Below are 115343 nucleotides of genomic sequence, written 5' to 3' on the forward strand. Positions count from 1 at the left end.
GCTAAGGCTCTTTGCGCCGATGGTACTGCACTTTTGAGGGTGTGGGAGAGTAGGTCACCGCGGGTTTTTTATTCAAGAGGGGAAGACCTTATAGGTCTTCCCCTCTTTTTGTGTACCCAAAAACTCCTAGAACGAAAGACACCTAATTCATCAGAGGTGCAAAGATTCAGAGACTCAGCTGAGAAGCAGAGAAACAGGGGATGCAGCCTAGACAGCCTGCCAACCTGATGCAGGGGCGACGAGATGGGAAGTTAACAGCTCCGTCTGAATGACGAAAATAGAGGGCGCAGTGGAGAAACTCTTGATACCTTAACAACAAAAGCAGGCCGTATCTCTACCTCAATAAGTAGAGAGCAAGCAAAGGAGCATCATCATGGCTGATGAGAAGACATCTACGAACGCTGGAGCGAAGAACGCCTTGACCTGCCATTCCCCAAAGAATGGGGACTGGACGAAGAAGACGAAGCCGAGCTGCGTTGGGGCCTCTGGCCCCTAATCTTCATGGGAGAACCTGACACTGACCTGTACGTCGAAAGTATTATGGGCGCCCTCGACCTGGGATACGACGATGAAGATAGCAAGCTCTGGGAAAAGCGGGCTGAAGAGTACACTGAAGAGCTCATCAAGCGTCGTCGTGCCTTTGCCGCTGAGCTGGGCATTACCCCCGAAATGCAGAAGAACTCCAACCTCAACCGTGCCTTCGCAGCCCTGGAAGAAGAAGGAGTCATTACACGACAGAACTTTACCTGCTGCGGTACCTGAGCATCCGCAGAAATCTGGGGCGAAATGGACGATAGCCGTGAATGGAAGGGATACATCTACTTCCATCAGCAAGACACCGAAAGCCTGGCTGAGAGCGGCGGCACCTACATTGGTTTTGGTTCCTTCCTTGCTTACCCCAGGGACGAAGAAAAATGGAATATCCTGAGCGATGCGCAGAAGGAAGAGATTAGGGCCCTTCACGAGAAGCTCTCTGTACAGTTGCTGCGAGAGACGGTTATTCCCGTACTGGAGAAGCACGGCCTGAGCGTGAAATGGAAATGGAAGGGTAACTACAACACCCGCTCCTTCATTGGTGGAGTGGAAGTCTACAACATTCCCTAACGGCTGGTGAGCTGAACCGGGTGGGTGCCTCGGCTTAGCTTGTGGCAGGTAGGAACCTCTCAGAGTTACGAAAGCTTATAAGGAAAATAAGCTGAGAGCGTGAGAATAGACATCACAGTATCTCAGTCAGAGTATTAACTAGCCGATACGGCACCCATTCGGTAGGCTAGACGGGTAGCGCGGTACGTCCATACTAGAGATAAGACAGAACCTATCCACGTGATAGGAACTGATCGATATAGCTTTCAGCTGCCATATACGGCAGGAAGCTATAACTCTAGAACACCCTATAGCGGATAAGAACAACCCCGTGCCGGAAGAGTCAGGTCATCTTTACTCGGATGACGCTTACTCCAACCGGAGTAGGCTAGATGAAGTGGACGAACCGCCACCCATAATCCCAACCAAAGGAGCAGGCATGTCGACCGACGCCCGCGAAAAAGCCCGCCAGATTGCGGCCCAGCAGGCCAAGAAGAGCCCCAGCCAGGCAAGCCGCCGCTGGCTCCAGTTCGGCGTACTCGCCGTGGCCCTCATTATCGTAGGTATCATCGGCTTCGTCGTGGTCAACGGCAACAAGAATACCAAGGTAGCAGAAAGCGGCCCGGTGCCCTCCAGCGCCAACGAATACGGTGGTATCGTGCTGACCAAGGACGGCATCGTCAAGAACTCCTCCACCCAGGAGAACCGCGACTTCAAGCAGCTCGCAACCTCGACCTCCTCCGTAACCCCCATGGTCAACGGAACAGTAGCAGCAGTTAATACCCTGCCCCCGGGTGTGCAGACCGCTGAAGAGGCATCCAAGAACGGCCAGCCCGTTCGCGTCACCATCTTCCAGGACTACAACTGCGTGCACTGCGCAGAGTTCGAGAAGAAGTACGGTGAAGAAATCCAGAAGCTCGTCGAAGACGGCACCATCACCCTGGAAATCCGTAACCTGACCTTCCTGGACCGCACCTCGCCCACCGCATACTCCGCCCGTAATGCGGCAGCAGCATACTCCGTGGCAAACCAGATCAGTACCAGTGAATTCCTGAACTACCAGCGCGAAATCTTCAACAAGCGGGGTAGTGGTGACATGAACAACCAACAAATCGCTGACATCGCTTCTAAGCACGGTGCGTCTATCGGCTCCGATATGAACGACGGCAAGTGGCGCCCCTTCGTGGACGTGGTCAACGCTGAATCCGCAAAGAACGGCATTCAGGGTACCCCGACCGTCTTCGTTGATGGTGACCAGTACACCAGCAACGACTTCAGTACCTTCCTGAAGGAAAAGATCGAAGCTAAGAAGAAGTAACCTCTTCGATAGAAAAACCCGGTAACCTCCATGCGAGGCTACCGGGTTTTTCCATACACTGTGATGAGTACAAGGGATGAGTGAGCAGCATACAGAAGTGGTGCTGTTAAGGGGTAAAACGAAAGAAACGAACGTACCAGCACCCCATAATTTAGAAGTATTCTCAACCAAAACCTAAAAGAACAACTAAGCAGACTCCACCGCGAGAATAGGGTACACTGGACAGGTTGCCTCCTTAGCTCAGTTGGCCAGAGCATCTGTCTTGTAAACAGAGGGTCACCGGTTCGAATCCGGTAGGGGGCTCAGAAAAATCCTGGTTCGCACCAGCCTCATAGCAGAGGTGCGAGTCAGGATTTTATTGTACGGGTCCTGTAGTGTCTACAGAACCCGTACAACACATCAACGATCCATCCTGAGGAACCGAGAATGTCTGAAACCTCCGGAATCCCGCAGCCCCCCCCCTCGCAGGAAGCCTACACCACTGCACCGCACAGCATCAAAGCACGCGAAGCCAGCGACTACCCCCTCGAAAAGTTCATCGAATCGAGAGGGTTCCGCCCTGAAATTCAGGGTCTGCGTGCCTTCGCCGTGCTCCTTGTGGTGCTCTACCACGTCTGGTTCGGTAAAGTTTCTGGCGGTGTGGATGTATTCATCTTCATCTCCGCCTTCCTACTCTCGCTCTCCTTCATGCGTAAGATCAACGAAGGCAAGCTCCTCAACCTCCTGAGCTACTGGCTGCACGTTTTCCAGCGTCTGTTGCCGGTAGCCACAGTAGTTATTGCGGGTACCACCATTGCGTCCTTCTTCATCCTTGCACCCAGCCGCTGGTCGCAAACCGTAACCGACGCAACGAGTTCCCTGTTCTACTTCCAGAACTGGAACCTCGCGTTTAGCTCCGTAGACTACTACGCCCAAAACGCCTCCGTGAAGTCACCATTCCAGCACTTCTGGTCGCTCTCCATCCAGGGACAGATTTTCATCATCTGGCCCCTGCTCTTCGCAGCAGTAGCCTACTTCGTACGCAGATTCCGCGGGAACCTCTTCACCACCGCGGTATTTGTCTTCAACACGGTGTTCGTCGCATCCCTGACCTTCTCCATCGTTGAAACCGACACCAACCAGGGATTCGCCTACTTTGACACCCGCACCCGCCTCTGGGAATTTGCCATCGGTACTCTGCTGGCAATGCTCACTCTCAAGTGGAAAGCACCCGAAAAGACGCGAATTGTCATGGGCTGGATCGGCATTATCGGTCTGGTCACCTGCGGCGCAATTCTCCCCGTCGAACGAGCATTCCCCGGCTACCTGGCACTCTGGCCCGTGCTCTCCGGCGCGCTCGTCATCATGGCAGGCCGCACCAACAGCCGCTGGGGTATCGATCGGCTGCTGGTCTCCGCGCCCCTGCAGAACCTCGGCAACATCTCCTACGCGCTGTACCTGGTACACTGGCCCATCCTCATTCTCTACAGCAGCGCTGTCGGCACCTCCCGAGTGAACTTCATCGAAGGTGCCGTCATCATCCTTGCCTCCATCGGCCTGGCCTGGCTGCTTATCCGCTTTGTCGAGAAGCCGCTGCGCTACCGCAAGGACCCCTTCGTACCCTGGCTCATGATGAAGATGCGCTTCAAGACCGTCTTCTCCGTCAAGACCTGGGCAGACCAGCTCGCCTTCATCCTCGCAATCTTCCTGGTCGCAGGCATACCCCTGGTCGCCGCACAGACCTGGATTGGCTACCGCAACGCCCAGTCCGAGCACAATGCCGAACTGAAGGTACAGACCGCCAGTGAAAACTACCCCGGTGCCCGGGCTATCGGCGGCCCCCAGCAGGGACTCATTGACACCCCCATCCCCTCCGGTGGCGACGTCAAAACCCAGTTCGACGGACTGAGCGACCCCTGCGCTGGTGGTTTCGCGCCATCCGACCCGGCACTCGCCAAATACTGCAGCGTGCAGAAGTACGGCCCCGAGGACGCGCCGCTGACAATGGTCATCGGTAACTCCCACGCTGAGCAGGCGCTGAGCATCTTCAAGCCCATTGCAGAACAGACCAAGACCAATCTGCAGACCTACCTATTCGGTGGCTGCCAGTACCCGGTCCACGCCGTCAATGCCAGCAACGAATGCTCGGAATTCAACACCAAGATGACCGAGGAAATTATTAAGCGTAAGCCGCAGACCGTGGTGCTTATCGCCACCGTTGCCCAGGCCCGCTCGAACGACGAACGAGTCGACTCGAGCCTCGACGAGACGGTCCGCCGCCTCACTGAGGCAGGAGTCCAGGTCATCGGCCTGCGCGATAACCCGCGCTTCGAGTACAACATTTACGAATGCGCTCAGAAGGCCGGTGCCGACAAGAGTTCCTGTGCACGACCCGCAAGCGAAAAGTACGCCGAAGAAAACCCCGCACAGGAAATCTTCGACAAGTACCGCGACCAGGGTGCCGTCATGGTGGATCTGAAGGACGTGTACTGCCCGGACGGCATGTGCAGCCCCGTGATTGGAAACATCTACGTCTACTTTGATGATAACCATATCTCCAAGACCTACGGCCGCACCATGGCTCAGGAAGTCTTCCAGCGTGCATCGAAAGGCGGCTGGCTCGTCAACGGAAAAGTGAACTTCTAAAGTTCGCCAATATAGCAAATCCTCCACGCTGTTCTATAGAAGTGTGAACAGAGCGGAGGATTTGCTATTCTCAATTCCCTGTAAGGATGATGACGCCCAACCCAATACCGTCTCTCCGCATAGCACGCAGAGTGCTGTCAAATCCTAAGAAACCCCCGCTCGTATCTGTTGAAGCGCCCATAACAATGGGATACTGGGCAACAGGACGCACTGAAAGCTCAGCGAAGAACCCGGTACATCGCGCGGGTGTGCCGGCTTCTTCCACAAAAGGGGGCAATCTCTACAGAGGCCCGGAAAGAAGAACACAATGACGACCCCGCTCCTGGACTCCAACGGCATGCTCAACGGTGAATCAGTACGCTACGTGGCAATCGGCGACTCCTTCACCGAAGGCGTGGGCGATGTTGACCGCCGCCGCCCTAACAGCCTGCGCGGCTGGGCAGACCGCGTTGCCGAAGGCCTCGGTGCAGTAGACCCGCAGGCGCAGTACGTAAACCTCGCCATCCGCGGCCGTCTGCTCATCCCCATCCTTGAGGAGCAGCTGCCCCACGCCTTGGAGTTGAAGCCCAACCTCGTCACCTTCTACGGCGGTGGCAACGACATCATGCGACCCAACGTGGATATTGACCGGCTCATGACTCACGTAGACGAAGCCTTCGCCACCCTGCGCGGCGAAGGAATCGAAGTGCTTACCGTAACCGGCCTGGATGTGCAGGGCCAAGGCCCCTTCTCCCGTACCCGCGGCCGCACTGCCACCTACAACGAGCTACTGCGCGGTATCGCTGAAGACTACGGCGTGCACATCATCGACTACTGGCGCTGGAATGACTTTCTCGACTGGCGTCTATGGGCTGACGATCGCCTGCACATGAACCACCTCGGCCACGAACGCTTCGCATCCCGCGTGCTGGCACAGCTCGGCCTGCCCGGTGTGGTCACCGAACCGGTAATACCCCCGGAGGTGCAGCTGACCGCTCGTGAGAAGGTCGAGCAGGAGGCACGCTGGGTCCGCGAGTTTGCCCTGCCGTGGATTGGTCGCCGGCTGAAGGGCACGAGCTCCGGCGACGGTGTGAGCCCCAAGTACCCGGAGTGGGTCCTCGCGGCAGGCCTTAAGAGCTAACGCCGAGGGTCGCATGTTACGGTGTAGAACTGTATGCCGGGGGAGTGCCATGCGCTGCATTTGTGCCGTATTTGTGTCTGCATCTACGCCGTAACGGGAAGGGGTCAATCCGCCGTTATTCGTACCGTTGCGAACCCATAGACTGCCCTTTAAAACCGGGGTGGAAGCGTTAAAACGAGAGTTAAATGCTCTTTAAACGCGTGTTTAAACCTGTTTAACAGCCCTACGCACACCGTAAGAGTTGGCTACGTGGGGCTGTTTACGGCTTAAAACCGGCTTAAGCTGTTAATCTCACAACACGAATTTCACCGGTGTAATTTATCCCCGGTCACATAGAGAATGTCCGTTCTTAAAATGGCGCATTAATGCCTGACTAGGGGTGTTATAGAATTCCTTAAAAACATCTGGACTTGCAAAAACACCCATTTTTGGTAGAATGGATAGGTATGTTTGCCGTTCGAGGGCAGGCGTGCATCTGCGAATCAAGCACTTCGCTTAAATGAGGTGCAATCGGCTCAGAACACCGAGATTCCGCGGATTTTTAAGGCAAAATCCGGCGTGCAGGCTTGCACGAACCCCCGTATTTACCTAGAATTTAACGCTGTTCGTAGTGGTGGAAACGCCTCTCGACACTAATAAGCTTCACCGTTTTTCCCGCGGCGGGGATCGATACGTGGCCTCTCACCCACGTGACGATCTCAAACACTCTAGCCCGGCGAATAACCCGGTGCTTCTACATTGGTGGCGGGACGCTCACGAGTAACATCGACTGCGTACCGTCATAAAAGTCAATCAATAAAGGAGTGAAACATGGCAGCAGTCTGCCAGGTGACCGGAGCTGTTCCCGGCTTTGGACACAGCATTTCGCACTCGCATCGCCGCAACAAGCGTCGATTCGATCCGAACGTTCAGAAGAAGACCTACTGGGTTCCTTCGCTGCGTCGTAAGGTAACCCTGAACGTGTCCGCTAAGGGCATCAAGGTTATCGATGCTCGTGGCATCGATGCCGTTGTTGCAGAAATCATCGCACGCGGGGAGAAGATCTAGTAAATGGCATCCAAGGCTAAGGACCTCCGTCCTATCATCAAGCTCAAGTCCACTGCTGGCACCGGTTACACCTACGTGACCCGTAAGAACCGCCGCAACAACCCCGACCGCATGGTGCTGAAGAAGTACGACCCCGTCGTCCGCAAGCACGTTGACTTCCGAGAGGAGCGCTAAGAATGGCTAAGAAGTCCAAGATCGCTCGCAACGAGCAGCGCAAGGTCATCGTCGCTCGCTACAACGAGAAGCGTATCGCACTGAAGAAGACCCTGATCGACGAGAACGCTACCCCCGAGGAGCGCGAAGCAGCACGCGTGGCACTGCAGAAGCTGCCCCGCAACGCTTCCCCCGTTCGCGTGCGTAACCGCGACCAGATCGACGGCCGCCCCCGCGGTACCTTCCAGAAGTTCGGTATCTCCCGCGTGCGCTTCCGCGAGATGGCACACCGTGGCGAGCTGCCCGGTATCACCAAGTCCAGCTGGTAAATCTGGTATTTTAGTTCCTAAACGGTTTTCCGTCGCAAGACGGTCACTCGCTTTAGACTCAAATCTAAGTCTCTGGAAGGGGCACCCTAATGGCTAAGAACCGTACCGAACTCGTTGCAGAGGTTGCAGAGAAGTCTGGCAAGAGCCAGGCAACCGTCAACGCAGTACTCGACGCAGTGTTCCAGGTTTTCGAGTCTTCCGTCTCCAAGGGCGAGAAGATTACCATCCCCGGTTGGATGGCAATCGAGCGCACCGACCGTGCAGCTCGTACCGGCCGTAACCCGCAGACCGGCGAAACTATCCAGATTCCCGCCGGTCACGGCGTGAAGCTGACCGCAGGCTCCAAGCTGAAGGTAGCAGTCGCTCAGAAGAAGTAACTCTTGAGACTTTGAATCTGACAAAAGACCCCCACCCTCACGGTGGGGGTCTTTTGTTATGCCTGCCCAAGGGAAAATAGTGGAGAAAACCCTGCCGAAGGGGGCTCAAGTAGCGGAAGCGCCCCTAGGCAGGTGAGGCGGCCCCCTAGAATCGCTGATTAGTTGTGTCTTTATGACCTTAATTGGTGGTTGAGCTGAAAACACAGAAACTATCCCTATTTCGCAGAAGAAGCTAGGGGGGACTACAGAAAAAATAAAGAAAACTTATACATATAGATAGAAAGCTATGCATAAGCTAAGCCAAAAAACCGCAAATATGAAACCCCTTTGGGAAAAATACTTATACATTGCTGTCTGGACACAGCATAAACACAGCAAACTAAAGCTCAATCTTAGACTCACCCCCTATGCTGGAGTCACCGGTGAAGGAAAAGCCACACACAATACACAACGGCCCCATCCCACCCGGAAAATCAACCATACAAACCCGGGACGATTAATCTTCCGGGAGGCACAAGGAGAGCTACCTCATGGAACGCCCAGCCCAGCATACTTCCGCACAGACCACCAACCGTCGCTTCCGCACCGGCGTGGCAGCACTGTCCCTCGCAGCAATCGCAGCACTCGGCCTGAGTGCCTGCGGTGAGCAGAATACATCCGCCGCCACTCCGGTACCCGTTGCCACTGCAACCGCCAAGGCTTCATCCACCGCCGATGCAGCAGGCAACGGCCAGGTTACCGTCAAAGCAAGCGACGCAGCCTCCCCGAGCGCCACTGCAACTAGTTCCCAAGGCACCGTCACCGTTACCGAAGACGGCGTGACCGTCAACGGTGCCAACGGTACCAGCGTCAACGCAGGCAACGGCAACGCAGCCGTCAACGGCTACACCATGATCCAGATCGACCCTGACGGTGGCTGGTCCTACCACGCCCCCAACGGCGATATTGTAGAAGTTGATGCTGACGGCTCTTGGGAACGCGTCGGCCCGAGTGGCAATATAGAGGTGAAAGCAGACGGCTCCTGGGAACAGACCGGTGAGAATGGCGTAGTCGAGGTAGAAGCTAACGGTGCCTGGAAACAGACCGGCGGCAAGAACACAATCGAAGTACCCTCCGTACCCCTCAAGCCTGTCGGCGCCACCGTGAACCCCGTCAAGCCCGTACAGCCCAAGTAAGCTGTAAAGAGTAATAGTAGCTAGTGATGCTTGCAGAGCGTAACAAGCTTGTGACTTATAAGACGCCCCGTGCGCATCCGAACGTGATGCGTGCGGGGCGCTTTTATGTATCCACACACTACCCGCAATGTGACTTAATATGACGAGTCATTAAGCCCCCAAGTCACAAACCTCAACTCCCAGCGAACCACCCACCCCACGCTGGCATAATGGGGACAGCAAACCAACGCGCCCACACATGGCGCACCCAACAGGAGAGAGAACCATGAGCGAGAACACCATCCGCAGCGTACGCGTACGTGCCAGCGAACTCGAAGGTCGAGCCTGGCTCAACACCGGCGACAAAAACCTCACCCTGCAGGATCTTCGAGGCAAAATCGTTATTCTCGACTTCTGGACCCTCTGCTGCATCAACTGCTTGCATGTCCTCGACGAACTACGCCCCCTCGAAGAAGAATTCTCCGATGTACTCGTCACCGTGGGCGTACACAGCCCCAAATTCGAACACGAAGCAGACCCCGTAGCGCTCGCCGCAGCCGTCGACCGTTACCACATCACCCACCCCGTACTCGACGACCCAGAATTGACCACCTGGCAGGCATACACCGCCCGCGCATGGCCCACCCTCGTCGTCGTCGACCCCGAAGGTTACATCGTCGCCCACCTCTCCGGCGAAGGCCACGTACAGGGCCTCACTTCCCTCGTCCACGAACTCGTCGCAGAACACGAAGCGAAGGGTACCCTGCACCGCGGCGACGGCCCCTACGTGCCTCGCCCCAAGGCAGCCGGCACCTACGCCTTCCCCGGCAAAGCAATCGAACTGCCTGCCGAATTCGGCCCCGCAAACCTCTTCGGCAACCGCGAACGTACCTACCTCGTCGCAGACAGCGCACGCCACCGCATCCTGCAGGTAGCAGCCGACCTCAACACCGTCATCAACACCTACGGTGGCGGCGATGACCCCGTCAACCACCCCGTCAAGGGCCACGTCGACGGTACCGCCACCGAAGCACGCTTCAACGAACCCGCAGGCCTCGCCCTCGTACCCGAAAACCTGCGCGAACAGCTCGGCTACGACGTGCTGGTAGCCGACACCGTCAACCACCGCCTGCGCTCCCTCAACCTGAGCACCGGTGAAGTGCGCACCCTCGCAGGCAACGGCGTGCAGCGCGTCATCGACGGCGAAAACACCATCACCGGTGACCCCAACCACATCCCCGCCGGCGTACCCGCCACCGAAATCGCGCTCTCCTCACCCTGGGACGCCGTCTACTCCCGCGAAGCCGGCCAGTTCATCATCGCCATGGCAGGCACCCACCAGCTCTTCGGCTACGACCCCACCAACGGTGCCGTCAGCATCTTCGCAGGCTCCGGCGTCGAAGGCCTCGCCGACGGCCCCGCCGCCGACGCATGGTTCGCCCAGCCCTCCGGCATCATCGAAGCACGCGACGGCAGCCTCTGGATCGCATGCTCCGAAACCAGCGGCCTGCGCCACGTCACTTTCGCCGAAGACGGCGTACAGGTCACCTCCGCCGTTGGCAAAGGCCTGTTCGACTTCGGCTTCGTCGACGGTGACTCCGACACCGCCCGCATGCAGCACCCCCTCGGTCTGACCGAACTACCCGACGGATCCATTGCAGTCGCTGACACTTACAACGGCGCCATCCGCCGCTGGGACCCCGCAACCGGCACCCTCGGTACCCTCGAACGCGGCCTCGATGAACCCTCCGACCTGCTCGTCGAAGAAGTACCCGGCGAAGAACCGCGCCTCATCATCGTCGAAACCAACGCCCACCAGCTTGTACGCGCCTCCATCCCCGCCAAGGCACAGCACGTCGACGAAGGCGCCATCACCACCGCACGCCCCTCCACCAAGCTCACCGGCGGCACCCTCAAATTCACCTCACGATTCACCGTGCCCACCGGCCAGAAGCTTGACACCCGCTGGGGCGACCCCACTCAGCTGAAGATCTCATCCACCCCCGAGAACTTCATCCTGGAAGGGGCCGGCACCTCCACCGGACTGACCCGCACCCTCGTGCTCAACCCCGAAATCACCGAGGCAGTCCTGCACATCACCGCCCGCGCCGCCGCCTGCGACGGCACCCCCGGCGGTGATATCCCCGAGCACGCAGCATGCCACCTCTACCAGCAGGACTGGGGTATTCCCGTCGTCGTGACCGGTGACGAGGCAGACGAAAGCGAACTCGTCCTGGACCTGCGCGGTATCAACTAGGGATCTATAACAGAAAAGAATTAAGGGTCAGTATTATCCTCGCTCCTACAGGTGCACCCGTCCTCGTTATACTCGGACACCCCTGATATCGATACGGATAATACTGACCCTATTCTGTTGTGCTGCCCTAATACCGCTGCGGATAGTGCCGGTTCCCTTTGTACTTTTAGGATTGTGGGATGCGAAAAGGTCGGGTCATCCTCGCTCCTACAGGGGCACCCGTCCTCGCTTCGCTCGGACACCCTGATGTCGTATTCAGAGTATATTGGCTCTCGCCGTTCGTTCTTAGAAGGAGACGCGGACCGCCTTCGCATCCGCCTCCACCGACGCTTTCAACGTAAACGGAATCTCCTTCTGCACCTGCGAACGTGTACCCGTGTATAAATCCAACTGAGTAAACGACACCTTTGCTGTACCCGACATCGGCTTCAACGACCACACACCCGCCGAACTCACACTCACCTGCGGATCCGCAACCTTCTCAACAGACCACTTCACCTCAGAATCCACACGCCCCGTAAACGCATATTCAAAAGGGCACCCACCAGGATAAAGAGTGCTCTGCTGGGTGCACTTCTGCAAATGATCCTGCACCTGCTCCTTCACCGACGACAAAGCATTATCACTCGGCTTCAATTCCATACGCACCGAATGATTCGCATCCTGCGCAGTCACCACCTCATTCACTTTCTGCGCTGTATACACCGTCGAATCATAGGACACCGCATACACACCCGGATAAAACACCGGGAACGACGCTGCACCCTTATCCACCGCAACCTTACGGTTATTAATCGTCGCAGCCTCCACACCCTGAATATTCACCTTCACCGACGGCAAAGACGCCTCATCAATAGCCCATTTATCAAAAAAGCCCCAATGCGTGCCCGAACGGTGCAAACGAAAATCCGTATGCTGCTGCGAACCCCCCAAAGAATACGAAGCACGCACCGTCGCATGCTCCCCATCCTCGCTGGTCTCCACCACCTCATACGACACCTCACCCAAAGAAGACACCGAACGCCTCAAAGCATCCCCATCCAGCAGCGACGCATCACCCTCCGGAATCTGCGCGCCCAATAAACCACGCGCATACGAACCATTACCCGTACGCAACGCATGAAAATACTCCCGCACCTGACCCGTCGGACCATACACCAGCTTATTCGTCATAACCAGCGCCGCAGCAGCCACAGAAACCGCCACCACAACACCGACCATCCACATTGCCAGGACCCGCTCCACGGGAGAAAAATTACGCATAGAACCAGAGTAACGCAGGTAGTCCGCTAGGTTTCACGCACCGCACACACTAAAGTTGTGTATATGGCAGAACGCGCTCACGAAGTCCCCGCCAAATACGGCGAAGTCAACGAACTATTCCACCCCCGCATGCGCTCCTACGGTAGGCGCATCGAAGCGGCACTCCCCGGCACCATCGTGCTCCTCGCCGCGCTCGCCTTCATCTTCTACAAGCGACCAGCCCTGCCGTACACCATCTTTGTGCTTCTTATCGGCACCATCGCAGGTATCAACCTCTACTCAGTCCTCAAACCCACCATTATCGTCATCACCAAAACCCACGTGCTCCGTGCACGCACCTTCGGATGGTTCGCCGTACCCCTCGAAAACATTGACCACACCATCTACGCCGAAAAGCTCTACCCAAAAAAAGCCTACGGCCAGAAACTCAAAACCGTTGCCGGCCGCTTACGCTACCGTAGCTTCCCTGCCATGTGGGCCGTTGACAAAGACGGCAAACAACTCATGCGCATCGACGGACGCATCTGGGACGGCAAAACTATGCGAGAAGTCTCCTCCAAACTCTCCGCCCAAACCACCATCTACAAGCAGATCAACGTGGTCAATATGGACAAAGAACACAAGGGACTTATCACCTTCAATGAACTACACCCCGGCTGGCGTTCCAGCCTCATGACCGCACTCGCCGTCATCATCGTGGCAATCCTCTTCGCAGCATCCTTCATGCCCGAAGAAATCGCCCGCACCATCTACCTCATCCGCTAGAACACCCACGCTTCACCGGTGCTTCTTCTTGGATGTGCATCTTCCGAATACGGAATGGCCCGGCACCCACCCCACATGGGGCAGGCGCCGGGCCATTTGTACGCCTAGCTCAAAACGCATTACGCGTTAGGTCAAGACGTACTGCGCGCTAGCTTTAGATACGAGCCTAGCTCGCCGGGCGCGACAGCACCGCCACCAAAAACTCCGAAGAACCCTCCACAAACGGGTGCATCTGCCACGACGAATACGTGTTATCAACATTCAGACCAGTCGCGCGCGCATCAGAGAGGAACTGCTCAAACGCATAATCACGGCCCGGACCCGAACCATAACCCACGACAGCGCGGCCACCCGGCGCCAACACATTACGGAAATTCTCCACCACCGGCTTACGAGTCGAACGAGCCAAGAAACCCATCACATTACCCGCACACACTAGCAGCTCAAAACCATTCTCCGCCGTAGCCTCACCCTCAATGCCCAGCACCTCCGGCAAATCCACCAAATCGGCAGTAATCCAAGTAGCATCCGGGCAGACGCGGCGCGCCTCCTCAATCAGCTCAGGATCAATATCCACACCTGTCACACGGTGACCCAACGCGTGCAGCTGCTTACCCACACGACCAGGACCCGAACCCGCATCAAGAATCTTCGCACCACGAGAAGCCATAGCGTTCACCAGACGAGACTCACCCGCCATATCATTACCCTCAGCCTCCATCGCCTTAAAACGGTCAATGTACCACTGAGAATGATTCGGGTTGCTCTCCTTACGGACCAGCCACAAGGACTTCTCACGCTCACCCGGAGCGTTGAAACTCATCATTGCCATAAAAACTCCTTAGACAGGGTTGGGATGCGCCAACCGCCACCAGGCAAGGTGACCGCGGCATATATGCGGTGTGTGCGCTACGTTCTAGCATAGCCCCACCCGGCACCTGCCAGTAAGGGCAGTAAGAGCCGGACGGGGCTATCGAGGCCGCACAAAAAGCAGAGAAACTACAGAGGAACGGTTAGAGGTGATCGCCAGCAGTACTCGATGTATCCTCAGCAAGCGCCTTACGCATCTGCTCTTGACGCTCCTCCTCAGCCAGACGAGCAACCTCAGCGAACTGCGACTCAATATCGGCAAGCAGCTCCTCAACCTGCTCCTTACCAGCCACCGGGCCGCCAGCAATCAGACCATCAGCCCCCAAAACCACAGCCAACGGCACACCATTACCGAAATTCGCGTGCGCACCAGCCTCACGGTCAATCAACGGAGTCAAACCCTCCGGTAACGTACCCGCATTACGCGAGGTCTGCAACGAATCCAGACTCGAATACACCGGATGCAACGCCACCAGCGGCAGACGCTCCTGCCACGAAGACATCGTCTTCAAAAACTTCACACAACCAGCGCAGGTCGCCGACACAAACACCAGCACACGCGCCTGATTCTTAGCCAACGCACGCATATTCGTGTGGCGACCATTCTCCAGGTACAGCGCCGCATGCGGAATCGGCACGCGAACATACTGTTCCTCGCCGTTCTCGTCATACACTGGCTCAGGCAGAATAACCTGCGGACGCTCATCCTCCGCGCCCAAGACGTCACCGCGGCGGACAGCCTCCATCGTCACAGCAATCAGCACCGTGCCAATAATCCAGGTCCAGCCGTTAGCATCCAAGCTCAAGAGAGTCGGAATAATACCCACGCCGCCCTTCAACGCGCTCATATGAGCGCCAAGAGAAGCTAACAGCAGCGCAATATTGCGGATCAGCGTGTAACGGCTCACCGGTGCAGTTGACTCGGAACCGAAACAATTACAACTTCCGGTACGACCCGTCACCAAAGCACGAGCAATCACCACCGTGTAAAACAGCATCAGAACCAGCGCCAAACCCGACGCAATCACTGCAGGTAGACGCACCGGTGACAGCAATAGCACCGAAGCCAAAACAATCTCGAACCACGGCAGAATCAGCGACACCGTACGGGCTGGCGCAATCTTCTCCAACCCAAGATTCTGGATACCAGTCACAGTACTCTGCGGGTCCTTAGCCTTGGCAATACCGCTAATCAACAAAGTCAACACAATAAGTGCCGTACACAAAACAAACGGCACAGTCGGGACGACCAACATGAAACTCCTAGAGTGAGCGTGCAAAATCAGGAGGCGGCTTTGGGCAGTTTTGAGTGGTACAAACCGCGTGACGTGCCGCTGTGATATACACGATTTTACGCGCTGTACAGGGGGAAAATGGCTCCACAAGTTAAGCTCTATGAGTTATGCGGAAAGCGGTATGCGCTTTCATTCCTGCAGGGGACCCGCCCTCGCTTCGCTTCGGGCACCCTGATGTCGCTTCCAGAAGGGATAGCTACGCCTTGTACGCGCTTAGATAGCCGTCAGAAGCACCCCGTACTCGCCCGCCAGCTCGGTGTACGCTTGCACAAAGCGTTGAGCTCGCGCACCCGAGGCGCAGAAAACGCCCACGTGCTGATCACGCACCGACTCAAACAGGCTCAGCAACTCTGCGGGCACGTCGGTTGCCGGCAGTAGGGAACCCGCCGTGTCGCTCAGCTGCGACAGCGGTACATGCAACGAACCCTCATACTTCACCGACTCCTCACGCTCGGGCGCCTCACGCACATCCAGCAGAACCTGCGGGACCTCATGCGCCGACAAATCCACCGGAACCACACGTGCCGGATCCGGCACCGCTCCAAACGACGTACACGTACCCGACAAGGCATCATACGTCAGCAGAGTGCCCGCCGCCGTCGGCAAACCACTCACATACTTGAGCACCTCCGTCGCCATCAGCGAACCAACCACAGCCGTCGTCGCGCCCAACACCCCGGCAAGCGCACACGACTCCACCGTCTGCGGAGTCGTCGGAAAAATATCACGCAAATGCGCGCCATCCGCCTCAAAAAGACTCACCGACCCGCCAAAACGCAGAACCGTGCCCCACACCAGCGGCAACCCCGCAACCTGTGCAGCATCCGCAATCAGATACTTTGACGCAAATGTATCCGTACAATCCACCACACAATCCGGTGCCGACGCGGCGAAAAGATCCAAAATACAGGACGCATCCACATGCCGAATCGTTGTCTCAACCGTCAACGACGGGCACAAATCCAAGGCGCGGCGCGCTGCAACCTCCGCCTTCGGCTCACCCACATCAGGCACACCAAAAAGCGGCTGACGCTGAATATTCGACAGCTCCACCAAATCAGAATCCACAATATGCAGATACCCCACACCAGCCGCCGCCAACGCCTGCACCACCGGACAACCCAAACCACCAGCACCAATGACCAACACGCGGGCACCCGCCACCGCATCCTGATTAAAGCCCGGCAGGCGACGCTGACGATCCGTGCGCTCGCGATCCAGACGCGCATGCTCCGGATTCACCGGGGTAGGGGAAAGATTTACATCCACGAGACAAAACCCTCCGACGGTGACGACGCCTTCGCGTGCTCACGCACCGGAATACGGCCAGCCTCACGCGCCAACGCGCCCGCCTGCACCGCAAACTTCATCGCGTGAGCCATCGCCACCGGATCCTCAGCACGATTCACCGCCGATGCCAACAACACCGCATCACAACCCAGCTCCATTGCCAGTGCCGCGTCGGAGGCGGTACCCACGCCAGCATCTAGAACCACCGGAACCTGTGCGCGAGAAGCAATCAGCTCAATATTGTGCGGGTTCAAAATGCCCAGACCGGTACCAATCGGTGCGCCCAACGGCATAACCGCGGCAATGCCCGCATCCTCCAGGCGAGCGGCAGCCACCGGGTCGTCAGAGGTGTACGCGAGCACTGTGAAATCCTCGGCGACGAGCTGTTCGCAAGCGTTCAACAGCTCCACGGTGTCCGGCAGTAGGGTGTCTTCGTCGTGGATGATCTCGACCTTCACCCAGGAGGTGCCCAGCGCCTCGCGGGCGAGCATCGCAGTCATCACGGCATCAGCTGCGGTGCGGCACCCTGCGGTATTGGGTAGCGGTGCAATATTGAGCTTCTGCAGAAGCGGAAAAATGGGGGTTCCTGCCGCGTGACGGCGCATGGCAACGGTCGTCATCTCAGTGCCGGAGGCGATAAGCGCCTGCTCGAGCAGGTCCATGCTGGTGGCGCCTCCGGAGCCCATGATGAGGCGGGAGCTGAAAGTACGGTCGCCAATGGTGAGCGGTGTAAGGCTCATGAGTTCTCCTCTATGGGAACGGTGCAGTGGGTGTGTATGGCGTACACACCCACCCAATATGTAGAACGTATATTCTTTTTCTGAGGGAGGTATTAGCCGCCCTGGACGGCGGTGAGAGCATCTACCCGGTCGCCATCGTTCAGCACTGAATTCTTCCAAACGGAACGAGGCAAGATGCTGCGGTTGAGCGCGACAGCCACACCAGCATCGGTGCCAAACTGCTCCATGACAAGGTCAAATACTGTTGTAGTGTTGGTGGTGAGCAGCTCACCGTTATATGTGATGGTCATGCGAAATCCTTTCGTGAGGGCGCCGGGTGCACCCGGCGGGGAATGTGTTTAGTGGGTGAATCGTGCCGGGTCGCACGCCTGCATGATGGGCGGAATATCTGCCCCGCAGGCAACCTCAGCACCAATCTTGCCGGCGAGCGCAGCGAGCAGAATACCGTGGCGGAAATAGCCCGTGGACACGAGTTGGCGGGTGCCATCAGCGCGTGTGCGGTACCCGAAGATAGGCAGGTCGTCCGGGGTGCCGGGACGGGCGCCGACGTTCGCCTCCAATAGTTCGCATTCTTCAATAGCTGGGACGAGGCGAATCGCGTCACGCAGTAGCTGGTATACACCGTCAATGGCGGGCAGCGTGCGGTGGTCTTCGCGGCTGGTCGCGCCGATGCACAGCTCCCCGTCAGGGCGGGGGATGAGGTAGACCGGACGGGAATTCACGTAGCCGCGCACCACGTGCTTGAGGATGGGCCGCGGGACGCGCAGACGCAGAATGTCCCCGTAGACGGGGCGTAGCGGGTAGTCCCCGTGTAGTGTTGCCCCTAGTCCGGTGCAGATAATGTCGCCTGCGTCCGGGTCGGTGACCTGTTCGGCGCTGAAGGTGACACCGCGATGCACCAAGGCATCTTTTAGAGCACGGACCATGAGTCGCGGGTGCAGCTGATGGTCGCTGGGGATGCTCACGGCACCAGCAATACGCGGCGCCAGGAGCGGTTCGAGGGCGCGCGCCTGCGTGGGGGTGACTGCGTCTGCGGGGCGGTTCATGTCCCGGTAGTAGGCGCGGGTGCGTTGCAGGTGCTCGGCGTCGGCGCGGTCGGCTGCGACGATGAGCGTGCCGGTAGTATCGTAGCCGGTGGGTAGATCGGTTGCGCGACTAAGCCGCTCCATAAGGGAGGGGTAGGCATCAGCGCTAGCGGTCATGAGCGGGAAGAGCGCATCCTGCTGGAATTGTACTTCTGCGATGGGTGCGAGCATACCGCCGGCGTAGTGGCTGGCGGCGGGGTAGAGGGGCGTGCCGTCGGCGGCGGTGCCGTAGTCGCTGGTTTCGGCGTCGATGAGGTGTACGCTTTCGCCACGTTCAGTGAGCTCAAACGCGGTGGTGAGGCCAATGATTCCGCCGCCAATGATGGTGATGGTCATGGCTATGCCTGCAGTGCGGGGTTGTCGACGAAGGCGCGGACCATGGCGATTCCGGCGACTCCGGTGGTGCGGATGGCAGGGCAGTCTTCGGGGGTGATGTCGCCGATAGCTACGGTGGGTACGGCGGACAGTTCGGCAAGTTCGCGGAGCCCATCAATGCCGAGGGGTGGGCGGTTGGACTGCTTGGTGGGGCTGGGGCGGAATGGCCCGGTGCCAATGTAGTCGATCAGGTGCGCGATCTTGTTCGATTCTTCGACGAGCTGCCGGGTGCCGGTGGTCAGACCGATGATTGCGTCGGTACCGAGGAGGGCGCGGGCGTCGGCTACGGGCAGGTCGTCTTGACCGATGTGCACGCCGTCAACGCGCACGCCGCGGGCACGCAACGCGAGGGCGACATCAACACGGTCATCGATGAGCAGGGTCTGGTGGGGTTGGATGATGCCGGCGATAGCTTCGGTGAGCTGGTAGAGCTCGCGCGCACTGATGGGTTTGGAGCGAACCTGAATACAGGTGGCATGTTGTGCCTGCTTCACGGTTTCGAGGGGGTTGTCTCCGGTGACAAGGTAAAGGCTCAGATCGAGGGGCCTTGAGGGGGTGGTGTAGGGGTGCGTTTCGCGGTTCATGCGGGTCTACGATTCGTCGTCAAGTAGATGTTTTTGAGAAAATCTCTCATTGAATTTCTGTGGCCAGAGTAGCACAGCTGTGTGCTGAATTGAACAATTTTCAAGCTTTTTGAGGTGCGTGTGCTTGGCGCGCTATACACTTCTTTCGCTCCTGCAGGAGCTAGGAACATACCGCCTCAACCCGTCGAGGCTATGAGAAAAGCCTCTTACCATGAAGTAAGAGGCTTGAGGAGAGCGGCTGACGGGCTGGAGGGCGGAAATCCCGAGCGTGCGAGGGAATGTATTTCCACCTGGAAGCGATTCCCGCCTCAGCCGCAAAAAGCTTCTTACCGTGGGGTAGAAGGCTTGAGGAGAGCGGCTGACGGGAATCGAACCCGCGTATCAGGCTTGGGAAGCGTGCGCTCTACCATTGAGCTACAGCCGCATCTTTTTCAGTGTATCGCGCCTGCTTGTCGGGAGTGAAATATATTGCGATGCTTGTTGGCGGTGCGGCCGGGGTTGGAATGTGATGTAGGACTGTGTACTGGGGCTGGTGGATGCCTGCACGTGGGTGGTGTTTGCCAGGTATCCTTTAAGCGTGCTTATTTCAGATCGCGATATTCGTCAAGAGATTGCTGATGGGCGCATCGTTCTTGAACCGTTCGATGAGTCGATGATTCAGCCTGCAAGTGTGGACGTGAGGATTGATCGTTTCTTCCGTCTGTTCGACAACCACAAGTACCCGCATATTGATCCTGCTCAGCCGCAGGAGGATTTGACGCGCCTGGTGGAGGTGGCTCCTGATGAGCCGTTTATTTTGCATCCGGGTGAGTTTGTATTGGGTTCTACGTATGAGAAGGTGACCCTGCCTGATGATGTGGCTGCCCGTTTGGAGGGTAAGTCGTCCTTGGGTCGTTTAGGTCTTCTGACTCACTCTACGGCTGGTTTTATTGATCCTGGTTTTTCTGGGCATGTGACGCTTGAGTTGTCGAATATGGCGACTTTGCCGATTATGTTGTGGCCGGGTTCTAAGGTTGGTCAGTTGTGTTTCTTCCGTTTGAGTAGCCCGACTGAGCATCCGTATGGTTCTGGTGCGTATGGTAACCGTTACCAGGGTCAGCGTGGCCCGACTGCTTCGCGTAGTTATTTGAATTTTCATCAGACGATGATTCCTACGGACGGTTCTGTGGAGTCTTAGTCTTTCCCGCTTAGGGGTGCGGGTGTACAGGCTGTGTGTTTGTGCGCCTGCGTTGGGCGGTTTTTTACCTGTGTGCTCGCGCGTTCACTCGCGTGCGGGTTTTTATCTCTCACTCTCTAAGGATTTTTGATGAATCTGAAGCCTGCTGTTTTGCGTGTTGCTGGCGCGGAAGTTCCTTTGTGTCTGATCGATATGTCGGACTCTTTTGTGGAGCGTTTTAAGAAGGCGTGGGAGCCTCTTACCCCGGAGTTTTTTGATACTCCTGATGAGGCGTATGCTTCGTTGTCTCGTTTTGATCAGGTGATGCTGGTTCATGCACCGACTGATGAGTCGGTGATGGATTTGGCGAATCCGTTGATGGGTTCGTTTGATAAGGTGTCGACACTGCGTGTTGATAATGATGACGCGGGTATGCAGGAATTGACGAGCCGTATTACGTTGGCGATGATTGAGCAGCTGGTTGGTCGCGGTGTGATGCTGCATGCGGCTGTTATTGGTGACCCTGAGTCGAAGCGCGCTGTGGCGCTGGTGGGTGTTTCTGGTAGCGGTAAGACGACTGCATCGCGTTTCTTGGGTTCGAAGTTTGCGTACCTGACTGATGAGACGGCGATTATTTCAGATGAGGGTGTTGTGTCGCCGTATCCGAAGCCGCTGTCTGTGATTGTTGACCCGAATGCGCCGAAGGATCAGCAGAACCCGGTGGATTTGGGTCTGAACGTGGTTGATAGTGATGACCTCAGCTATGAGCTGTCGCGTATTGTGTTCATTTCTCGTAATGAGTCGGCTTCTGAGCCGTATTTTGAGCGTGTTCCGCTGCATGAGGCTCTGGTGTTCTTGAGTGAGCAGAGCTCGGGTCTGGCGCGTCACCCTGAGGGTGTTGTGTCGTTGGCTAAGCTGGTGGAGCGTTGCGGTGGCGTGTGGCGTCTGGTGTACTCGGAGGTTGAGGATACTCTGCCGCTGGTTCAGGATCTGCTGAATGGTGGTGAGCTGCCAAATGCTGATGAGGTTGAGAAGCTGGAGAAGTACACGGTTGAGGATTACCTGCCGGGTGTGTTCTTGAACGGTACGATTGCGGTGTCTCGTATGCCGGGTACTTCGGGTGTGCGTGTGGGGGAGGACGGCCCGTTCTTGCTGCTGCGTGATACTGAGCTGAATGAGCTGTCTGGTTTTGCGGCTGAGTGCTGGCTGCAGGCTGAGGGCGACATTTCGTACGATGACCTGTTTGCCCGTCTGGCTGAGATTTTTGAGGGCCTGCCTGCTGAGGCGTATGACGAGAACTTGAGAGCCCTGGCGGCTGGTTTGATGTTGTGGGTCCGTGCGATTGATGATCCGCTGATTGATGACGCAACCTGGGTTCAGCTGAGTAGCGATGAGGTTCTGGACGAGGAGGAGGACGTGGTGGAGAACTAGCCACTGCGGCTCTCTGGCATAGCTCTCTGAGCTCCGCTTGATAAGCATTGCTTAAGCACAGGGGAGGGGCGGGTAGAAGATAATTCTTCTACCCGCCCCTCCCTTTGTGTTCGCGGAATTGCGTTTGCAAGGTTGCGTTTGTGGGGTCTGCAGGACGCTTAGACCCGCGGCACCTACCCGAGCAACCTTACCGGGTGGCCTTATTGGGTAGCCTTGTCGCGGCGCTTCTGCTCACGGCGAGCAGCACGCACACGCAATGCGCCCGGCGCCTTCACCGGCAGCAACAGGAGCAAACCCGCCACCACAACAATCAGAATACCGAGCACACCCCAAATCTGTGCTCCCATGATGCTCACGCACAAACCGAACAGCATCGGTGCCAGGAAGCTGGTGGCGCGACCGGTGGTCGAGTACAGGCCGAACAGCTCACCCTCAGTGCCAGGCTCGGCAAGGCGAGCCAGGAAGGTGCGGGAGGCCGACTGTGCCGGGCCCACGAACAGGCACAGCAACAGGGCGCATACCCAGAACACGCCAGGCTGAGGGAAGAACATCAGCGGGGTAGCCGCCAAGATAATTCCGACCAGTGAGATAACAATAATTGCCTTCGGGCCTAGGTAGTCATCCAGGTAGCCGCCCAGAATAGCACCAACTGCGGCGACAGCACTACCGGCAATACCGAACAGGATCACATTGGAAGTGCTGAAACCGAACGTACCCGCAGCGAGAATACCGCCGAACGTAAAAATACCGGACAGGCCATCACGGAACACTGCCGATGCCACCAGGAACCACAGGGTCTGCGGGGACGTCATCTTCAAGCGACGAATCGTGCGCCACAGCGCCTTATATGAGGCGAGCAGGCCGCCTTGACGAGCCGGGGAGAAATGCTCCAGACCCAGCTCCAGGAAACGCAGCTCGCGGGTGGGCAGCACCTCCGGTAGGAAGCGCTTGCGGGTGCGCATACGCACCAGCAGCGGCAGGCAGAAGACCAAACACCAGGCGGCAGCGAACAGCGCAACCGCACGGATATTCAGGGCATTATCGGTGGTTAGGCCGAGTACCTGAGGGGTAAGCACAAACCCCCACAGCACCACAGCCAGTGCCAGGATGCCGCCAATGTAGCCGGCCGCCCATCCGGCGCCCGAAATCTTGCCGATATTTTCCGGATGGGAGATACGCGGCAGCACGGCATTATAGTTTACGTAGGCGAACTCGCTGAATACGCTCGCAGCAGAAATCAGGGTGACACCCAACCATAGGTACTGTGGAGTGGGGGCCACGAAGAAGCAAGCCGCCATGGAACTGACCAGCAGCATGGTGTTCACGCCGAGCCAGAAGATGCCGCGGCCAGACTTGTCGTTACGCTGACCGGTGACCGGCGCCAGGATAGCAATAAGGAAACCGGCGATAGTCAGACCCAAAGACAGCGCCGAGGAGGTCTCCTCGGGAGTGCCGAAGTAGCTACTGGTCAGGTACACGGTGAAGATGAAGGTCGTCATAATCGAGTCGAAGCTCGAGGAACCAACATCCCACATGACCCAGGAGGTGACCGAGCGGCGGCTGTGTGCGTGGTCAATGACCCTACGCGGAGCCTTCGCCTTAGGGCGAGGAGAAGAAATAGTCATAGTTGTGCTTTCAGATGCCGAGGCGAAGCTTCAGCGTACCGGTGGCATGAAGCCGGCTGAAGTAGAGCGGGCGTGCTGAAAATGGAACGCCAGGCGGTACGTACCGAGTGAAGATACGTACCGCCTAGCTCATAACTATCGCGCGGAAGGCGACAAATCTCATTAGAAGAAACGACGCTGCAGGCGAGCAATACCGAAGCTCGCCACAGCACCTACGACGGAGGTCAGAACGGTCCAGAGAATGACCTGACGCAGGGTATCTTCAGACTCCTGGGAAATGGCGGGAGGCTGGTTGCCGGTAGCCTTGGTCCAGGCTGCGCTCAGGCCCTTGCCGATCAGGGCTGCTACGCCCATGTTGATACCCGCAATAGCAAGCTTAGCGACGGGGTTCATGTGTATCTCCTTAGCTGTATACGATGTGGCGTCCTACCCGTGAACCTCTTCGGGGTTGGGTGAGAAAAGAGCGCCACTCCCTAGCGTATAGGGTTTAAGGCGTTTGTGCCGCCTGGGAGCCTCTCCATCCCAAAATTGTATGCCGTTCAATTCTGTAATGTGGGCAGACGAAGGGAACAAAAAGCGGCAAATTGGCATGAACAGCCAGACACGCCTACAATCAAACCTGGGTTCCCGCCCACACCACAACGGTACGGACAAAGAACCCCACACGACAGGGGAGCGCCACCACGGCGCTGAGAGTGCTAAGCAGACCCTCGAACCTGATCCGGTTAGTACCGGCGTAGGGAGTCGAATTTCTTCTCAATGCCCTCGTCCATTAAGAGGACGAGGACATTCCCCTTCCAACGACGGAAGGACCACCTATGTCACAGAACGTAACCCCCACCTCCCAGGCACCTGCACAAGCAGAAGCGAAGAAGCCGAACCTGCGCTGGCGAGTCAACGAAATCGTCATCGCCGCAGTGATCGCTGTAGCTTGCGCCGTCATCTTCTGGATCTGGGACATCGCAGTCGGCCCCGCCGCCAAAACTGCACTCGTAGCAGCACCCGAATTCCGCCCCATCGTCGCCGGCGCATGGCTGCTTGGCGGCACCCTCGGCGGCCTGCTCATCCGCAAGCCCGGTGCGGCACTCTTCGGCGAAATCGTCGCAGCATTCATCTCTGTACTCTTCACCGGCGGCGCCTGGAGCGGCGAAATCCTGATCGCAGGCTTCTTCCAGGGCGTCGGCGCTGAAATCGCCTTCGCAATCTTCCGCTACCGCCGCTGGAACGCAACCGTCGCCCTCTTCGCCGGTGCGCTCAGCGGCCTGTTCATGGGCGTTAACGAAATCTTCATCTACTACCCCGACATGGAACCGGTCAAGGCAATCATCTACGTAGCATGCTCCGTCATCTCCGGTGCAGTCATCGCAGGCTTCCTGGCGTGGATTCTCGTGCAGAACCTCGCCAAGACCGGTGTGCTCTCCTCGCTGGCATCCGGCAAGACCAGCCGCTAACCACCAGCAACTAGCCACTAACTAGTCACTCACCACTCGGCACACTACAGCAGCCACACAAAAGGCTAAGGAAGCATCATGGAAGCAACACCGCGCGGGACGCGCATCGAGCTCAACAACTTCAGTTGGCACCACCCCGGACGCCCAGAACCCGTCATCAGCGGACTCAACCTCACCATCAACCCCGGTGAAAAAGTACTGCTACTGGGAACCTCCGGCGCCGGCAAATCGACGCTCCTGCACGCCATCGCCGGTGTGCTCCACGATGACGACGGCGAATCCGCCGGCGGCACCATCACCATCAACGGCAAAGAACCCGGTGAAGCACGCGGCACCGCGGGCATGATGCAGCAGGACCCCGAATCCTCCATCGTCATGGCAACCGTCGGCAACGACGTCGCATTCGGCCCCGAGAACCTGCGCGTACCCCGCGAAGAAATCTGGGGCCGCGTCACCGAAGCCCTCACCGCCGTAGGGCTCAACAACCTACCCCTCGACCACCCCAGTAGCGCACTGTCCGGCGGACAGAAGCAGCGCCTCGGCCTGGCGGGCATCCTCTCGATGCACCCCGGCGCCATGATCCTCGACGAACCCACCGCCAACCTCGACCCCGCCGGTGTGCGGGAAGTACGCGACAGCATCCTCTCTGCCGCGGAGGCGACCGGCGCGACCCTACTCGTCGTAGAACACCGCGTAAGCATCTGGGCACCGCACATGGACCGCATTATCGTGCTCGGCGCAGGCGGCACCATCACCCACGACGGCGCACCCGACACCGTGCTCACCGAAGCACGTCAAGACCTCATCGACGCGGGCGTATGGGTACCCAACTACGTGCCGCGCGCACCGCAGACCGGCAGCGATAACCAGAGCGGCGAGGCTGTAACCGGCGAGGCGCTACTGCGCGCCGAAAACCTCAGCATCACCCGCGCACAACCCACCCCCAAACAACGACGCGCACGCCGACGCACCATTAAACACCTCGGCGACACCCCCGCACCCGCACCCATCGACCTGCCCGTACTCCGCAGCGGCATCAACCTCACCCTGCACGCCGGCGAACACCTCAGCGTGCTCGGACCCAACGGCGCCGGCAAATCAACCCTAGCCCTCACCCTTGCAGGGCTCCTCACCGCACCCGACGGCACCCTCACCGCCACCGATGCGCTATGTAACCACGACGGTGACGGCGAGCGAGAAAACAGTGCCCACTGGGACATCCCCACCTGGACCCCCGCCCAAATGCTCAGCCGCATCGGCTACGTCTTCCAAGAACCCGAATACCAATTCATCCGCGGAACCGTACGTGAAGAACTCGAACTCGGCCCCCGCCGACTCGCCGCACTCACCCGCGAACCCCTCAACGAAGACGACCTCGCAGCCCGCACCAACGAGCTTGCAACCCGCCTACGCCTCACCCACCTACTCGACGCCAACCCCTTCACCCTCTCCGGCGGCGAAAAACGACGACTCTCCGTAGCCTCCGCACTCGCCACCGCACCACGAATCCTCATCCTCGACGAACCCACCTTCGGCCAAGACGCACGAACCTGGGCAGAACTCGTCGACCTCATCCGCGAACTACTCACCAACGGCACCGCCGTCATCTCCATCACCCACGACGAAGACTACACCGCCGCACTCGGCGGCAATCACATCACCCTACCCGCCCTCACCACCCCCGGAAAGGAGAACGCATGAACACCGACTTCTTCGGCACCATCGACCGAACCAGCTACTTCAGCAACCTCAACGCCGGCGTAAAACTCATCGTCTCCTTCACCCTCATCATCGCCGCACTTATCGTGCGCGACCCCCTCACCTCCGGCATCCTCTTCGCCCTCGAACTGCTCGGATTCATCCTCGTCGGATTCCGCCCCGTCAACGTTCTCGCCCGCTTCTGGCCCATCCTCATCGCCGTCATCACCACCGGCTGGTCCGTCGCCATGCTCAGCGCCAAAAGCGGCACCACCATTCTCGACCTCGGCTTCAACAGCATCACCACCGACTCCGCCGCCGTCGGTGCAGCCATGATGATCCGCTCCCTCGCCATGGTCCTACCCACCCTCGCGTTTGTACTCACCACCGACCCGACCGACCTGGGTGACTCCCTCGCACAAACCTTCAAACTGCCCTCCCGGTTCGTGCTCGCAACCGTCGCTGCCCTGCGCCTGGTCGGTATTCTCTTCGCTGAGTGGAACGCCCTCGGCCAGGCACGACGCGCCCGCGGACTCGGTGCAGGCCAGTCCCTTATTGGACGTGCACAAACCTTCGGCGGGCAGAGCTTCGCCCTGCTCGTGCAGGCCATCCGCCGAGGCTCCCGCCTGGCTATCACCATGGAAGCGCGCGGCTTCGGCGCAGGCGAACGCACCTGGGCGCGCGTACCCTCCTATTCGCCGCGTGACGTGCACGTGAGCATTGCAGCCGCCATCATTATCGCTGTTGCGTACGGTGCATCTATTGCGGCGGGTACGATCCAGTTCCTCTGGGGCTAGTTCGTTCCGTTTCTGGTTCCGCTTGGGAGACGGTATTCGTCCCCGTTCCTACAGGGGACCCGCCCTCGCTTCGCTTCGGGCACCCTGATGTCACTACGGACGATACCGTCCTCCCGCGCTGGGACATAGATAAGGAAGCGCCTGCCCCCTTCCTTCGCTCCTACAGGGGACCCGCCCTCGCTTCGCTTCGGGCACCCTGATGTCGCTTCAGGAAGGTACAGACACCTCCGGAAAACGCGGCACCCTCCGAGCCATTTCAGGAACCAGTAGCAAACGTACAATAAAACTATGTCTAGTACCGTAATTCTTCTGAACGAGCAGAACCCTCAGGGCATCTTCGTTGACCCGTCCGTGCCCCTCATCAGCGTTGATGATCAGGGCTTCACCCGCGGCGACGGCGTCTTCGAGACTATGCTGTCCGTCAACCGCCGCGTGCGTAAGCTCGGCATGCACCTGTCCCGCCTCGAGTCGTCGGCGCGCATGCTGGATTTGCCTGACCCGGAACCTGAGATTCTGCGTTCGGCGGTAGAACGCCTCATGCGTGAGGCAACTGCCGGTGCCGAGACTGCGCTGGGCGAAGAACACATCGTGAAGATTATTATTTCGCGCGGCCCCACCCAGGCGGTGACTTCCATGCAGCCGGGCCCGTACACGCTGATTATGGCGTCGCCGGTGCCCGCCTCTATCGTGAAGCGCCGCACCGAGGGTGTGAAGGCGATGCTGCTGCCACGCGGCCACGAGCCGATGGATAACAGTGCCTACCCGTGGCTGCTGGGTGGCGCGAAGACCCTCTCCTACGCGGTGAACATGGCGGTCCTGCGGTATGTGCAGGAGCGCGGTGCGGATGACGCTATCTTCATCACCGATGAGCGTCGCGTGCTGGAGGGCGCGACCTCCTCAGTGCTGGTTGCGAAGATTGAGGACGGCAAGAAGGTGCTGTACACGCCTGAGCCGAGCCACGGTATCCTCCCCGGCACCACGCAGGGCGCGGTGTTTGAGGCGGCACGCCAGGCTGGTTGGGAGCTGGGCTTCGGTCCGCTCTACCCGCAGGATTTGTTTGAGTCGGACGGCGTGTGGTTGGCGTCGTCGGTGCGTCTGATTGCGCCGGTGACTCATCTGAACGGTACGGCGCTGGCGCATGACCCGGAGCTGACCGCTACGCTACTGAGTTACCTGGCGCAGCAGAGCTAAACGCATCAGAAAAGGGACGCCGCATATTTCCTCCGCGCCTACGCAGGGGCACCCGTCACCCGGACGCTCCGCCCCTCCTTGGTTCGCTGCGGAGAGCGCCCGGGCTGACACCCTGAGGGTGCTTCCGGAAAACGCGGCAGCCCCTGCGCCCATGCACGGGCACAGCAAAGCCCCGGATGCGCAACCCTTAGCGGGTCGCCCAGCCGGGGCTTTAGCTATACAAAAATCAGCAACAGGTTAGTGGCCCGCCGGAGCGCCGTGACCTTCACTAGCGCCGTGGCTCAGACCGTCCGCCGAGTAGTCCGAATCCTTACGCGGCGTAGTCCACAGCACCAGTGCCGTCAGGACCGCGAAACCCAGAATTGAGAAGCCCATCGGCAGGTACTCATGCTCACCGGCAATCGACACCAGCGGTGCTGCCACCGCACCCAGCATCGCCTGAACCGTACCCATCACCGCCGAAGCACTACCCGCCATGTGGCGCGCCTCGTTCAACGCCAACGCCGAAGCATTACCAAAAATCAGACCGCACGAGCTAGTCAGCAGGAACAACAGAATCAGCGTCGGCACCAGCGAAATACCGACAAGGAAGCTGACCAACAGCAGCGAAGACACTACCAGCAGGCTAACCACGCCAACATTCACAATGCGGCGCTGCGCCACACGACCCACCAGCTTCGTCGCAATCGCACTGAACAGCACAATGCCAATCGAGTTCACACCGAACACGATCGTGAACTCAGTCTCGGACAAGCCCAGAATCTTCTGCAACACAAACGTCGAACCGGAAATGTACGAGAACAGCGCACCAAACGCGAAGCACATCGTCAGCATGAAACCCATGTAGCGGCGCACCTTCAGCACCTTCGGCAGCTCCGAGTACACGCTCAGGGCGGTGCCCTGGTAGCGTTCCTCCACCGGCAGGGTCTCCTTAATCACGAAGATCACGCCGAGCATCATGAGCGCGGTAATCACGCCCAGCACATGGAAAATATCGCGCCAGTTACCCCACGACAGCACCCAACCACCAAACAGCGGGGCAAGCACCGGCGCGAAGCCGTTAATCATCATCATGACGCCCATGAGCTTAGCCGTCCCCAGACCCTCAGTCGTATCAGCCACGATAGAACGCGCCAGCACCGCACCAATCGAACCGGTGAAGCCCATCATGAAACGCGCAAAAATCAGCAGCTCAATATTCGGCGCGAAACCACACGCCACCGTCGCAATAAAGCAGATGACCGCACCAATCAGTAGCGGCTTGCGGCGGCCCGTCTTATCCGACAGCGGACCCACGACCAGCTGGCCGAGCGCCATACCCACCATGAACGCGCTCAACGTAAGGGACGCATTCGTGCTGGTGGTGTTCAGATTCTCAGCGACTGAAGGCAGCGCCGCCAGGTACATGTCCGTAGCGAGCGGCGCGATAGCGGTCAACAGCGCCAGAACAACAATGAAAAGGGGTGATAGCCCGAAAGAGGTCTTAGTCGACTTCGAAGACATTAGTCCTTAGTTTTTCTTTCTACGTGATGCGCGTGCAACGGCGCCTGCGGCTCTACAAGACATGGATGCGGCGGTACCGCTCCGGGGATGAGCGTGCGCAGGCTAGAAGCACAACTTGTTCACGGTAGCAGAATTGGGTGTGGCTTCGTAAGTTAAATGTTTGATATTTTTTCGATGTGGGAGCGGGACGGGTACGCAGAAGGGGCAGTGTTATCCACGCTCCTACAGGGGCACCCGTCCTCGCTTCGCTTCGGACACCCTGATGTCGCTTACGGATAACACCACCCCTTGAGCGGTTTTAGTCTGCTGCTCAGCGCCCCCCAACGCTGAAGAAATATTTGAGAAATATTCTTGAGAAGCATTGATAGGCACAACTGCATAACTTACGCTGACCATACCACGCGGTACGACCGGAGGGACAATCTCAGATGCGCAATCACTATTACAAATATTTGCTATGCATCCTGTTGCTCGTAGCTTGCGTCTTGCTCGTAACCCTTACGGTGTTTTCCCATAACAACCCGGGTCATGGAAAAGACGGCACAGCCTCCACCCATGCGCCGAGCAATACCTCAACCTACTGGGATAAAGACCGCATGGAATCCGCTAGCCCGGCTTCCATACCCCAATAAAACAGCGCCTCAGTAGAACCGCCTCTGAATAGCCGTAGGGCCCAATGCTTCGAGATACACGAAGCATTGGGCCCTACTGTCTTGTAGGCGGCTGCTACGGCGCCGCGCTGTCGTAGATGAAGTCCACGGTCGCGTAGTCCTCCGGGATTTCGGCGAGTAGCGCCTCCTCCTGCGCTGCCCAGCGTTCCCAGTGCGGGCGGAACGCGTCACCATCACGAGCCATGGCGCGTTCGTAACGCACCTCGTCCGGGACAGTGGCGAGAATACGCACCTCGCAGGCGCCAGCAATCGCGCCGACACCCTCGCAGATGATGACCTGCGTAGCCGCCGGGTCGACGGTGCGCACCTCACCGGGGGCGCCCGCCTCCCAATCCCACGGGGTGTAGGTTCCGGCAATACCCTCGGTCAGCTGCACGGACAGTGCGTCCCACGCCTCCACGCCGTCGAAGAGGCCGTCCCAGCCGGGGTAGAAGTCGTCCAGGTGCAGCACGTGCACGCTGTGTCCGGCGGCGGTGAGCTCCTGCTCAAGCTGCGCGGCGAGGCTGGTTTTGCCGGTGCCGCTGCGGCCGTCAACGCCGATGATCAGCGGGATCTGCGCGAAGTCGGCGAGGAACTGCGCACGGAATTCGGTGAATTCGGCGGTGTCCATGTCGAAGTCGTTGCCGATGCCGTGCTCCAGACGCAGCATATCTTTGCAGAGTTCCAGGATTTCGGTGGTGCCGGTGACGCGGCGGTTCTGGTTCAGGGGAATACGCTGACTCACTGCGCGTCGCCTTCCTGCTTGAGGTGGTTGATGAGGCCGCGTGCGGCGGCGTCAATGAGGTCGGTGGTGTACACGAAGTCGCGTTCGCTACCGTACCAGGGGTCGTAGATGCCGAGCTGGTCCAGGTGGGTGGTGGTGACCTTCGGGTCGAAGCTACGCATCATACGGATTTTGACTTTGTCGGCCTCGTTGCGGGCGAGGGCTTTGAGGCGCAGGTAGTGGGGTGCGTCCATGGCGAGGATGAGGTCGTTGCGGTCGAAGTCCTCGACGGTGAAGACGCTGGCGCGGTGCGCGGACGGGTCGATACCGCGGGTGGTGAGCTGCGCGGCGGCGCGCGGGTCGATGCGGTTGCCTTCTTCTTCGTTGCTGATGCCGCTGGAGGTGACGGTTACGGGCACGCCGGCTTCTTGGGCGTGCTGGCGGATGAGGTATTCGCCGACGGGGGAGCGGCAGATGTTGCCGGTGCAGACAGTCATGATTCGGTACATGGTTCTAGTGTATCGGTGGGGTGACGGGTGGTTGAGCGCGGCGGGTGATTGGGGCGGCTTTGTAGGCGGCGCTGTGACGGGTGGATGCGCTCGCCGGTGGGCTGCCGCCGCCGGGGCTGGCGCGCCTAAGCCCGGGCGCGCAAAGCCCCCGCCGACGTGGAGCCGGCGGGGCCTAAAGTATGAGCCTTATTCAGCGGGCTTTTCTTCTTCGCTGTCACTAGATTCATCTAGCGGCTTTGCAGGCTCACTGATGCGAGTATATTCCTTCTTTTCTTCGTCCCAGGAATCTGGGTCAAAAAGTACCGCTCCCACAGGGATTTTGTATTTTATGTTATATAGCTCGGCTTCACCCAGAAGAATGGGTCGACTATCTTCATGCACTGCGAAATTATGTGCTTTTAATCCTTTAGGTATAGCTGCGAACTGGGCGCCGCATATTTTACCCGAATCTTCTTGGATGCTTATAAATATTGGTGAACTCTTGGCAAAGATTACATTGTTAAAGTAGACATTTCCTCTAAAAATAGTCTTAATAAAGCAGATTTTCTGTTGTAAATCTGAATTTCCTATGAAAGTTGCTTTGAGGAAGTAGGCACTTTGTGTGAAGTATGCACTGCTGAAGTCTGCCCCTCCTGTAAAGGTTGCTTTAAGGAAGTATGCGCTTTGTGTGAAGCGTGTATTTATGAACTTTGTTTCTCCTGCGAAGGTTGCTTTGAGGAAATTCACGCTTCGAGTAAAAGATGTATTACTAAAGTCTGATTTTCCTAGGAATTGAGTTAGGGGGAAACGTGATTTTCCCTCAAATTTAGCCTTGCTGAAATTCACATTTTTCCTGAAATCTGTTTTACGGAATTCTGTAACTCCCGAAAATGTTGTTTTATTGAAAGAAGTACTACCCGAGAAGAGTGTTTCAATAAATGTTGAATTTCCATTAAAATCACTATTATCAAAGTGAGCTATCTGTAAGAAATGTGCATTGTTAAAGTTTGCCTTGCCCCTAAAATTAGCCCAAAAGATATATGCATCTTGGGTAAAGAGTGTGTTGGTGAAGTTTGTTTCTTCAGTGAAGGCTGTATAGCTAAAGTTTGCTTCTTGAGTGAAGGTTGTATTACTAAAGTTTGCTCCTTGTTTGAAGGACACTTCAACGAATTTTGTTTCTTGCATAAAGGTTGCACCACTGAAATCTGCATTGTAAGTAAAGGTTGCCTCACTGAAGTCTGCGCCTCTTGCAAAGTGGGCTGAACGGAAAATTACGGGTGCTCTAAAAAGAGTTCTTTGGAGTTCTGGGGTTATATAAAATATTGCACCTTCAAAGCTGAGAGTCTCATACGCTAGGGTACTTAACTGATAGAAAATTGGTGCTTTGTTGAAGTCGAAGCTGAATTGGCTCCAAAGCTCAAATTCTTCCTTAGAGCTTTTGGATTTATTGGAACTATCAGATTTTTTAAGGCGTTTTGACATTTCAGTAAAGATAGTTCGTCTCACTTCTTGCTCTTCTCGGAGCTGTGGGTCGCGGAATATGGAACTATTATTATATTCAATATTCTCCTGGTCGAAATACTCTTGTTCCTCGGCCAAAGAAAAAGGTGAACGAATATACGCGCATAGATTGTTTATAATCACCTGTCCCTCTTCTTTTCGCTTTTCCTTGTCTGGAAGGGTTTTTGTATCAGTAAGCCATTCGTCTACGAGACCTACAAGTGTGTAAATTCCCCCTAATCGGATGGCTGCTTTATCGTTAGCTAACTGTTCAATAGCTTTGGCATAGCGGCTACGCCGTTCAGCGTGTACCTGACGGGTATGTTCTTGATCATTTTTCTCTTTCTCCTGTTCATTCTTTTCCTTTTCTTGGTCATTTTTGCGATGTGTTTCACCTAATGTAATTACACCAAGAAGGCCGCCAGTGGTGTAGAGGAGTGCTTGGCGAAGCCGTGAACCATCATCATCTTTATTGAAACCAGAGTTGATAGCAATAGGCAGGAAGAAACTTAACAGTCCACCAAAGAACGCGATGGCGGCAATCCAAAGATAAAAAGGCTTGATTTCTCGTTTCTTATCCGCAGAAAAAATGTTCTCGATGACAAAGACGATGAATGTAATTGTGCCTGTTGTAAGTAATCCTATAGCTACCCACTGGGCGATAACGTCCCATGTGGCAGGTCCTGGGCTCGGAATAATGAGCTGCTGCGTGGGAGATGAGCTAGGTTCTGGCGTCAACGGTGTTTCTCCTGTCTTCTCTGAGAGGAATAGTCACCATTCAGCATAGTGCACAGTGACCTGTAGCGAGTCATTTTTTGAACAGACGTGAAGGCCCCGCTGACGAGGGAGCCGGCGGGACCTTATAGAGGTGAGTACTATTCGGGTTTGTTTTCTTCTGCTCCGTTAGATTCGTCTAGAGGTTTTGCAGGCTCACTCACGCGAGTATATTCCTGCTTCTCTTTGTCCCAGGAATCGGGGTCGAAGAGTACTGTGCCCGTAGGGAGGTTGTATTTTATGTTATCCAGCTCGGTTTCACCTAGAAGAATGGGGCGGCTATCTTCATGTACTGCGAAGTTATGGGCTGGTTGTTTTTCGGACAGAGTAGCGAAACGCGCTCTGTATGCCTTACCTGACTTGCCGGGGGCAGTAGCAACAAAATGTGGTGAATGTTTTTTAAAGGTGGCACTGCTGAAGTTTGCGTTTTGGATGAAGGTTCCTCCCCTGAAGTCTCCGGTTTGGAAGAAATTCGCCCAGCTGAAGTCAGCGGTTTGGAAGAACCTCGCCCTGTCGAAGTACGCGGTTTGGGTGAAGGTCGCCCAGCTGAAGTCTGCTTTTTGGCTGAATTTTGCCCCGCTGAAGTCTACTTTTTGGGTGAATTTCGTCCAGCTGAAGTCCGCAGTTTGGGTGAAGGTCGTCCCGCTGAAGTCCGCGTTACTGTAGAACTTGGCAGAAGAAAAATTACCTTTCTCAATTGTGATGGTGTTGAGAGGGTAGAAAATGGGGACTCGACTGAAATCAAACTCAAAGTCACTCCACATCCCTGGGAAAGTATCGATTACCTTGCCAATCCCATCCCTAGTGAAGGTACTACTGCGCTTGCTCATCTCAACGAAGATAGTGCGGCGTACGTCCTGTTCTTCGTGGAACTTTGCATAGTCCGCGGTGATATCTTCAGGCTTTTCGTATTCATCAGAATCTTTGAAACGTTTAAGTAGAATCTGGATCCGTGAAGACACTTCTTCATCGAGCTTCTCGGATTCTAATTTCTGGAGATTTTCTAGTGCTTTGCGGGCTTCGTACTCTTCAATTTTTTCTGCAAGAGGGAAGGGCGAACGAATGTAGGAGCAAAGGTTATTGATAATAACCTGTCCTTCTTTTTGCTGTTCTTCTGCTTCGAGAGTGTCATCGGCGAGCCACTCATCAACTAGTCCAACAAGAGTGTAGATTCCACCCAGACGGACAGTCGCTTTCTCATCGGCAAGCTGCTCTACAGCCTTGGTGTAGCGACTACGGCGTTCAGCGTGTACCTGGCGGACATGATCGCGTTCGTTCTTCTCCGCGTCCTGCTCATTCTTCTTGATGTCGGCATCAATTTTGAGGCGGTCACCCTGATTCTTCCAGTTCGTCTGCAGAAGAGTCAGAACCGCAATAATGCCGCCAGTAACGTACAACAGATGCAGACGCAGCTGATCTGAGCTGCCCGAGCTCATACCGCAGTGCAACCACAGCATCCAAGGCAGAAGAATCGCAGCTGCACCACCGCCCAGGCCGGAGCCAATGAGGAGCTTAATAAAGTGCCGGATATACCAAGGCGTCTCTTGAGCTTTTTGGGTTACCTGGCTTTCTGGAATGGATGATGTGTTATTGCTGGGCACGAGATTCTCCTGTCCTCTCTGATAGGAACGTTCACCTTCCAGCATAGGGTAAAGCTGCTTGCCACGAGTCGTGCCCGGTCACCAACGGGGGCTTCGCCTGCATGAAATGCACAGGCGGTGCTTCTGCTATCCGCAGCAGATTAGGTGGATGCGGAAATCCTCAAAATAGGCGATATTGTTCCTTGCCGTCGATACAATAGCGGCGTAATTAGTGCTGTCGTGTTGTTATGTCTTAAGAAATACGCTACATTATTAGATATACGGTCATATGTACACGGCATGTCCTTATGCATAATGACCATAAAATAAAAATGGAGCTACCAGCGATGTTAGAGCATCGCCAGCAGCCCCACATAGGGATCTCTAGAAGAGATGGGAAGCGATCAACTCACACATCTCTACGAGACCAGCAAGCAGGGTAACCACATAGCTACCCCGTTCGATGAATAACCAAAAATGGTTTTCACCCATAGGAGTTCCCCTCCTCTCTATTTACTTGGATAGAGACAACGCGGAATTACGTTGTCACTGCTGATTTTAGCAGATGACACACATTCCGCGGATTTTTGCTACCCAATTTAAGTTTGTTTATCTCAGAAATGGCGTAATGCCGCTGGAAAGCGATAAACGAATCCGGGTAGATATAATTCGAAAAACCCCGCTAGAGCATACTCTCTCAAGCGGGGTTTTTCGTACCGTTATTTTTCGACGCAGCTGCTCGGTAGAGTCCACCACGTGCGCAAAGGCCCCACCACATATTCAATGTGGCGGGGCCTTTGGATATTACTGCGCGGGCTCACTGATGTGGGTGTACTCCTGCTGCTCTTCGTCCCAGGAATCCGGGTCGTACAGCACCGCACCAACAGGGAGAATGAACGTTCTATTAAGAAGCTCCGCCTCGCCGCAGCTGAAACCGTGAGGGCTCTCCGGGCGCGCCTCGAACAGGTAATCCTGCGGATCCGCCTGTGCCGAGAACCGTGCCCTCTGCAGCCGCCTCTCCAAAGCCTCAAAGGACGGCTTAACATACATGAAGCTAGTCTGCCTGAAATCCGCGCCATGACCGAACGTCGCATCCGCGAAGTAGGCGCCCTCAAAGCTCGCCCCGTTGAAGCTCACCTCCCGCGCGAACGTTGCCTTGTAGAAGCTGACATGCGCCGTGAACGTCGTCTTACTAAAGTCGGCATCCTGCGCGAAGGTCGCGTTACTGAAGTTCGCTCCCTGCGGGAAGTCCATCTCATAGCGCGTCCTCGGAAGCGCAATAAAAGACGTCCGGCTGAACGTGGCGTCGCCGTCGAACCGCGCCCCACCAAAATCCTCGTACTGTGTGAAGGACGCCCCGCTAAAGTCCGCCGCGCTCGCAAAGCGTACGTTGCTGAACATTGCGGACTGCTTGGTCACTATACCGGCAAAGCGCGCGGCCCCGCCGAAAAGCGACTTGGAGAACACCGAGGGGCGGTTGAAGACCGACGCGGCGAAGTGCGCTTCATCGTGGAACGTGGAGGCGGTGAATACTGCCTTTCCGTCGAAGGTGACCGCCGCGAAGCTGGCTATGCCTGCGGTGTTCAGGCGTGAGAAGTCGGCATCGGATTTGAAAGCGGATACCGCGAAGTCAGCCGCAGCCGAGAAGACCGCGTCTGAGAAGTCAGCCTCGTCGGTGAAGGTTACGGTTGCGAAGCTTGCCGCGTCTGCAAAGCGTGCCCCGCTGAACTCTGCCGCGCCTGCGAAGTGTGCGGCACTGAAGCCCACCCAGTCGTTGAAGTTCGCGCCGTGGAAGGATGCGTCAGCGGTGAACTGCGCTGCGGAGAAGATGGTGTCACCGTGGAAGGTTGCGCCGAAGAAATCCGCCGGGCCGTAGAAGGTTGCGGAGGCGAAATCGGCGTTTTGAAAGTGCAGCTGCCGTAGCGGGTAGAAGATGGGTGCGCCGCCAAAGTCGAAGCGCAAATCAGCCCATGTGGGCGATATCGACGGCATCGTGTGCTGGTCATCCTCGTTGTCTTTTTCGGTGCTCTCGGCGGTGGCGAGGCGGCGGCTGAACTTCATGAAGACTGTGCGGCGCACTAGCTGCTCTTCGCGTAGTGCCTCCTGATCGCGCGTAAAGTCGCCTTCGTACCCTTCGGGGGCCTCGTCTGCTTCTAGGACCTGCCGCTTCTGCGCGAGGGGGTAGGGCGTGCGGATGCACTCGGTCAGCGCGTCGATAATGGCTTGGGCTTCTTCGTGGCATACCTGCTCGGGGAGGGATACGTCGGTGAGCCATTCGTCTGCGAGGTTTACGAGCGTGTACGCCCCGCCGAGGCGTACGGCGGGCTGCCCGTCGAGGAATTGTTCGAGTGCGTGCCTGTAGTGTTCGCGCCGCCCAGCCGGCAGGTTGTGTGCCGGGGTGTTTTTGCGTTGCCGTAGCGTGGTGAGGAGTTTGTTGAGGTTCATTGTGGTGTGCCCTTCCTGCTCCGGTGCTGGCTTATAACCAGCATAGGGGAGAGCCCCACCCTTGCGCGCTCGCGCTGGTTAAAAGAAGATGCCCCGCCTGCACGAGATGCGCAGGCGGGGCTCTTAATATCGTCCTTACTGTCTTCTAGTGTATTCATCTGATAAATATATAGCGGAAGTAAAGACAATCAAATTCTAAAATAAGGTGTATTATTAAAAATAAATTTATATATGATGGTTCAAGTTAGAATAATCTAATTTGGTTCAATTCCTTGCTGCTTTTGTCGGGGAAGAATTTTGATATCATCTTCGCCTGTGTCTGGATTGAAAAGACCTGCTCCAGATGGGAGTAATTTAGTAACTCCCTCGAAAGTTACTTCTCCCATTCTCGTCCTTTCGAAAGCACTTTCGGGGCGGAATGTGTGGTCATGTTTGTTGGAGAAATAGGCCGCGTTCATGCTGGTGTACATTCCGTCACGACAGTCCTCGCTGAACCGAATTTCATCAAAAACTGAATTTTCGTAAAAATGGGCAAACATAAATGCAAAAGCATCCTGATAGCTTATGTCCAAATCAGAGAACTCGGCGTATCCAAAGAAATCAAAACTAATAAAAATCATTTTGCCAGCAATTTCTGAAGACTTGATAAAAAATCCTCCCTCGGAACTGCCTCTCCAGAACCTGCATTCGCCGGAGAATTTGCATGATTCAAATCCTGCGGGGGGTTTAAATTTTGAGTTGGAAAAATCTACATTATGCAGGTGGAGGTCTTTTATTGGTACGGCAATGTCGAGATTGGATAATTGGTATTTAATTTCATTCCATAAGGGGCTATATTTGGAATTTTTTCGATCGATATTTTTGTATATGTCACTTATCTTCTGAAGGATTAGAAGAATGTCAGATTTTGATTTATTGGAATCAGCTTGAAATGTTTTACAGAGATTATCTATGATTTCCTGTGACTCTTTAATTGTCTCTTCTTGGCAACCTTCTGGATATGATTTTAGCCACTCGTTGGCAAGATTAAAGTAGTCGTCAATGTTTGATTTATTGATTGATTTCACGCCATTGGAAAATGTTTTAAACTGCTCATTTCTTTCGTTCTTCAAGCGCTCCCACTCTTTATCTGGTTCACTTTCTGATGTGTTCCGAAAATTTGCTGAAAGCTTTCGTAATTTCTCGAGCATGAGATATCTCCTGTCTACGGTGATAGGTGTGGTTCTAAGTTTGGGCGTAGCTTGCGCTAGTGCTTCTGCTCTGTGAAAGCAAGCTACCTAATCATTGTAAGTGTGTAGAGATGTGTCTTGCAGTATTTTTGTGTGATTTTTCGGTGAATATTCTATAGCTGCCGCTTGTGTCTGCTTAGGGAGGTAGCAAAGCCTCATTGTGAAGGGCTCTCTATCTACTGTCTATCTACTGTTGAGCTCGTCGTTCATGTTGCACACTGGGGGGGGGGCTTTTCCCTTGCTCTACCTGTCAAATTAATGAATTTTGGTATGGGGGCTTCCTCTAGATTAGTTCCCTGGGTTAGGAATCGCGATGGTGTGAACCTGGATATTGACGGAGCATGGCGGGTGCTCATAGCTGAGGTATCAGCATGAAGCACCACACCCTATATAGGAGCCCCTCGGCGCCTCTCCCACCCCAATTTTTGGGTTTTCCGCCCCGTTTTTAAAAAATTTTCCGCCCAATCGCGCCCCATATGTCCGCCGTGCGCTGAATCGCCTCGCTGCACCCTCACCCAACGCAAAACCCCCGGAATTTCGGGGTAAAACTGCCCATTTACGCCTCGCCGCCACCCTAAAATCCCCCGTAAAACGGCCATCCAGAACCCCGAAAAACCCACCCTTCACGCCCCTCCACACAAAAAAGTTGAGTAAAGTTCGCTCAACTCTATTGACAGCCCCTCCGGGAGAGTGCATACTTGAGTACATGAGGCTCAAGGAAGCCGCGCAGACCACTCCACACGGAGCGTCATGCGCAGCACCGACCGCCTCCACAATTTTCAAACTAACCCGCCTCGTATTAGAAGAAGCGGGGCGCTGATCACAAGGAGTGAATACATATGGCACGTGCAGTAGGCATTGACCTCGGTACCACCAACTCTGTCGTTTCGGTTCTCGAAGGCGGCGACCCCGTCGTCATCGCCAACGCAGAAGGCACCCGCACCACCCCCTCCGTCGTCGCGTTCTCCAAGGACGGCGAGGTCCTGGTCGGTAACGTCGCAAAGCGTCAGGCAGTGACCAACGTCGACCGCACCATCTCCTCCGTCAAGCGCCACATGGGCACCGACTGGACCACCGAGATTGACGGCAAGAAGTACACCCCCCAGGAAATCTCCGCACGAACCCTCATGAAGCTGAAGGGTGACGCAGAGGCATTCCTGAACGACACCGTCACCGACGCTGTCATCACCGTCCCGGCATACTTCAACGACGCTGAGCGTCAGGCAACCAAGGAAGCCGGCGAGATTGCAGGCCTGAACGTCCTGCGTATCGTCAACGAGCCCACCGCCGCAGCACTGGCATACGGCCTGGACAAGGGTAAGGAAGACGAGCTCATCCTGGTCTTCGACCTCGGTGGCGGTACCTTCGACGTCTCCCTGCTGGAAGTTGGCAAGGACGAAGACGGCTTCTCCACCATCCAGGTTCGTGCAACCAGCGGTGACAACCGCCTCGGTGGCGACGACTGGGACCACCGCGTCGTTGAGTGGCTGCTCACACAGGTGAAGGCAAACACCGGCGCAGACCTGTCCAAGGACAAGATCGCGCTGCAGCGTCTGCAGGAAGCAGCTGAGCAGGCTAAGAAGGAACTGTCCAGCGCAACCAGCACCAACATCTCGCTGCAGTACCTGTCTGTCACCCCCGAGGGCCCCATCCACCTGGATGAGAAGCTGACCCGCGCAAAGTTCGAGGAACTGACCCGCGACCTGCTCGAGCGCACCAAGAAGCCCGTGCTCGACGTCATCAAGGAAGCCGGCGTGTCCGTCTCCGAGATTTCCGAGGTCGTTCTGGTCGGTGGCTCCACCCGTATGCCCGCCGTCGCTGAGCTCGTCAAGGAAGTAACCGGCCGCGAGCCCAACAAGAGCGTCAACCCTGACGAGGTCGTGGCAATGGGTGCAGCACTGCAGGCAGGCGTTCTGAAGGGCGACCGTAAGGACGTTCTGCTGATTGACGTTACCCCCCTCTCCCTCGGTATCGAGACCAAGGGCGGCGTGATGACCAAGCTGATCGAGCGCAACACCGCAATCCCGACCAAGCGTTCTGAGACCTTCACCACCGCAGAGGACAACCAGCCCTCCGTGACCATTCAGGTCTTCCAGGGTGAGCGTGAGTTCACTCGCGACAACAAGAACCTGGGTACCTTCGAGCTGACCGGCATCGCCCCCGCACCCCGCGGTGTGCCCCAGATTGAGGTCACCTTCGACATCGACGCAAACGGCATCGTGCACGTCTCCGCAAAGGACAAGGGCACCGGTGTTGAGCAGTCCATGACCATCACCGGCGGTTCCTCCCTCTCCAAGGACGACATCGACCGCATGGTCAAGGACGCAGAAGCACACGCAGAGCAGGACAAGGCACGCCGCGAGGCTGCTGACACCCGCAATGCGGCTGAGTCCGTCGCATACTCCGTCGAGAAGCTCCTGAAGGAGAACGGCGACAAGCTGCCCGAGGATGTCAAGACCGAGGTCCAGGGTGATGTCGACGAGCTGAAGAAGGCACTCGAAGGCGACGACGACGCAGCAGTGAAGTCCGCATTCGAGAAGCTACAGGCATCCCAGTCCAAGCTGGGCGAGGCACTCTACGCAGCAGCACAGGCTGAGGCATCCGAGTCCAAGCCCGCCGCTGATGAGGACGTTGTCGACGCCGAGGTCATCGACGAAGACGAGAAGAAGTAATCATGGCTGAGCAGGAAAACGTCACCCCCGACCCGCTGGAGGAGGCATTCAACGCCCCCGCAGCGGAAGGCCACCCCGAAGCTGAATCGGCAGAAAACACCGACGACGCAGCGGAAGCCGTCGAGGCTGAGCTCCAGGACGCCGTAGAAGCAGAATCTGCGGATGCGGCACTCGCCGCAGAGCGCCTAGACTCCCTGCTTCGCCTGCAGGCTGAGTTCACCAACTACAAGAACCGCACTGCCCGCGAAAAGGAGCAGCTGCGACTCTTCGTCATCGGTGACCTGGTCGGTTCCCTACTGCCGGTGTTCGACGACATCGACGCCGCACGCAAGCACGGTGACCTGCAGGACGGCCCCTTCGCCTCCATCGCTGCGAAGCTCGAAGAGCTGCTCGGCAAGCAAGGCGTGGAGCGTTTCGGTGAAGTAGGCGATGCCTTCGACCCGAATATCCACGAAGCTGTACTGCAGCAGCCCACCGACGAGGTGGCTGAGGATCATGTCTCCATGGTTCTGCGTTACGGCTACCGTGTGAACGACCGCGTGGTTCGTACCGCTCAGGTGGCTGTGGCTGTCGCACCGTAAGGTGGTCGGCTAAGCATTGGCTGAATAACTAACGACGGGCGGGTGCTCTCCCTGATGGGGGAGTACCCGCCCTGATGTTTGCCTGGCTCGCTATGCTCGGTGTTGGCGTGGGTTTCGGCGAGCTGTGGCGGCGGTTAACAGGCTTGTAGGGGTGCTATTTTTTGGGGCTCAGCCCTTTCAAAATTGAGTCAAGTAGACTAAACTTTTATATAGAGTATTAAGACAAGCACGCGGTGCCCCTGCAAGCCGTCCCGTAACCGAGGAGGGCGGCGCATCACCGCACGAAGGAGAAACACAACATGGCAAGCGAAAACTGGATAACTGACGACTTCTACAAGACCCTAGGTGTTAGCGAAGATGCCAGCGAAAGCGACATTAAGAAGGCGTATCGCAAGCTCTCACGCAAGTACCACCCGGACCTTAACCCCGGCGACGCCGCAGCAGAGAAGAAGTTCAAGGAAATCTCGGAAGCATACGATGTGCTCTCCGATAAGAAGCAGCGTGAAGAGTATGACCAGATCCGCCGCTACGGTGCCGCAGGCATGGGGGGTTTCGGCGGTGGCGGTTACACCGGTTACCCCGGCGCGGACGCATTCGGTGGCTTCAGCAACGGCGGCGCAGGGATCAACATTGACGACCTGCTCGGCGGCCTCTTCGGTGGCAGTGCCGGCGGCTCCCGACGCTCCGCAGGCTTCACCAGCGCAGACTTCGGCGGCATGGGTGGTGGCGGCTTCGGCGGCGCACAGCACGCAGCACCCGAAGAAAGTACTACCAGCACCCGCATCAGCCTCGCCCAGGCATACACCGGCGCGACCGTGACTGTGTTCCTGCCGGACGGCTCCCACACCGAGGCACGCATCCCCGCAGGTATCAAGGACGGTCAGAAGGTTCGACTGCGCGGCAAGGGTCTGCGCGGCGGTGACCTGAAGGTCACCGTGCGCGTCTCCGAAGATTCCGTGTACTCCCGCGAGGGCAACAACCTGATTCTGCGCGCACCCGTCACCCTCGCCGAGGCCGTCGACGGCGCCGTGATTGAGGTGCCCCTGCCCGACGCATCCACCGTGAAACTGCGCTTGGCACCCGGCCAGGTCGGCCGCCGACTGCGTGCTAAGGGCCGCGGCTTCAAGGCTAAGGGCGGCGACGGCGACCTGCTGGTCATCCCCGAAATCGTACTCCCCACCGAGCTGAGCGCAGAGGCGCAGGAAGCATTCGATAAATTCGTAAAACTGGTACCGCAGGAGGACCCGCGTAAGGATCTGTTGAAGAAGGCGAAGTAAACCATGGCATCTCGAGAATCATCATCTAAGTCCCGTAGCGGCAAACCATTGCACAGTGTGGACCGCCCGGTTTTCGTGATTTCTGTGGCGGCTGAACTGGCCGGCATGCACCCACAGACTCTGCGCCAGTACGACCGTATTGGCCTGGTCCAGCCTTCGCGTGCGCCGGGTAAGGCGCGCCGCTATTCGCAGCGTGATGTGAACCGTCTGCAGCAGATTCAGCAGCTCTCGCAGGAAGGTGTCTCCCTGGAAGGTATTCGCCGCATTATTGAGCTGGAATCCCTCGTGGAGCAGCAACAGGAGCAGATCGCGGCGTTGCAGCGTCAGGTTGAGGACGCGAAGGTGAAGCTGGGCATGGCGGAGCGCGTGTTCGCCGCCGGTACCAGTGGCGATGTGGTGCATATTGCCCGCGGTACCCGCCCGGCGCCTCGTCGGCGTTCTTCGGCGGTGGTGCTCTACCGTAAGCCGCGTTAACCTGTTAGGCTAGGATAAACGGCTCGGCTGTTCTGGCCCATCTACGCTAGTCAGCCACCCATATAGGCTTGTGCGTCTTAGCGTTGTGCGAGCGAGGTAGGGTAGACCCCCGCCCGCATGCACTCAGACCCACACACAAGAAGGTGAGGCTCCCCGAATGATCGGGGAGCCTCACCTTCTTTAACGTATGCACTTTGCGCGGCGGCGGGAAATCACATGGCGGTAACTCTTGCTAGCGCTGCTCCGCTTACTTGCGGCGGTAAGTCAGATCGTGCGCGCGGCGGCCCGCCTCCTGAGCCTTACGCTCAAAGCTGGTGAGAGTACGACCCTCCCAACGCGGAGCCCAGCCACCCAGCGGATCCTCCTCGGTCGCACCGGCGCCTGGGTTCACGTTCTCAAAGTCGGGGTGCGCCTCCAGAACCTCACGCATGACCAGGGCGTACTCCTCCCAGTCAGTCGCCAGACGCCAAATGCCGCCGGGCTTGAGCACACGCGCAACCTTATCAGCAAACGCCGGGGACACCAGGCGGCGCTTGTGGTGGCGGGACTTGTGCCAGGGATCCGGGAAGAACACCCACAGCTCATCCACGGAGTTCTCCTCAAGCATGTTGTCGAGCAGCTCGGGTGCGTTCGCCTGAGCCACACGCACGTTCTCCACGCCGGCGTTACCCATCTTCAGCAGCAGGTCTGCGATGCCGGGGGTGTACACCTCAACGGCAAGGAAGTTTGCCTCGGGCACCTCAACTGCGCGGTGCACGATTGCCTCTCCCAGACCGGAACCAATCTCGACGACCTGGTACGCCTTACGGCCGTAAATCTTGACCGGGTCGAAAGTCGCCTCGGGGGCTACGGAAGTATCGGTGCGCAGGCGCGGGATGTCCAGCACATGGGTGGGGGAGTAGGCGTCCCACGCCTTCTGACGACGCGCGGTGAGGCGGTCACCGCGGCGGACGAAGGAGTAGGGCTGGCGGAAGAATTCCACGGGAACCGGCTTCTTGGCCTTTTCTTCGGTAGATTCGGGTGCCTGGCTAGGCTGTGTGTTCTCAGTAGACATACCTAAAAGAATAGCGTAGCGCCGCTACACCGTGCGGTTTCGTGGTGTGTGGGGCTGGCGTGACGCTGAGCTATCCGAGCGTAGGGTGGGCGCGATGTACATCCTACGGGCGTAGAAATTTAGCGAGCATACAAAAGTGCGGCGAGAACGAATACTGTTCCCGCCGCACTTTTGTGAGGTCGTTTGAGTGAGCTAGCGTGTGGGGCTTACTTCTTGGAGCCCAGCAGCGCCAGGCCTGCGCCGAGCAGCACAATGTTGTTTGCGAGCTGCTGGCCGTCCTGGGTGGGGCGGAAGAGCTCGTCGTGCATGTCCGGATTGCGGAAGTACATGGTCATCAGGCTTGCCGCGAATGCGGTCAGACCTGCGCCCGCCAAGCGTGCGGGGATGAATGGGGTCAGTAGGGTTGCGCCGAGTGCGGTTTCTGCGCCGGAGATGAGCTTACCGAAGGTTGTTGCGTCCAGCTTGGAGACTGCGGGAACACCGGTTGCCGCCATCTGCTGCAGGAAGGCGTAGGTACCTTCGTCTGCCTTGAACTTCTTGACGCCTGCGTCGAGGATGAGTGCGCCGGCGGTGAGTCGAAGTGCTGCGTTGGAGAACTTGCCCATTATTGTGTCCTTCTGCTTGGTAGTTGGTTGGTTAGGTTTTTGTTGAACAGTTTCTACTCTAGACCCAGTTCCGTGCTTTGTAAAGTTTTACATGTAAATCTTCTAAATATTCTTTGGCACCACAAATTCCAACCGGGTATAGCACAAAATTCGCTCATAGAAATTTTTGGGCACTTGCACCCCTATCTTCTGTTGGATTCCTTGTGCTCATGTGGGTCTTAAGAGGTAAAATTTGAAATTATTCATTCTCTGCATAATTCTTTATCCGTGATGTAAGAAAACGGCAACCCCGTGAAATCGGAGTCCACAAGCTCAAGCGCTCTGCACAACCTGAGGAAATGCGAGGCTCCCCTCCTTCTTGCCACCAAGAAATATGCATGAATACCAACCACCCGGAACCGCCCAAACCAAACTAAGGCGAACCGACGCAGGAAAGAGAAATACGTGACACAGCAGCCAACGCCGCATAACTCCGTCACCGGCCTAGACTCCGAAGCAGAGCACTCCAAGCTCCAACGCGGACTCAGCTTCCGGCATATCCAGCTCATTGCTATTGGTGGTGCTATCGGCACCGGCCTCTTCCTCGGCTCGGCAAAGACTATTGCGCTAACCGGCCCCTCCATCGTCTTCGTCTACGCAATTATCGGTAGCGTCATCTACTTTGTGCTGCGCGCCATGGGCGAGATTCTACTCTCCAACCCCAACTACAAATCCTTCACCGACTTCATTACCGACATCCTTGGCCTTCGTGCCGGGTTCTTTGTCGGCTGGTCTTACTGGTTCTTCTGGGTGGTCACCGGCATTGCGGACGTCATTGCCATTACCGGCTACGTCAAATACTGGTGGCCGGACATCCCCGCCTTTGCCCCGGCGCTGACCGTGATCGTGGCTCTGCTTCTGCTGAATCTGCCCTCAGTGAAGAACTTCGGCGAAATCGAATTCTGGTTCGCCGTCATTAAAATCGTCGCCATTGTGCTGCTCATTGTTGTGGGTGCGCTCATGGTCGCCTTCAGCTTCACCAGCCCCGACGGTACCGTCGCCTCCGTAGCGAATCTCTGGGATCACCCCGGCCCCTCCGGTAGCGGTATCTTCACCCAGGGCCTGATGGGCTTCCTGGGTGCCTTCCAGATTGCACTCTTCGCCTTTGTGGGCGCTGAGCTGGTCGGCGCCGCCGTGGCGGAAACCGAACACCCCGAACGCACCCTGCCCAAGGCAATTAACGCGGTGCCCTTCCGCATTGGTCTCTTCTACGCCCTGCCGCTGCTGACCATCCTCGCCGTAACCCCTTGGGACAAGCTGGATAAGTCCATGAGCCCCTTCGTGGGTATGTTTTCCCTGGCTGGCATTGGTGTTGCCGCCTCCCTGGTGAATTTTGTGGTGCTGACCTCCGCGGCGTCCTCGGCGAACTCTGGTATTTTCTCAACCTCCCGCATGGTCTACGGTCTGGCGCACGACGGTGCCGCACCCTCCGCGTTGGGCAAGCTCACCAAGAATGGTGTGCCCGCCAATGCCCTGTACCTGACCACTGTGATGCTGCTGTTCAGCCTGGTTATGCTCTATGCCGGTAGTGGCATTATGGAGGCGTTCACTGTGGTGACCTCTGTGGCATCGATGATGGGTGTCTTCACCTGGAGCATGATTCTGATTGCGTATCTGGTGTACCGCAAGAAGTTCCCTGAACGCCACGAGGCGTCAGAGTATAAGATGCCCTGGGGTATCGGTATGAGTTGGTTTGGTCTGGTCTTCTTTGCCGTGATGGTATACGCCCTGAGCCTGTACCCGGATACCGCTGTCGCTTTGGCTCTGACCCCCGTCTGGTTCATTGCTCTGGCTATCGGCTACGAGATTCTGACTCGCCGCCATGCGGCGAAGCGTGCCCGCGCGTTGGCTTCTGAAAACAGCGATGACGAGGCTTCTCAGAAGTAATTCTGTTCTTGCGTTGGTACGTATTGGTATAGCGTTTAAGCCCCGTTTTCACATTCTTTTTGGATGTGGAGGCGGGGCTTGCGTATGTTTCTGTGTGTGATGAGGGGATAGTTCACACCGGGTAGTATGACCTAAATAATAGACATAAGTCACAATTTTTGCTGAAAATCCACTCCTGAACCCCCAATATCCTGTAGAATAACTATTCAAATAGCTGTGAGAGCACCCAGATAAACTCCGCGTTGGTCGATAGTGTGACACTTCCGAACACAGTGCGGTAACTGGTAGAGCCCCAGCCACGCCCCGAAATCCGGGGCCGCCCCGCAAAGCAACTAGCCGCATATTCATACAGAGATCCTATCTGCTGTGATATGACAGTTGTCATCTAGCAACGGCACATGCGGTACGGGGTACCAACCGCAGAAAAGAGGATGCTGTGACCGAGCAGAACAACGCAACCCTCAAACTAAAAGCTTCAGAACAGGGAGAACGACTGCACCGTGGCCTCAGTAACCGCCACATCCAGCTGATTGCCATCGGTGGCGCCATCGGCACAGGCCTATTCATGGGCTCTGGTCGCGCCATCTCCCTCGCAGGCCCCTCCGTGATTTTCGTTTACATGCTCATCGGCGCCTTCATCTTCCTGGTGCTGCGAGCTATGGGTGAAATCCTGCTCTCCAACCTGAAGTACAAGTCCTTCTCCGACTTCACCACCGACCTGGTCGGCCCCATGGCCGGGTTCTTCCTCGGCTGGTCCTACTGGTTCATGTGGGTGGTCACCGCCGTCGCGGATATTATCGCAATTGTTGGCTACCTGCGTATGTGGTGGCCCGACCTACAAGCCTGGATCCCGGCGCTCGCCGTCATCGGTGTTCTGCTGACCTTGAATCTGGTATCCGTGAAGAACTTTGGCGAAATCGAATTCTGGTTCTCCATGATCAAGATTGTCGCTATCGTTGCCCTGATTATCGTTGGCGGCGGCATGGTCGCTGTCGGCTTCACCTCACCCAGTGGTGCTCAGGCCTCTTTTGCAAACCTCTGGAATGACGGCGGCATGTTCCCGAACCACTTCATCGGCTTCCTTGGCGCATTCCAGATTGCCGTCTTTGCGTTCATGGGCTCCGAGCTGGTTGGTACCACTGCCGCAGAAACCCAGGACCCCGAAAAGACCCTGCCCAAGGCAATCAACGCCGTACCGGTACGTATTATGGTCTTCTACGTGGGTGCACTCGTCACTATCCTGATGGTTACCCCCTGGCGCCTCATCAGCCCCGATAAGAGCCCCTTCGTGGCCATGTTCACTCTGGCGGGCTTGGGTATCGCCGCACACATTATTAACTTTGTGGTGATTACCAGCGCAACCTCCTCAGCGAACTCCGGTATCTTCTCGACCTCGCGTATGGCATTCGGTCTGGCACGCGAGCGCAGCGCCCCCAAGTTTCTGGGCAAGATCTCTAAGAACGGTGTGCCGCGTAACGCGCTGTTCCTCTCCGCCGTGATGCTGCTGTCCTCCATCGTGCTGCTCTACGCGGGTGACTCGATTTCTCGTGCGTTTAACCTGGTTACTACCGTGGCTGCGGTGCTGGTGATTTTTGCCTGGACCATGATTATGGTCAGCTACCTGATGTACCGCAAGAAGTTCCCCTCGCGCCACGAGAAGTCGCACTTCCGCCTGCCCGGTGGCCGTTTCTCCGCGTGGCTGGCGCTGGCGTTCTTTGCCTTCACTATCGGTGTTCTCACCATGGATGAGGAAACCCTCATGGGTCTGCTTGCGATGCCCGTCTGGTTCGCGATTCTGGGCATCGGCTGGTTCTTCAAGCGCCGCGCTGATGCACGCCGCGAAGAGGCAATCTCAACCCGCACCGCACAGATTGCGATTGTGGAGGCGTCCGAAATTTTCTCGGCACGCTAAGCAACCATGCTAAGCCGCGCCGACTATCGGCCCGGCTACCAGCGCATGCGTAAAGCCCGCGCCGCTACTCTTTCAGGGTAGGTGTGCGGGCTTTTGCTATCTCTATCGATGAACCTGAGAGGCGCACGGGAGTGTGTGCTTAGACGGAATCCGTCTCCACCTCTTCAGCCAGCGGGTCCTCATCATCGGTGCGGTAGAAATCCCAGCGTTCACAACCGCAACCGGAACGCATCGCCTCGATGACGGCGGCAGCAGCCTCCAGTGGGTCGAGCGCGTGCAGGTTCCACAGCGCATGCACCGGCACCGGGTGCCTCCAGCCGTGCTCCTGCAGGAACTCGGGGTCAAAGGCGGGTAGCGCCTCGGCGGTAGGTTCGAGCTCGCAGAGGAAGCCGGTGGGGGAGCGGAAAACCGTCACCACGGGGGTTGGGTCGGCGTCTTCCAGGCAGGCGCCGTCAAAGAAGTAGTAGGTGCTCAGGCGGCGGTTCCAGGCAAGCTGAGCGAGGCGTTCGCCGAAGACTTTCACCGTCTGCTCCCACTGGGTGCGGTGGTACGCCGCCAGGTCGGTGTGGGCGGTTTGCACCACGCCGATGCCCTGCTCGGTGAGTTCGCGGGCGCTCAGACGCGCGGGCTCTGCGGGAGCGTCCGCGGGGGACTTCTCCGGGATATCCAGCTCTGCTAGTTCTGCTTCGGTCAGCTCAGCGTTACCCAGCTCAGCATTGAGGAGCTCACGCTCCTCCGGGGCACTTGACTCAGCGGCGCTCGCCTCAGCGGCAGCTTCGTTTGCTTCGTTCCTCCTCCACAGGCGCAGCTCGCGGGCAATCTGTACGCGTCCGCGATGCAGGGTCGCCTGCCAGGAGCCGAACTTGGCGCGTACCGCTCCCAGGGGCGGCACCTGCTCAATGAGTGTGGGAATGGTAGACCAGTAGCCGTAGTTTAGTGCCGTCGGTTCGCGGTCGTAGCGGGCACAATAGCTCAAAAAGAGGCTCAGGGTCTTCGGCGCAAAATCCTCGGGTACCGAGGTGGCGTCAATGTACCACTCGTTTTCGAGCGCCTCCGCCGGATAGATGCCGGTACGGAGCATACCCAGGGACCAGTCGCCGTCGCCGAGGTAGTCGTTTACCGTCTGCGCGGGGGCAGGCCACGCCGATTCGCCCTCCATGCTGGAGGCAAGCAGGGTGTATAGGCTACCGCCCTCGGTGCCGATTTCTTTCACGCCGCGCTGCCGGATGTCCTCGAGGGTCTGCGCGTACGCCTCTTCCTCCAGCTGGGAGTAGGGGTGCGCGGCAAGGTACTTGAGCGTTGCGCCAATCTTCGCCAGGATGGTGGCGATGTCTTCGCTATTGAAGTGGCGCGCCTCCAGCGCGGGTGGCAGGTCATGGATAATATCGCAATCAAGAATTAACGCCGCGTACTCGGGCTCCGGGGGCAGATCGTAGGCTTCCGCGAAAACATACCAGAGGCCGCAGGCGAGCACCGTGTAGCTTGGGGCCTCTGCCGTGACCGGGCCAAACTGCCAGATGCCGGAGTTCAGCGCATAATTCAGGTGCTTCTTGTTGATGCGCGGGTACAGAAAATTGAGGCGGCGGAGAACCTGGGTAGGGGTTAACCCCAGTGCGGCGAGTTCAGCGATGAGTTCCGCGTACTCGTCGTGAAAATCTAAGTAGCCCTCCGGAGCGTTTGATAGCGCGGCTCGTTCGCGCATGGGTCCCTCTTTCATCTGCAGGATGTGGCAGCACCTTGTCGTACCGTGCCGCCGAACCCCTGAACGTATGCACGCAGATAAGGGTGTTTGCGTGATGTGAGGCCGCCACTTATCTGCACGAATGCGAGATATTTTTTTAAAAAATATGCTCTTTTATCTAAATTTATCGCTGAAACTTAGCACTATTCAAATATATGCACCCTTAAAACGGTTTCTTGCGGAAAGATGACAAAGTTGAGCGCACCCACAGGGCAAAATGTGGTAAAGACTCGTAATCTGCACTAGAAGATGCGGTGGAAAAATACGTTTACCCGCACCCGCAAAGACATGCAAAATACGCCCCGCGCTGACTCTACCCTCAGCATCACCGGTCAACCCATGACCCGCGGCGAAATATGCGAAACTGGAGGGATGAGCGAACACCCCCTCCCGAGTAGCATCCGCCCACGCGCTGGCCAAGATACCGACCACGCCGTAGGCCGAACCGCGCACCGCAAAAAACACGAAACCGGCGGCACAGCTGAGCAGCCTGCCGAGCACCTTATGAACGTGCTCGCCGTAGAAACCGGCATTGCGCCGCACCGCATCCGCGCAGCCGTGGTGCTACTCGACGCCGACAACTCCGTACCTTTTATCGCCCGCTACCGCAAAGAAGCAACGGGCGCACTCACCGACACCCAGCTGCGCACCATCCAGTCGCGCCTGGGCCAGCTCCGCGCCCTCGAAGAGCGCCGTAACCGCGTGCTCGAAGCGCTCACCGAACGGGCCGACGAAGGCCTCATCGACCCGCTCACCCTGCTACAGCTGCGTTCCTCGCTCATGAACGCCGCCACCATCGCAGACGTAAACGCCATCTACGCCCCCTACCGTAGTGAGCGCGTGACCCGCGCCCAGATGGCGCGTGCCGCCGGGCTTGATTCCCTCGTCGAAGACCTGCTGGAGGTGCCCCTCGCCGAGGCGCATGCCATTGCCGCCGCCTACATTACCGACGGCACCGAGTCTGAGGACGAGGACGAGGGTATTGAGGCTGCAGAGGCAGACGAAGCCCTGCAGATTCACAGCGCCGAAGAGGCCCTCGACGGTGCCCGCGCGATCCTGATTGACTGCGCTATCACCGACCCGGTGCTGAGCGAAAAGCTCCTCAAGCGTTTGCGTGAAGGCGGTGTGATCGAGTCCCGCGTAATTGCCGGTCAGGAAAACATTGGTGCGAAGTTCTCCGACTATTTTGCCTTCTCGGACCGTATTCGTTCCATTCCGCCCCACCGCGTGCTGGCGCTGCACCGCGCCAAAGACGCCGGCGTGGTACGTCTCAAGGTGGATGTGGCACCAGCCCCCGTGGCGCTCAGCCGCCTGCGTGGTGCCGCCCGCGCCGAAGCTGAGGCCGCCGCCGAAAATTACGAGAACGTCCGTTCTGCATACGAGCGTGAAGTTGCCGCCGCGCTACGCATCCCCGTGCAGGTGCTCAACACCGTCGATGACGAAGACCGCGTACTCGGCTGGCTCGCCGCCACCGTCCGCACCGCATGGCGCAACCACCTGCGCCCGCGCCTTGCCGAACGCATCCGCCACCAGTTACTCGATACCGCCGCGCAGAACGCCACCGAGGTGTTCGCCTCCAACCTGCGCGATATCCTGCTCGCCGCACCCGCCGGCCACAAAACCACCCTTGGCCTGGACCCGGGCCTGCGCCACGGCGTGAAATACGCTGTGGTCGACGGCACCGGTGAGCCGCTGTGCGTGGGCACCGTCTACCCGCACGCCCCGCGCAACCAGTGGGCAGAAGCCCTGCGCGAGCTTGCCGCCGCCTGCCGCGAGCACGGCGTGGAACTCATCGCCATCGGCAACGGCACCGCAAGCCGCGAAACCGACAAGCTCGCCAGTGAACTAATCCGCACCCTGCGTGAGGAAGGCGCAGAAGCACCCCAGAAGGTGACCGTCTCTGAGGCGGGCGCCTCCGTCTACTCCACCTCCGCCCTCGCAGCCGCCGAGCTGCCCGATTACGACGTGACCGTACGCGGTGCCGTCTCCATTGCTCGCCGCCTACAGGACCCGCTCGCCGAGCTCGTCAAAATCGACCCGCAGTCCATCGGCGTGGGCCAGTACCAGCACGACGTGCCGCCCGCCGCCCTGCGCCGCGCCCTCAACGACACCGTCGAAGACTGTGTGAACGCCGTGGGTGTGAACCTCAACAGTGCCTCCGTGCAGCTGCTTGCGCACGTGGCGGGCGTGGGTACCGCAACCGCCGAACGCATTGTCGCCTACCGCACCGAACACGGTCCCTTCGCGAATCGTCAGCAGCTGCTGAATGTGCCGCGACTGGGCGCGAAAACCTTCCGTCAGGCGGCAGGATTCATCCGCATTCGCGGTGGTGAGGAGCCGCTGGACGCCTCCGCGGTGCACCCGGAAGCTTACCCGCTCGCTCGCCGCATTATTGCCGATGCGCAGGCATGCAATGGCGCCCACTGGGTTGCTGGCGCCCTGGGTACTTCGGGTGGTAGCGGCCCGCTTGCCGGGCTGAATCCCGCCGACTACGTGCAGGACGGTCACGAACAGGACAGCCACGTGCCGGAGAGCGCGGAAGCCACCGCCGGCGTGTACACGGTCGAGGACATCTTCACCGAGCTACGCCGCCCCGGCCTGGACCCGCGCGGTAGCTTCCGCACCGCTCGATTCTCCGAGTCTGTCTCGCGTTTCGAAGACGTGCGCCCCGGCATGGTGCTCGAAGGTACCGTCTCGAATGTGGCGGCATTCGGCGCGTTCGTGGATATTGGTGTGCACCAGGACGGCCTCGTGCACATCTCGCAGATGAGCCGCGGCTACGTGGCGAACCCGCACGATATTGTGCGCAGCGGCGACATCGTGCAGGTGCGCGTGGTGGAGGTTGACCCGGCGCGCCGCCGTATCTCCCTCTCCCTGCTGGTGGAGGACGAGGACTAGCGGCGAAAGATAAGCTGCCGGGCGCTCGCTAAGGATAGCTGTAGAAAAGCTATCCAAGCCGAGAACTCCAATCCGAGAACGAGCGTTCGCTAAAACTTAATCCTGAGAACGCAATAAAGCCCCGACAAGCACTATCTGTGCCTGTCGGGGCTTTAATGACGTGAATTTTAAACTCTAGGCCGGGGCTATATCTTAGAAATCAATGTTCGCCGGGTCAGCGCCAATACGACCCTCGGGGCTGGAAAGCGCATCCACAGCCGCGATGTCCTCGGCAGTCAGCTTCACGTTCACCGACGCCAGGTTCTCCTCAATACGGGAGGGGGTCACGGACTTCGGGATAGCCACGGTGCCCTTAGCCAGGTGCCACGCCAGCACGACCTGCGCGGGGGTTGCGCCGTGACGCTCCGCAATCTCAGCCAGCACGGGGTTCTGCAGCAGGTCGCTACCATTGCCCAGCGGGCTCCACGCCTGAGTTGCGATGCCGTATTCAGCGTGAACGGCGCGCAGCGCCTCCTGCGAGAAGTAGGGGTGCAGCTCAACCTGGTGGATGACCGGAACCACGCCGGTCTCCTCGATAATCTCGCGCAGCTGCTCCTCGGGGAAGTTCGAAACACCAATGGAACGGACCTTACCCTGCTTCTGTAGCTCAATCAGCGCACGCCAGGAATCCAGGTACAGGCCCTGCTGCGGCTTAGCCCAGTGAATCAGGTATAGGTCAACGTAGTCGGTGCCCAGCTTCTCCAAGGAAGCCTCGAAGGCCTCGAAAGCGCTCTCGTAACCCTGGTCAGAGTTCCACAGCTTGGTGGTGAGGAAGATATCTTCGCGAGCCACGTCGGAGTTAGCGATAGCGCGGCCCACCCCCGCCTCGTTGCCGTAGATAGCGGCGGTGTCGATATGGCGGTAGCCGGTTTCCAGGGCGGTGCCTACAACCTTCTCGGCGACCTCGTCCTCAACCTGCCACACGCCGTAGCCCAGCTGCGGAATGGTTCGGCCGTCGTTGAACTTTACGTTGGGTACGTTGTAGCTCATGGTGCTCCTTTGGAATCTATGGGGGAGGCGGTGCCTCCGTAAGTAGTCCTACAAGGCTACGCTTCAGAGCCTCCGGTTGAGAAGGGCCGCAGCAGAATCGGGTGTGAATCTAGCCCGAGGCGTAACCAAGTGACGAAAAATGACGGGTGCCAGAGATATCAGCAGGATCGAGGGCTACCGCTCAGGCTGGGGGCGGCTACCGTTCGACACCCGGCGCAAAGAGCTCACGCACATCCTCAGCCGTCACCGCCGCGGAGGCGAACTCGCCCTCACCGACCACCGCATCGAAGAGCGCAGCCTTCGAGTCCTTGAGCTGCATGACCTTCTCCTCAATCGTGCCCTCGGCGACCAGACGGTAGACATGCACCTCCTTGTCCTGGCCGATGCGGTGAATACGGTCCACCGCCTGCTGCTCGGCGGCGGGGTTCCACCACGGATCCATGATGAACACGTGGTCCGCCTCGGTCAGGTTCAGGCCGAAACCGCCAGCCTTAAGCGAAATGAGGAACACTGGCTCCTGACCGCTCGTGAACGCCTCGATGACCTCGGCGCGGTTGCGGGTCGAACCGTCCAGGTACAGGTGACCGATGCCCTCCTCCGCCAGGCGTGCCGAAATGCTCTTCAGATAGCCGGTGAACTGGCTGAACACCAGCACGCGGTGGCCCTTCTCGAGCAGGTTGGGTAGCTGCTGCACCAGGTAGTCGCGCTTGACCGACGACACCCCGGCGTAGGCTTCTGGGTCAATCAGCGCGGCATCAAGCGCCAGACGGCGAAGCAGGGTCAGCGACTGGAAGATCGTGAACCGGTTCTTGTCCATATCCTCCAGCAGACCCAGCACCTTCTGACGTTCACGCTGCAGATGCGTGTCATAGATGCGGCGGTGACCGGGAGCCAGCGGCAGGTTCACGCGCGTATCGTTCTTCGCCGGCAGCTCTGCTGCCACCAGCTCCTTGGTGCGGCGTAGCATGAGCGGGCGGATGCGCCGGCGCAGACGAGCAGCCGTCGCCGCGGCGTGCGCCGGGTCCTCACCGGACTCCGCCGGGCGAGCGTACAGGTCACGGAACGCACGGGCGGAGGGGAACAGGCCGTCCGCCACAATTGCCAGCAGCGCCCACAGCTCCATGAGGTTGTTCTCAATGGGTGTGCCGGTCATCGCAATCTTGGTGCGGGCGGGCATTGCGCGGGCGATGGACCAGGCGCGGGTGCCGGTGTTTTTGACGAATTGCGCCTCGTCCAGCAGGAGCGCACCCCAGCCTTCGGGGGCGGACTGCTCGCCCGTGAATTCATCAACGGTGCGGCCCAGCGTGCGGGCGTAACCGGTGTATGAGTCCTCGTCCATGCGTAGCAGCGTGTAACTGGTCAGTACCAGGTGTGCCCCAGCGATGCGCTCAGCCAGCGGGGTTTTACCGGCGGTGGTTTCGGTAATAGTCACGACCTTTGCCTCGGGCAGGAAGCGTGTCGTCTCCGCCGCCCAATTGGTGATGACGGAGGTCGGCGCAACCACGAGGAAAGGCATAAACGGCTCGATGCTCTCGCCGCGCTTTGCGGCACGTTCGGAGACTGCACGATGCTCCTCAATTGCGTGGGCGAGCAGGGCGAGAGCCTGCACGGTCTTACCCAGACCCATATCGTCGGCGAGAATACCGCCCAGACGCTGCTCGTACAGGAACGACAGCCACTGGAAACCCTCCACCTGGTAGGGGCGTAGGGTCGCCTGTAGACCGGTGGGTACCGGGCGGTGAGCAATAACCCAGCCGGAAGCCTTCTGGGATGCGGGGGAATCCTGAGTTCCCTTGTCAGAGGGTTTTTCAGTGCTCTCTTTGGCATCCTCCAGGCCCTCAACCAGCTCCAGTAGCGAACGTACCTGGGCATCCCACCGCGCGGTCGTATGTACGCTCGCCGCCAGTGACTCCAGTTCAGAGAACAACCCCGCCTGGTGGCGGTTAATGCGTAGCTCACCGCCCGCGTCGTCGAGTTCGCGAGCCTCCGCAATGAGGGTGCGCAGGGTCTTAAACTCGGGTCGACGCAGCGAGAAGTATGTGCCGTTACCGAGCAGGATACGGTCCGCCCCGCGATCTAGCGCCTCAAAAATCTGTGCGAATGGCACGGTCCAATGATTGACCTTTACCGCAATGCCCAGGCCGAACCAGTCGCGAGAATTGCCCTCGCTCACGATGATTTCAATGAGCGCGTCAGTTGCCTCCACGAACTGTGGCGGGGTGCCGTTAAAACGTACCTGAACAGCGGAAACACGGCGAAGCTTCGGCAGAATTGCGCTGAGTAACTCGCGGGTTTCCCACCCTTCGATGCGGCGCTCCTCCAGCCCGGAAAGTGCTGGGTGGGCGGCAAGAATGGCGCGCACCGAACGCAGTACGCGCGCCTCAAAACGCTCATCGCGAACCTCGCCACCCTCTTCACCGGGGTAACCGAAAACGGGCAGGGACTGCACATCGGAACCGGCCGCAGGATTCTGCGCGCTTGCCTCCTCGGTGCTGTCCTCAACGAAGGGGTTCAACGGGTATTCCCAATGCCAGCTCAGCTGTGCGTCGTGGCGTACCTGCTTGTCAAAGCTGATGTCAAGCACCAGATGCGGCGGCTTCACGCGCGGCAGCCCCAGCGCTGGATCGGGGGTTAGCGAGGGAATAGAACGGCTGAGCGCGGGCAGGTATTCCTTCTGGAACGTGGCGCGTTCCGCGGCGGGAATATGCACGGTTCCGGCGCTAATGAGCGATTCGGAGGCGGCATCGAGTGGCTCGACCAAGGGGATAAGCGCCAGCTCCATACCCTCGGGCAGTTCCGGTACGGCGGGGGAGGAACGCACCCGTTCACCCTGTGCCGGGTTAATCTGTGCGTGGTGATTCTGCGCCGGGTTGATGGTCGGGGCAGAGAGCTCAGCAGATACCTCCCGCGCGTCCTTTTGCACGAAAGATTCGCGGCCCACTTCATCCAGCGCGCCGGGGCGGGTGGTTTTCCAGTGCACCGCCTTTGCCGCCTGCTCGTACTCCTGCTGAGCGAGCCCGCCCAGGGCAAAGAAACCGGTACGTGGGGTGCCGATGGGGTGGCAGTGTGCGGCGGGCAGCCAGAGCTGGCGCAGCAATTCGCCTTCGCGTCCTTCCCAGCTGAGCGCCGCTTGAAGTTGCAGGCCGGCGCCTTCTGCGTGCTTCTCAGCGCTGGCGTGCAGGCGCACCTGCGCCGGGCTCAGTACGGCGTAGTTCACTTCGCGACCTTTGATCAGCAGGGGTAGACCAATATCCTCCGCGCGGGCGAGTACGTCCCAGAGCAGAGTGGATGCAGATGCGCTCATCGAGATCCAGTCGCGGTGTGAGGAATACATGTTCTGCCAGGGGCGGGCAATCGAGTAGAGCTCGGCGAAGAATCGTTCGTGTTCGGGGTAGATTTCGTGCCGTCCGACGGGTCCGCCCACGCTGGAGGCGAAGGTTTCCCAGCTGAGTCCGCCCTTGATCCAGCGCCCGGTCTTGGACGCCATGAGCGGGCGGGCGAGCAGGTTAATGCTGGGGGTTGCGCCGGGCATATTGCGGCCGCGCGCGTAGGATCCGGAGACGCTCAGCGAGAAATCCAGGGCGCCGCTCACGCGTATGGAGTCAATGCCCGCAAGGTCCTGACGTGCGGAAAGAACGGAGGAAAGGTTACGGCGCCAGGCAGAAATCTTGGAGATGGAACTATCGAGCACGGTAGGGGAAGATCCCAGGTCGTTGAGCGCAAAGCTTCCCTGAGGGTTTTCGGGCTCGGTAGTTTCCACCTCAGGTGCGGGTAGCTTCGCCGCGGTGGTGAGTGCACCGGAGGCGCGCAGTGCCGCGAGCGGATCGGCGGACTTCTTCACCTCTACCACGTCCTTAGCGTTGGTCGCGGGCACGCCGACCGGTCCGGGGTGTTCGCTGAGTGCCTTTTTCGCTACGGAGGCGCGGTCGAGCGCGGTGAGCATGAGTGCTACGGCGTGCTTGCAATCGGTGAGCACGGGGCAGGTGCAACGGGCGGTGAAGGTTGCGGACCCGCTGACGGCGGGGAAGAAGCGAACGGTCACTTCGTAGGGGATGATGGTACTTCCGTTGACGAGCCCGGTGAGGGTGTGCTCATCTTCGTCGTAGTTGTAGCGGATGACTTCGCGGTTGCGCTGGTAGGTGACACCGCGCTGGTAGGTGCGGTGCCCAGCCTGGCGAATGATCTGCGGTACGGTGACGGGAATTTCGGGGAAGGGGTTGTTGGCGCTCACCAGCTCATTATCGCGTATCGTGTGGGTTTGTGCCTTGTCGCCGGTCATTTGATAGCAGCTGGTGGCTGGGGCGACTATTGAGCGGTGGTATGGGGCGTATTTCGTATTTTTGGTGGGGAGTTTTTAATGCATAAAAACACCGGTATTCACATAAGACATTCCGCATAGTATCAAAATTTCCTCCATTTAAAACGTTCTCACAAGCCAAAATGCTAATACTCTAAATCTCTTTCAAAAAACGCTTTACTTAACTTGAGAAGATGCTGTAAGCTAAACCCAGCTTCAAGAGTTTCGACTGATAAGCTCCGACTATGGTCGAACGCCAACCCCATGTTCACGGGTGGCTCGGATGACGAAGCGGTTTGTATTCACCACCGGAATAACCGGAGGTAATTGGTACAGACAAGAGCAACGCGAAAGGATCGCGCCACTCACGGCGCAGGTTGTCATATGTACAACGGCTCTGCAACCGAAGCAGCAATCTCTCTGAACCCCTCCCGCTCCTACCAGGAAAGCCTGCGTGCCGCAGCTGTCCCCGCGCGAGGCGGATACACCGCAGTCAGCATTGACGATTACTCCCGCATTTCTTCTAAGCGCGACGAGTTCCTGAACTTCCTTCTTCTGCCGAACCCCGAGGGTATCCCCGCTATTGAGTACGCCGGTCTGCGTGTAGCGTAGCATTAGGAGTATGAATTTCTCCGGTATGCTCCTGGACTCCGACGTTTTGGCAGAGATCCGTAAGGCGGATCCTGACCCCGCCGTGGTCGCTTTTCTACGCCGCCGCTCGTTCCGACATATGTACATTTCTGTGCTGAGTATTGGCGAGCTGAAGGGTCTGTACCCCTACCCGGAAACTGATCGTTGGATTACCGAACTTCTTGAGCGATTTGGCGACCACGTTATTAATGTGGATGCGCGTGTGAGCCTCGAGTGGGCTGGTCGTCAGGCGCCGCTCGGCGTGCATGCCGTGGGTCGTGATGATGCCGGTCCGTTGCCTACCGCCGCCCTGGAGGGTCTGATGGCGGCGAGCGCGAGTGCTTATGATTTGGAGCTGATTTCTTCTAAAGCTCAGGTGTACCGCGCCTGGGGTGTTCAGGCTTCCAACCCGTGGACTGAGGAGTAAAACTTTGCCGGATACGCGTCCTTGCGTGCATCCCTGTGCGAATAGTTGTGAGAACCCGCTTTTGAGTGTTATTTCGAAGGCGGGTTTCGTTGTTAATTCGTGGCATGATTGAAGGACGATGAAAAGCACCTCACCTATCTCGCGTTATTCCATGCCCATGCCTCTGTGGCTTCAGGGTGTTGTTGAGCTAATTGTTACTGCCCTGTGCTCTGCTGTTGCAGTGTTTGCGGCGATGTCTGCCGTGTGGGCGACCAAGGGTTTTGGCGACATGGAGTTCTCCTCCGTGGCCGCCATGTCGGCGCACCTGTGGCTTCTGATTCACGGTGTTCCTTTAGACCTTACGGCAGCTTTTGGTGCTTCTACCGGCACGATGACGCTGGTGCCTCTGGGTTTGAGTATTCTGCCTCTGATGCTCTGTTATCGTTCGGGTCGTCGCCTGGCGCGCGCCTCGTATGAGGGCGAGTTTTTGATTCCGGTGCTGTCTGGTTCGGTCACCTATGCGCTGATTAGTTCGGCGATGTACGGTTGGGCGAGCCCGCATCCGCAGCCTCTTCATGCGTTGAATGCTGCCCTGGTGCCTTTGGGTATTGTGGTGGCTGGTCTGATGTGGGGCGGCTACCGTGAGGCGCGTTCGCTCTCGCGCATGGTGGGGGTTGATACCGCGGAACAGATTTCGCAGATGAGTCAGTATTCGCGTTGGGCGGGTTCGTACGCCTGGGCTGTGGTGCGTGCTGCGGTGGTTGCTTTTGTTGCGCTGATTGGTCTGGGTGCGGTGCTTTTGGGCATCGGTATTTTGGCGGGTTGGTCGCAGATTATTGCCACCTACCAGGAGCTGCACGCGGGTGCTGTGGGTGATACTGCGGTGACTCTGCTGCAGCTGGGTTTCTTGCCAAACCTGGTGATTTATGCGATGGCATGGTCGACCGGTGCCGGTTTCTCTTTTGGTGCGGGCACCTCGGTTGGTTTGACCAGTAGTGATGCTGGTACTTTGCCGATCCTTCCGATTTTGGGTGCTGTGCCCGAGTCGATGGGTGCATTCGGTCTGGTGGGTCTGCTGGTGCCGCTGGGTGCCGGTGCGATTGCTGGCTGGTGGTTCTTGCGTGAGGGTGAGGATCACCTGGATGAGTGGGTTGCTCTGAAGGTTCCGTTCCGCCCGCTGTCTGCGCTGATTTCTGCCGTGGTGCTGGGCGTGATGACCGGTATTCTGACCTCGTTTGGTGCCCTATGGTTGGGCTGGATTTCGTACGGTTCTCTGGGTATTGGCCGTTTTACGGAGGTTGGTGCTGAGCCGCTGACCTTTGCGGTGCATACCGCGTTGACTGTGGGTGCAGGCGTGACTTTCGGTATGTTGCTGAGCCGCGCCCTGGTGCCGGATAGCAGTCGTGAGCTGCCTCGTTTTGCGGATGAGAGCCCGAACCTGGGTGAGCGTCTGATGAGTTTTACTGCCTCGACCCGTGAGCATTTTGCACGGGGTCGTGAGCGTTTTGCGCAGCGTCGTGAGCAGCGTGCCCAGGAGCGCGCGGAGCGTGCGCAGCGTGAGGCTGAGGAAGCCGCCGAACGTGAAGCTGCAGAGCGTGAAGCTGAGGAGGTGGCACGCGTGCAGACTTCTGAGAACGTTGTTGAGGCCGAGCTGTCTATGGTATCTGAGCAGTCTGTTGTATCTGAGGTGGCGACCGGTCATGTTCCGGTGCATCCGCAGGAGCCTGTGGTTGCCGTCCCGGTGGAGGCAACTGAGCAGCTAGCGCAGCGTGCGGCGGCGGACGCTTTCGCTGAGATTATTGCAGAGCGCGAAGAGGCAGCTGAAGAGCCTGTAGAAGCAGAATCCACTGCGAACGCTGCACAGGATTCTGTCTCCGAAGAAGCTACTACTGAAGAGAGCTCCGCTGAGGAGTACGAGCCTATTGAGGCCGTTCAGCAGGTCGGTGACCTGGACTCTGCGCATGCTGAGGATTACGAGAGTATCGAAGCATCTGTTGAGCCTGCCTCCAGCGAGCACGCTACTTATGAACACACTGCCTATGATTCCGCTCTGTACGCTCATGACCCCTCCGATGAGGAGACCCGCGAGCTGATTCAGGAGCCCGTCTACGAGGCTACTGAACCTGTAGTAGTTGAGCGTGAGGGCGCTGTCGAAGAGCCCGCAGAGCAGGCGCCGCGTTCGAAGGGTCGCGCGAGCCGCATCATGGCGTACTTCGGCTTTGGTCTTGAGCAGCCCGCCGCAGCGCAGGATTCTGCTCGGGATCGTGCCGGCGACCACCGTGCGTATGAGCGTGAGCAGAAGCGCGAGGCGAAGAAGGCAGCTAAGGCGGCACGCAAGAAGCAGAAGAATGATTCAGAGCGCGACTTTGTGGATCGCGAGCTGGATGTTCTCTCTGCTGATCAGGCGATGAAGCGCATCTTTGGGGTCCGTAGCCAGACCGGCGTGCTTCCGCTGGTGACCGATGAGGCGTCTACCGTGGAGCTGTCCCCGCTGGATGTCAGCTCCTCGAAGTCCCAGGACTCTAGCGGCCATGGTTCTAACGCGCGCGAGAAGAACTAGCGCACTGCATTCTTAGCGCGCGGAATAAGGACTGGACGCGCCGGTGAGCTTGTCCATCGTGCCCTGGAACTTCTCATCGCAGGTGTACCTGTCGGTTTGGGTTAGTGCGGAGGCTCGGCACTCACGGTATTCCTGCGCGCCGGGTATGAAGGCGAGGCCCATGCCGCCGAGCAGAGTCATGGCGCCGTAGATGATACTGACGCCCGCGGCAATGTAGAAGAACCAGGGGCCGCGGTAGACTGCGGTGCGCACGATCGCAATAATGCTCAAGGTGATGCCGGCGAGCGCGAAGAGGAAGAGCGCCAAGAAAAGCGGCATCGTGGAGAGCACGAAGGAAGACGCCGCAAAAATCACCAGCGCGGCAACAATGAGCATGAACGCGGTGCGAATATTTGCTCTCTGCTGTTCACCCGGGTCGATGGGCTTGCGCGGCTTCTTGCCCTGAGGTCCCCGAGGCTGCGGCATCATGTTCTGCGGTGCCTGCTGAGGCGCTCGCGGCGGAACATGTTGGTTCTGGGGTGCACCGTTGTTCGGGGTGGGCTGCTGCGGGGTGTCGTTCGGAGTGTTCTGCGGGGGAGTAGACATACCTATAAGGGTACCGCCCCGTCTGCCCGTGACCTATTGAGTTAGCGACCTGTTGAGTTTGCGCCCGGTGAACCCCTGTGAGGATTTGTCCCGCCGGGGTTTCTTTGTGCTCGCCTTTGGGCTTTGGGTGTGTTGTGAACCTCTTACTCCCTTTGGATAAGAGTGTGAGACGGGTTATACTAGTGGGGTGCGAATTGTGGTTATGGTATCCGGATCCGGAACGAATCTTCAGTCCATCCTCGACGCTGTAGCAGCGGGCGAGCTTCCCCTCGACATTGCGGCAGTGGGTGCCGACAAGCCCTGTCTGGGCATTGAACGTGCCCAGGCGGCGGGTGTACCCACCTTCCTGGTGCAACCCGGCAACTACGCCGACCGCCCCTCCTGGAACCGCGCGCTGGAAGAAAAGATCGCTTCCTACACCCCCGATTACATTGTGTTCGCTGGCTTCATGCGCATTGTTGACGCGCAGCTGGTCGAGCGTTTTAGCAACCGCATTATTAACACCCACCCCGCTCTGCTACCCTCCTTCCCGGGTGCGCACGGCGTGCGTGATGCCTTGGCGCACGGTGTGAAGATTACCGGCCTGACCGTCCACTTTGTGGATGCGGGCGTTGACACCGGCCCCATCCTCGCCCAGGCGGCAGTGCCCGTTCTGGATGACGACACCGAAGAGACCCTGCACGAACGCATTAAGGTGCAGGAGCGCCGCCTGCTTGTGCAGACCATCGCATCCCTGGCTGAATCCCATAGCGCTGCATCCGACAGCTAAATCCGCCTACTCAATAATCCGCGGCGGAATGAGCCGAGCTCAAACCCCGCTGCCCACACACGTTCCGTTGTGGCACCCGAGTACCCATGAGGGGAAGGTGCACAACGGCGGGGAATACCCCCACACATATCCTGTCTATTCTGGCAGGCTACGTCCATCCACCAGCTGTGCCGCCGAGATCCGGCGTGCACGTCTAAAGCATCGGAGTATTTGTGTCTCTCATTGAGCTCAATCGCGTGCCCCTGCGCCGCGCCCTCATTTCCGTCTACGACAAGACCGGTCTGGAGGAGTTCGCCCGCGGCCTGCACGAGGCTGGCGTCGCGCTGGTCTCCACCGGCTCCACCGCATCCACTATCGCGGCAGCAGGCGTACCCGTCACCGAGGTCACCGAAGTCACCGGTTTCCCCGAGTGCCTCGAAGGCCGCGTGAAGACCCTGCACCCGCGCATCCACGCCGGTATTCTGGCTGACCGCCGCAAGCAGGAGCACATTGACACCCTCAACGAGCTGGATGTTGAGGCATTCGACCTGGTGGTCGTGAACCTGTACCCCTTCGTTGAGACAGTTGCTTCAGGTGCCGGTCAGGACGCCATCATTGAGAAGATCGATATTGGTGGCCCTTCGATGGTTCGCGCTGCGGCGAAGAACCACGACGCTGTGGCCATTGTGGTGGACCCCGCCGACTACGCGCGCACCGTTGAGGCTGCTAAGAACGGTGGCTTCTGCCTGGATGAGCGCCGCCGCCTTGCTGCTGGCGCATTCGCCCACACCGCCGCATACGATACCGCTGTGGCTACCTGGACTGCATCCCAGTTCCTGCAGGATGAGGACGCTAACTTCTGGCCCCCGTACGCCGGCCTGGGCTTCGAGCGCAGCGAGACCCTGCGTTACGGCGAGAACCCGCACCAGCGTGCTGCCCTGTACTCTTACCCCGCTGCTGCCCCCGGCATTGCTCAGGCAGAGCAGCTGCACGGTAAGGCGATGAGCTACAACAACTACGTTGATGCTGACGCTGCTCTGCGTGCCGCTTACGACTTCGACGAGCCTGCTGTTGCCGTTATCAAGCACAATAACCCCTGCGGTATTGCCGTGGCAACCCCCGGTGCGGCTGACCCGATTGCGGACGCTCACGCGAAGGCGCATGCTTGCGACCCGCTGTCCGCATACGGCGGCGTGATTGCTGCTAACCGCCCGGTGACTGCCGCTATGGCTCAGACCGTCAAGGGCATCTTCACCGAGGTGATTGTGGCTCCCGACTTTGAGCCCGAGGCGCTGGAGATTCTGCGCAAGAAGAAGAACCTGCGCCTGCTGGTTCTGCCCGAGGACTTTGCCCGCGAGGCCATCGAGTACCGCCCCATTTCCGGTGGCGCACTCTTCCAGGAAGCTGACCGCCTGCAGGCTGAGGGCGACGACCCGAAGAACTGGACCCTGGTTGCCGGTGAGGCAGCTGATGAGGCAACCCTGCGCGACCTCGAGTTCGCGTGGCGTGCACTGCGTTCGCCCAAGTCCAACGCTATTCTGCTTGCCGATAATGGTGCCGCTGTGGGCATCGGCATGGGTCAGGTGAACCGCGTGGATTCCTGCAAGCTCTCGGTGGAGCGTGCGAACACTCTTGGCGGTGAAGGTAACGAGCGTGCCCGCGGTGCGGTTGCCGCATCCGATGCGTTCTTCCCCTTCGCTGACGGCCTGCAGGTGCTGCTGGACGCTGGCGTGCGTGCCGTTGTGCACCCGGGCGGTTCGATCCGCGACGAGGAAGTTATCGAAGCGGCTAAGGATGCTGGCGTGACCATGTACCTGACCGGTACCCGCCACTTCTTCCACTAAAAATGTGTAGCGGGCTCAGCATGCGCTGAGCTACCCGCTGTGAGCGGGGTATTCTGGGGTGAACCTTCGGGGAGCCTGGGATGCCCCGCTTTTTCATGCTCTCCACCTGGGATATTCGTGTTGGGGCATCCGCGATGGTGCATCCGTATTATGTGCAACCGTATTTATAGAATTTTTGCTCTATTTTGCACGGGATTTGCGCATAAGAGTGCGTCAATGGTGACCATGATACGTATGGATTGGCCAAAAGTTCGCTAGGATTAGGGTGTGCCTAAAGTCAGCGAAGAATACAAAAAGAACAGGCGTTCTCAGATTGTAGAGACCGCCCGCGAATGCTTCATCAAGCACGGTTATCAGAAGGCTTCGATGAGCGACATTATTGCGGCCACCGGCCTGTCTGCTGGAGCGATTTATAACCACTTCTCCTCCAAGGATGAGATTATCCTGGCGGCAGCCCGCATGGACATGGCGCCTTTCGACCGCATCCGCGCCGAACAACCCTGGGACTACGTGTTCGGGTGCCTGAAGGTGCTGGACACCCCCAAGATTCGCCGTCACCTGCTCGTCACCTGGGGCGAGGCTGTGGCAATGCCGCAGCTGGCGACCGTGGTGTCTGAACAGCTGAGCTACCTGCGCGATCAGTCCCTGGAACGCTACCGCGCCTGGGGTGCCGCTGAGCTGGACTTCGCCGAAGAGGAACTTGAAGAGTGGCTGACCGTTATCGGTGCCGCGGTGCTGTCCGTGCTGACCGGTTACGTGGTGCAGACCCAGCTGGTGGCTGGCGGTAAGAAGGAGAGCGCTCGTGAGGCGTACCTGGAGTATGCTTCTGCTATCCTGCGTCAGGCATAGGGCGTGTAGGCCCTCTTAGCTGTCGCCGATAAGCCTAAAGGGCGGTTTATATGCCCTGCTGTGGCGGCGTAAAAACTTCATCGTGATGCTTTGTAAAGCCCGTTTTCCTTCTCGAAGGAAAGCGGGCTTTACGGTATTATGAGGTGTAGCTCATATTTTTTCATTCAGGGTTTTCAACTGGAGGCGCCCGACGCCTCCTGAAGACCGCCCGGCGTACGCCGCGGCAGCCTCAATGATGAGCGACCAAAGATAACGCAAAAACACTCCCAGGAGCGTAATGTCCGAGCAGAAGATCCTCGAGATGCCCCTCGCCGACCTCGACCACGAGGTTGCAGAAGCCATTGAGCTGGAGCGCAAGCGCCAGCAGAACACCCTCGAGATGATTGCATCCGAGAACTTCGTCCCCCGTGCCGTCCTCGAAAGCCAGGGCTCGGTACTGACCAACAAGTACGCTGAGGGTTACCCAGGCCGCCGCTACTACGGTGGTTGTGAATACGTCGATATTGTTGAGTCTCTCGCTATTTCCCGCGTGAAGGAACTCTTCGGCGCCGAGCACGCCAACGTTCAGCCCCATTCCGGTGCGCAGGCGAACAACGCCGTCATGCACGCACTGCTGACTCCCGGCGACACCATCATGGGTCTGTCCCTGGCACACGGTGGCCACCTGACCCACGGAATGAAGCTGAACGTCTCCGGCAAGCTGTACAACGTTGTGGCGTACGGTGTGGATGAGTCCGGCCGCGTTGACATGGAGCAGGTGCGTGAACTGGCTCTGGCTGAGCGCCCCAAGGTCATTATTGCCGGCTGGTCCGCATACCCCCGTCAGCTGGACTTCGCTGCGTTCCGCGCGATTGCTGACGAAATCGGCGCGTACCTGTGGGTGGACATGGCTCACTTTGCCGGCCTGGTGGCTGCGGGGCTGCACCCGAACCCCGTCCCGCACGCACACGTGGTCTCCTCCACCGTGCACAAGACCCTGGGCGGTCCCCGCTCCGGCTTCATCCTCTGCACCGAGGAGCTGAAGAAGAAGATTGACTCCGCAGTGTTCCCCGGTCAGCAGGGCGGCCCGCTCATGCACGTGATCGCTGCGAAGGCTACCGCGTTCAAGGTTGCCGCATCTGACGCGTTCAAGGACCGTCAGAAGCGTACCGTTGAGGGCGCACAGATCCTGGCGAACCGCCTGCTACAGCAGGACATGAAGGACGCAGGCGTTGCGATCGCCTCCGGCGGTACCGACGTTCACCTGGTGCTCGTTGACCTGCGCGACCATGCCCTCAATGGCAAGGAAGCAGAAGATCTGCTGCATGATGCCGGTATTACCGTTAACCGTAACGCTGTGCCGAACGACCCGCGCCCGCCGATGGTGACCTCCGGTCTGCGTATCGGTACCCCCGCGCTGGCAACCCGCGGCTTTGATGCTGAGGGCTTCACCGAGGTAGCTGACATTATCGCTTCGGTGCTGTTGCCGAACCCGGATATTGCCGCTCTGCGTGCCCGTGTTGATGCACTCTGCGCTAAGTACCCCCTCTACCAGGGCAGCGAGAACTGGTAGACCCATGAATGACCCCGTTCGCTTAATATTCCCAATGGATGCTGAGCGGACGGGGTTATTTCGCCCTCTTACTTTTGCCGCTCTACCTGCTACATCCATTGAAGGATGTAGCAGGGGAGCGGTACCTGCTAGGTACACACCCTAGAACCCAACACATAGATCGTCCGTTTCGGCGAACCCGCCACAACCTATGGAAGGAAAACAATGCCTCAGATTCTAGACGGTAACACAACCGCCGCAGCCATTAAGGCGGAGCTGAAGGAGCGCGTCGAGGCGCTCAAGGCTAAGGGTATTACTCCCGGCCTGGGTACCGTCCTGGTCGGTGACGACCCGGCATCTCGCTCGTACGTGGGCGCTAAGCACCGCGACTGTGCAGAGATCGGTATTAACTCCATCCGCCTGGACCTGCCCGGTGACATCACCCAGGAGGAGCTCGACGCAGAGATCGATAAGCTCAATAATGACCCGGCGTGCACCAGCTACATTGTGCAGCTGCCCTTGCCCAAGCACCTGGACACGAACCGCGTGCTGGAGCGTATCGCCCCTGAGAAGGACGCTGACGGCCTGCACCCGACCAACCTCGGCAAGCTTGTGCTGAACGTTTCTGAGCCGCTCGATTCCCCGCTACCCTGCACCCCTAACGGTGTCATTGAGCTGGTCAAGCGCCACGGTATCGACTGGAACGGTAAGAACGTTGTGGTGCTCGGCCGCGGCATTACCGTGGGCCGCCCGCTGGGTCTGCTACTGACCCGCCGCGAGGTGAATGCGACCGCAACCCTGGCGCATACCGGTACCGAGAACCTGGACGAGGTACTGCGCGAGGCTGACGTCATTGTCGCTGCTGTGGGTGTTCCGCACGTGCTGAAGGCTCACCAGGTCAAGGACGGCGCAATCCTGCTGGACGTTGGTGTTTCCCGCGCTGAGGACCCGGAGACCGGCAAAAAGAAGCTCTTCGGCGACGTCTCCCCGGAGGCTGCGCAGAAGGCATCCTGGGTTTCTCCGAACCCCGGCGGTGTGGGTCCGATGACCCGCGCGGAGCTGCTGGTGAACGTGGTTGAGACTGCGGAGCGTCAGGCGGCATAAGGCTCGCAGTATTTCAGAGCTGATATCTCAAAAGGGCGGTGCCCCGGTAGAACAATCTACTGGGGCACCGCCCTTCACACTATCATCACAAGAGAAAAAGGCAGATGCTAGAGAATCATCTCGTAGAAGTAGGCATCGGCAAGATACAGGGTCTCTGAGTACTCGACTGGGCTACCTTCTTCGGCGTAGCCGGTCGTGCAGACCTTGAACGCCGCCTCGCCCACGGGAACCTGGTGGTTGAACGCCTCGGCGTCGGCGTCGGTGAAGAGTGCTGCACTGATGCGTACGCGGGCGTGCTTAATGGCGTTGGGGATGCCAGCAAGCTGGTCGAAGGAGCTTGAAGCGCCGGACATTTCCGCCATCATAGTGTCCAGGGTGCTGCTTGCAGCAGCCTTCACAAAGTAGGAACGCTCAAAGCCAATAACTTCGCGGTCGGCAAGACGCAGACGGCACACGAACAGCACCTGCTCGCCCACCGGCACGGACAGATGGGTGGAGATTTCTTCGGTGGCGTCCATCCAGCGGGTCGCAATCATGCGGGTGGAGCCCCCAAAACCGCGGCGGCGCATATCATCAACGAAGGTGCCCACGCGCGGAATGTAGGTGGCGTCGGTGCGCTCGGCAACATAGGTGCCGGAGCCCTGCAGGTTGTAGAGCAGGCCGCGTTCAATCAGAACCTTTAGAGCGCTACGAACCGTCTGGCGGCTCACCCCAAAGTTCTGCTGAATCATGCGCTCGGTGGGCAGCTTATCGCCGGGCTTGCCGGGAATAATATAGCGCTGCTCAATGTAGTGGATAACCTGCTCGTACTTAGGGCCGGGAATCGGGGGTAGCTCGTAGCGGCTCTCAGCGTTGTGAGCAGTACTTTCGGATGAGGTGGTGCCTGCAGAATGTGAGGGGGCACCGTGGTCGGTGGTCTGTGAAGAGTGTGAATTCATCACCCAATAGTTTACTGTTCAGCCAGATAAAAAACGCGTACAAGTGAAAAATTCTCTTCCCTCAAACTGGCATAATTAAGACTATGCATTTTTCTAACACCCCTGCACCACGCCCGAGCGGTCTGCTTCGCGTGGCAAGCGTGAATGTGAACGGTATCCGAGCCGCCTATAAGAAGGACATGGCGGCGTGGTTGGCGAGCCGTGACATCGATATCCTCTGTCTGCAGGAGGTGCGCGCCCCCGACGCTATCGTGCGTGAGCTGCTGGACGAATCCCAGTGGCATATTCTGCACGCGGAGGCTGCTGCGAAGGGCCGTGCCGGCGTGCTGGTGGCGACCCGCCGCACCCCGAACTCAGCCGGTGAAGTCCTAGAGAACCAGCCGGTAGCAACCCGCTCGAATATTGGCGAAGAGTACTTTGATGATTCGGGCCGCTGGGTTGAGGCAGACTATGTTCTACCCAACGGTAAGACCCTGACGGTGGTCAGCGCCTACGTTCACTCCGGTGAGGTCGGCACCCAGAAGCAGGACGATAAGTACCGCTTCCTGGAGCGCATGCTGGTGCGCATGCCTGAGCTGGCAAAGCACTCGGACCACGTGCTCATCGTGGGCGATTTGAATGTGGGCCACACTGAGCTGGACATTAAGAACTGGAAGGCTAACCAGAAGCGTGCCGGCTTCCTGCCGGAGGAACGCGCTTACTTTGACCGTTTCTTCGGTGATATCGGCTACCGCGATGTGGCTCGTGAGCTGGCGGGTCAGGTGCCCGGTCCCTACACCTGGTGGTCTTACCGCGGTAAGGCGTTCGATAATGACGCAGGCTGGCGTATTGACTACCATATGGCGACCCCGGCGCTTGCCGAAAGCGCCGTGGAAGCGGTCGTGGATCGCGCGGCAAGCTACGATGAGCGTTTCAGCGACCACGCGCCGCTGGTGGTTGACTACCGTATCGGTGAGTAAGACGTGTACCCACGTACAGATAAGTTTTTGAAGATGTGCTGCACCGTCCGTAGCACCGCACAGGAAGAACTGCACAGGAAATAACTATGGCAGACGAAAAGAAGCCGGATAAATCCCTCATCCCTAATGCCTCTCAGCAGAAGGCGCGTATCTACTCGGGTGCGCAGCCGTCGGCTGATTCGATGCACCTGGGTAACTACATTGGTGCTGTGAACAACTGGGTGGCGTTGCAGGACGACCCGAATAACGAATGTCTGTTCTTCATCCCGGATATGCACGCCATCACCGTTCCTCAGAACCCCGAGGAGCTACGTGAGCGTACCCGCCTGACCGCGGCGCAGTATATCGCCTCTGGCATTGACCCGACCCGCACCCCGCTGTTCGTACAGTCGCACGTGCCCGAGCACGCCCAGTTGGCATGGGTTCTGAACTGCTTCACCGGCTTTGGTGAGGCGTCCCGAATGACCCAGTTCAAGGACAAGTCCCAGAAGCAGGGTGCTGAGAATGCCTCCGTGGGTCTGTTCACCTACCCGATTCTGATGGCTGCCGACATTCTGCTCTACCAGGTGGACGGCGTGCCCGTGGGCGAGGACCAGCGTCAGCACCTGGAGCTGACCCGTAACCTGGCTCAGCGCTTTAACTCCCGTTTCGGTGAGACCTTCGTGGTGCCCGAGCCGGTGATTCTGAAGGAAACCGCTAAGATTTATGACCTGCAGGACCCGACCTCGAAGATGTCCAAGTCTGCAGCCACGGACAAGGGCCTAATCAAGCTTCTGGACACTCCCAAGGCAACCCAGAAGAAGATTAAGTCCGCCGTGACCGATGACGGCTCCGTCATCGCCTACGACCGCGAGGCTAAGCCCGGCGTCTCCAACCTGCTCTCCATCTACTCGGCAATGACCGGCGAGAGAATCGACGAAATCGTGGCACGCTACGAAGGCAAGATGTACGGCCACCTGAAGGTTGACCTTGCCGATATCGTGGTGGAGCGCCTCACCCCGGTGCGTGAGCGTACCCTCGAGCTGATGGACGACCCCGCCGAGCTGGATCGCCTGCTGGCTGTGGGCGCATCCGCTGCCCGTGAGATCGCTACGGTCACCATTGAGAACGTGTACAAGAAGGTTGGCTTCTTGCCTGCCGCCGCAATCTAGCGCGCTGTTCAGCCAGTTTGGCTGAGGCGCTGCATGACCTGCACGATTGAGATGACAGCACAAGAGAACTCTTCGAGCCCCACGACGGCTCCTGTATCCCCGACCCTGAAACCTGGCCGCCGCTACCTGAGCGTTATTGCGCACGTGAGCGGTGAGAATGTTCAGCGCCTGGAAGAGTGGAAGCGCGCGGTAGCCGGTGGTGCGGTGGCGCCTATCAGCACCCACGTGACCGTGTACCTGACGGAGCTGAACGAGTCTCTACTGGTTGCGGTGCAGTCCCCGCAGTTCCGCGAGGCGCTGGACATGCCGCGTTTTGAGGCACGCTGGGGTTCGGTACACTCCTTCCGGCCGGTAACCGAGGTGGAGTACCTGAACCTGGAGGCGGGTAAGGCCGAGTTCGAGCAGATTCACCAGAAGCTGGTTGAGCTATTCGGTACCGGTGCGGCGTCATTCCCCTATGTGCCGCACGTGACCTTAGGCCACGGGCTCACGCAGGAGCAGGTGGCGAACGCCCTTGAGGTGTTTGACGCTCTGCCCGCTGAGCAGCGTACTTTCACTGTGGATCACCTGCACTGCTACTCCTACGACGGGCAGGACTGGGAAGAGATGAGGGTCCTGCCGCTGCGTTAGTAGCTGGCGTATAAACCTGATATACATTAAGAGAGATGCGACCGATAAGTTATCGGTCGCATCTCTCTTAATATTTTCGCTAGGTTTATCTCAGCGTGAGAGCCCTAGTGGGAGTGGCCCTCGTGAGCCTCGCCGGACTCGTGCGTGTCAGCTGAAGCCGAGGAGGAAGCAGCGCCGTGCGCCTCAGACTCAACCGGTGCAGCGTGCGAGGAAGAGACACCCAGAATCTCGTTCGGGGTCTTCGGAAGCTCCACGCTCATCAGCTCCTTTGGCGCTACTGGGTTCGACAGGGATACCGCAATGAGCTTCTTGGCCGCCGGGTCGGTCACGTAGGCGGTCTTACCGTCCACCCACAGAGCCGGACGCTCGTCCTGCCATGTCTCAGACTCGGTCCACGCCTCCATGAGCTGTACAGAGCCCAGTTCAGCGCCGGTTGCCGGATCGAAGATACGCAGCTTGCCGTCAGTGGTCAGCAACAGAGCCTCACCCTGAGGGCCGCGAGCCAGCGAACGGAAGGTGTAGCTCACACCAGAAGGCAGGGCATAGACGGTACGGGTTGCCGCAACAGTGTCAATAATGGAGAACTTCTCGGGGCGCTCCAGCTTAGCGTCCTTGTCGGTCTTGTAGTCCGCCAGAACGTACTGGGAGTCAGCCTTGCCAGACTGGTTGCCGGAACGCGAGTACGGGTCCTCGGGGTTAGTGATCTTGGTGAACTTGCCATCCTTATAAATGAGCGCGCCGTCGGAGCAGCCGATGGAGAATGCGCCGTCCTTGGCGATGGCTTCACCGTGAACGCCGGGGCAAGCGGGGCTCTCGGTGACGGTCTTGCCCTGAGCGTCCACAACAGCGGCACCAGTGCGGGTCTTCGAGTCGCCAACCGCTACCAGGTACTGGTCGTTGGGTAGCGGGATTGCGAAGCCGTGGTGCGGCTGCGGCAGGGTGACGGTGGTGGTCTCCAGCGAGGAAACTGTGCGCTTATCATGGGTCAGCTTTGCCGGGTCGTATACCGCGAAGGAACCGGTGCCGTCAGCGAATGCCGTGACCTTGCCGTTGTCCTTGATGACGTGACTGGTATGGTCAGCCACAAGAGACAGTGAAGACAGGGATGGGGACGTGGTGTAGTAGTGTGAATGGTCGCCGTGCGCTACGGACCATACGCCGGTGTCCAGGAAGGTGTAGCTGTTACCGTCTGCAACGACGAGGTGGCGATTATTGCCAGCATCGGAGAGGCGCAGAAAGCCTTCCTTAGGGATGTCTGCGAGCAGCTTCATGTCCTTGGCGTCGTAGACGAACACGCCGCCGTCGTAGGTGATAGCGACGCGGCTTGCCGCCCCCTTGCCTTCGGTGATGGGTGCGGGGGTAGTACTCGTGGAGGGTGGAGGCGCTGGGGCTGGTCTGTGCGTTCTGGGTGGTTTGGGCACCGCATGCGGTCAGGGTGAGTGTAGCTACTGCGCCGAATGTGCCGGCGCGGGTGAGGAAAAACTTACGGGTCATGTGCATCTACCAAGAGTAACATGAGAATGATTCTCTATATGGGGTGGTTCTTGGTGTGTCAGAGTCTGGAAGTGTAGTCTATGCGGGATGCGTAAGGCATTCTGTTGCTCCCACCCGGTTACAGAGAGCGTTCTTTCGTGCCCCACTAGGTAAATGCCTTGAACCCACCTGCGAAATGACCCAACGGGGCATAGTCATCGAGGCATAAGAAAACCGGCTCCCCTCCGAAAAGAAGAGAGCCGGTTTCTTAGAGGTATCTTTTGCTCGAGCAGGGTTTAAGTATCTGCGCGGGGGCAAAAATTTAGAGGAGGTTGTTCAGGCCTCGCGCCTTGACCTCACCCACTGCATCCTTGACAGCCTGTGCCTTGGAGCGGGGAGCGACCAACAGTGCGTCGGGGGTATCCACCACAACGATATCGTCGAGGCCAATGATAGAGATCTTGCGGTCGGTGTTCGCGACAATAATTCCGGAGCAACCGTGGTTGATAACGTTATCCTTCTCGCCGAGAATGGTCAGCTCTTCGCCGCTCTTCTCGGTGTTCAGGCGTGCCACAGCATCGAAGTCTCCCACATCATCCCAGCTGAAGGAGCCGGGAACCATGGCAACGTCGCCTGCTGCTGCTGCGGGCTCAGCCACGGCGTAGTCGATAGCAGTCTTGGGCAGGGTCTCCCAGACGCGGTCCATAATAGCCTCACGCTCGGGGGTGTCCCAAGCGTTAGCAATTTCCATGATGCCCGCGTACAGCTCGGGCTCGTTCGCCTCGAGGTGCTTGAGCATCAGGGCCGCCGGTGCTACGAACATGCCTGCGTTCCAGGTATACTCACCGGAATCCAGGTACTTCTGTGCGGTAGTGGCATCGGGCTTCTCCACGAAGGTGTCCACAGCCTGAGCATTGGGGGCGTCCTCAATGCCCAGGGACTCGCTGGCGTGGATGTAGCCAAACGCGCTGGAGGGCTCGGTGGGAGTAATGCCGATGGTAACAATCTTGCCGGTTGCTGCGGTGATGACAGCTTCGGTCACCACACGGTGGAATTCATCCACGGGGCTGATCACATGGTCAGCGGCGAAGGAGCCGATGATGGCGTCCGGTTCGCGGCGATGGATGATAGCGCAAGCCAGGCCGATAGCGGCGGCCGAATCCTTGGGGGAGGGCTCCAGTACCAGGTCAGCGGCACGCAGTTCAGGAATCTGCTGGGTGACCGCATTGGTGTGCGAAGTGCCGGTAACTACCATGACGGAGCCGTTGCTGAGATTGGTGAGACGGTCGTAGGTATCACGCAGCAGGGAATTGCCCGACGAAGTGAGGTCGAGCAGGAATTTCGGGGCATGTGCGCGGGATAGAGGCCACAAACGCGAGCCAACACCGCCGGCGGGAATGAGCGGGCGGAATCGAGTGAGTGCAGTATTCATCGATTCAAGAATAGCTTGTGAATTTGTCATATATCGAATTCTTTTACGTTTTGGCAGAAAGTGTCAGGGGACTCTCAGTGTTGTGATGTTTGAGGTTAGGATAAGGTAAGTTCCGCACAAACAGAGGGGAGTAGACGGTATCGCAAGAAAAATATGCCCTAATTCACTTTTAGAAGCTGTAAAAAAACCCCGAACAGGGTGTCAATAAGCTGTGAATTTACCTGATATCTTGGAAGTAACAGACGAACAAAAGCAGTCGGTGAGCACACAGCTGTGCCTGGAAGCTGGGGTCTAAAATTGCGGCACCAGAACCCAGACGCTCACCGTCGCAGCAGGAGGTTATTCAGTGTTGAATGGTTCTAAAGGAACCCTTTACCGCGGCCGCTGGGGCATGTGGTCCTGGGTTGCTCATCGCATTACCGGTATCGCGATTTTCTTCTTCCTTCTTGTACATATCCTGGATACTGCCGTCGTGCGTATCTCTCCGGAGGCCTACAATGGCGTACTGAGCCTGTACAAGAACCCCATCATGGGTCTGGGTGAGACCGCCCTTGTCGCCGCCATCGTCTACCACGCGTTCAACGGTATTCGTATTATCCTCATTGACTTCTGGAGTAAGGCAACCAACTCGCACGTGGAGCACATTCAGGCGAAGAACAAGGACGGCAACGTCGAAATCAGCCAGAAGGCAACCTACACGCACATCAAGATTCTTTGGGTTGTGCTTTTCCTCTGGGCAATTACCGTTGCTGGCTTCGCCGCACGCCACCTGCCGATCGTTTTCTCGCACATGGGAGGTCACTAAACAATGGCTACTCCGCTCAAGCCCCGCACCTATGTACCCCGTCTGCGTGATAACCGCATCGACGGCGTAAAATACAACCGCTCCTCCTCCAAGCGCAATAACTTTGAGATGTTCGCTTGGCTCGGTATGCGCCTGTCCGGCATCGTACTCGTCGTGCTAATTTTCGGCCACCTCTTCTCCAACCTTATGGTCGGCGACGGCATCCACGCCATCGACTTCGGCTTCGTGGGCGGTAAGTGGGCTAACCCCTTCTGGCAGGTCTGGGATCTGTTGCTGCTCTGGCTGGCTATGCTGCACGGTGCAAACGGCATCCGAGTCATCATTGATGACTACGCTGAGAAGGACCGCCTGCGCGTTTGGCTGAAGGTTATCCTTTTCGCAGCATGCGCATTCGTCCTGCTGGTTGGTACCCTCACCATCTTCGCGTTCGATCCCTGCCCCTCCGGCGCAGCGGCTGAACTGCTCCCCAGCTTCTGCTCGGCACGCTAACGGCGACGTATTCGAGACAAACGAAAACATCTAAAACACAGAAAGAACATCATGCAGGTACATAAGTACGATGTAGTGATCGTCGGTGCCGGTGGCGCAGGTATGCGTGCCGCCATTGAGGCCGGCCAGCGAGTTCGCACCGCGGTACTGACTAAGCTATACCCCACCCGCTCCCACACCGGCGCAGCACAGGGTGGCATGTGCGCAGCTCTGGCTAACGTTGAGGAGGACAACTGGGAGTGGCACACCTTTGACACCGTTAAGGGCGGCGACTACCTGGTTGACCAGGACGCAGCAGAAATCATGGCTAAGGAAGCTATTGACGCTGTGCTCGACCTGGAAAAGATGGGTCTTCCCTTCAACCGAACCCCCGAAGGCCGCATTGACCAGCGCCGCTTCGGCGGTCACACCCGTGATCACGGTAAGGCTGCTGTGCGCCGCGCGTGCTACGCAGCTGACCGTACCGGCCACATGATTCTGCAGACCCTCTACCAGAACTGCGTTCGCCACAATGTGGAGTTCTACAACGAGTTCTACGTTCTCGACCTAATCCTGGTCAAGGACGAAGAGGGTAAGCCCCGCCCTGCTGGCGTCGTCTCCTACGACCTGGCAACCGGCGAGGTTCACGTCTTCCAGGCTAAGTCCGTAATCTTCGCATCCGGCGGCTGTGGCAAGATTTTCAAGACCACCTCCAACGCACACACCCTCACCGGTGACGGCATGGCTATCGCACTGCGTGCAGGCCTGCCCCTGGAGGACATGGAATTCGTTCAGTTCCACCCGACCGGCCTGGCTGGCCTGGGCATTCTCGTCACCGAGGGTGCTCGTGGTGAAGGCGGTATTCTCCGTAACGCTGACGGTGAGCGCTTCATGGAGCGCTACGCACCCACCATTAAGGACCTCGCACCCCGCGATATCGTGGCACGTGCAATGGCAAACGAGGTGCGTGAAGGCCGCGGCTGCGGTCCTCACAAGGACTACGTGCTGCTGGATCTGACCCACCTGGAGCCTTCGCACATCGATGAGAAGTTACCGGACATCACCGAGTTCGCTCGTACCTACCTGGCAGTGGAACCGCACCACCAGCCCATCCCGGTGTTCCCCACCGCGCACTACGCAATGGGCGGTATCCCCACCAACAACGAGACCGAGGTCTACCGCAACAGCGAAGAGACCATCCCCGGTCTCTACGCAGCTGGTGAGGTTGCTTGTGTGTCCGTCCACGGTGCAAACCGTCTGGGTACCAACTCCTTGCTGGACATCAACGTGTTCGGTAAGCGTGCAGGTCGCAAGGCAGCAGAGTACGCAGCATCCGCTGAGTTTGTACCCGTTCCGGACGATGCAGCAGATCGCGTTCTCAATATGCTCAACGGCATCCTCGAGGGCAAGGGCACCGAGAAGGTCGGCGCTATCCGTGCAGACCTGCAGAAGGCTATGGAAGCTGACATGCAGGTGTTCCGTACCGATGAGACCATCCGCGCAGCACTGGCAACCATCGCTGAACTGGAAGAGCGTTACCAGAACATCTCCATCCAGGACAAGGGTAAGCGCTTTAACCTCGACCTGCTCGAGGCTGTTGAGCTCGGCTTCCTGATTGAGCTGGCAAAGGTCATGTCCGTTGGCGCACTGCACCGTAAGGAATCCCGTGGTGGTCACTACCGCGAGGACTTCCCTAAGCGTGACGACGTCAACTTCATGAAGCACTCGATGGTCTACCTCGACCCCGAATCCGAGTTTGAGGGTGTCAAGGGCCTGCGATTCGAAACCAAGCCCGTTGTCTACACCCGCTACGAGCCGAAGGAGCGTAAGTACTAAAATGGCTGAAAACGAACTCCCCGAACCGGAATCCGTCAAGCTGTTTGAGGGTATGGCCGGCGGCGACTCCGATTCCATCCCCACGTACGATGTGGTCATCAAGATTCGTCGCTACAATCCGGAAGTTTCTTCCGAGGCGTACTGGGATGAATTCCCGCTGACCATGTACCGCACCGACCGCGTGCTGGATGCTCTGCACAAGATCAAGTGGGAGGTAGACGGCTCCGTCTCCTTCCGCCGCTCCTGTGCACACGGTATCTGTGGCTCAGACGCGATGCGCATCAACGGCCGTAACCGCCTGGCTTGCAAGACCCTGCTCAAGGACCTTGACCTGTCCAAGCCGATTACCGTTGAGCCTATTAAGGGTCTGCCCTGCGAAAAGGACCTCATCGTTGACATGGAGCCCTTCTTCCAGGCATACCGCGAAATCATGCCGTTCTTCATCAACGACTCGAATGAGCCTGAGCGTGAGCGCCTGCAGACCATTGAGGACCGTGCACGTTTCGATGACACCACCAAGTGCATCCTCTGTGCAGCATGTACCTCGTCCTGCCCGGTCTTCTGGACTGACGGTCAGTACTTCGGCCCCTCCGCTATCGTGAACGCACACCGCTTCATCTTCGACTCGCGCGATGATGCAGGCGACCTGCGTCTGGAGATCCTCAACGACAAGGAAGGCGTATGGCGTTGCCGTACCACCTTCAACTGCACCGAGGCTTGCCCCCGTGGCATCCAGATCACCAAGGCTATTGCCGAGGTGAAGCAGGCAATCCTGAGCCGCTCGCTCTAATCTGAGTACACGGTATCAGCTGATACAGCATTGACGATTCAAGCCGTCACCCACACCGGGTGGCGGCTTGAATATTTTTAACAGAAAAGGACCTGCTTCAAATCGTGGGGCAGAGCATTGAACGGTGCTTCGGCGGGCAGGAGCACTCTTCACAATCTGTCATAAAGTCATAGATATTCTCGAGAGCTGTCAGAAAGGGGCAGCGGGTAGGTAAACCTTGGCGGGCGGCGTTATTCTACTGTGTATGGTTTTCGCTAATTCTCGCTACGATTTGTCCACCCCCGTCTTCGACGACTGGGTGGGGCGCATGATGGGTACCCTCGTGCAGTTCCGCCGCGAAGTGCACGCCAACCCGGAACTTTCCTTCCGTGAAATTGCAACCACTGAGCGTCTCATGAACCGACTGCGAGAAGCCGGCATGAACCCCGTCGCCTGCGAAGGCAACGGCTGCTACGTCGATATTGGAAGCGGCCCCTTCGCTGTGGCTCTGCGCGCCGATATTGATGCTCTGCCCATTGTTGAGCAGACCGGTCTGCCCTACGCTTCCACCGTCCCCGGCGTGATGCACGCCTGCGGTCACGATATTCACCAGACCGTTATGCTCGGTGTGGCGCTGGCACTGCACGAGCTGAACGAGAAGACCCCGCTGGGCCGTAGCGTCCGCATTCTCTTCCAGCCCGCTGAGGAGCAGCTTCCCGGTGGTGCCGTACAGATGATTGCTCAGGGTCTGCTCAAGGACATTCCGCGTGCTTTTGCTCTGCACTGCGATCCGAAGGTGGACCTGGGGCAGATTGGTACCCGCATCGGCGCGATTACTAGCGCATCTGACACCATCAAGATTCATCTGAGCGGTCACGGTGGCCATACTTCCCGCCCGCACCTGACAGAGGACCTCATCTACGCCATGAGCCAGATTGCTGTGCAGGTTCCCGCAGTCTTGACCCGCCGTACCGACGTGCGTTCGGGCGTGCTGGTCGCCTGGGGTCAGGTCAGTGCTGGTGTTGCTCCCAACGCTATCCCCGCCGAGGGCTACCTCGCAGGCACCATGCGTTGCCTAGATGTTGAGGTTTGGCGTCAGGCAGGCAACATGCTGGATGAAGTCATCGAACAGGTTGCTGTCCCCTTCGGCGTGAGGGCGCGAGTGGAGCACATCCGCGGTGTGCCCCCGGTCGTCAATACCGACCTGGAAACCACTATGCTGGAGAACGCGGCTCGCGCCGAGCTGGGCGAAGACTCCATTGTGCTGGTTGAACAGTCCATGGGCGGCGAAGACTTCGCCTGGATGCTGCAGGAAGTTCCCGGCTCCATGTTCCGTCTGGGTACCCGTGCCCCCGGTGACCCCACCTATGATCTGCATCAGGGCGATTACGCCCCGAGTGAGCAGGCAATCGGTATCGGTGTGCGTGTTATGGCGGCAACCGCACTGCGCGCTGTCCGTTTTGAGTTGGCGAAGGCGGCGAAGGCGGCAAACCCCATCCGCGATGAGGCACGCTAAAGAGCTTTTGAAAGCTTATGCTGCAGTCTTGAAAGCGCAGCTCTATAACCGCGTTATGCCTTGAAAACTGTACAAGTTTCACCCCGTTACCTCTCACCGAGTAGCGGGGTGAAACTCTATGTACGCGATAGAATTAAAAGGATTATGAGGACATCTGCGTCATGTTCCCGCCCCCGTGCCCACACACCTGCGGAGGTTGAAGGAAATGGCGCATCATCACACGGCGCACGCCGGAGGAGGACACCCAATGAGCTTCTTTGGAATCGGCAAGAAGAAGTTGGATGAACAGTCGCGCGAAGAACAGAGCGCCGAAACTGCTAAGGTCCAGAAGGAACAGGCAAGCGAAGATGCTCCCAAGAACGCGCGACTGAGCCAGAAGATTATGGAACAGCAGCAGTGGGAGGACTCCCTGCGCCGCTTCGTGAAGTCTGAAAGCGCACGCCACCAGAACCACGACGAAGAGCAGAACGAAGAGCACCGCGCTGTTGAGGACCTCAAGCGTGCCCTCTTGCACGGCGATGAGAAGGTTGAAGAATCTTCCGCTGCTGATGAGCTGACTGAGGAACAGGAACGTCGTAGCATGCTGGCTGCGCTTGGTACTTTCCCCCAGGAATCTGAGGAGCCTGTTGAAGCTGAGCAGGTAGCTGAGGGCCAGGATGTTGAAGAAGACGCCGCCCCGGTTGCTGAGGCTGCTCAGCCCGCTACCCCCGCGTTCCTGCGCGATGACGAAGAAACCGAAGCTGAGGGCGCATCTGTCGAGGCTAAGGAATCATCATCGGCCGATGTCGAGGAACCGAAGGACGCAGCAGAGAACGCCCATTCCCAGTTTGAGGAGCATCTGCGTGCTCTGCGTGCACAGAACACCGAAGATACTGCTGCTGAGGTCGCTGAAGCGACTGCAAGTGAGGCAGAGGGAGGCGAAGAGCTTGAGGTTGTTGAGGCTGTTGGAGAGGCTGCCGACAACAAGTCCAAGAGCGATTATTCTGCATCTGAATCTGTAGCTGAGGACTCCTTGACCGTAGAAGACCTGAAGACTGCCCGCACCCGCGCAGCTGTCACCGAGGCGCAGAACGCCGGTTTGGATGATTTGGCTGCCGCCTACGCTGCTCGACTGGGCATTACCCTCGACAGCGATGAGGAGACTTTCGGCGAGGTCGCTTCCGATGAGGTAATCGCTGAAGAAGCTACTGCTGATACACCCGAAATTTTTGAGGTTGCTGAAACTGAAGAAACCGTTGACCTCACCGCTGCTTTAGCAGAAGATACAGAGCCTGTTACCGCCGCTGAGGAAGAGCAGATTGAGGCCGTCGTTGAGGCGCCCGAGTTGCTGGCATCTGAACTTACTGAGGAAGAAAACAGCGCTGAGGAGCCCGTTGAGAGTGCTGTAACCCTGCCCGTTCCACCCAAGGAACGCGCTCTCTACAGCCTGACGGAGCTCATGCACACCCGCGGTTCGGGCACCATGAGCCTGGAACTGCGCCATGTTGATGAGGATATGCACTACCGTCTGCTGCACCGCGGCCGTGAAGTTGAAACCGGCATTGTCGTGCCCGGCGTTGACTGGTTCGCACCCGTTGCGGCGCTGTACACCGAGGCTCAGCAGGCAGGCGCAACCTGGAACCGCGCGGCTGTTTCTCTGAAGCCTCATCTGGGCGACGGCCTGGAGGTTCACGCATCCTACCTGGGCGCTGCGGACGGTCAGACTATCAGTGAAAGCTTCCTGCTGGAAGGCTCCGCTGTCGAGGCTAAATCCGTTGCGACCGCTGAGGTTACCTCGCAGGATGAGCCTCAGGAAGCTGCTGTTCAGAGCGTTGACTCGGTTGAGGCTGAACGTGAAGCTATTGAGCGTAAGCTTGAGGCGGAGCGCGCCGAGAAGCAGGCTGCGAACGAGGCTGAGGCTACTGTTGAAGTCGCTGAAGAGCCTGTAATTGAGGCTGCTGAAGAGGATATCTCTTCGGGTCTGCTGACCGCCGCTGGTCTTGCTGCTGCGGCTGGTTCTGCCGTCGCTGCTTCTGTGCAGGAGAAGGAAGACGCAGAGGAAGCTGTTGAAGCTTCTGACGAGCCTGCCCAGACTGAGTTTGCGCCGGTTGAAGCTGACTTTGAGTATGACTACGAGAATGACCCTGTATTTGGCGCGGCTACCGTAGAATCCGAAACTGAGCAGGCTGAAGAGCTCACCGCCGAACCATCTGAGATTTCTGAGGCCTCTGTCCACGAGTCTGATGAGTCTGGTGAAGATATGGAAGCTGCTCTGGCCGCCATCGTTGCCAACGCTCAGAAGAAGCTGAACACTGAGGATGCAGCAGCCCCCGCAGTTGCTGAGGAAACACCCGCTGAGGATGTTTCGGCTGAGGACGTTTCGGCTGTCGCCCCCCTGGCCGCAGAGTCCTTCATCGTGGACCGTACCCAGCCCGTTGAAGAAGCTGCAGAAGAACCGGCCGTAGAGCAGACCGAAGAGCCCGCCCTGCCCGCGTTCCTGGACGATTCTGAACTGCTGCCTGAGCCCGAGGCCTCCGTTGCATCTGCTGAAGCGTACGCTGAGGAACCTGCCCTCGAAAATGTTGAGTCTGCCGATGAGAGTGCATCTGTGGCTCCCGGCTTGGCTGGTGCTCTTGCTGCAGCTGCCGCAGTGGGTACCGCCGGTGCTGCTGCGAAGGCTACCGAGGCAAAGGCTGCTGGCGTTCAGGAAGAGCCCGCTGAGAAGGTTGCTGAGCTCAAGACCGTTGAGGTGACCCCCGCAGCCAAGATTGCTGAGGCTCCCGCAACGGTTGCATCCGCCTCCGAGGCCACCGCTCAGGCTACCCCTGCAGCACCGGTTGCAGATGCGGCACCCGCTGTGGGGACCATCCCGGTTGCCCTGCAGGAGAGCACCCCGGCAGGTATCTCCTCCAGCATCTCGGCATCCGCGCTAAGCGAGCACAACCAGTTGCCCACCATCGTGGCTGAGCCGGACACCCCCTCCGTGGCGGTACAGAGCCCGCTGGCTCCCTCGGAGACTCAGCTGGCATCCGGCAATCTGGTGCTGACTCAGACTCAGGTCGCTCAGCGTCTGGCACCGGTCGTCGAGCATCTCTTCGGTGAGAACGGCACCGCAAAGGATGCCACCACCGTGCTGATTCGTGTGCGTGCTCTCGGCTCCTATTACGATGCCCTAACCCACGTGCGCCGCAACGGCTTCTGGGAGCAAGTCCGTACTTTCGAGCTGATTCCTGAGACGCTGATGGATATCCCGGCACTAAAGACTGACTCGTACAGCGAGGGTGAGGGCTCGCCGCTAGCTATGAGCCTGACCTTCACCCCGGGTGTGCCAGTTCAGGCGGCATTCGATTATGCGAATGAGCAGGCGTTTGTTACCTACCCGCGTCCGCTGGATGCTGAGCGTTATGTCGAGGAGCTGCGTATGTTCCCGCGTCTGGGTTCGAAGATCCCGGCTCATATGACGAGTGCGCTTTCGCACTGGAACCTCTAACCCCGTGTAAAGTGCGGCGCGCCGGCTCTCCGTGTGGGGGTCGGCGCGGCGTGCTATGTTTGTCTTTTTTCGATGAGGAAGGTTGTTATGGCTGAGATTCCTGGTACTCCTAATCCTGAGACTTCTGCGGCGCAGAATATTCATGACACTGCTGCCCGTGCCGCTGAGGTCTTCGGTGCCCTGGTGGAAACTATGGCGCTGCTGCGCGCCCCGGGTGGTTGCCCGTGGGACGCTGAGCAGACTCACGTCTCCCTCATCCGCTACCTGGTGGAGGAAACCTACGAGGTTGTTGAGGCCGTAGAAACCGGTGGTGAGCCTAATATGCCGTTGCTGTGCGAAGAGCTGGGTGACGTGCTGCTGCAGGTGGTGTTCCACTCCGATATTGCTGCGGCGAACCCGCAGGGCTTCGATATTGTGCAGGTCGTTGAAGGTCTGGTGCAGAAGCTTCGTTCGCGCCACCCGGATGTGTTCGAGGCTGGGTTTGAGGGTTCTTCGGAGGCGCCCCGTACCGCGGCTGAACAGCAGGCGGCCTGGGACGCGTTGAAGAAGAAGGAAAAGAGCGAGCGCGGCGCGTTGGATGGTGTGCCGCCGCATCTGCCGGCGCTTGCTATGGCGGAGAAGACTGCGTCGAAGGCACGTAAGGCAGGTATTATTTTGCCGCCGGAGCCGACGAGCATGGATGATGACCTGCGCTATATGCACACTGAGGAGGAGTTCGGTGAGTTGCTGTTTGCGTTGGTGAGCCGTGCTCAGCGTAACGGCCTGGATGCTGAGCGCGCCCTGCGTTCGTACACTCGCCGCTATATTGCTCAGCATACTCATGATGAGCCGAGCTACTAGACACGCTGGTCGAGTTCTTCTCGAGGTGCTTTGAAACCTGTCCTCTGAGGGAATAAGAGGTTTCAAAGCACCTTCTATTTGTTTGGGCTCATGTTGTGCTTTGAGCGGGTACCCACACTCTCTTTCTGTGGGGAAGCGTAGGTCTTGTTCCGCTTTGTAGCGCACGACTAATGGTTATTGAGACCTTCATTAAGGCAGCAAAAAAGCGGTGGCAACTAGTGTGTTTGTGTGGGACTTTTGCTAAAATTTAGGGGACGCGACTTGTCCACTACCGGGTGAGCCGTTCACATCCTTGACATCCCAAAAGGAGAACAATTCATGGCTGTTATTACCGCAGTTCACGCACGCCAGATCCTGGATTCCCGTGGCAACCCGACCGTTGAGGTTGAGGTTCTGCTCGAAGACGGTGCTTTCGCACGCGCAGCTGTGCCCTCGGGCGCATCCACCGGTGAGTGGGAAGCTGTTGAGCGCCGCGATGGCGACAAGTCCGTATACCTGGGCAAGGGTGTTCTGGGCGCAGTGAAGTCTGTTATCGAAGAAATCGCTGAAGAGGTCATCGGCATTGAGGCTTCTAACCAGCGCGCTGTTGACGCAGTCATGATTGCTCTGGATGCAACCAACAACAAGGGCAAGCTGGGCGCAAACGCAATCCTGGGTGTCTCTCTGGCTGTTGCTAAGGCCGCTGCTGAGTCCGCTGACCTGCCCCTGTACAAGTACCTCGGCGGCCCGAACGCTCACGTTCTGCCCGTCCCCATGATGAACATCCTCAACGGTGGTTCTCACGCAGACTCCAACGTTGACATCCAGGAGTTCATGATTGCTCCCATCGGCTTCGACAACTACTCTGACGCTCTGCGCGCAGGTGTTGAGGTTTACCACTCCCTGAAGTCCGTGCTGCACGACCGCGGCCTGGCAACCGGCCTGGGCGACGAGGGTGGTTTCGCACCCAACCTGGAGTCCAACGCAGCTGCACTGGACCTGATTGTTGAGGCAATCGAGAAGGCTGGCTACAAGCCGGGCGAGCAGGTTGCACTGGCACTGGACGTTGCTTCCTCCGAGTTCTACAACGACGGCGCATACGAGTTCGAGGGCCAGAAGAAGTCCGCAGCTGAGATGAGCGCATACTACGCTGACCTCGTTGCAAAGTACCCCCTGGTTTCCATCGAGGATCCCCTGGACGAGAACGACTGGGAGGGCTACAAGACCCTGACCGAGCAGATTGGTGATAAGGTCCAGATTGTCGGTGACGATCTGTTCGTGACCAACCCCGAGCGTCTGGCTCGCGGTATCGAAGAGGGCGCAGCTAACGCTCTGCTCGTGAAGGTGAACCAGATTGGTTCGCTGACCGAGACCCTCGACGCAATGGAGCTGGCACAGCGCCACGAGTACCGTTGCATGGTTTCTCACCGTTCCGGTGAGACCGAGGACGTCACCATCGCTGACCTGGCTGTTGCAACCAACGCTGGCCAGATCAAGACCGGTGCTCCCGCACGTTCCGAGCGCGTTGCTAAGTACAACCAGCTGCTGCGCATTGAGGAAGAGCTGGGCGAGGCAGCTGTTTACGCTGGCAAGTCCGCATTCCCCCGCTTCAAGGCATAATAACGCTTGAAGGTTGCGGGATGTTCTGCTGAACGTCCCTGAACAGGCCGGGTCGAACCCGATACATCGTGATGTAATTCATCACGTCATGTATTGTGGGTCGGCCCGGTTTTTCCTTGTCAGCGCCATATAATCAGCCATATACGTTCACTCACGCATCACATAGGAAAATCATGACTGTCTGCTATCTCATCCTCGCCCATAAGTACCCGGAGCAGTTTAAGAAAATTGCTCGACATATTCTGAATTCTGGTGGGGTATGCGTTGCCCACATTGATAAGAAGGCCAATCTTGACGACTTCTACGTCGAGGGTGTGTCTTACGTTCGTGAGCGTGAGAACGTGCGTTGGGCCGGTTACTCTGCGGTGAAGGCAACTCAAAAAATGCTTGCCCAGGCTTTAAAGGAGTATCCGGAGGCAACTCATTACGCATCTATTACGGGGCAGTGCTATCCTGTGCGTCCTCTTCGCGAATACGCTGATTTTCTTGCCCGGCCCGAAAATCTGGAGCGCTCCTGGGTAAGCTTCTACGCTCTGGCTCCCGGTATGCGAAACTACAAGCTGGTTCAGTACCGCGAATACAAAGACTTTGAAGGCCTGCTGCCTGAAGGGATTATCCGCAGGGGCGTACGCAAAGTGTATTACAAGATTTCGAAGATGTTCCCCCGCAAGAATTTGCCCGTCCAGTTTTATCAGGGCTCGGCCTATTGGACGATTTCTCGTTCGGCTGCACTTCAGGTGATGGACTTTTTGAAAACTCCGAAGGGCCGAGAGGTTACCAAGATTTTCCGTTCTGCCCCTATGCCTGACGAGATGTGGATGCAGAGTGTACTCCTCAATACGCCCGCTCGTGAGAGTGTTGAGGCATGGGCAACCGATGGTCAGCTGGCACCGGGCACAAAGCATTCGGAGAACCACGCAAATCACCATTACATCGACTGGAGCGGGATGGGAGCTCACCCTGAGGTGCTCACCGAGAAAGATCTCCCTGTCATCCTAGAATCAGGAAAGTGGTTTACGCGTAAGGTTGAGCCCCAGGCATCTGCCCAGCTCATTGATGCTCTGGATGCCATCCAGCGCGGATAATGATGGGTTCTCCCCTTCAATTCAGGGGTGCTTTTAACGAGGGGCGACGCTATCTCCGTTGGGGGTAGCGTCGCCTTTTGCTCTACCTGGGTGGATGTCAGCACCCCACCCGAACACATAGCGAAAAAGCCCGAAGGTCTTTCAAAACGGCCCCGGAAGTAGCTCCAGAGGGAACGCTCAGGTGAGTGTACAAACCCGGGTAGAATATGAAGGAAGCGTTTAGCGGTACAGAACGGAACGAAGGATAGAGCAATGAGCCAGCGAGCAAACCAGCAGCCCCGGTCGCACTCAAAGAGTTCCACCGGACCCGCTCAGGGCACTGTCTCCTCCAATGCGCCCCGTGGTGCCGCGAAGCAAGCCCGCCCCTCCCTGGTGAAGAAGGTAAGCGCTCTTTTCTTCGGTGTGGGTTTGAACAGGCGTCACCCTGAGCGTGAACGTCAGGCTCAAGCTCGTCGTGAGGAGCGTGCCCGCCGCCGCGCCGCTGAGCAGCAGGGCCGTGAAGAAGACGGATACGACGCCCCCGTGGCAGCTCACATGTTCTCTGGACGTAGCTTCCTCACTACTGTTGTGGTGGGTGTGATTGCGCTCGGTACCGCATACCCGGTGGTTACATACATTGAGCAGGACCGGGAAATCAAGCAGATCAACGCGCACATTTCTCAGCTACAGCAGGAGAACGCTCAGCTGAAGGCAGAACAGACCTGGTGGAATGACGAGAACTATGTTCGCCAGCAGGCACGCAGTCGTCTCTACTATGTGAACCCTGGCGATACCCCGTACGTTGTCACCGGCATTACCGAGGATTCTTCGAAGGCGGACGGTACTTCTGCGAACGCGAAGGACGCCCCTGAGGAAGCCTGGACCACGAAGGTTTGGAATTCTCTCGAGAAGAACTAGCCCCAGTCACCGGCAGGAACCCTGCCCCTGGAAAACACCCAGTATAAGCGGACGAGGCGACCCCTCGTTCCAGAAACTTAGGAATATGAGCACCGAAAACACTATTGAAGAGCTGAAAGCACGCACCCCCCGCGGCTTCGGCGTAACTGTTGAAACCCTGACCCCCACCGGGCAGGACATCCGTGTTCTCTCAGCACAACTGGGCCGCAGGGTCCGCGACGTGGTTGAGATCCCGGCACGTTGCGTGTGCGGTAACCCGCTCGTGGCTGCGACCGCGCCGCGCCTGAGTAACGGCACCCCCTTCCCGACCGTGTTCTACCTCGCGCATCCGGTGATTACCGCTGCGGCTTCCCGTCTGGAAGCGGGCGGCCTGATGTACGAGATGACCGACTCGCTGGCTGAGGACGCAGACCTAGCGGCACAGTACGCTGCCGCGCACGAAAACTACCTGGCTGAGCGTGAGCGAATCCGCCTGATCAGCGGCACCGAAGAGGTCCCGGAGATTGACGGCATCTCTGCCGGCGGCATGCCGACCCGCGTGAAGTGCCTGCACGCCGTTATCGGCCACACCCTGTCGGTGGGTCGCGGCGTGAACCCGATGGGTGACCGCGGCTTGGACGCTATCGCCGCGTGGTGGACCCCTGAGATCTGCTCCTGTGACCCCGCATGGCGTGAAGAAGCCTAAATACTGATTCTGGTGCGCCCGCATCGTCTTGAGGGACGGTGCGGGCGCATAATAGATAGAAGAAAGAGCGCCGAAAAGCGAAAATTTTTCGCCTGCGGCGCTCGCTGTGCCTTTGGCGCTGAATGTTTATTGAAGACCTGAAAGGAACACACCGTGCGCGTTGGTGCCATTGACTGCGGTACGAACTCTATTCGCCTGCTGATTGCTGATTCCATTACTGAGGTAGTGGACGGGGCTGAGAAGACCGTCCTGAAGGATGTTGTGCGTGAGATGCGCATTGTGCGTCTGGGTCAGGGTGTGGACGCGACCGGCTGGCTGGCGCAGGAAGCGCTGGACCGTACTTTCGGTGCGGCTCGTGAGTACGCGCAGTTGCTGAAGGAGCACGGCGCTGATTCGGTGCGTTTCGTGGCGACCAGCGCGACTCGCGATGCGGGTAACCGCCAGGTGTTCGTGGACGGAATCCGCGAGATTTTGGGTACTGAGCCTGAGGTCATTAGCGGTGATGAGGAAGCTGCACTGTCCTTTGCGGGTGCGGTGCGTGCTGTCGGTTACGGTGATGGCGACACTCTGGTGTTCGATCTGGGCGGTGGTTCGACTGAGTTCGTGCTCGGTGACGACGAGTTGGGCGTGAAGGCTTCCCGTAGTGTCAATATTGGTTGTGTGCGCTTGACTGAGCGTCACATGCTCAGCGCCCCGGCGACCGAGTCTCAGATTGCTCGCGTTGAGGCTGATACTGACGAGGCTCTCGATGTTGCGCGTAAGACGGTTCCCCTACAGAATGCGCGCCGCGTGGTGGCAGTGGCTGGCACCGCGACCACTGTGGCTGCCGCTGCGCTGGGTCTGGACCGCTACGATTCTGAGGCTATTAACGCTCAGAGCTTCTCAGTAGAGACCGTTCAGAAGACTGCCCGCTGGTTGGCTTCGCTGAACCGTACCGAGCGTGAGGAGCTCGGTTACATGCACCCCGGTCGGGTGGATGTGATTGGTGCCGGCGCGACGATTTACGCCCGCATCCTGACCCGTCTGAACGAGATGACTGATGGCGCCGTGGATTCGGTGACCGTCAGTGAGCACGACATTCTGGACGGTATTGCTCTGTCCCAGCTGTAGGCGTGAGCGCTCGCGCCGTGAACCGATGGTGGTTCACGGCGCAGCTCAGCTTGAGGAGTTTTAATGTTTCATTCTGAGCGTCGGCGAGGTATGCCCCTGACCGGCTGGTCTCTTGTGCTGTTTTTCGCCTGTGTGTCTCGTGTATTTGGTGTGTGCGTCTCGGTTGGTTCTGACCGAGGCGCTACTCGCCGCATCCGTAAGGATGCAGCTTTGGGTGCCAGTGCCGCGTTGACTCTTCTGCCGTTGTGGATCCCGCTGGCGCCTGCCGCCTGGGCTACAGACCCGACTCCTTCCGCTTCTGCGTCGCCGAGCCCGAAGAGGGAGGTGACGGCGACTCCTTCGCCGTCGGGTACTGCGGTGCTGAAGACTTCTGCGACTCCGAGTCAGGGCACGTCGACTAAGAATGGTGATGATGTTCGTCAGCGTGAGTATTGGCTGAATGAGTACGGTATTACGTCCTTGTGGTCGCAGGCTACGGGTAAGGGTGTAACGGTTGCTGTGATTGATACGGGCGTGGACGGTACTCACCCGGATCTTGAGGGTAATGTTCTGCGCGGTTATGACGCTTCGGGCGTCGGTAGCGAGGACGGCTGGAAGGGCCTGGGCGCTGAGCCGATGCACGGCACGGAGGTCGCTTCTCTGATTGCCGGTCACGGTCACGATACGCAGGGTTATTCTGCGATTGCGGGTCAGCCGGGGAAGCCGACCGGTGTGATTGGTGTAGCTCCCGATGCGAAAATTCTGCCGATTTCGCTGAATATGGGTACGACCGGCGGTAAGAGCATTGATGAGCAGATCCCGGCGGCGGTGCGTTATGCGGTCGATAATGGGGCTCAGATTATTAACATGTCCATCGGCTCGAATAAGACGAGTTGGCCGCAGAGCTGGGATGAGGCGTTTGCCTACGCTGAGCAGAAAGGCGTGCTGATTGTCGCGGCTGCAGGTAACCGCGGTAGCGGCTTGACGCAGGTTGGTGCTCCGGCGACGATTCCTGGCGTGCTGACCGTGGGTGGTATTGACCGGAATAAGCAGGTTTCTGAGGGGTCGTCTACTCAGGGTATTTCGATTGCCGTGGTTGCTCCGAGTACCGATATGATTGCGGCTGCCCCGGGTAACGGGTACATGATTTGGTCTGGTTCTTCGGCTGCTGCCCCGCTGGTGACGGGTGTTGCAGCGTTGTTGAAGCAGAAGTATCCGAAAGAGTCGGCGGCTCAGTTGGCTCAGCGGTTAATTGCTTCGGCTGATGATGCTGGTGCGACGGGTCGTGACCCTTTGTATGGTTACGGTATTTTCAATCCGCAGGATGCGATGGCTCTAGCGTCACCTGCGGTGACGGCTAATCCCTTGGGTTCGATTTCTGAGTGGATTGCTGTGCACCGCAAGCAGCAGGTGAGCGTTCCGACTCCTAACGATGCTGCGCCAGTCCATGAGGAGGGTGAGAGCATTGTGAAGGCGGCTGCGCCGGATGCGCGTCGCCCTCCGGAGGATCGTGGCTGGTTGCCGCCGGTGATTTTGGCGGCGCTGGTGTTGTGGCTGACGATTATTACGGCTGGTTCGGTGCATCGTTTGCACAGGATGCATGTGAGCGCGGGGCAGGTTGCGCAGATGGCTCGTGCGGCGGCGCATCATCAGGGGTCTCACCGGGGTACTCGCCGGGGTACTCGCCGGGGTACTCGCCGTGTGTCGAAGAAGTCTTAAGAAACTGCACGGAAGAGTGCTCGCCGGACCCCTCGTTAGCACTGTTTGATGACGTTTTTCTGTTGTACAGGGGCTTTTCTGTTCGCCTGGGGCTGACTTTTGAGTTGGCCCCAGGTTTTATTGTTTGGGATGGGATTTCTGGCGGGACAGGCAGTAGTAAACGAAAATATCGAACACACCGCACAAAAATTAGAAAGGGTATTTTTGACCGTAACCAGCATCAAGGGGTGAACCCAGTTCAGATGCGCAAAACTTTTAACTTAGGGTCAGCCCAAAAGGGGCCATAGGTGCGAAATTACCTAAACAAAGGCGTAAAATAGAAGACAACAGGTATGTGATAGACAGGCTCGTGCTGCTAGCCACTTCGCGTTGCGTAAGGACTTCCAGAGCGGGCCGCTTTGTTCGTCAGGGGAGCTTTCGGAACGAGCCGAAAGTTGCACATACCACCCTACCGGGGCTACCGAACCTCGGTACCTAAAGACTAGGAAGTAACAAAATGGCATTCACTAAGGTGGTACAGGACCGTCCTCGCGTCCTGATTGTCGGTGGCGGCTACGTCGGCTTCACCGTTGCTAAGAAGATCCAGAAGGCTATCAAGGAGACCGGTGGCGTTGTCACCATCGTTGAGCCGAACCCCTACATGACTTACCAGCCCTTCCTCCCCGAGGTTGCAGCAGGTTCAATGGAAGGCCGTAACGCAACTGTGCCGCTGCGCCAGCACCTGAGCGACACCGAGCTGATTCCGGGCCGTATTACCTCCGTCAACCATGCAAACCGCACCGCTATCGTGGAGCCCACCGACAACGGTGAGCCCTTCGAGCTGAAGTACGATGAGATTGTTCTGGGTGCAGGTGCTGTGACCCGTGCATTCCCGATTCCGGGTCTGGCAGAGGTTGCTATCGGTCTGAAGACTATTGAAGAGGCAGTTTCTGTTCGTAACTGGGTTCTGGATCGCATCGAGGTTGCATCCATGCTCAATGATGCTGAAGCACGTCGTCGTGCCCTGACCTTCGTCATTGTTGGTGGTGGCTTCGCTGGCGTTGAGACTATCTCCGAGCTCGAGGACATGGCACGCGTTGCTGTTGAGCGCAATGAGCGTCTCTCTGTTTCTGACCTGCACTTCGTCATGGTTGAGGCTGCACCGCGCATCATGCCCGAGGTTCCCGCAGACCGTGCAGAGAAGGTTGTTGCAGAGCTGCGTGCACGCGGCATCGAGATCCTGCTGAACACCTCCCTCTCCGACGCAACCGACGGTAACCTGCAGTTGATCAACATGGCTGACAAGTCCCCCGCAGGCGAGGTCAAGACCGACACCCTGATCTGGACCGCAGGCGTGGCAGCATCCCCGATGCTGAAGAACACCGACTTCCCGATCGACGAGCGTGGCCGCGTTCGTGTGAGCGCAGACCTGCGTGTTACCGGTGATGATGGCGTGCTCGAGGGTGCTTGGGCTGCAGGCGACAACGCGGCTGTTCCGGATCTTTCCGGTGGCGGCGTGGGCGGCTTCTGCGTTCCCAACGCTCAGCACGCTTCCCGCCAGGCTGTTGTTCTGGCTAAGAACCTGCTGGCTGCTCGCCGCGGCGAGCCCCTGACCGACTACTACCACGAGACTATTGGTGTTGTGGCAGGTCTGGGCCTGTGGAAGGGTGTTGCAAACTTCAAGGGTAAGACCATTGGCGGTCCGCTGGCGTGGATTATGCACCGCGGCTACCACGGCTCTGCAATCCCCACCACCGAGCGTACCGTTCGCGTGATGACCACCTGGGCTCTGAACCAGATTTTCGGTCGCGACACCTCCTCGATTCGCCACCAGCGTTCCCCGCGTCTGGCATTCCAGGAGGCAACCGGTACTGCACCGGCACGCCAGAAGGCAAAGCTCTAAAATAGCCTGACTTAGGGGTATTCCCCTGGGATAGCGCACTTGAGATAAAAAGCAATGGGTGGTGTGGAAGACTTTGGTCTTCTGCACCGCCCATTTTTGTGCCCGGGGGGGGGGGAGTATCTGCTGTGTGCAGTCGCTCACCGGTATGTGCTGTTGCGATTTCTTGTAGTTAGAGCGTGGGGAACTCATTGAAATATGCTTCCGCTTAGGTGTGGGTGCGTTTTCGTGGAATAATAGGTATTCGTACCCCTAACTATGCGGGGTGCGCCCTCATAGTCCAATTGGCAGAGACAGAGGACTTAAAATCCTTGTGTTCTGGGTTCGAGTCCCAGTGGGGGCACTGCATAGAGACGCGTAGATGCGCGGTATAGAGATAAGCGGCGGCTCTTCCCGTAGGGGAGGAGCCGCCGCTTGCGTGTCTGGGGTTTTGTGGGGTTCAAAAAGGCGATGCCCCCGGACCAATGCTATCGGGGCATCGTGGAGTGGCGGTGCGGGCTGTCGCATTCCGCGCTCTCTCTTCACTGCGGGTAGATGCAGTCGTTCTCTGCCGGAATCAGGGCGGCCGGTGGTGAAGCCTGAGTGAACCTATCGGCAATTATCTGCCTTCGGGAATTGTGTGTGGAGGCAAGAAACGGTTCAAAGCTTACTTGCGGTGCGCGGTAATCAGTGCATCGATGGAGAACTTGCCTGCGCCGGTGAGAGTGAGGGCTGCTGCCACTGCGGCGAGGGTAAGGACGTATTCGTAACCGCCCTTAGATGCGGAGAAACCTGCTGGGAGGTGGACGAAGAAGAGTGCGCCGCTCATGGATATGACGGATGCGGCTGCCGCGATGCGGGTGCCTGCACCTAGGATAATCATGATGCCGCCGACTAGTTCGGTTACCATAGCGAAGTATGCTGCTGCGGCTGCCATGGGGATACTCATCTGCTCGAAGGAGGCGATGGTACCCGCGGGAGTCCATTCGAATGCTTTCTGGGTTCCGTGCATGATCATGACAAAGCCGAAGACGAGTCGGAGGATGAGCAGACCAGTGGATTTCGTGGTGGTGTTGTTCATACCTTTAAGCTTGACAAGTAAAGTTTTACAATTCAAGTGAATTTAGCTCGCAGAGGGAAATAGGGTGCAAAAAGCAGTGAAAATGGGGCTAAAAAGTGACTTGCGCCCTAAGAATGGGGGTTTAGATGACGTTTTGTGACGGCGCTCAACTCTCAAGAACGCCCGCATACCATCTTTCGGAGCTGAAAAACATGAGACCCTAGAAGAGACACAGCCACAGATGCACCCCCGCCTGAATGGGGTAGCAGGGGCAGAAAGGCATCGCATGCAGACTAGACCCTCCATTATTGCTGTCGATATGGACGGCACATTCCTCACCGACTCCAAAACTTTTGACACCGAACGTTTCTCACGCATCCTGCCCCGCCTGCAGGCGCTGGGAATCCATTTTGTCGTGGCGAGCGGAAACACCTACGCCAAGCTACAGGACTATATGCGCGGCTTTGAGAACCAGAGCCTCATCTACATTGCAGAGAATGGTGCGTACCTGGCCGATGAGAGCGGTCAGCTTGCCGTGCATCCCTTTGAAGAAGAGGATGTACCGCGCATCATTGAAGTAGTCCAGGGGCTGAACCACATCGGTCTGCTGGTCTGCACCACCGAAGGTATCTACCTTCCCAAGGACCGTTGTGACCAGATTGTGCACATGATTCGCGGCTATTTTGAAGATACCGGTCAGGATCTTCCCGAAACCCTCACCCTGGAGGACTTTGCGGCGTTCTTCTTCCCTGGCTCGGTCATGGTTGACTCTATTGAAGATTTTGAGGGTGCACCCATTAAGTTCCCGCTGCTGACCCCGCCGAAGCAGACGCAGCAGCTGAGCATCTACCTGCGTGAGGCTCTTCCGCAGACCGTCACCCCGATGGTGAGTGGCTTCGGCGCCATTGACCTAGTGCGTACCGGTGTCAATAAGGCGACCGGTCTGAAGGACCTATGCGAGCGTCTGGACGCTGATCCGGCGGGTATTCTTGCCTTCGGTGACGGTGAGAACGACATGGAGATGCTCAGCTACGCAGGCTGGGGTGTTGCTATGTCTAACGCCCCGGAGATTGTGCGAGATGTTGCTGACGAGGTGATTGGTTCGAACGAGGAACAGGCCGTTCTGGAGTACCTGGAGCAACTCCTTGATTGTTTGGAAGCTTCGCAATAGACGCTTCACAAAGAGACGCGCAGAAGTGTTTGTCTGCGGGGCGGTGCGGACCTGGGTGAACCTCAGGTAAACACCGCCCTGAAATATTCTGGCAAGGTTGCTAGAAACCCTTGCTGGTAGCGAACAGCACCCGTGAGCGCAGAATCTATCCGATAGAATTAACAGAATTAGTTTTGTACCCGTTTAAGGAGAGTATGATGGCAGGAAACCCGCTTCTGAATTCAATGACGAAGAATGTCACTCAGGGTGACTCTCGTTTCGGTCGCTTTGGTGCACAGCCTCAGCAGGCCAGCCAGCAGGCGCAGTACGGTCAGCAGCCCTATAATCAGCAGTATGGCCAGCCCCAGTACGGCCAGCAGGCACAGTACGGCCAGCCGTACGGTGAGGTTGAATACGGCGTAGCAGCCCCCACCTACTCGGAGCCCATCCCTGCTGGTGAGCGTCTGACTATGAACGATGTCATGGTGAAGACCGGCATCAACCTGGGCCTGGTCGCTGTCGGTGCCGCTGTTGCATGGTTCATGCCAGTGTTGCTGCTCCTGGGCATGATTGGCGGTCTAGTCCTGGGTCTGGTGAACTCCTTCAAGAAGAAGGTTTCCCCGATTCTGGTCATGACCTACGCGTTCATGGAAGGTCTGTTGCTCGGCGGCCTGTCCGCTGTTGTGGATATGCGCTACCCCGGCGTGGCTGTCCAGGCTGTTCTGGCAACCCTAGTGGTCGCAGGTACCACCCTGGCGCTGTTTGCGAACGGGAAGTTGCGCGCAACTCCTAAGCTCAACAAGATCTTCATGATCGGCGCTATTGGTTACCTTGTGTACGGCCTCATCTCGATCCTGGGTGCGGGTATCTTCGGTTCCGCACTGGGTAGTGTGAGCCTCTTCGGTATTCCCCTGGGTCTGATTGTTGGCCTGTTTGCTGTTGCGTTGGCAACCTACTCTCTGCTGCTGGACTTCACCACCACCTCCGAGGCTGTGGAGGCTGGCCTGCCCGAGCGTGAGTCCTGGCGTCTTGCATTCGGCCTGACCGCTTCTCTCGTCTGGTTGTACGTCGAGATTCTGCGTGTTCTCATGTACCTGGCAAGCATCTTTAGCAACGACTAAAGCTCGTTATGAGGCGGCGGTACCGTGATGGTGCCGCCGCCTTTGCCGCTTTACTTCCCCGATGTATCGAGGCGCAGGGGAGGGGCCACAACATCACCACATACTACCTCCGCTGGGGTAGCCGAAGCTGCCCCGCGCGGGCGCGATACCGATAACGATTTGGAGACACCGTGAAAATTACACCTATTGCAGAAGAACAAGTAGCCGAGGAGGAGCGCGGCTACCGGGTGCCTTTTGCTATGGAAGTTGCCGGTGCTTGGGCGTGGCGCATCATTATGATTGCCGGTGCCGGTTGGGTCCTTTGGAAAAGCCTGGGACACGTCTCCCTGCTGGTTATTTCTCTTCTGGTGGCTCTGCTGTTGGCGGCTCTGCTGAGCCCCGCCGTGATGCTTCTGCGTAAGAAGGGTGTTCGTGCCGGTGGCGCGGCGGCTATTGCCGAAATCGGTATGATTCTGGTGCTCGCCGGTATTATTTCGCTGACCGGTCAGCAGATTCTACGCGGTTTTGTGTCCATGGCGGATAATGCAATGCAGGGCTACCAGCGGCTGATTGGTTGGCTGAAGAACCTCGGCTACGAGTTCGGTGCAGACCAGCTGAACCAGCTGTTGAATCAGGCAGAAAATGCCGTCAGCAATAATCCCAGTTCTGTGTTGCACGGTGTATCCCAGGTGGGCTCGACCGCCGCTGAGGTTGCGACCGGTACCCTGCTGACCCTGTTTACCCTGGTCTTCTTCCTGATGGAGGGCGAGCGTATCTGGCTGTTCGTGACCCGCCTCTTCCCGAAGGATGCGCGTGCCGCTGTCAACGGTGCGGGTCGTGCGGGTTGGAAGTCCCTGGGTGCCTACGTGCGCGTTCAGATTCTGGTGGCGGCTATCGACGCTATCGGCATCGGTGTTGGTGCCGCAATCCTGGGTGTTCCGCTGGCTATCCCGCTGGGTGTACTGGTCTTCCTCGGCTCCTTCGTTCCGGTGATTGGTGCTCTCATTTCCGGTGCTGTGGCTGTGCTGCTGGCGCTGGTTGCTCTGGGCCCGGTGCAGGCGCTGATTATGCTCGGTATTGTTCTGCTGGTTCAGCAGCTCGAATCCCACATTCTGCAGCCGCTCATTATGGGTAAGGCTGTCTCCTTGCACCCGCTGGCGGTTATTTTCTCGGTGGCTGGTGGCTCCATTATTTTTGGTGCGGTGGGTGCTCTGTTCGCTGTGCCGACTCTGTCTGTGGTCAACACGGTGGTGCGTTACCTGGCGAATCGTGACTGGGAGAAGGAGGCACCTCGTGAGGAGGAGTTCCTCTTCCCGCATGAGCTAGAGCGCCGTAAAAAGGCTGAAGAGTCTGAAAAGGAGATAGAAGCTAAAGAGTCTGAAAGCTCTGAAGAATCTAAGGAATCTGAGAAGGCTTAGAACTCAGTTCATTGTGACTAACCGCGGGCTAGATGCTCGCACATAACCTAGAACGGGGGTCGTTCTTGCACTATCTGCTGAGAGTGCGGGGACGGCCCCTGATTTATGCCGGTTCATCCTCTAGAATGGAATGTGCACTGTGCCACCGCGCACCTTTAAACGTATGGGGCTAGGTGCCGCCCAGAATACGTACCCCCAGAATGGAAACCTCGTGAGCGTAGATCTCGACTCCCTGCCCGTGACCATCACCGACATTGAACGTGCCGCAGAGCTACTCGAAGGCGTTATTGAACGCACCCCTGTCGCTCATTCGCGTGCGCTGAGCCAGCGGCTCGGTTCCGAGGTTTTCTTCAAGTGCGAGAACCTGCAGCGTGCCGGTTCCTTCAAGGTGCGCGGTGCGTACGTGCGTATGGCGAAGCTTTCCGAGGAGGAGAAGAAACGCGGCGTCGTGGCGGCGAGCGCGGGTAACCACGCTCAGGGTGTGGCTCTGGCGGCTGATCGTTTGGGCATTAAGGCTCGTATTTACATGCCGCTGGGTGCGGCACTGCCGAAGATTACCGCGACCCGTGATCACGGCGCTGAGGTTGAGCTGCACGGTGTGACTGTGGACGAGGCTCTGGCGGAGGCGAAGCGCTACGCCGAAGAGACCGGCGCGGTGTTTGTGCACCCCTTCGACAATGAAGACATTATTGCCGGTCAGGGCACTATCGGTCTGGAAATCCTGGAGCAGGTTCCGGACGTTGACACCGTGATTGTGGGTGTTGGCGGCGGCGGTCTGCTCGCTGGTCTGTCCGCTGCTATCCGCGCGAAGGAGCAGAAGCTCGGTAAGAAGATTAATATTATTGGTGTTCAGGCAGAGCACGCGGCGGCGTACCCGCTGTCGCTCGCCGCGGATGCTCTGGTGCCGCTGAAGAAGGTTTCCACCATTGCGGATGGTATTGCGGTGGGTCGCCCCGGCCAGATGCCCTTCTCCATCATCAAGGAGCTGGTGAACGATGTGGCGACTGTGAGCGAAGATGATATCGCTCGGGCTTTGATCTTCCTGATGGAACGTAACAAGCTTGTGGTGGAGCCTGCTGGTTCGGTACCCGTGGCGGCGCTGATGAACGGCAAGTTGAAGGAAGAGTACGGCGACCTGGGTACGGTCGTGTGTGTGCTCTCCGGCGGCAATATTGATCCGATGCTGATGCTGAAGGTGATTCAGCGTGGTCTGTCTGCGGCTGGCCGCTATATGACTGTGAAGATGATGCTGTCTGATCGTCCGGGTGAGCTGGCGACCATTTCCCGCATTATTTCTGAGAACGACGCGAACGTGACCGGTGTGGATCATACCCGTGTGGGTGGTTCGCTGTCCATGGGCGATGTGTCGATTACCATCGACATGGAAACCAAGGGTGTGGAGCATTGCCGCCAGGTGATTTCTGCCCTGGAGGATGAGGGTTTCAAGCCCATCATCGTCTACTAAGCAGATATATTTATTAGCCGACGAGCTATAGCGTTGCCTCAAATCAGATGATTGGAAGCAACCAGATAGACGCAAGCAAGCAGAAAAACAGTGTGGGGTCCTGAACTTAAACGGTCAGCACCCCACACTGTTTGTTTTAAGTCTAGCGTTGTCTCTTAGCTCTAACTTCTCAGCCCAGGTAGGGGGTTGCGGAGATAATCTTGGCGCTCAGTTCCTTACCGTTCGGAGCGGTGTAGGTGACTTCGTCACCCTGCTTAGCGCCCATAATTGCTGCGCCGAGGGGGGACTTCTCAGAGAAGACCTTCAGGTCGCTACCTGCAGGCAGAGTGTCCTCAATTTCGCGGGAGCCGAGTAGGAACTTCAGGGTGCGGCCGGCAACCTCAGCTTCGATAACCATGCCGTGTTCTACCACGCCGTCGTCAGCGGGAGTATCGCCGATGTGTGCAGTTTCCAGCAGATGCTTGAGCTGCTTGATGCGTGCCTCGTTCTTAGCCTGCTCGTCACGTGCAGCGTGGTAGCCGCCGTTCTCGCGGAGGTCACCCTCATCGCGTGCCTGCGCGATGCGGTCAACAATTTCCTGGCGGTACGGGCCGGAGAGGTGCTCCAGCTCCTCGGTGAGGCGGTCGAAGGCGTCCTGAGTGAGCCATGCACCGGTGTTTTCAGCCATGTGTGTCCTTTGCTTATGCGCCGGCTCTGCCGGTGCGAAACGAATAAACCCGCTACCGTGCGCCATAGAAAAAGGCGGGGAGGCGGTAACGGAATGAATCAACAGACCTATTCTAGAGCACTGGAGGATTTTCGGCTGTTACGCCGGTCGTATCTTCCCCTCTGAGCGCATCTTCATCGGTACGCATGCCGGTAGCTGAACGTTCTGCCAGCATCAGCCTGTTTCTTGCCCGTGAATCTGCTGATAAGGTGGGGTATTTCAGGATGTCACACGGTGTCATTTGCGCTAGTGCACTGGCGCTATCCTTGGGTATCATACGAGAAGCTACAGCCGTAAAATTTCTGCCGCGTAGTGCTCGCATTTGCGAGTCACAGACATATTATCCGCATCCTGGCGCATCACATAAAGGAGACCACCGTGAGCGAAGCCATTGAACAGCTGAAGGCAAACCTGCCGACTCACCCTCCCGTGGACTCCCTCAAACCGCTGGATGAGAACTACACTGGTCTGCGCATCCTCGCGGTGCACGCGCACCCGGATGACGAGTCCTCCAAGGGCGCCGGTACTGCTTCGGCGTATATTGCCCGTGGTGCCCGCTTCATGGTGGCGACGATGACCGGCGGCGAGCGTGGTGACATCCTGAATGAGGAGATTGCTAAGAGCCCGCGTGCGCACCGTGACCTGCCGGGTCTGCGCCGCGCTGAGATGGCGGTTGCCCGCGAGATTATGGGTATTGAACACCGTTGGATTGGCTTCTTTGACTCTGGTCTGCCCGAGGGTGACCCCATGCCGCCTCTGCCCTTCGGTAGCTTTGGTACCATGCCCCTGGACCGTGCCGCTGCGCCGCTTGTGCGTTTAGTGCGTGAGTACCGCCCGCACATCATCATCACCTATGACGAGATTGGCGGCTACCCGCACCCCGACCACATCATGACCCACAAGGTTGCCGTGGAAGCATTCGAGAAGGCGGGCGACCCCGAGGCGTATGTGGGTGAGGGCGAGCCCTGGACCCCGATGAAGCTCTACTATGACCGCGCGTTCAACCCCGAACGCACCCTCATCCTGCACGAGCATCTGCTCGATACGCACGGTGAGAGCCTGCTGAGTGGCTGGATTGAGAACATCGCGTACCATGCAACGTCGGGGGCGCCTCGCCATGAGACTACGACCCGCATTCTGGTTCACGAGCACTTTGAGCAGCGCGATCAGGCGCTGCTGGCGCACGCCTCGCAGGTGGATCCGAACGGCGTGTTCTTCGCCGTTCCTAGCGAACAACTGAAGGATATCTGGCCTTGGGAGGACTACACGCTGGCTGCCTCACATGCTGAAGTTCAGCTACCCGAATCTAGCCTGGATGAGGGCCTGAGCGACTACTACGTTATCTAGCGTGGGACGCATCGCCCCACGTTAGCCAATGATGCCTTTCACTCACGATACGAGTCGTGGGTGAAGGGCATCAACCATTCTTAGGTACGCGATGTGCGCAACCCCTTCACACACCCCCGCATGCCACCACTAGCCACCACAAATTTTGAGCCGATTCTCAGCCCAACCGTGATGCCGATTGCCGCGAAGGTACGGCGCGGCGGAGTAGAATAGGAGCTTGGGCTCTTTCGTTATGAGCCTGCTGAATTATCGCCACGACAGCCGAATGAGGTATGAGCTATGAGCGCCAATGCCCTGCCTGTGATTACTGTGCACGGCCACGCCAGCAACCCCGGCACTGTCACTGAGCCTACCGTCTATGAGCAGGCTCTGGCGCGCTCGCTGAGCCCCGAATCCCTGCCTGCACATATTGGAGTGCTGGTGGACGGTAACCGCCGCTGGGCGGCTCAGCGCGGTTTGAGCACCCGTGAGGGCCACGCCGCCGGTGCGGAGCGAATTATTGATTTTCTGGCGTGGTGTACTGAGCTGTCGATTCCGCAGGTGAGCCTGTACATGCTCTCCACCGAGAACCTGAAGCGTCCTGAGAAGGAGCTGACCGGTCTGGTCGCGGTGATTGATGCCTTCCTGGTGCGTCTGGTGGACTCCGCCTGCGGTCCGGTGCGCGCCATCGGCAATATTGACCTGATTCCTCGTCAACTGCACGAGCGCTTAGATTGGGCGATTGAGCAGACGGCGCACCTGCCCGGTGTTCGTGTGAACATTGCGGTCGGCTACGGCGGTCGCCAGGAGATTGTGGACGCGGTCCGTTCGGTTCTGCGTGAGGCCGCCGCCGAGGGTGCATCCTTGGAATTGCTTGCTGAACAGCTGAGCGTAGAGGATATTTCTTCGCATCTGTACACCGCCGATATGCCCGACCCGGACCTGCTGATTCGCACTTCGGGCGAGCAACGCCTGTCCGGTTTCATGACCTGGCAGAGCGCGTATTCTGAGTTTTATTTCTGCCCCGCTTTATGGCCGGATTTTACTCGCGTTGATTTTCTGCGTGCCTTGCGGGATTACGCGAACCGTTCCCGCCGCTTCGGTTCCTAGAACTTAGATGCTCTAGCGCCTATGCGCTCTAGCACCGCTGGCTCGTATTTCTTGGCTAGCAGGTTTCGGTAGTACCGCCTCCAGCAATACAGAATGGACGTTCTATGCCCGCTGAGCTTTCCCGCCTCTATAACGCAGGCGGCGCTTCCGTTATTGCCGCTCTGGTGCTCGGCAGCTACCTGCTGTATTTTTTGTGGTGCGCCCTGCGGCTGTGGCGTATTGACGTGCGGGAACACCGTCTGCCCCACCGCATCCTGATCCCTCTGGCTATTGCCACCTATACGGCGTTGCCTGTGTCTTTGCTTTTTGCCGGTCGCCCCGCCGATATTTGGCGCGTGATGGGTGCCGGTCTGGCGCTGTGGTTCTGCTACGGGCTTCTGCGTATTCTGTCTTTCGGCGCGCTGGGCCGCGGGGATGTGAAACTTGCCGGCATTCTGGGCGGCGCGCTCGGGTACCTGTCCTGGGCAAATCTGGGCTGGGCGTCGCTGGTGACGTTCCTTGCCGGTGGTCTGGTGTCTTTGGCTCTGGTGCTGTTCACGAAGGCGCGCGGTAGCACCCGTATTGCCTTCGGTCCGTTTATGCTTCTGGGCGCGCTGGTGGCGTTGGCGGCTCCGGCGTATTCTCTGTGGTAGATTCCGAAGTAGGGTGACCGTCCGGCTAAGTGGCGGGCTTGTTCTGTGTGCGGCTCGCCGCTGTTTGCTCTGCTCTCTAGCACCTATTTCCGGTAGATTTGCCGGGGCTTTTGAAAGGTTAATGTTATGCCTACTCCTCCCTATATCCGTAAGCTGCGTGAGCAGATTGGACCGGATTACCTGTGGCTCTCCGGTGCGACGGCTGTGGTGTACCGTGAGCAGGATTCTAAGGTGCTGCTGGTGCGCCGTAGCGATAACGGGGCGTGGACCCCGATCACGGGTATTGTAGACCCGGGGGAGAGCCCCGCACTGACCTGCCTGCGTGAGGCGCAGGAGGAAGCGAACGTGCAGATTGAGGTGTTGGAGTTGGCGCAGGTGAAGGCTGACCCGCCGATGCAGTTCGGTAATGGTGACCGCTGCCAGTTCTTGGACCATACGTTCTTGTGCCGCTGGGTTTCTGGTGAGGCGAAGGTGAACGACGAGGAATCTTCGCAGGTGCGTTGGGTGGATGTGTCTGACCCGGCGGAGCGTGCGTTGCTTTCTGAGCGGATGCTGGACCGTATTGATGCGGCGCTGAACTATGACGGCCACTGCCGTTTTGGGTTGGAATCGGTGCCGCCGGAAGAACTCTAAACCGGCTGCTGGGACTGAGCAAAAGCCGCCGGATGAGGCGTGTAGATACAGAGGGAGGGGCGACCCGCCGTCATGGCGAGTCGCCCCTCCCAGCATTTTTACAACAGTTTGTTACATGTTATTGGGTGGTTCTTCCTGCTTTTCTGTGGGAGTGAGGGGCTGGAGGCCTAAAATTTGCCGTGGCTTTATTTTGTTTTTGTCTTTTTTACTTTAAGTTGTGCCTGTGTGTCGAGTTATGAGTGGTACACATGAGATGCTTTATATATGACACAGGTTACATCGGGAGTGGTGACCCCATATCAGTCACCCGAGAAAATTCGTTCACGTGATGTTCAGATGACTGCAGTTGCTTTCCTTGAGACTCGAACAATTCTTGTCTCTGGAACTCTGGAAACCAGTGACCGGGCGGTCATGGTTACCTATGATTTGCCTTCAGAAGGTGAGTGGACCTTCATTAAGGTGGAGACAAACCTGTCTAATCAATCATGGAGCAGCTGGATTATGAGCGTGGACGATGATGGTGAATTTGTGGAGGATGCTGCTCGCCCAGCTATCTCGCAACAGTTCTCACAGGTCGTCTATAGCGCTGATCATCGGAGGCTAGGATTCTTTGATGGAGAGGTTCGACCGGGAGAGGCAGTCCTGAAGCAGTTTACCGTTCGAGCTCCGTCGCGTCGGTTTTACATGAGCCACGGACGCAGGCATCGCCCTCAGGGAACTCCTGTTGATGAGATTTTCTCTGAAATTCTAGAGGGGTACACTCTGGATTCTTCTTACGAAATTTTTGTTCCAGTTGAAATTCGCTATTAGTAAAATGCCTACCTATTTGTAATAGGTAGGCATTTTAGGAGGTAAGTATGGGTAACTATAAAAATTACTTTTTTGTGCCACCTGGATATTTGTTGGATAGTCCCAGGGGGAGGCAGGAAATTTTAAAAAATGTAGTTGATTTGCAGGAGATGCCCTCATTTCATGACTATATCGATTCTGAAGGTTATTTGGATGTGGTTATAGTCGGGGGAGGTTTGTCTGGAATCAATCTTGCCTCATCTATCTTTCATGTTGATGGATTAAAGTATGTAATTGTTGATCCACATAAAAGGTTGGGCGACAAATTTTTGTCCATGTGTAATTCAATTGGTCAAAATGTAATGAGGTCTCCATATGAACATCATCCAGGTTGCCAATTTGTTCACGATTGTGAATTAGTGGATTTTGCTCGAATTAAATACAGTTTCCTCACTGTGACGGAAAGGGAACAAGTTAAAATGTCAATCATGGGGCATCGATCCATAGTTCCTATGGATGTTTTTGAAGGGTTCGTGCGTCATGTGATTGAATTGCATGAACTCGAAAAAAGGCACATTGAGGATGAAGTGAAAAATATTTCCAAGATAGGTGGATATTATACTGTTTCGCTTAAATCTGGAATTATGCTTAAATCTCGCAATGTTGTTTTTTGCACTGGTCAAGAATCTATTGAAGTACCAGATGGGTATAGTACCCCCTGGGACTTGAATACTCTCCAGGAGGCAAAGCCAGGAGATAAGTTTGCGGTATTTGGAGGTGGGCAAACAGCTGCTACTTTGACTTATGCGCTCTTGAAATTAGGTGCTAACGTTGATTTATATCATAGAGGCGAGTCTATTACTTTTCGTTGCGCAGATGTTCCTGCTGAGTTTTTCAGGCCTGAAGGGCGAGAAAAATACAGAAAAAGTTCATCTTTAGGATTTAAAAAATCTTCAGTTATGCATGAGTATTTAGATATATTTAATGCTTATAGGGCTAAGGGATTCCTAAATATTTATCCAATGGCTCACCTGAAAGACCGTTCTATCTATGTGGATGGAATTAGGGTTGATGGTGAAGGAATGGGTTATAAAAAAATTATTCTCTGTTTTGGTTTGGTGCCGAAGAGTTTTCGTTGCCTTATTGATGAGAGTATAGATATCTGGGATGTGGATTATTGGTGTGCTATTCATGATGGATTGTATGTATTGGGGGCAGGGGCTGAGGCCGCCTTGGGTCCTGCGGCTAAGAATATTGATGGGCATAGAGTTGGCGTGATTAGAATTTTGGATTCTATTACAAGGAAGAGCGAAAAACTAAAATGAAATATTTTGATTTAGTTAAGAGTTTGCCTGATGACTATCCAGGTATTTCTCAATGTGAAATTGTTATGATGTCTTTGGGAAATGAAGTTTTGTATGCTTCTCTTCAAGATTCATTAAACTCCTGCAGGGATACAATGTGTTTGGGGGAGCATATTTTAAGAGGCGAAATCCTATCTCATAGGAATTGGCCTGTATGTAAGGAGGTGGAGGATACTGTCAATATTGTCTCTAGCAAAGTTCAGATTCCTAGGACAACATTTCATTATTCTGCCTATAAATCTTTAAGGCATGCCATTTTTTGTGAACTAGGATCATCGTGTTCATCACAATTGTTAGCAGCTATTTTGATGCGTGCTGGAAGGAATAAAGCATGACAACACATAAAATACCGTGGAGAATCTACGTAGCCCTTATCGGCTCTCTGGTAGGTACAGGAATATATTCCTTCGCCCTACCCATCGCGATTCTCGCTAGTACAGGCGAAATTGGGTTAGCTGGCGTGATGGCAGTAGCCATGCAAATCCCCAATATCGCCTTGGCATATCCACTAGCAACCCTATCTGATAGTCTGCCTCGAAAACCTATGATCGTGATTGCCGGGGCAGTAAACATCCTCAGCATCCTTACCTTGGCGTTGATGATTGAGCAGCATATGCTGTCATGGTTCACCATCGCCGCACTAGGATTTGTGAGCGGTGTCTTCTCCGAACTGGCTGCTGCCTCAGAAGCGGGATATATTCCGCAGCTTCTCGGACGAGAAAACCTTCTTTCGTACAACGCACGTCGTGAAATTTGCGAGGGAATATCCGCAATCATTGCGCCCCCTACAGCAGGATTTATTGTTCTTGTCGCGGGTGCAACGGTCGGTCTTATCGTCCCGGTGCTCCTTTTCGGAGCGGCAACTATTTCATACGCAACGTTGCCATCTGTAGAGATGGAAACTAAAACTGAGCAACGCGAAACCGCACAACATGGGTTTATCCACCGGATGTTTGACGGTATCCAATACATGTTCTCCGGTGCCCCGCAGAGACTTATCCTTGTCTACACGTTCTTCTTGGCGGCAGCTACGGCATCGTATTCACTCATCATTATTTACCGCCTGTACGAGGAACTCACCTTTGAAGCCTCAGTGGTAGGCATGATTATGGCCTGCAGCGGTATCGGTGGTATCGTCGCGGCGCTCATCATCGATCGTTTCCTCTCTTTCGAGAACACACGAGGAATGCTGCTGGTCGCCAACGTCGTATCCCTGCTCGGAATACCGCTCGTCACCATCAGCAATAACCCCGTAGTGCTCGGAGCCTTGCTCTTCATCCTGGACGTAGGATGGGCATCAGCTTTCATCTTCTCCAACAATCTGCGTGACTGCATTACACCGAATGAGCTACTGGGGCGTGCCAGCTCTCTTGACGGTGCCGTGTTTGGGCTAGGAACGCTGTACTCCATGGGTGCGGTAGCACTGATGCTTGACCATCTAGGCTCCTTCAACGCTGCACTCGTCGTCAGTATCCCGGCTGTACTCTGCCTCATCTACACGCTGGTCCACTATAAACAGTTCAAAGTGTTCAACATCGTTGAACAATAGTGAGAACCCGCTACCCACTTAATGACGGGGCGGAGAACATACACAGAAGGAGGGGCGACCCGCCGTCATGGCGAGTCGCCCCTCCCTCTATGGTTAAGCCGCGAACCTCAGAGGAGGTTCAGGCGGTGAGATTAGAAGTTGCCCAGCATCTTGGTGACGTCCAGAGCCGCATCCAGCTGCTCCTCAGTCACTTCGCCGCGCTCCACATAACCCAGAGCCACAACTGCCTCACGGACAGTCACCTTGTGAGCCACCGAGTACTTAGCAATCTTCGCAGCAGCCTCGTAACCAATCAGCTTGTTCAGCGGGGTCACGGTCGACGGCGAAGCCTCAGCCAGGAAGCGGCAACGCTCAACGTTAGCGGTCAGACCGTCAATCATCTTCTCAGCCGAAACGCGAGAAACATTAGCGAGCAGGCGGATCGACTGCAGCAGGTTAGCAGCCATCACCGGGATACCCACGTTCAGCTCAAACGCGCCGTTAGTGGAAGACAGAGCAATGGTTGCGTCGTTACCGATAACCTGAGCGGCAACCATGATGGTAGCCTCACAAATCACGGGATTGACCTTACCGGGCATAATCGAGGAGCCGGGCTGCAAATCGGGGATATGTAGCTCGCCCAGACCGGTGTTCGGGCCCGAACCCATCCAGCGGATGTCGTTGCTGATCTTCATCAGGCCGTACGCCAGGGTGCGCAGCTGACCGGAAACCTCAATCAGACCGTCACGGTTAGCCTGAGCCTCGAAGTGGTTACGAGCCTCGGTCAGGGGCAGGCCGGTCTCCTCAGCGAGTAGCTCAATCACGCGAGCGGAGAAGCCGTCCGGGGTATTAATGCCGGTACCCACAGCGGTACCGCCGAGGGGAACCTCAGCTACGCGGGGCAGGGAAGCGTTCACACGCTCAATGCCGTAACGTACGGTTGCGGCGTAACCGGAGAACTCCTGGCCCAGAGTGATGGGGGTTGCGTCCATCAGGTGGGTACGACCGGACTTCACAACGTCCCTGAACTCTGCGGACTTGCGCTCCAGGGACTCAGCGAGCACCTCGAGAGCAGGAATCAGGTCCTTTACCAGAGCCTCGGTCACAGCAACGTGCACGGAGGTGGGGAAGACGTCGTTAGAGGACTGGGATGCGTTCACGTGGTCGTTGGGGTGAACCTCAATGCCCTTGGACTCCAGGGAACGGGTTGCCAGGGTTGCCAGGACCTCGTTCGCGTTCATATTCGAGGAGGTACCGGAACCGGTCTGGAAGACGTCAATGGGGAAGTGGGCGTCGTAGTCACCGGTTGCTACCAGATCCGCTGCGTCGCGGATAGCCTGGGCGCGCTCAGCGTCGAGCACCTTGAGTTCCTCATTGGCGGTCGCGGCTGCCTTCTTCACGAGGGCAAGCGCACGAATATGGGCGGATTCGAGGGTCTGACCCGAAATCGGGAAGTTCTCGACTGCGCGCTGGGTCTGTGCACGGTAAAGTGCATCAGCCGGAACGCGAACTTCGCCCATGGTGTCATGTTCAATGCGGTATTCAATGTTTTCAGCCATACCTCTAGGATAGGCGTTCAAAGTGGCTTACGTCGCCTCGAAAAGGTGTCAAATGAGGAAAAACGCTTATAAATTTTGCGGCGTGAGAAGGCGTGTAAAACCCCCGCCCCGGCAGATATGTGAACACTCTACCGTGGCGGGGGTATCCCATAGAAAAATCTGTTCTTTAGTGTGAGTATGTGGGTTCTCGCTCTACGGCTCGTAACGAGTGAAGAAGAAATCTAGTCCAGATTCTCAGCAACCACAACGCGCGGGGGGGTCTTCACGACCACCGGAAGCGCCTGAGTCAGCGGGTTCTGCGCGCCGTTCTTCTCCTCAGGCAAGGTTAGGTCCTGTGAAGTGAACACCAGCTCCGCCTTACCCTCCTTCAGATGGTAGAAGACACCAATCACGGCGACCTTGCCCTCAACCACTGCATCCGAAATGATGTGGGACTGCTCAATAATGCGGATAGCGGTCTGGCGGGTATGTTCACGCACCATGTCGTTGACGGTCGGGTTCTCCGGCAGCTTCGGAGACATTGCCGAAGGCAGGATGTGCTGCACCAGGTTACGGATGAAGCCGTGTGGCATCCTACCGGAGTCTAGGGCATTGCTAGCAGCAGTGACCGCACCACAGGAGTCGTGGCCAAGAACCATCACGACAGGGGTCTCAAACTCATCGACCGCATACTCGAGCGAACCAAGAGCAGCATTCTCCAGCACATGGCCGGCGGTACGCACCACGAATGCGTCGCCCAGACCCAGATCAAAAATAATCTCCGCGGCCAGACGAGAGTCACCGCAACCAAAAATTGAGGCAAATGGGAACTGCCCCGACGCCAAATCGGTACGGCGAATCGTGTCCTGGTTGGGGTGCTCGTTACTGCCCTCAATAAAACGACGGTTGCCGTCTCGAAGACGCCTCCACGCCTCAGCGGGAGTCGGTTGAATGCCAGCCATGTGATGCTCCTTAGCGGACAGGGATAGGAACTCGTATATGCTCACCCGCTCGTTTCTGTGAGCGGTAGTGGGGAAGCTTCAATCGCTCATACTGAAGCTCAGGTTGGTTCCGGGGTCCCGTGAAATAACCTATCTCAAATATGCCTTAAAAATGCAAAAAATAGCTAGTTCGGCACACCTTCCCGTGCCCAAGAGTACAAAAAGATGCATAAAGAGAGATGAAGCCCTCACAGATTTGCCGCATCTGCTCACCTTAAAGTCAACACGCACGCAAACTCGTTCAGAACAAGAAAAACGAAGCGCCCGCGCGCTATCCTGAAAGGAGCACTACTGCGTCGGCGACTTCGTGCTGGAAAGAACTAGCCAGCCGACGGTGTATTCAGAAATCTCGAAGGTGAGTCTATGACTACGAACAACAACCACGGCGATCGCAACCTCGCAATGGAACTGGTCCGCGCGACTGAAGCAGCAGCAATTGCTGCAGGCCCCTGGGTCGGCGCAGGCGAAAAGAATCTCGCAGATGGCGCAGCCGTAGACGCAATGCGTTACCGCCTCTCCACCGTCAACTTCAACGGCACCGTTGTCATCGGTGAAGGCGAGAAGGACAAGGCTCCCATGCTGTACAACGGCGAGAAAGTCGGCGACGGCTCCGGTCCCTCCCTCGACGTGGCGGTTGACCCCATCGACGGTACCCGCCTGACCGCACTCGGCATGGACAATGCCCTCTCCGTGATTGCTGTGGCAGACGGCGGCACTATGTTCGACCCCTCCGCAGTGTTCTACATGGAGAAGCTGGTCACCGGCCCCGACGCCGCAGAATTTGTCGACCTGCGCCTGCCCGTCAAGCAGAACCTGCACCTGGTCGCTAAGGCTAAGGGCAAGAAGGTTAGCGAGCTGACCGTATGCGTGCTGGACCGCCCCCGCCACGCCAAGCTGATCCAGGAGATTCGCGAGGCAGGTGCCCGTACCCGCATCATCCTCGACGGTGACGTCGCTGGCGCTATCGCAGCCTGCCGCGAAAACACCGGCGTGGACCTCATGCTCGGCACCGGCGGCACCCCCGAAGGCGTTGTCGCAGCATGCGCTATCAAGGCAACCGGTGGCGTCATCCAGGGCCGCCTGGCACCGACCGACGAGGCAGAACGCGAAAAGGCACTGGAAGCTGGCCACGACCTCGACCGCGTGCTGACCACCAACGACCTGGTCACCAGCGACAACTGCTTCTTCGCCGCAACCGGTATCACTGACGGCAAGCTGCTGCGCGGCGTGCGCTACAGCAAGAACCTTGTGACCACCCAGTCGCTGGTTATGCGTTCCTCCTCGGGCACCGTGCGTACCGTCGAGGCGGAGCACCGCCTCTCCCGCCTGCGCGAGATTCTCTCGCACACCAAGAGCCCCGAAGAACAGTAATCTGCGAAGAACAGTAACCTCGCCCCGCAAGGGCTGAGGAGCCGCACTAAGACTCCTCGAATATTGGACATACATACACAGGGAGCCGTCCTCACCGAGTTCTTCGGTGAGGACGGCTCCCTCATATATTTAGCTTTTAGTTCTCAGGATACGCCCGAGTAAGGACGAGCCTGAACCCGTTAGCGAGAGCGGAAAGACTGAACCTTCGCCTTCGCCTTCGACACAGCATCACGAACAGCGGGACGAGCCTTGTACGCCAGCGTGTAGGCGCGGTAACCCAACGAAGTTACCGGAACATCCCAGGTACCCGGGTACTCCACCGACTCGCCACCGAAGGACTTCTTGAACTTCGTGAAGCCAGCCCACTCGTGATCCGGCTGATCCTCCGGCGCAATACCGAAGAGGTCAACGTACTTCAGACCCTTGCGCTTAGCGTCCAGGATAAAGTTCGTCACCACCACAACACCTGCACTAAGGTTGCGGTGCTCGAAGGAAGCCGCAGCGTGCGCGTAGGTGCGGGTGTCATCCGAATCGTACACAAACGCCGCCGCAATCGGGGTGCTCTCACCGTTCTCATCGGTCAGCTTCGCAATGTACAGGGACGCCGCACCGGCGGGCATCAGCACGCGAGCAACCTGCATCAGGTACTCATCCTGCTGACGGTTAAAACCGTTACGGTCCGCGGTTTCCTCGAGGAAGCCGAAGAGAATCGTCATATCCGAGGGATTGGTCGACACCTCAATGGTCACGCCCTTTTTGTGGAGATTACGATGACGATTACGGTAACTGGAGCTCATTCCCTTGAGGATTTCGTCCTCGGTGCCCGAAAGATCAATAATCTGCGTATGCGAAGGCTGCACCTGGCGAGGAGCCAGAACCGCACCGCGACGAGCCAAGAAAGCAGCCGCATCCTGATCGCCCCAAATAGCGGATTCAGTAGGCTCAATGCGCACAAACAGGCAACGAAGCTTCGCGGCCTCTTCCTTCAACGATGTGAGAGCCTCATCAAAAGCCACAGCGCTGGAGGCGACCGGTCCGTACGGGCTGTACAGGTAGCGGCCGGTAGCGCCGCCCTCAACGGTCGCAAGGTACGACCAACCATTACCGCTCTTACGAATCACGGTGTGACCATTAGATTCCTGGAAACGTGCCCAAATATCGGACTGAAGAATATTGCTCATCCTTCTAGTGTATCCGAGCTTAGGGAACGTAAGCCTGGGGCTCGGACGACGCTTCGGG

92 protein-coding genes, 3 tRNA genes, 1 pseudogene and 2 riboswitches (1 of these 98 running past the window's edge) are annotated in these 115343 nt (G+C 57.7%); of the genes and pseudogenes, 63 read left to right on the forward strand and 33 right to left on the reverse strand.

Annotated features, from left to right (window positions below; all coding sequences use genetic code 11):
• Window positions 1-501 precede the first annotated feature (501 nt).
• The 11 genes and pseudogenes from QFX05_RS08400 (at window position 502) to QFX05_RS05595 (ending at window position 11463) form a co-directional block, all read left to right on the forward strand.
• Window positions 502-1104: pseudogene (locus tag QFX05_RS08400) on the forward strand (DUF6891 domain-containing protein).
• A 418-nt stretch (window positions 1105-1522) separates the two neighbouring features.
• Window positions 1523-2401, forward strand: a complete 879-nt coding sequence (locus QFX05_RS05550; RefSeq protein WP_279741642.1) for a DsbA family protein — start codon at window positions 1523-1525, stop codon at window positions 2399-2401.
• A 229-nt stretch (window positions 2402-2630) separates the two neighbouring features.
• Window positions 2631-2704: transfer RNA gene (locus QFX05_RS05555), tRNA-Thr, on the forward strand.
• Window positions 2705-2827: 123 nt separating this feature from the next.
• On the forward strand, window positions 2828-5026 hold the full coding sequence (locus QFX05_RS05560) for an acyltransferase family protein (protein ID WP_279741644.1): 2199 nt from the start codon (window positions 2828-2830) through the stop codon (window positions 5024-5026).
• Window positions 5027-5333: 307 nt separating this feature from the next.
• Window positions 5334-6146: an SGNH/GDSL hydrolase family protein gene (locus tag QFX05_RS05565; RefSeq protein WP_279741645.1), complete on the forward strand. Its 813-nt coding sequence runs from the start codon at window positions 5334-5336 to the stop codon at window positions 6144-6146.
• Window positions 6147-6956: 810 nt separating this feature from the next.
• Window positions 6957-7193 carry a 50S ribosomal protein L28 gene (gene rpmB / locus QFX05_RS05570; RefSeq protein ID WP_004005966.1) on the forward strand — a complete coding sequence of 79 codons (237 nt, stop codon included), beginning with the start codon at window positions 6957-6959 and terminating at the stop codon, window positions 7191-7193.
• A 3-nt stretch (window positions 7194-7196) separates the two neighbouring features.
• Window positions 7197-7367, forward strand: a complete 171-nt coding sequence (gene rpmG / locus QFX05_RS05575) for a 50S ribosomal protein L33 (protein ID WP_004005967.1) — start codon at window positions 7197-7199, stop codon at window positions 7365-7367.
• 2 nt (window positions 7368-7369) lie between these two features.
• Complete coding sequence (rpsN, locus tag QFX05_RS05580) at window positions 7370-7675, forward strand: 30S ribosomal protein S14 (protein WP_005506731.1); 306 nt, start codon at window positions 7370-7372, stop codon at window positions 7673-7675.
• A gap of 89 nt (window positions 7676-7764) precedes the next feature.
• Window positions 7765-8052 (forward strand): HU family DNA-binding protein, encoded by a 288-nt coding sequence (locus QFX05_RS05585; RefSeq protein ID WP_279741652.1) that lies wholly within the window; start codon window positions 7765-7767, stop codon window positions 8050-8052.
• Window positions 8053-8582: 530 nt separating this feature from the next.
• Window positions 8583-9227 carry a hypothetical protein gene (locus QFX05_RS05590; RefSeq protein WP_279741654.1) on the forward strand — a complete coding sequence of 215 codons (645 nt, stop codon included), beginning with the start codon at window positions 8583-8585 and terminating at the stop codon, window positions 9225-9227.
• A gap of 265 nt (window positions 9228-9492) precedes the next feature.
• Window positions 9493-11463 (forward strand): NHL domain-containing thioredoxin family protein, encoded by a 1971-nt coding sequence (locus QFX05_RS05595; RefSeq protein ID WP_279741656.1) that lies wholly within the window; start codon window positions 9493-9495, stop codon window positions 11461-11463.
• A 285-nt stretch (window positions 11464-11748) separates the two neighbouring features.
• Here QFX05_RS05595 and QFX05_RS05600 read toward each other — a convergent pair whose 3' ends face one another.
• On the reverse strand, window positions 11749-12726 hold the full coding sequence (locus QFX05_RS05600) for a zinc ribbon domain-containing protein (RefSeq protein WP_279741657.1): 978 nt from the start codon (window positions 12724-12726) through the stop codon (window positions 11749-11751).
• A gap of 63 nt (window positions 12727-12789) precedes the next feature.
• On the opposite strand from QFX05_RS05600, the gene QFX05_RS05605 reads away from it, so the two are divergent.
• Window positions 12790-13491 carry a hypothetical protein gene (locus tag QFX05_RS05605; RefSeq protein ID WP_279741659.1) on the forward strand — a complete coding sequence of 234 codons (702 nt, stop codon included), beginning with the start codon at window positions 12790-12792 and terminating at the stop codon, window positions 13489-13491.
• Window positions 13492-13657: 166 nt separating this feature from the next.
• Here the strand turns inward: QFX05_RS05605 and QFX05_RS05610 are convergent, their stop codons facing one another.
• The 8 genes from QFX05_RS05610 to QFX05_RS05645 form a co-directional block, all read right to left on the reverse strand.
• Window positions 13658-14323 (reverse strand): class I SAM-dependent methyltransferase, encoded by a 666-nt coding sequence (locus QFX05_RS05610; RefSeq protein WP_279741660.1) that lies wholly within the window; start codon window positions 14321-14323, stop codon window positions 13658-13660.
• Between the two features lie 181 nt (window positions 14324-14504).
• Window positions 14505-15617, reverse strand: coding sequence for a MauE/DoxX family redox-associated membrane protein (locus tag QFX05_RS05615; protein ID WP_279741662.1), 1113 nt, complete (start codon window positions 15615-15617; stop codon window positions 14505-14507).
• A gap of 252 nt (window positions 15618-15869) precedes the next feature.
• Window positions 15870-16925 carry a ThiF family adenylyltransferase gene (locus QFX05_RS05620; protein WP_279741664.1) on the reverse strand — a complete coding sequence of 352 codons (1056 nt, stop codon included), beginning with the start codon at window positions 16923-16925 and terminating at the stop codon, window positions 15870-15872.
• Complete coding sequence (locus QFX05_RS05625; RefSeq protein ID WP_279741665.1) at window positions 16916-17686, reverse strand: thiazole synthase; 771 nt, start codon at window positions 17684-17686, stop codon at window positions 16916-16918. Before QFX05_RS05625 ends, QFX05_RS05620 begins: the two co-directional genes overlap by 10 nt.
• Before the next feature lie 92 nt (window positions 17687-17778).
• Entirely contained in the window at window positions 17779-17976 is a 198-nt protein-coding gene (gene thiS, locus QFX05_RS05630; RefSeq protein WP_279741666.1) for a sulfur carrier protein ThiS, read from the reverse strand.
• 48 nt (window positions 17977-18024) lie between these two features.
• Window positions 18025-19107 (reverse strand): glycine oxidase ThiO, encoded by a 1083-nt coding sequence (gene thiO / locus QFX05_RS05635; RefSeq protein ID WP_279741668.1) that lies wholly within the window; start codon window positions 19105-19107, stop codon window positions 18025-18027.
• A gap of 2 nt (window positions 19108-19109) precedes the next feature.
• A complete protein-coding gene (locus tag QFX05_RS05640) occupies window positions 19110-19730 on the reverse strand; it encodes a thiamine phosphate synthase (RefSeq protein ID WP_279741669.1) in 621 nt (206 codons plus the stop codon).
• 353 nt (window positions 19731-20083) lie between these two features.
• A tRNA-Gly gene (locus tag QFX05_RS05645) sits at window positions 20084-20154 on the reverse strand.
• Between the two features lie 153 nt (window positions 20155-20307).
• Here QFX05_RS05645 and dcd point away from each other — a divergent pair.
• Window positions 20308-20907 carry a dCTP deaminase gene (gene dcd / locus QFX05_RS05650; RefSeq protein WP_279741670.1) on the forward strand — a complete coding sequence of 200 codons (600 nt, stop codon included), beginning with the start codon at window positions 20308-20310 and terminating at the stop codon, window positions 20905-20907.
• Window positions 20908-21036: 129 nt separating this feature from the next.
• Window positions 21037-22317: an adenylate kinase family protein gene (locus QFX05_RS05655; RefSeq protein ID WP_279741671.1), complete on the forward strand. Its 1281-nt coding sequence runs from the start codon at window positions 21037-21039 to the stop codon at window positions 22315-22317.
• Between the two features lie 200 nt (window positions 22318-22517).
• Here the strand turns inward: QFX05_RS05655 and QFX05_RS05660 are convergent, their stop codons facing one another.
• On the reverse strand, window positions 22518-23942 hold the full coding sequence (locus tag QFX05_RS05660) for an MFS transporter (protein WP_279741672.1): 1425 nt from the start codon (window positions 23940-23942) through the stop codon (window positions 22518-22520).
• Between the two features lie 162 nt (window positions 23943-24104).
• The gene (locus QFX05_RS05665) at window positions 24105-24335 is read right to left on the reverse strand and encodes a DUF4235 domain-containing protein (RefSeq protein WP_279741673.1); all 231 of its coding nucleotides are present in this window, start codon (window positions 24333-24335) and stop codon (window positions 24105-24107) included.
• 266 nt (window positions 24336-24601) lie between these two features.
• Window positions 24602-24702: riboswitch (TPP riboswitch) on the forward strand.
• Between the two features lie 58 nt (window positions 24703-24760).
• Between QFX05_RS05665 and QFX05_RS05670 the strand changes: the two genes are divergently transcribed.
• The 4 genes from QFX05_RS05670 (at window position 24761) to QFX05_RS05685 (ending at window position 29079) form a co-directional block, all read left to right on the forward strand.
• Window positions 24761-25393 (forward strand): ECF transporter S component, encoded by a 633-nt coding sequence (locus tag QFX05_RS05670; RefSeq protein ID WP_279741674.1) that lies wholly within the window; start codon window positions 24761-24763, stop codon window positions 25391-25393.
• A 78-nt stretch (window positions 25394-25471) separates the two neighbouring features.
• Window positions 25472-27094 carry an ABC transporter ATP-binding protein gene (locus tag QFX05_RS05675; protein ID WP_279741676.1) on the forward strand — a complete coding sequence of 541 codons (1623 nt, stop codon included), beginning with the start codon at window positions 25472-25474 and terminating at the stop codon, window positions 27092-27094.
• Window positions 27091-27888, forward strand: coding sequence for an energy-coupling factor transporter transmembrane component T family protein (locus QFX05_RS05680; protein WP_279741677.1), 798 nt, complete (start codon window positions 27091-27093; stop codon window positions 27886-27888). The genes QFX05_RS05675 and QFX05_RS05680 overlap by 4 nt, the downstream gene beginning before the upstream one ends.
• Window positions 27889-28176: 288 nt before the next feature.
• On the forward strand, window positions 28177-29079 hold the full coding sequence (locus QFX05_RS05685; RefSeq protein ID WP_279741679.1) for an aminotransferase class IV: 903 nt from the start codon (window positions 28177-28179) through the stop codon (window positions 29077-29079).
• A gap of 237 nt (window positions 29080-29316) precedes the next feature.
• Here QFX05_RS05685 and QFX05_RS05690 read toward each other — a convergent pair whose 3' ends face one another.
• The 7 genes from QFX05_RS05690 to QFX05_RS05720 form a co-directional block, all read right to left on the reverse strand.
• Entirely contained in the window at window positions 29317-30582 is a 1266-nt protein-coding gene (locus tag QFX05_RS05690) for a multidrug effflux MFS transporter (protein WP_279741681.1), read from the reverse strand.
• A 726-nt stretch (window positions 30583-31308) separates the two neighbouring features.
• Entirely contained in the window at window positions 31309-31977 is a 669-nt protein-coding gene (locus QFX05_RS05695) for a nucleoside/nucleotide kinase family protein (protein WP_279741682.1), read from the reverse strand.
• Entirely contained in the window at window positions 31974-32453 is a 480-nt protein-coding gene (locus QFX05_RS05700; RefSeq protein ID WP_279741683.1) for a low molecular weight protein-tyrosine-phosphatase, read from the reverse strand. Before QFX05_RS05700 ends, QFX05_RS05695 begins: the two co-directional genes overlap by 4 nt.
• A gap of 198 nt (window positions 32454-32651) precedes the next feature.
• Entirely contained in the window at window positions 32652-34682 is a 2031-nt protein-coding gene (locus tag QFX05_RS05705; protein ID WP_279741685.1) for a pentapeptide repeat-containing protein, read from the reverse strand.
• Window positions 34683-34819: 137 nt separating this feature from the next.
• A complete protein-coding gene (locus QFX05_RS05710) occupies window positions 34820-36319 on the reverse strand; it encodes a pentapeptide repeat-containing protein (RefSeq protein ID WP_279741687.1) in 1500 nt (499 codons plus the stop codon).
• A 783-nt stretch (window positions 36320-37102) separates the two neighbouring features.
• The gene (locus tag QFX05_RS05715) at window positions 37103-38743 is read right to left on the reverse strand and encodes a pentapeptide repeat-containing protein (protein WP_279741688.1); all 1641 of its coding nucleotides are present in this window, start codon (window positions 38741-38743) and stop codon (window positions 37103-37105) included.
• Window positions 38744-38997: 254 nt separating this feature from the next.
• Window positions 38998-39933: a hypothetical protein gene (locus QFX05_RS05720; protein WP_279741690.1), complete on the reverse strand. Its 936-nt coding sequence runs from the start codon at window positions 39931-39933 to the stop codon at window positions 38998-39000.
• Window positions 39934-40811: 878 nt separating this feature from the next.
• Between QFX05_RS05720 and dnaK the strand changes: the two genes are divergently transcribed.
• The 4 genes from dnaK (at window position 40812) to QFX05_RS05740 (ending at window position 44976) form a co-directional block, all read left to right on the forward strand.
• A complete protein-coding gene (gene dnaK, locus QFX05_RS05725; protein WP_279741692.1) occupies window positions 40812-42644 on the forward strand; it encodes a molecular chaperone DnaK in 1833 nt (610 codons plus the stop codon).
• A 2-nt stretch (window positions 42645-42646) separates the two neighbouring features.
• Window positions 42647-43225 (forward strand): nucleotide exchange factor GrpE, encoded by a 579-nt coding sequence (locus QFX05_RS05730; RefSeq protein WP_279741693.1) that lies wholly within the window; start codon window positions 42647-42649, stop codon window positions 43223-43225.
• 299 nt (window positions 43226-43524) lie between these two features.
• Window positions 43525-44502: a DnaJ domain-containing protein gene (locus QFX05_RS05735; RefSeq protein ID WP_279741695.1), complete on the forward strand. Its 978-nt coding sequence runs from the start codon at window positions 43525-43527 to the stop codon at window positions 44500-44502.
• A 3-nt stretch (window positions 44503-44505) separates the two neighbouring features.
• Window positions 44506-44976 carry a heat shock protein transcriptional repressor HspR gene (locus tag QFX05_RS05740; RefSeq protein ID WP_279741696.1) on the forward strand — a complete coding sequence of 157 codons (471 nt, stop codon included), beginning with the start codon at window positions 44506-44508 and terminating at the stop codon, window positions 44974-44976.
• 247 nt (window positions 44977-45223) lie between these two features.
• Here the strand turns inward: QFX05_RS05740 and trmB are convergent, their stop codons facing one another.
• Window positions 45224-46030 (reverse strand): tRNA (guanosine(46)-N7)-methyltransferase TrmB, encoded by an 807-nt coding sequence (gene trmB, locus QFX05_RS05745; protein WP_279741699.1) that lies wholly within the window; start codon window positions 46028-46030, stop codon window positions 45224-45226.
• A gap of 206 nt (window positions 46031-46236) precedes the next feature.
• Window positions 46237-46635, reverse strand: a complete 399-nt coding sequence (locus QFX05_RS05750) for a hypothetical protein (RefSeq protein ID WP_279741701.1) — start codon at window positions 46633-46635, stop codon at window positions 46237-46239.
• Between the two features lie 444 nt (window positions 46636-47079).
• Here QFX05_RS05750 and QFX05_RS05755 point away from each other — a divergent pair, with 444 nt between their 5' ends.
• A complete protein-coding gene (locus QFX05_RS05755; protein WP_279741703.1) occupies window positions 47080-48561 on the forward strand; it encodes an amino acid permease in 1482 nt (493 codons plus the stop codon).
• Window positions 48562-48997: 436 nt separating this feature from the next.
• Window positions 48998-50473 carry an amino acid permease gene (locus tag QFX05_RS05760; protein ID WP_279741705.1) on the forward strand — a complete coding sequence of 492 codons (1476 nt, stop codon included), beginning with the start codon at window positions 48998-49000 and terminating at the stop codon, window positions 50471-50473.
• Between the two features lie 139 nt (window positions 50474-50612).
• Here the strand turns inward: QFX05_RS05760 and QFX05_RS05765 are convergent, their stop codons facing one another.
• Window positions 50613-52175, reverse strand: coding sequence for a dehydrogenase (locus QFX05_RS05765; protein WP_279741707.1), 1563 nt, complete (start codon window positions 52173-52175; stop codon window positions 50613-50615).
• A gap of 411 nt (window positions 52176-52586) precedes the next feature.
• On the opposite strand from QFX05_RS05765, the gene QFX05_RS05770 reads away from it, so the two are divergent.
• Window positions 52587-55112 (forward strand): Tex family protein, encoded by a 2526-nt coding sequence (locus QFX05_RS05770; protein WP_279741708.1) that lies wholly within the window; start codon window positions 52587-52589, stop codon window positions 55110-55112.
• Window positions 55113-55304: 192 nt separating this feature from the next.
• On the opposite strand, the gene QFX05_RS05775 is transcribed toward QFX05_RS05770, so the two are convergent.
• Entirely contained in the window at window positions 55305-56141 is an 837-nt protein-coding gene (locus tag QFX05_RS05775) for an aldo/keto reductase (protein WP_279741709.1), read from the reverse strand.
• 196 nt (window positions 56142-56337) lie between these two features.
• Window positions 56338-60420 (reverse strand): DEAD/DEAH box helicase, encoded by a 4083-nt coding sequence (locus QFX05_RS05780; protein ID WP_279741711.1) that lies wholly within the window; start codon window positions 60418-60420, stop codon window positions 56338-56340.
• Between the two features lie 232 nt (window positions 60421-60652).
• Window positions 60653-60787, forward strand: a riboswitch (SAM riboswitch).
• A 35-nt stretch (window positions 60788-60822) separates the two neighbouring features.
• Between QFX05_RS05780 and QFX05_RS05785 the strand changes: the two genes are divergently transcribed.
• The 3 genes from QFX05_RS05785 to QFX05_RS05795 all read left to right on the forward strand — a co-directional run bounded on the left by QFX05_RS05785 (window position 60823) and on the right by QFX05_RS05795 (window position 64034).
• Window positions 60823-61050: a hypothetical protein gene (locus QFX05_RS05785; protein ID WP_005506796.1), complete on the forward strand. Its 228-nt coding sequence runs from the start codon at window positions 60823-60825 to the stop codon at window positions 61048-61050.
• A gap of 10 nt (window positions 61051-61060) precedes the next feature.
• Window positions 61061-61495, forward strand: coding sequence for a PIN domain-containing protein (locus QFX05_RS05790; protein ID WP_070686192.1), 435 nt, complete (start codon window positions 61061-61063; stop codon window positions 61493-61495).
• 157 nt (window positions 61496-61652) lie between these two features.
• Window positions 61653-64034, forward strand: a complete 2382-nt coding sequence (locus QFX05_RS05795; RefSeq protein WP_279741716.1) for a cell division protein PerM — start codon at window positions 61653-61655, stop codon at window positions 64032-64034.
• Window positions 64035-64046: 12 nt separating this feature from the next.
• On the opposite strand, the gene QFX05_RS05800 is transcribed toward QFX05_RS05795, so the two are convergent.
• Window positions 64047-64619 carry a 4-hydroxyphenylpyruvate dioxygenase gene (locus tag QFX05_RS05800; protein ID WP_070686196.1) on the reverse strand — a complete coding sequence of 191 codons (573 nt, stop codon included), beginning with the start codon at window positions 64617-64619 and terminating at the stop codon, window positions 64047-64049.
• A 202-nt stretch (window positions 64620-64821) separates the two neighbouring features.
• Here QFX05_RS05800 and purN point away from each other — a divergent pair, with 202 nt between their 5' ends.
• From purN to QFX05_RS05825, 5 genes are all read left to right on the forward strand, one after another.
• Complete coding sequence (gene purN, locus QFX05_RS05805; protein WP_279741718.1) at window positions 64822-65388, forward strand: phosphoribosylglycinamide formyltransferase; 567 nt, start codon at window positions 64822-64824, stop codon at window positions 65386-65388.
• A gap of 212 nt (window positions 65389-65600) precedes the next feature.
• Complete coding sequence (purH, locus tag QFX05_RS05810; RefSeq protein ID WP_279741720.1) at window positions 65601-67211, forward strand: bifunctional phosphoribosylaminoimidazolecarboxamide formyltransferase/IMP cyclohydrolase; 1611 nt, start codon at window positions 65601-65603, stop codon at window positions 67209-67211.
• Window positions 67212-67478: 267 nt separating this feature from the next.
• Window positions 67479-68060 (forward strand): TetR/AcrR family transcriptional regulator, encoded by a 582-nt coding sequence (locus QFX05_RS05815; protein WP_279741722.1) that lies wholly within the window; start codon window positions 67479-67481, stop codon window positions 68058-68060.
• 277 nt (window positions 68061-68337) lie between these two features.
• Window positions 68338-69612: a serine hydroxymethyltransferase gene (gene glyA / locus QFX05_RS05820; RefSeq protein WP_279741724.1), complete on the forward strand. Its 1275-nt coding sequence runs from the start codon at window positions 68338-68340 to the stop codon at window positions 69610-69612.
• A gap of 204 nt (window positions 69613-69816) precedes the next feature.
• On the forward strand, window positions 69817-70695 hold the full coding sequence (locus QFX05_RS05825; protein WP_279741726.1) for a bifunctional methylenetetrahydrofolate dehydrogenase/methenyltetrahydrofolate cyclohydrolase: 879 nt from the start codon (window positions 69817-69819) through the stop codon (window positions 70693-70695).
• A 107-nt stretch (window positions 70696-70802) separates the two neighbouring features.
• Here the strand turns inward: QFX05_RS05825 and QFX05_RS05830 are convergent, their stop codons facing one another.
• The gene (locus QFX05_RS05830; protein ID WP_371568571.1) at window positions 70803-71636 is read right to left on the reverse strand and encodes a GntR family transcriptional regulator; all 834 of its coding nucleotides are present in this window, start codon (window positions 71634-71636) and stop codon (window positions 70803-70805) included.
• Window positions 71637-71716: 80 nt separating this feature from the next.
• On the opposite strand from QFX05_RS05830, the gene QFX05_RS05835 reads away from it, so the two are divergent.
• The 3 genes from QFX05_RS05835 (at window position 71717) to QFX05_RS05845 (ending at window position 74373) form a co-directional block, all read left to right on the forward strand.
• The gene (locus QFX05_RS05835) at window positions 71717-72592 is read left to right on the forward strand and encodes an exodeoxyribonuclease III (RefSeq protein WP_005506814.1); all 876 of its coding nucleotides are present in this window, start codon (window positions 71717-71719) and stop codon (window positions 72590-72592) included.
• Between the two features lie 86 nt (window positions 72593-72678).
• Complete coding sequence (gene trpS, locus QFX05_RS05840) at window positions 72679-73743, forward strand: tryptophan--tRNA ligase (protein ID WP_279741732.1); 1065 nt, start codon at window positions 72679-72681, stop codon at window positions 73741-73743.
• A gap of 33 nt (window positions 73744-73776) precedes the next feature.
• Window positions 73777-74373 (forward strand): 2'-5' RNA ligase family protein, encoded by a 597-nt coding sequence (locus tag QFX05_RS05845; RefSeq protein WP_279741734.1) that lies wholly within the window; start codon window positions 73777-73779, stop codon window positions 74371-74373.
• Window positions 74374-74477: 104 nt separating this feature from the next.
• Here the strand turns inward: QFX05_RS05845 and QFX05_RS05850 are convergent, their stop codons facing one another.
• The gene (locus QFX05_RS05850; RefSeq protein WP_279741735.1) at window positions 74478-75794 is read right to left on the reverse strand and encodes a hypothetical protein; all 1317 of its coding nucleotides are present in this window, start codon (window positions 75792-75794) and stop codon (window positions 74478-74480) included.
• A gap of 374 nt (window positions 75795-76168) precedes the next feature.
• Window positions 76169-77278: a mannose-1-phosphate guanylyltransferase gene (locus tag QFX05_RS05855; RefSeq protein WP_279741736.1), complete on the reverse strand. Its 1110-nt coding sequence runs from the start codon at window positions 77276-77278 to the stop codon at window positions 76169-76171.
• A gap of 346 nt (window positions 77279-77624) precedes the next feature.
• Here QFX05_RS05855 and sdhC point away from each other — a divergent pair, with 346 nt between their 5' ends.
• The 15 genes from sdhC (at window position 77625) to QFX05_RS05930 (ending at window position 96277) form a co-directional block, all read left to right on the forward strand.
• Window positions 77625-78083 (forward strand): succinate dehydrogenase, cytochrome b556 subunit, encoded by a 459-nt coding sequence (gene sdhC, locus QFX05_RS05860; RefSeq protein ID WP_279741737.1) that lies wholly within the window; start codon window positions 77625-77627, stop codon window positions 78081-78083.
• Between the two features lie 3 nt (window positions 78084-78086).
• A complete protein-coding gene (locus QFX05_RS05865; protein WP_279741738.1) occupies window positions 78087-78572 on the forward strand; it encodes a succinate dehydrogenase hydrophobic membrane anchor subunit in 486 nt (161 codons plus the stop codon).
• 51 nt (window positions 78573-78623) lie between these two features.
• Entirely contained in the window at window positions 78624-80387 is a 1764-nt protein-coding gene (gene sdhA / locus QFX05_RS05870; RefSeq protein WP_279741739.1) for a succinate dehydrogenase flavoprotein subunit, read from the forward strand.
• A gap of 1 nt (window position 80388) precedes the next feature.
• On the forward strand, window positions 80389-81177 hold the full coding sequence (locus QFX05_RS05875; RefSeq protein WP_279741741.1) for a succinate dehydrogenase iron-sulfur subunit: 789 nt from the start codon (window positions 80389-80391) through the stop codon (window positions 81175-81177).
• Window positions 81178-81421: 244 nt separating this feature from the next.
• On the forward strand, window positions 81422-82672 hold the full coding sequence (locus tag QFX05_RS05880; protein ID WP_279741743.1) for an amidohydrolase: 1251 nt from the start codon (window positions 81422-81424) through the stop codon (window positions 82670-82672).
• Window positions 82673-82919: 247 nt separating this feature from the next.
• On the forward strand, window positions 82920-86141 hold the full coding sequence (locus tag QFX05_RS05885; RefSeq protein ID WP_279741744.1) for an ornithinee aminotransferase: 3222 nt from the start codon (window positions 82920-82922) through the stop codon (window positions 86139-86141).
• Window positions 86142-86237: 96 nt separating this feature from the next.
• The gene (locus tag QFX05_RS05890) at window positions 86238-86981 is read left to right on the forward strand and encodes a MazG family protein (RefSeq protein ID WP_314079893.1); all 744 of its coding nucleotides are present in this window, start codon (window positions 86238-86240) and stop codon (window positions 86979-86981) included.
• 318 nt (window positions 86982-87299) lie between these two features.
• Complete coding sequence (gene eno, locus QFX05_RS05895) at window positions 87300-88580, forward strand: phosphopyruvate hydratase (protein WP_279741747.1); 1281 nt, start codon at window positions 87300-87302, stop codon at window positions 88578-88580.
• Window positions 88581-88753: 173 nt separating this feature from the next.
• Complete coding sequence (locus tag QFX05_RS05900; protein ID WP_070686228.1) at window positions 88754-89665, forward strand: beta-1,6-N-acetylglucosaminyltransferase; 912 nt, start codon at window positions 88754-88756, stop codon at window positions 89663-89665.
• A gap of 252 nt (window positions 89666-89917) precedes the next feature.
• The gene (locus tag QFX05_RS05905) at window positions 89918-90562 is read left to right on the forward strand and encodes a septum formation initiator family protein (RefSeq protein WP_279741749.1); all 645 of its coding nucleotides are present in this window, start codon (window positions 89918-89920) and stop codon (window positions 90560-90562) included.
• Between the two features lie 85 nt (window positions 90563-90647).
• On the forward strand, window positions 90648-91247 hold the full coding sequence (locus QFX05_RS05910) for a DUF501 domain-containing protein (RefSeq protein ID WP_279741751.1): 600 nt from the start codon (window positions 90648-90650) through the stop codon (window positions 91245-91247).
• Window positions 91248-91400: 153 nt separating this feature from the next.
• Entirely contained in the window at window positions 91401-92357 is a 957-nt protein-coding gene (locus QFX05_RS05915) for a Ppx/GppA phosphatase family protein (protein ID WP_279741753.1), read from the forward strand.
• 63 nt (window positions 92358-92420) lie between these two features.
• Window positions 92421-94055: a S8 family peptidase gene (locus QFX05_RS05920; protein WP_279741754.1), complete on the forward strand. Its 1635-nt coding sequence runs from the start codon at window positions 92421-92423 to the stop codon at window positions 94053-94055.
• Window positions 94056-94551: 496 nt separating this feature from the next.
• Window positions 94552-95937, forward strand: coding sequence for an NAD(P)/FAD-dependent oxidoreductase (locus QFX05_RS05925; RefSeq protein ID WP_279741756.1), 1386 nt, complete (start codon window positions 94552-94554; stop codon window positions 95935-95937).
• Window positions 95938-96203: 266 nt separating this feature from the next.
• Window positions 96204-96277 (forward strand) — tRNA-Leu (locus QFX05_RS05930).
• A gap of 303 nt (window positions 96278-96580) precedes the next feature.
• On the opposite strand, the gene QFX05_RS05935 is transcribed toward QFX05_RS05930, so the two are convergent.
• Window positions 96581-96994: a DoxX family protein gene (locus QFX05_RS05935; RefSeq protein ID WP_279741758.1), complete on the reverse strand. Its 414-nt coding sequence runs from the start codon at window positions 96992-96994 to the stop codon at window positions 96581-96583.
• Window positions 96995-97259: 265 nt separating this feature from the next.
• On the opposite strand from QFX05_RS05935, the gene QFX05_RS05940 reads away from it, so the two are divergent.
• The 4 genes from QFX05_RS05940 (at window position 97260) to ilvA (ending at window position 102106) form a co-directional block, all read left to right on the forward strand.
• Entirely contained in the window at window positions 97260-98144 is an 885-nt protein-coding gene (locus QFX05_RS05940; protein WP_279741759.1) for an HAD family hydrolase, read from the forward strand.
• A 197-nt stretch (window positions 98145-98341) separates the two neighbouring features.
• Complete coding sequence (locus QFX05_RS05945) at window positions 98342-99244, forward strand: Bax inhibitor-1/YccA family protein (protein ID WP_279741761.1); 903 nt, start codon at window positions 98342-98344, stop codon at window positions 99242-99244.
• 170 nt (window positions 99245-99414) lie between these two features.
• A complete protein-coding gene (locus tag QFX05_RS05950) occupies window positions 99415-100641 on the forward strand; it encodes an AI-2E family transporter (protein WP_279741763.1) in 1227 nt (408 codons plus the stop codon).
• Between the two features lie 163 nt (window positions 100642-100804).
• A complete protein-coding gene (ilvA, locus tag QFX05_RS05955) occupies window positions 100805-102106 on the forward strand; it encodes a threonine ammonia-lyase (protein ID WP_279741869.1) in 1302 nt (433 codons plus the stop codon).
• Between the two features lie 169 nt (window positions 102107-102275).
• Here the strand turns inward: ilvA and greA are convergent, their stop codons facing one another.
• Window positions 102276-102773 (reverse strand): transcription elongation factor GreA, encoded by a 498-nt coding sequence (greA, locus tag QFX05_RS05960; protein ID WP_279741765.1) that lies wholly within the window; start codon window positions 102771-102773, stop codon window positions 102276-102278.
• Window positions 102774-103190: 417 nt separating this feature from the next.
• Here greA and mca point away from each other — a divergent pair, with 417 nt between their 5' ends.
• From mca to QFX05_RS05995, 7 genes are all read left to right on the forward strand, one after another.
• Window positions 103191-104159 (forward strand): mycothiol conjugate amidase Mca, encoded by a 969-nt coding sequence (mca, locus tag QFX05_RS05965; RefSeq protein WP_279741767.1) that lies wholly within the window; start codon window positions 103191-103193, stop codon window positions 104157-104159.
• 279 nt (window positions 104160-104438) lie between these two features.
• Window positions 104439-105248: a polyprenyl diphosphate synthase gene (uppS, locus tag QFX05_RS05970; protein ID WP_279741769.1), complete on the forward strand. Its 810-nt coding sequence runs from the start codon at window positions 104439-104441 to the stop codon at window positions 105246-105248.
• Between the two features lie 104 nt (window positions 105249-105352).
• Window positions 105353-105880, forward strand: a complete 528-nt coding sequence (locus QFX05_RS05975) for a prepilin peptidase (protein ID WP_279741771.1) — start codon at window positions 105353-105355, stop codon at window positions 105878-105880.
• Window positions 105881-106006: 126 nt separating this feature from the next.
• Complete coding sequence (locus QFX05_RS05980; protein ID WP_279741772.1) at window positions 106007-106513, forward strand: NUDIX hydrolase; 507 nt, start codon at window positions 106007-106009, stop codon at window positions 106511-106513.
• A 336-nt stretch (window positions 106514-106849) separates the two neighbouring features.
• The gene (locus QFX05_RS05985) at window positions 106850-107323 is read left to right on the forward strand and encodes a DUF6423 family protein (protein WP_279741774.1); all 474 of its coding nucleotides are present in this window, start codon (window positions 106850-106852) and stop codon (window positions 107321-107323) included.
• Window positions 107324-107370: 47 nt separating this feature from the next.
• Window positions 107371-108627, forward strand: coding sequence for an FAD-dependent oxidoreductase (locus tag QFX05_RS05990; RefSeq protein ID WP_279741776.1), 1257 nt, complete (start codon window positions 107371-107373; stop codon window positions 108625-108627).
• Window positions 108628-108997: 370 nt separating this feature from the next.
• Window positions 108998-110215, forward strand: a complete 1218-nt coding sequence (locus QFX05_RS05995; RefSeq protein ID WP_070482926.1) for an MFS transporter — start codon at window positions 108998-109000, stop codon at window positions 110213-110215.
• Window positions 110216-110346: 131 nt separating this feature from the next.
• Here QFX05_RS05995 and QFX05_RS06000 read toward each other — a convergent pair whose 3' ends face one another.
• Together QFX05_RS06000 and QFX05_RS06005 are read right to left on the reverse strand one after the other, a co-directional pair.
• Window positions 110347-111753, reverse strand: coding sequence for a class II fumarate hydratase (locus QFX05_RS06000; protein ID WP_279741779.1), 1407 nt, complete (start codon window positions 111751-111753; stop codon window positions 110347-110349).
• A gap of 221 nt (window positions 111754-111974) precedes the next feature.
• On the reverse strand, window positions 111975-112694 hold the full coding sequence (locus QFX05_RS06005) for a carbonic anhydrase (RefSeq protein ID WP_279741781.1): 720 nt from the start codon (window positions 112692-112694) through the stop codon (window positions 111975-111977).
• Between the two features lie 402 nt (window positions 112695-113096).
• Between QFX05_RS06005 and glpX the strand changes: the two genes are divergently transcribed.
• Complete coding sequence (glpX, locus tag QFX05_RS06010; protein ID WP_279741782.1) at window positions 113097-114104, forward strand: class II fructose-bisphosphatase; 1008 nt, start codon at window positions 113097-113099, stop codon at window positions 114102-114104.
• Window positions 114105-114283: 179 nt separating this feature from the next.
• On the opposite strand, the gene QFX05_RS06015 is transcribed toward glpX, so the two are convergent.
• On the reverse strand, window positions 114284-115285 hold the full coding sequence (locus QFX05_RS06015) for a lipid II:glycine glycyltransferase FemX (RefSeq protein ID WP_279741783.1): 1002 nt from the start codon (window positions 115283-115285) through the stop codon (window positions 114284-114286).
• Between the two features lie 19 nt (window positions 115286-115304).
• A protein-coding gene (gene purE / locus QFX05_RS06020; RefSeq protein ID WP_279741784.1) for a 5-(carboxyamino)imidazole ribonucleotide mutase crosses the window boundary here: on the reverse strand, window positions 115305-115343 show its 3' portion. It continues 600 nt past the right edge of the window; the window shows 39 of its 639 coding nt (coding positions 601-639); its start codon lies beyond the right edge, outside the window — the gene reads right to left on this strand; its stop codon occupies window positions 115305-115307.

The organism is Rothia similimucilaginosa (genome assembly GCF_029850875.1).
GTDB lineage: Bacteria > Actinomycetota > Actinomycetes > Actinomycetales > Micrococcaceae > Rothia.

Coding starts and splice junctions, on each gene's coding strand:
- QFX05_RS05550 (WP_279741642.1), top strand. CDS start 1,523: ATGTCGACCGACGCCCGCGAAAAAGCCCGCCAGATTGCGGCCCAGCAG.
- QFX05_RS05560 (WP_279741644.1), top strand. CDS start 2,828: ATGTCTGAAACCTCCGGAATCCCGCAGCCCCCCCCCTCGCAGGAAGCC.
- QFX05_RS05565 (WP_279741645.1), top strand. CDS start 5,334: ATGACGACCCCGCTCCTGGACTCCAACGGCATGCTCAACGGTGAATCA.
- rpmB (WP_004005966.1), top strand. CDS start 6,957: ATGGCAGCAGTCTGCCAGGTGACCGGAGCTGTTCCCGGCTTTGGACAC.
- rpmG (WP_004005967.1), top strand. CDS start 7,197: ATGGCATCCAAGGCTAAGGACCTCCGTCCTATCATCAAGCTCAAGTCC.
- rpsN (WP_005506731.1), top strand. CDS start 7,370: ATGGCTAAGAAGTCCAAGATCGCTCGCAACGAGCAGCGCAAGGTCATC.
- QFX05_RS05585 (WP_279741652.1), top strand. CDS start 7,765: ATGGCTAAGAACCGTACCGAACTCGTTGCAGAGGTTGCAGAGAAGTCT.
- QFX05_RS05590 (WP_279741654.1), top strand. CDS start 8,583: ATGGAACGCCCAGCCCAGCATACTTCCGCACAGACCACCAACCGTCGC.
- QFX05_RS05595 (WP_279741656.1), top strand. CDS start 9,493: ATGAGCGAGAACACCATCCGCAGCGTACGCGTACGTGCCAGCGAACTC.
- QFX05_RS05600 (WP_279741657.1), bottom strand. CDS start 12,726: ATGCGTAATTTTTCTCCCGTGGAGCGGGTCCTGGCAATGTGGATGGTC.
- QFX05_RS05605 (WP_279741659.1), top strand. CDS start 12,790: ATGGCAGAACGCGCTCACGAAGTCCCCGCCAAATACGGCGAAGTCAAC.
- QFX05_RS05610 (WP_279741660.1), bottom strand. CDS start 14,323: ATGGCAATGATGAGTTTCAACGCTCCGGGTGAGCGTGAGAAGTCCTTG.
- QFX05_RS05615 (WP_279741662.1), bottom strand. CDS start 15,617: ATGTTGGTCGTCCCGACTGTGCCGTTTGTTTTGTGTACGGCACTTATT.
- QFX05_RS05625 (WP_279741665.1), bottom strand. CDS start 17,686: ATGAGCCTTACACCGCTCACCATTGGCGACCGTACTTTCAGCTCCCGC.
- thiS (WP_279741666.1), bottom strand. CDS start 17,976: ATGACCATCACATATAACGGTGAGCTGCTCACCACCAACACTACAACA.
- thiO (WP_279741668.1), bottom strand. CDS start 19,107: ATGACCATCACCATCATTGGCGGCGGAATCATTGGCCTCACCACCGCG.
- QFX05_RS05640 (WP_279741669.1), bottom strand. CDS start 19,730: ATGAACCGCGAAACGCACCCCTACACCACCCCCTCAAGGCCCCTCGAT.
- QFX05_RS05655 (WP_279741671.1), top strand. CDS start 21,037: ATGAATCTGAAGCCTGCTGTTTTGCGTGTTGCTGGCGCGGAAGTTCCT.
- QFX05_RS05660 (WP_279741672.1), bottom strand. CDS start 23,942: ATGACTATTTCTTCTCCTCGCCCTAAGGCGAAGGCTCCGCGTAGGGTC.
- QFX05_RS05665 (WP_279741673.1), bottom strand. CDS start 24,335: ATGAACCCCGTCGCTAAGCTTGCTATTGCGGGTATCAACATGGGCGTA.
- QFX05_RS05670 (WP_279741674.1), top strand. CDS start 24,761: ATGTCACAGAACGTAACCCCCACCTCCCAGGCACCTGCACAAGCAGAA.
- QFX05_RS05675 (WP_279741676.1), top strand. CDS start 25,472: ATGGAAGCAACACCGCGCGGGACGCGCATCGAGCTCAACAACTTCAGT.
- QFX05_RS05680 (WP_279741677.1), top strand. CDS start 27,091: ATGAACACCGACTTCTTCGGCACCATCGACCGAACCAGCTACTTCAGC.
- QFX05_RS05685 (WP_279741679.1), top strand. CDS start 28,177: ATGTCTAGTACCGTAATTCTTCTGAACGAGCAGAACCCTCAGGGCATC.
- QFX05_RS05690 (WP_279741681.1), bottom strand. CDS start 30,582: ATGTCTTCGAAGTCGACTAAGACCTCTTTCGGGCTATCACCCCTTTTC.
- QFX05_RS05700 (WP_279741683.1), bottom strand. CDS start 32,453: ATGACTGTCTGCACCGGCAACATCTGCCGCTCCCCCGTCGGCGAATAC.
- QFX05_RS05715 (WP_279741688.1), bottom strand. CDS start 38,743: ATGAACCTCAACAAACTCCTCACCACGCTACGGCAACGCAAAAACACC.
- QFX05_RS05720 (WP_279741690.1), bottom strand. CDS start 39,933: ATGCTCGAGAAATTACGAAAGCTTTCAGCAAATTTTCGGAACACATCA.
- dnaK (WP_279741692.1), top strand. CDS start 40,812: ATGGCACGTGCAGTAGGCATTGACCTCGGTACCACCAACTCTGTCGTT.
- QFX05_RS05730 (WP_279741693.1), top strand. CDS start 42,647: ATGGCTGAGCAGGAAAACGTCACCCCCGACCCGCTGGAGGAGGCATTC.
- QFX05_RS05735 (WP_279741695.1), top strand. CDS start 43,525: ATGGCAAGCGAAAACTGGATAACTGACGACTTCTACAAGACCCTAGGT.
- QFX05_RS05740 (WP_279741696.1), top strand. CDS start 44,506: ATGGCATCTCGAGAATCATCATCTAAGTCCCGTAGCGGCAAACCATTG.
- trmB (WP_279741699.1), bottom strand. CDS start 46,030: ATGTCTACTGAGAACACACAGCCTAGCCAGGCACCCGAATCTACCGAA.
- QFX05_RS05750 (WP_279741701.1), bottom strand. CDS start 46,635: ATGGGCAAGTTCTCCAACGCAGCACTTCGACTCACCGCCGGCGCACTC.
- QFX05_RS05765 (WP_279741707.1), bottom strand. CDS start 52,175: ATGCGCGAACGAGCCGCGCTATCAAACGCTCCGGAGGGCTACTTAGAT.
- QFX05_RS05770 (WP_279741708.1), top strand. CDS start 52,587: ATGAGCGAACACCCCCTCCCGAGTAGCATCCGCCCACGCGCTGGCCAA.
- QFX05_RS05775 (WP_279741709.1), bottom strand. CDS start 56,141: ATGAGCTACAACGTACCCAACGTAAAGTTCAACGACGGCCGAACCATT.
- QFX05_RS05780 (WP_279741711.1), bottom strand. CDS start 60,420: ATGACCGGCGACAAGGCACAAACCCACACGATACGCGATAATGAGCTG.
- QFX05_RS05785 (WP_005506796.1), top strand. CDS start 60,823: ATGTACAACGGCTCTGCAACCGAAGCAGCAATCTCTCTGAACCCCTCC.
- QFX05_RS05790 (WP_070686192.1), top strand. CDS start 61,061: ATGAATTTCTCCGGTATGCTCCTGGACTCCGACGTTTTGGCAGAGATC.
- QFX05_RS05795 (WP_279741716.1), top strand. CDS start 61,653: ATGCCTCTGTGGCTTCAGGGTGTTGTTGAGCTAATTGTTACTGCCCTG.
- QFX05_RS05800 (WP_070686196.1), bottom strand. CDS start 64,619: ATGTCTACTCCCCCGCAGAACACTCCGAACGACACCCCGCAGCAGCCC.
- purN (WP_279741718.1), top strand. CDS start 64,822: ATGGTATCCGGATCCGGAACGAATCTTCAGTCCATCCTCGACGCTGTA.
- glyA (WP_279741724.1), top strand. CDS start 68,338: ATGTCCGAGCAGAAGATCCTCGAGATGCCCCTCGCCGACCTCGACCAC.
- QFX05_RS05825 (WP_279741726.1), top strand. CDS start 69,817: ATGCCTCAGATTCTAGACGGTAACACAACCGCCGCAGCCATTAAGGCG.
- QFX05_RS05835 (WP_005506814.1), top strand. CDS start 71,717: ATGCATTTTTCTAACACCCCTGCACCACGCCCGAGCGGTCTGCTTCGC.
- trpS (WP_279741732.1), top strand. CDS start 72,679: ATGGCAGACGAAAAGAAGCCGGATAAATCCCTCATCCCTAATGCCTCT.
- QFX05_RS05845 (WP_279741734.1), top strand. CDS start 73,777: ATGACCTGCACGATTGAGATGACAGCACAAGAGAACTCTTCGAGCCCC.
- QFX05_RS05855 (WP_279741736.1), bottom strand. CDS start 77,278: ATGAATACTGCACTCACTCGATTCCGCCCGCTCATTCCCGCCGGCGGT.
- QFX05_RS05865 (WP_279741738.1), top strand. CDS start 78,087: ATGGCTACTCCGCTCAAGCCCCGCACCTATGTACCCCGTCTGCGTGAT.
- sdhA (WP_279741739.1), top strand. CDS start 78,624: ATGCAGGTACATAAGTACGATGTAGTGATCGTCGGTGCCGGTGGCGCA.
- QFX05_RS05875 (WP_279741741.1), top strand. CDS start 80,389: ATGGCTGAAAACGAACTCCCCGAACCGGAATCCGTCAAGCTGTTTGAG.
- QFX05_RS05880 (WP_279741743.1), top strand. CDS start 81,422: ATGGTTTTCGCTAATTCTCGCTACGATTTGTCCACCCCCGTCTTCGAC.
- QFX05_RS05885 (WP_279741744.1), top strand. CDS start 82,920: ATGAGCTTCTTTGGAATCGGCAAGAAGAAGTTGGATGAACAGTCGCGC.
- eno (WP_279741747.1), top strand. CDS start 87,300: ATGGCTGTTATTACCGCAGTTCACGCACGCCAGATCCTGGATTCCCGT.
- QFX05_RS05900 (WP_070686228.1), top strand. CDS start 88,754: ATGACTGTCTGCTATCTCATCCTCGCCCATAAGTACCCGGAGCAGTTT.
- QFX05_RS05905 (WP_279741749.1), top strand. CDS start 89,918: ATGAGCCAGCGAGCAAACCAGCAGCCCCGGTCGCACTCAAAGAGTTCC.
- QFX05_RS05910 (WP_279741751.1), top strand. CDS start 90,648: ATGAGCACCGAAAACACTATTGAAGAGCTGAAAGCACGCACCCCCCGC.
- QFX05_RS05920 (WP_279741754.1), top strand. CDS start 92,421: ATGTTTCATTCTGAGCGTCGGCGAGGTATGCCCCTGACCGGCTGGTCT.
- QFX05_RS05925 (WP_279741756.1), top strand. CDS start 94,552: ATGGCATTCACTAAGGTGGTACAGGACCGTCCTCGCGTCCTGATTGTC.
- QFX05_RS05935 (WP_279741758.1), bottom strand. CDS start 96,994: ATGAACAACACCACCACGAAATCCACTGGTCTGCTCATCCTCCGACTC.
- QFX05_RS05940 (WP_279741759.1), top strand. CDS start 97,260: ATGCAGACTAGACCCTCCATTATTGCTGTCGATATGGACGGCACATTC.
- QFX05_RS05945 (WP_279741761.1), top strand. CDS start 98,342: ATGGCAGGAAACCCGCTTCTGAATTCAATGACGAAGAATGTCACTCAG.
- ilvA (WP_279741869.1), top strand. CDS start 100,805: ATGGGGCTAGGTGCCGCCCAGAATACGTACCCCCAGAATGGAAACCTC.
- greA (WP_279741765.1), bottom strand. CDS start 102,773: ATGGCTGAAAACACCGGTGCATGGCTCACTCAGGACGCCTTCGACCGC.
- uppS (WP_279741769.1), top strand. CDS start 104,439: ATGAGCGCCAATGCCCTGCCTGTGATTACTGTGCACGGCCACGCCAGC.
- QFX05_RS05975 (WP_279741771.1), top strand. CDS start 105,353: ATGCCCGCTGAGCTTTCCCGCCTCTATAACGCAGGCGGCGCTTCCGTT.
- QFX05_RS05980 (WP_279741772.1), top strand. CDS start 106,007: ATGCCTACTCCTCCCTATATCCGTAAGCTGCGTGAGCAGATTGGACCG.
- QFX05_RS05985 (WP_279741774.1), top strand. CDS start 106,850: ATGACTGCAGTTGCTTTCCTTGAGACTCGAACAATTCTTGTCTCTGGA.
- QFX05_RS05990 (WP_279741776.1), top strand. CDS start 107,371: ATGGGTAACTATAAAAATTACTTTTTTGTGCCACCTGGATATTTGTTG.
- QFX05_RS05995 (WP_070482926.1), top strand. CDS start 108,998: ATGACAACACATAAAATACCGTGGAGAATCTACGTAGCCCTTATCGGC.
- QFX05_RS06000 (WP_279741779.1), bottom strand. CDS start 111,753: ATGGCTGAAAACATTGAATACCGCATTGAACATGACACCATGGGCGAA.
- QFX05_RS06005 (WP_279741781.1), bottom strand. CDS start 112,694: ATGGCTGGCATTCAACCGACTCCCGCTGAGGCGTGGAGGCGTCTTCGA.
- glpX (WP_279741782.1), top strand. CDS start 113,097: ATGACTACGAACAACAACCACGGCGATCGCAACCTCGCAATGGAACTG.
- QFX05_RS06015 (WP_279741783.1), bottom strand. CDS start 115,285: ATGAGCAATATTCTTCAGTCCGATATTTGGGCACGTTTCCAGGAATCT.